This is a genomic window from Ruegeria sp. CF1, assembly GCF_056537445.1.
The window spans coordinates 57,110-139,937 of the sequence record NZ_JBQFRN010000012.1 but is presented as its reverse complement, the minus strand read 5'-3'; the positions used below and the strand labels follow the sequence as shown (position 1 = coordinate 139,937).

Annotated in this window: 70 protein-coding genes and 1 pseudogene (1 of these 71 only partly in view); 21 read left to right on the top strand and 50 right to left on the bottom strand. The window is 55.2% G+C overall.

The features are described 5' to 3' along the window. Positions 1–305: 305 nt before the first annotated feature. Positions 306–1,505 (top strand): L-2-hydroxyglutarate oxidase, encoded by a 1,200-nt coding sequence (lhgO, locus tag ACRZ96_RS18170; protein WP_480706079.1) that lies wholly within the window; start codon positions 306–308, stop codon positions 1,503–1,505. 248 nt (positions 1,506–1,753) lie between these two features. Here the strand turns inward: lhgO and ACRZ96_RS18165 are convergent. The 8 genes and pseudogenes from ACRZ96_RS18165 to ACRZ96_RS18130 all read right to left on the bottom strand — a co-directional run. Next, positions 1,754–1,924, bottom strand: a pseudogene (locus ACRZ96_RS18165) (IS5/IS1182 family transposase); the annotation flags it as partial. Between the two features lie 419 nt (positions 1,925–2,343). Continuing rightward, positions 2,344–3,402, bottom strand: coding sequence for an aldolase/citrate lyase family protein (locus ACRZ96_RS18160; RefSeq protein ID WP_480706078.1), 1,059 nt, complete (start codon positions 3,400–3,402; stop codon positions 2,344–2,346). 12 nt (positions 3,403–3,414) lie between these two features. Continuing rightward, on the bottom strand, positions 3,415–4,215 hold the full coding sequence (hpaH, locus tag ACRZ96_RS18155; protein WP_480706076.1) for a 2-oxo-hept-4-ene-1,7-dioate hydratase: 801 nt from the start codon (positions 4,213–4,215) through the stop codon (positions 3,415–3,417). Next, positions 4,212–5,066, bottom strand: coding sequence for a fumarylacetoacetate hydrolase family protein (locus ACRZ96_RS18150; RefSeq protein WP_480706074.1), 855 nt, complete (start codon positions 5,064–5,066; stop codon positions 4,212–4,214). The genes hpaH and ACRZ96_RS18150 overlap by 4 nt, the downstream gene beginning before the upstream one ends. A gap of 63 nt (positions 5,067–5,129) precedes the next feature. After that, positions 5,130–6,113 carry a 3,4-dihydroxyphenylacetate 2,3-dioxygenase gene (gene hpaD, locus ACRZ96_RS18145; RefSeq protein WP_480706072.1) on the bottom strand — a complete coding sequence of 328 codons (984 nt, stop codon included), beginning with the start codon at positions 6,111–6,113 and terminating at the stop codon, positions 5,130–5,132. A gap of 12 nt (positions 6,114–6,125) precedes the next feature. Next, positions 6,126–6,977 carry a 3,4-dihydroxyphenylacetate 2,3-dioxygenase gene (hpaD, locus tag ACRZ96_RS18140; protein WP_480706070.1) on the bottom strand — a complete coding sequence of 284 codons (852 nt, stop codon included), beginning with the start codon at positions 6,975–6,977 and terminating at the stop codon, positions 6,126–6,128. A 51-nt stretch (positions 6,978–7,028) separates the two neighbouring features. Next, positions 7,029–8,540: a 5-carboxymethyl-2-hydroxymuconate semialdehyde dehydrogenase gene (gene hpaE / locus ACRZ96_RS18135; RefSeq protein ID WP_480814909.1), complete on the bottom strand. Its 1,512-nt coding sequence runs from the start codon at positions 8,538–8,540 to the stop codon at positions 7,029–7,031. A gap of 2 nt (positions 8,541–8,542) precedes the next feature. Next, positions 8,543–8,926 (bottom strand): 5-carboxymethyl-2-hydroxymuconate Delta-isomerase, encoded by a 384-nt coding sequence (locus ACRZ96_RS18130; protein WP_480706066.1) that lies wholly within the window; start codon positions 8,924–8,926, stop codon positions 8,543–8,545. A gap of 105 nt (positions 8,927–9,031) precedes the next feature. Here ACRZ96_RS18130 and hpaR point away from each other — a divergent pair, with 105 nt between their 5' ends. Then, a complete protein-coding gene (gene hpaR / locus ACRZ96_RS18125; RefSeq protein WP_170394006.1) occupies positions 9,032–9,472 on the top strand; it encodes a homoprotocatechuate degradation operon regulator HpaR in 441 nt (146 codons plus the stop codon). 34 nt (positions 9,473–9,506) lie between these two features. Here hpaR and ACRZ96_RS18120 read toward each other — a convergent pair whose 3' ends face one another. Continuing rightward, positions 9,507–10,859 carry an aminotransferase class III-fold pyridoxal phosphate-dependent enzyme gene (locus ACRZ96_RS18120; RefSeq protein ID WP_170394008.1) on the bottom strand — a complete coding sequence of 451 codons (1,353 nt, stop codon included), beginning with the start codon at positions 10,857–10,859 and terminating at the stop codon, positions 9,507–9,509. A gap of 32 nt (positions 10,860–10,891) precedes the next feature. Next, a complete protein-coding gene (locus ACRZ96_RS18115) occupies positions 10,892–11,671 on the bottom strand; it encodes an IclR family transcriptional regulator (protein WP_170596484.1) in 780 nt (259 codons plus the stop codon). A 109-nt stretch (positions 11,672–11,780) separates the two neighbouring features. On the opposite strand from ACRZ96_RS18115, the gene ACRZ96_RS18110 reads away from it, so the two are divergent. The 6 genes from ACRZ96_RS18110 (at position 11,781) to ACRZ96_RS18085 (ending at position 18,195) form a co-directional block, all read left to right on the top strand. Further along, positions 11,781–12,710 carry a tripartite tricarboxylate transporter substrate binding protein gene (locus ACRZ96_RS18110; protein ID WP_480706065.1) on the top strand — a complete coding sequence of 310 codons (930 nt, stop codon included), beginning with the start codon at positions 11,781–11,783 and terminating at the stop codon, positions 12,708–12,710. A 62-nt stretch (positions 12,711–12,772) separates the two neighbouring features. Beyond that, the gene (locus ACRZ96_RS18105) at positions 12,773–13,309 is read left to right on the top strand and encodes a tripartite tricarboxylate transporter TctB family protein (protein ID WP_170394014.1); all 537 of its coding nucleotides are present in this window, start codon (positions 12,773–12,775) and stop codon (positions 13,307–13,309) included. A gap of 10 nt (positions 13,310–13,319) precedes the next feature. Beyond that, the gene (locus ACRZ96_RS18100) at positions 13,320–14,852 is read left to right on the top strand and encodes a tripartite tricarboxylate transporter permease (RefSeq protein WP_170509171.1); all 1,533 of its coding nucleotides are present in this window, start codon (positions 13,320–13,322) and stop codon (positions 14,850–14,852) included. A 5-nt stretch (positions 14,853–14,857) separates the two neighbouring features. Then, positions 14,858–16,342, top strand: coding sequence for an aldehyde dehydrogenase (locus ACRZ96_RS18095; RefSeq protein WP_480814908.1), 1,485 nt, complete (start codon positions 14,858–14,860; stop codon positions 16,340–16,342). Between the two features lie 73 nt (positions 16,343–16,415). Next, on the top strand, positions 16,416–17,648 hold the full coding sequence (locus ACRZ96_RS18090; protein WP_480814907.1) for a Tm-1-like ATP-binding domain-containing protein: 1,233 nt from the start codon (positions 16,416–16,418) through the stop codon (positions 17,646–17,648). Between the two features lie 331 nt (positions 17,649–17,979). Beyond that, positions 17,980–18,195, top strand: a complete 216-nt coding sequence (locus tag ACRZ96_RS18085) for a hypothetical protein (RefSeq protein ID WP_480706059.1) — start codon at positions 17,980–17,982, stop codon at positions 18,193–18,195. A 219-nt stretch (positions 18,196–18,414) separates the two neighbouring features. Here the strand turns inward: ACRZ96_RS18085 and ACRZ96_RS18080 are convergent, their stop codons facing one another. From ACRZ96_RS18080 to ACRZ96_RS18050, 7 genes are all read right to left on the bottom strand, one after another. Beyond that, on the bottom strand, positions 18,415–18,759 hold the full coding sequence (locus ACRZ96_RS18080; RefSeq protein WP_170394035.1) for a RidA family protein: 345 nt from the start codon (positions 18,757–18,759) through the stop codon (positions 18,415–18,417). Positions 18,760–18,875: 116 nt separating this feature from the next. Next, entirely contained in the window at positions 18,876–19,892 is a 1,017-nt protein-coding gene (locus tag ACRZ96_RS18075; RefSeq protein ID WP_480706057.1) for a D-cysteine desulfhydrase family protein, read from the bottom strand. Positions 19,893–19,908: 16 nt separating this feature from the next. Beyond that, positions 19,909–20,661 carry a TSUP family transporter gene (locus ACRZ96_RS18070; RefSeq protein WP_480814906.1) on the bottom strand — a complete coding sequence of 251 codons (753 nt, stop codon included), beginning with the start codon at positions 20,659–20,661 and terminating at the stop codon, positions 19,909–19,911. A gap of 76 nt (positions 20,662–20,737) precedes the next feature. After that, positions 20,738–21,481, bottom strand: coding sequence for an aspartate/glutamate racemase family protein (locus ACRZ96_RS18065; protein WP_480814905.1), 744 nt, complete (start codon positions 21,479–21,481; stop codon positions 20,738–20,740). Between the two features lie 30 nt (positions 21,482–21,511). Then, positions 21,512–22,750 carry an NAD(P)/FAD-dependent oxidoreductase gene (locus ACRZ96_RS18060; protein WP_170611509.1) on the bottom strand — a complete coding sequence of 413 codons (1,239 nt, stop codon included), beginning with the start codon at positions 22,748–22,750 and terminating at the stop codon, positions 21,512–21,514. A gap of 4 nt (positions 22,751–22,754) precedes the next feature. Then, the gene (locus ACRZ96_RS18055) at positions 22,755–24,968 is read right to left on the bottom strand and encodes a TRAP transporter permease (RefSeq protein WP_480706051.1); all 2,214 of its coding nucleotides are present in this window, start codon (positions 24,966–24,968) and stop codon (positions 22,755–22,757) included. A gap of 80 nt (positions 24,969–25,048) precedes the next feature. Continuing rightward, complete coding sequence (locus ACRZ96_RS18050; protein ID WP_170394045.1) at positions 25,049–26,056, bottom strand: TAXI family TRAP transporter solute-binding subunit; 1,008 nt, start codon at positions 26,054–26,056, stop codon at positions 25,049–25,051. 148 nt (positions 26,057–26,204) lie between these two features. On the opposite strand from ACRZ96_RS18050, the gene ACRZ96_RS18045 reads away from it, so the two are divergent. From ACRZ96_RS18045 to ACRZ96_RS18020, 6 genes are all read left to right on the top strand, one after another. Further along, a complete protein-coding gene (locus ACRZ96_RS18045; RefSeq protein WP_480502950.1) occupies positions 26,205–27,146 on the top strand; it encodes a LysR family transcriptional regulator in 942 nt (313 codons plus the stop codon). A 281-nt stretch (positions 27,147–27,427) separates the two neighbouring features. Further along, the gene (locus ACRZ96_RS18040; RefSeq protein WP_480814904.1) at positions 27,428–28,414 is read left to right on the top strand and encodes a glycosyltransferase family 2 protein; all 987 of its coding nucleotides are present in this window, start codon (positions 27,428–27,430) and stop codon (positions 28,412–28,414) included. Continuing rightward, entirely contained in the window at positions 28,407–30,083 is a 1,677-nt protein-coding gene (locus tag ACRZ96_RS18035; protein WP_480814903.1) for a hypothetical protein, read from the top strand. The genes ACRZ96_RS18040 and ACRZ96_RS18035 overlap by 8 nt, the downstream gene beginning before the upstream one ends. A gap of 209 nt (positions 30,084–30,292) precedes the next feature. Beyond that, positions 30,293–31,264 (top strand): glycosyltransferase, encoded by a 972-nt coding sequence (locus tag ACRZ96_RS18030; protein ID WP_480814902.1) that lies wholly within the window; start codon positions 30,293–30,295, stop codon positions 31,262–31,264. A 13-nt stretch (positions 31,265–31,277) separates the two neighbouring features. Further along, positions 31,278–32,111: a class I SAM-dependent methyltransferase gene (locus tag ACRZ96_RS18025; protein WP_480706045.1), complete on the top strand. Its 834-nt coding sequence runs from the start codon at positions 31,278–31,280 to the stop codon at positions 32,109–32,111. Positions 32,112–32,115: 4 nt separating this feature from the next. Continuing rightward, positions 32,116–33,033: a hypothetical protein gene (locus ACRZ96_RS18020; protein WP_480706043.1), complete on the top strand. Its 918-nt coding sequence runs from the start codon at positions 32,116–32,118 to the stop codon at positions 33,031–33,033. Positions 33,034–33,237: 204 nt separating this feature from the next. Here ACRZ96_RS18020 and ACRZ96_RS18015 read toward each other — a convergent pair whose 3' ends face one another. The 6 genes from ACRZ96_RS18015 to ACRZ96_RS17990 form a co-directional block, all read right to left on the bottom strand. Beyond that, entirely contained in the window at positions 33,238–34,719 is a 1,482-nt protein-coding gene (locus ACRZ96_RS18015; RefSeq protein ID WP_480814901.1) for a heparinase II/III domain-containing protein, read from the bottom strand. An 864-nt stretch (positions 34,720–35,583) separates the two neighbouring features. Then, complete coding sequence (locus tag ACRZ96_RS18010; protein ID WP_480771754.1) at positions 35,584–38,178, bottom strand: hypothetical protein; 2,595 nt, start codon at positions 38,176–38,178, stop codon at positions 35,584–35,586. A 354-nt stretch (positions 38,179–38,532) separates the two neighbouring features. Beyond that, positions 38,533–41,427 carry a calcium-binding protein gene (locus ACRZ96_RS18005; protein WP_480771753.1) on the bottom strand — a complete coding sequence of 965 codons (2,895 nt, stop codon included), beginning with the start codon at positions 41,425–41,427 and terminating at the stop codon, positions 38,533–38,535. A 308-nt stretch (positions 41,428–41,735) separates the two neighbouring features. After that, positions 41,736–42,398, bottom strand: a complete 663-nt coding sequence (locus tag ACRZ96_RS18000) for a hypothetical protein (RefSeq protein ID WP_170407091.1) — start codon at positions 42,396–42,398, stop codon at positions 41,736–41,738. Positions 42,399–42,719: 321 nt separating this feature from the next. Beyond that, positions 42,720–44,051 carry an HlyD family type I secretion periplasmic adaptor subunit gene (locus ACRZ96_RS17995; RefSeq protein ID WP_480814900.1) on the bottom strand — a complete coding sequence of 444 codons (1,332 nt, stop codon included), beginning with the start codon at positions 44,049–44,051 and terminating at the stop codon, positions 42,720–42,722. 39 nt (positions 44,052–44,090) lie between these two features. Continuing rightward, the gene (locus ACRZ96_RS17990; protein WP_480814899.1) at positions 44,091–45,866 is read right to left on the bottom strand and encodes a type I secretion system permease/ATPase; all 1,776 of its coding nucleotides are present in this window, start codon (positions 45,864–45,866) and stop codon (positions 44,091–44,093) included. Between the two features lie 300 nt (positions 45,867–46,166). Here ACRZ96_RS17990 and ACRZ96_RS17985 point away from each other — a divergent pair, with 300 nt between their 5' ends. Further along, on the top strand, positions 46,167–47,543 hold the full coding sequence (locus ACRZ96_RS17985) for a sensor histidine kinase (RefSeq protein ID WP_480814898.1): 1,377 nt from the start codon (positions 46,167–46,169) through the stop codon (positions 47,541–47,543). Here ACRZ96_RS17985 and ACRZ96_RS17980 read toward each other — a convergent pair. The 15 genes from ACRZ96_RS17980 to ACRZ96_RS17910 form a co-directional block, all read right to left on the bottom strand. After that, complete coding sequence (locus tag ACRZ96_RS17980; RefSeq protein ID WP_170394071.1) at positions 47,522–48,244, bottom strand: response regulator; 723 nt, start codon at positions 48,242–48,244, stop codon at positions 47,522–47,524. The genes ACRZ96_RS17985 and ACRZ96_RS17980 overlap by 22 nt on opposite strands. Before the next feature lie 463 nt (positions 48,245–48,707). After that, positions 48,708–49,412, bottom strand: a complete 705-nt coding sequence (locus tag ACRZ96_RS17975) for an alpha/beta fold hydrolase (protein WP_480706027.1) — start codon at positions 49,410–49,412, stop codon at positions 48,708–48,710. Then, positions 49,409–50,533, bottom strand: a complete 1,125-nt coding sequence (locus ACRZ96_RS17970) for a cobalamin-independent methionine synthase II family protein (RefSeq protein ID WP_170561879.1) — start codon at positions 50,531–50,533, stop codon at positions 49,409–49,411. The genes ACRZ96_RS17975 and ACRZ96_RS17970 overlap by 4 nt, the downstream gene beginning before the upstream one ends. A 102-nt stretch (positions 50,534–50,635) precedes the next feature. After that, positions 50,636–51,598 carry a cupin domain-containing protein gene (locus ACRZ96_RS17965; protein ID WP_480706025.1) on the bottom strand — a complete coding sequence of 321 codons (963 nt, stop codon included), beginning with the start codon at positions 51,596–51,598 and terminating at the stop codon, positions 50,636–50,638. 152 nt (positions 51,599–51,750) lie between these two features. Further along, entirely contained in the window at positions 51,751–52,740 is a 990-nt protein-coding gene (locus ACRZ96_RS17960; protein WP_170422637.1) for a nuclear transport factor 2 family protein, read from the bottom strand. Then, positions 52,737–53,756, bottom strand: a complete 1,020-nt coding sequence (locus ACRZ96_RS17955) for a LacI family DNA-binding transcriptional regulator (protein ID WP_480706023.1) — start codon at positions 53,754–53,756, stop codon at positions 52,737–52,739. The genes ACRZ96_RS17960 and ACRZ96_RS17955 overlap by 4 nt, the downstream gene beginning before the upstream one ends. Then, entirely contained in the window at positions 53,756–54,523 is a 768-nt protein-coding gene (locus ACRZ96_RS17950) for an SDR family oxidoreductase (protein ID WP_170422633.1), read from the bottom strand. Before ACRZ96_RS17950 ends, ACRZ96_RS17955 begins: the two co-directional genes overlap by 1 nt. A gap of 1 nt (position 54,524) precedes the next feature. Continuing rightward, positions 54,525–55,577, bottom strand: coding sequence for an ester cyclase (locus ACRZ96_RS17945; RefSeq protein ID WP_480706021.1), 1,053 nt, complete (start codon positions 55,575–55,577; stop codon positions 54,525–54,527). After that, on the bottom strand, positions 55,574–56,905 hold the full coding sequence (gene hisD, locus ACRZ96_RS17940) for a histidinol dehydrogenase (protein WP_480706019.1): 1,332 nt from the start codon (positions 56,903–56,905) through the stop codon (positions 55,574–55,576). The genes ACRZ96_RS17945 and hisD overlap by 4 nt, the downstream gene beginning before the upstream one ends. Positions 56,906–56,909: 4 nt before the next feature. Further along, complete coding sequence (locus ACRZ96_RS17935; RefSeq protein WP_170394089.1) at positions 56,910–57,446, bottom strand: ester cyclase; 537 nt, start codon at positions 57,444–57,446, stop codon at positions 56,910–56,912. Between the two features lie 132 nt (positions 57,447–57,578). Beyond that, a complete protein-coding gene (locus tag ACRZ96_RS17930) occupies positions 57,579–58,568 on the bottom strand; it encodes a nuclear transport factor 2 family protein (RefSeq protein ID WP_480771747.1) in 990 nt (329 codons plus the stop codon). 178 nt (positions 58,569–58,746) lie between these two features. Continuing rightward, entirely contained in the window at positions 58,747–59,628 is an 882-nt protein-coding gene (locus ACRZ96_RS17925) for a carbohydrate ABC transporter permease (RefSeq protein WP_170394093.1), read from the bottom strand. Between the two features lies 1 nt (position 59,629). After that, complete coding sequence (locus tag ACRZ96_RS17920; RefSeq protein WP_170394095.1) at positions 59,630–60,658, bottom strand: carbohydrate ABC transporter permease; 1,029 nt, start codon at positions 60,656–60,658, stop codon at positions 59,630–59,632. 63 nt (positions 60,659–60,721) lie between these two features. Then, a complete protein-coding gene (locus ACRZ96_RS17915) occupies positions 60,722–61,948 on the bottom strand; it encodes an extracellular solute-binding protein (RefSeq protein WP_170394097.1) in 1,227 nt (408 codons plus the stop codon). Between the two features lie 84 nt (positions 61,949–62,032). After that, entirely contained in the window at positions 62,033–63,082 is a 1,050-nt protein-coding gene (locus tag ACRZ96_RS17910) for an ABC transporter ATP-binding protein (protein WP_170394099.1), read from the bottom strand. 157 nt (positions 63,083–63,239) lie between these two features. On the opposite strand from ACRZ96_RS17910, the gene ACRZ96_RS17905 reads away from it, so the two are divergent. Continuing rightward, positions 63,240–64,238, top strand: coding sequence for an ester cyclase (locus ACRZ96_RS17905; RefSeq protein WP_480814910.1), 999 nt, complete (start codon positions 63,240–63,242; stop codon positions 64,236–64,238). On the opposite strand, the gene ACRZ96_RS17900 is transcribed toward ACRZ96_RS17905, so the two are convergent. Then, positions 64,235–65,125: an SMP-30/gluconolactonase/LRE family protein gene (locus tag ACRZ96_RS17900; RefSeq protein WP_480706012.1), complete on the bottom strand. Its 891-nt coding sequence runs from the start codon at positions 65,123–65,125 to the stop codon at positions 64,235–64,237. The two genes, ACRZ96_RS17905 and ACRZ96_RS17900, sit on opposite strands and share 4 nt — an antisense overlap. Positions 65,126–65,325: 200 nt before the next feature. On the opposite strand from ACRZ96_RS17900, the gene ACRZ96_RS17895 reads away from it, so the two are divergent. Then, positions 65,326–66,087: an HpcH/HpaI aldolase family protein gene (locus ACRZ96_RS17895; protein WP_480706010.1), complete on the top strand. Its 762-nt coding sequence runs from the start codon at positions 65,326–65,328 to the stop codon at positions 66,085–66,087. Between the two features lie 272 nt (positions 66,088–66,359). Here ACRZ96_RS17895 and ACRZ96_RS17890 read toward each other — a convergent pair whose 3' ends face one another. The 5 genes from ACRZ96_RS17890 to ACRZ96_RS17870 form a co-directional block, all read right to left on the bottom strand. Continuing rightward, the gene (locus ACRZ96_RS17890) at positions 66,360–69,152 is read right to left on the bottom strand and encodes a bifunctional aconitate hydratase 2/2-methylisocitrate dehydratase (RefSeq protein ID WP_480814897.1); all 2,793 of its coding nucleotides are present in this window, start codon (positions 69,150–69,152) and stop codon (positions 66,360–66,362) included. A 291-nt stretch (positions 69,153–69,443) separates the two neighbouring features. Next, entirely contained in the window at positions 69,444–69,932 is a 489-nt protein-coding gene (locus ACRZ96_RS17885; protein ID WP_480814896.1) for a sarcosine oxidase subunit gamma, read from the bottom strand. 1 nt (position 69,933) lies between these two features. Then, positions 69,934–72,804 carry a 2Fe-2S iron-sulfur cluster-binding protein gene (locus tag ACRZ96_RS17880; protein ID WP_480814895.1) on the bottom strand — a complete coding sequence of 957 codons (2,871 nt, stop codon included), beginning with the start codon at positions 72,802–72,804 and terminating at the stop codon, positions 69,934–69,936. Beyond that, positions 72,791–73,048 (bottom strand): sarcosine oxidase subunit delta, encoded by a 258-nt coding sequence (locus ACRZ96_RS17875; protein WP_170635755.1) that lies wholly within the window; start codon positions 73,046–73,048, stop codon positions 72,791–72,793. Before ACRZ96_RS17875 ends, ACRZ96_RS17880 begins: the two co-directional genes overlap by 14 nt. Positions 73,049–73,062: 14 nt before the next feature. Continuing rightward, positions 73,063–74,313 carry an FAD-dependent oxidoreductase gene (locus ACRZ96_RS17870; protein WP_170393855.1) on the bottom strand — a complete coding sequence of 417 codons (1,251 nt, stop codon included), beginning with the start codon at positions 74,311–74,313 and terminating at the stop codon, positions 73,063–73,065. Positions 74,314–74,586: 273 nt separating this feature from the next. On the opposite strand from ACRZ96_RS17870, the gene ACRZ96_RS17865 reads away from it, so the two are divergent. Further along, on the top strand, positions 74,587–75,390 hold the full coding sequence (locus tag ACRZ96_RS17865) for a phytanoyl-CoA dioxygenase family protein (protein WP_480771742.1): 804 nt from the start codon (positions 74,587–74,589) through the stop codon (positions 75,388–75,390). Positions 75,391–75,424: 34 nt separating this feature from the next. Here ACRZ96_RS17865 and ACRZ96_RS17860 read toward each other — a convergent pair whose 3' ends face one another. Together ACRZ96_RS17860 and ACRZ96_RS17855 are read right to left on the bottom strand one after the other, a co-directional pair. Then, positions 75,425–76,474: an aromatic ring-hydroxylating dioxygenase subunit alpha gene (locus tag ACRZ96_RS17860; RefSeq protein WP_480706004.1), complete on the bottom strand. Its 1,050-nt coding sequence runs from the start codon at positions 76,472–76,474 to the stop codon at positions 75,425–75,427. Positions 76,475–76,570: 96 nt separating this feature from the next. After that, positions 76,571–77,500, bottom strand: a complete 930-nt coding sequence (locus ACRZ96_RS17855) for a LysR substrate-binding domain-containing protein (protein WP_480814894.1) — start codon at positions 77,498–77,500, stop codon at positions 76,571–76,573. A 95-nt stretch (positions 77,501–77,595) separates the two neighbouring features. Between ACRZ96_RS17855 and ACRZ96_RS17850 the strand changes: the two genes are divergently transcribed. The 3 genes from ACRZ96_RS17850 (at position 77,596) to ACRZ96_RS17840 (ending at position 80,101) form a co-directional block, all read left to right on the top strand. Beyond that, the gene (locus tag ACRZ96_RS17850; protein ID WP_480706001.1) at positions 77,596–78,681 is read left to right on the top strand and encodes a hypothetical protein; all 1,086 of its coding nucleotides are present in this window, start codon (positions 77,596–77,598) and stop codon (positions 78,679–78,681) included. Positions 78,682–78,835: 154 nt separating this feature from the next. Then, on the top strand, positions 78,836–79,780 hold the full coding sequence (locus tag ACRZ96_RS17845) for a fatty acid desaturase family protein (protein WP_480705999.1): 945 nt from the start codon (positions 78,836–78,838) through the stop codon (positions 79,778–79,780). Positions 79,781–79,783: 3 nt separating this feature from the next. After that, complete coding sequence (locus tag ACRZ96_RS17840; RefSeq protein WP_170635751.1) at positions 79,784–80,101, top strand: non-heme iron oxygenase ferredoxin subunit; 318 nt, start codon at positions 79,784–79,786, stop codon at positions 80,099–80,101. Positions 80,102–80,108: 7 nt separating this feature from the next. On the opposite strand, the gene ACRZ96_RS17835 is transcribed toward ACRZ96_RS17840, so the two are convergent. The 4 genes in view from ACRZ96_RS17835 to ACRZ96_RS17820 are tightly spaced (at most 53 nt apart) and all read right to left on the bottom strand, a layout consistent with a single transcriptional unit that may run on beyond the window. Beyond that, positions 80,109–80,990 carry an amino acid ABC transporter permease gene (locus tag ACRZ96_RS17835; protein ID WP_170562105.1) on the bottom strand — a complete coding sequence of 294 codons (882 nt, stop codon included), beginning with the start codon at positions 80,988–80,990 and terminating at the stop codon, positions 80,109–80,111. A gap of 53 nt (positions 80,991–81,043) precedes the next feature. After that, positions 81,044–81,877 carry a transporter substrate-binding domain-containing protein gene (locus ACRZ96_RS17830; protein WP_170393843.1) on the bottom strand — a complete coding sequence of 278 codons (834 nt, stop codon included), beginning with the start codon at positions 81,875–81,877 and terminating at the stop codon, positions 81,044–81,046. 36 nt (positions 81,878–81,913) lie between these two features. Further along, positions 81,914–82,756: an amino acid ABC transporter permease gene (locus tag ACRZ96_RS17825; RefSeq protein WP_480705997.1), complete on the bottom strand. Its 843-nt coding sequence runs from the start codon at positions 82,754–82,756 to the stop codon at positions 81,914–81,916. 1 nt (position 82,757) lies between these two features. Further along, positions 82,758–82,828 carry the 3' end of an amino acid ABC transporter ATP-binding protein gene (locus tag ACRZ96_RS17820; protein WP_304621969.1) on the bottom strand. It continues 676 nt past the right edge of the window, so only the last 71 of its 747 coding nucleotides appear in the window; the start codon falls outside the window, past its right edge; its stop codon occupies positions 82,758–82,760.

Genomic DNA, 82,828 nt, shown 5'->3' with positions numbered 1-82,828 from the left:
TATGAGGGCGGCCCGCCTGGGGGCTTTGCGCCACATAGGGTGGGTCAAATTTAAATGCTGAAACCGGGTCAGTTTTGAACGCTCATTGACAATCCGGTCGATTGCCTTGCAGTTCAGACATGTTGTTGCCTTTGAAGTCTAGTCCCGTTTGAGCCTTCCTAAGGCTCTCTGGCGCATAAAAACTTGTAATAACTTAACCAACATCAGAAAAAGCGAAGCTGACCGGCGGGTATTGCCACTTCATAAACCGCCTCGTAATTTGATCTATGCCCAGCACATCAAGGGCTCAAAATACAGGAGAGTTTATGGATCTCGGAACTTACGATTATGCAGTAGTAGGCGCCGGGATTGTCGGAGTAGCTACCGCGCTGGAGCTTTCCAGACGAGCGCCCAAAGCGCGGATATTGCTAATCGAAAAAGAAGATGCTCCAGCACGTCACCAAACCGGCCGTAACAGCGGTGTGGTCCATACTGGTGCCTACTACAAGCCGGGCAGTAAAAAGGCGCGATTTTGTCGTGAAGGACTGCTTAGAACGAAGCACTATTGCGAGACAAAGGGCTTGAAGTACGAGACACGCGGGAAGCTCTTAGTCGCCACGAACGATCAAGAGAAAGCTCGACTTGGCGACCTGGCGGATCGCGCGCGCCAGAACGGCGTAACAGTTCAAGACCTGTCTTTGGCCGACCTAACTTCCTTGGAACCCAACGTAGCGGGGTGCGCCGCTGTTCGGCTACCAGACACCGCGATTGTAGACTACTCCCAAATAGCTCGGTCACTCCTTGAGGACTTCGTGGCTAATGGAGGGACATTTCTATATTCCACCCCTTTGGTAGGCATCGATAACAGTTATGGAAAAACCGCGCTCATCACACTAAAGGGTATGATCGGGTGTGAGCATCTTGTTGTTTGTGGAGGTTTGCAATCCGACCGTATAATTCGCATGGCGGGACTTGCGTGCGATGCCAAAGTCGTACCGTTTCGGGGGGAATATTATCGTCTTCCAAAACGAAAATCCAAACTGGTCAAGCATCTGATTTATCCTGTGCCTGACCCCAACCTACCGTTTCTAGGTATCCATTTGACGCCTATGATTGATGGATCGATCAATGTCGGTCCGAATGCCATCATATCATTGGCACGCGAAAGATACTCCAAGGTGTCATTCAGCTTAGCAGACTTTCGTGAAATGGCCTTGTTCGCAGGCTTTTGGCGATCTCTTGCCAAGCATCCTTGCGCCATAGCCAATGAAATTCGAAGCGCGGTGTCAAAGCGTTACTATCTCAAACAAGTTCAGAAATACTGTCCAAAAGTTGAATTGCGGGATTTGTGTCACTACGTGGCAGGCCATCGTGCCCAGATCGTTCATCCTGACGGGCGACTTGAAGACGATTTTCTGTTCAGATCTCAGGATCGTATGACGTTCGTATTAAATGCGCCTTCGCCGGCAGCAACAAGCGCTATGCCAATCGCTCAGGAAATATGCGAGCGAGTACTGAGCCAATAGCTAGCTGCAGATAAATCGATGGTCACCGCGCCAACAGAGGTTCCCGCTGTTGGCGTTGTAGTTGGTGCAAGTTTTTGATCGTAGAAATTGGTCGGGCGCGACAGCGTGCTTGAAAGGCCGGTTTGGGATGCTTCCAGAGTAATGGGCAGAAAGCGACTGGTTTTATTCAAAAACAAAGTGTTACGCGCGCAGAATGCAATGATCTGAACACGGCAAAAACGCCTTCCCGATTAGGCTTTGCGTGTTTGTTACGGTGCGGTAAAGATATTGACCCATTTGTGTATGTTCTGGGCGGTGGCAGTGAGGGTTAATTTTCAATTTGCGCCATACGGGCCACAAAATCGGAGCCGTCCTAACCCAAGTACGCGTTTGAAGTGAGCGAAGAGCGTTTCGTTCTTCTTCCGCAGCTTCATCGAGATATCCTACCGGCGGGTCTTTCAATTAGATGACCCTGCTGCACCATGTAACAGCCGGTTCTTTTTCTTGTACGGCTGAACAATGAGAACAAAAAGAAGGAGACTTTTATTTGTTCTTGAGAATTTACAGATAAAACTCAATTGCTTATAAGATGATCTTGGACAAGTTGACCGCATCAATTCACCCCGACGGGTCTGTTGGTTTCCTGCAAACTAGCCGCAGTGCCGTCCACAACATTCTAGGGAGTAATCCATGAGCAAGTGTTCAGATAACCTTAGAAATAGATGCTTGCCTAAGTGATCTTGGCGCATACTCTGACATCGCAACGGCGCCCTGTTACTGACAACAAACGAGTTGTAAACACGCGAGCAGGCAGGAACGCTTAGAAAAACCCATACTATTTCCAGCAAAACAAAAGTCGCTAGTCATCCCAGTTCAGTTCAAGCTCTTCGCGAAAGGCAAACCGTTTTAGGTGATCGGAAATCACTGTCTTCCAACTGTCCAAGTCATCGCGTGGCTGCGCCGAGGCGCGAACTTCCAGTGCTACTGGCGTCGCCTTTAGTTCGACGGCATTACCACTGTCAAAAAAAACGGTTCCAGTATTTACATCGAACTCGACCTGTCCCTTATGTGACCAATGTTTGCACAATTGCTGTAAGTACTTGCTGGCATTTTCTGTTGTCGCCGATCCGATTGCGTTCTGTCGCGGCAAAAGCGCGAGGCCGTTTTGCGCTTTGGCGCGCATGCTTTTTGCGAAAAGGGTGACGTCAATTTCAGTGGCCAGAAAGGTCACGCCGATCTCAAGGCACCTACGCTGCATTGCTGGGTCCAGTGTTAGGATACCCGCGGCTTTACCTGCCGCGACGATGCGGGTCAGCGCGTCTTCAATGGCCTCCACAACATCTGGATGCCCGGCGTTGCCGATATGACCCATGTCGGCGGCCAGATCTGCAGGTCCGATAAAAACTCCGTCTACTCCATCAATCGTCAGAATGTCGTCCAGAGCAGCCATGCCCGCGTTGTTCTCAACCTGTAGCAGCAGACAAATCTGCTCATCCGCCGTATCGAGGTAGTCCGGGATCTCGGCAAATTGCGAAGCTCGCGCAAGGGATGATCCCACACCTCGCACGCCGTGTGGGGGGTATTGCACCGCGCGTACCAGTTCGCGCGCCTGATCAGCGCTTTCGACCATCGGCACCAGAATACTCTGAACACCCGCATCGAGATATTGCTTGATCATCCATGTCTCACCAATCGGTAGACGTGCAACGGGCGCGCTGCCCGAACTTTCGATCACTCGCACCTGTTCAAGGGTCGAGCGCAGGTCGTTTGGTGCGTGTTCGCCATCGACCAACAACCAATCGAACCCTGCGGTCGCGGAAATTTCTGCTGCATATGCGTCGACCATTCCGATCCAGCACCCGACCTGAGGCTTTCCAGCCTTTAATGCGGCCTTAAAGGTGTTCTTTGGTGCGGGCATGTCGCTGCTCCTTTAGGCAAAATTGATGTCGACGGATCCGAACGATCCGAAATCGGCGTGGATTTCCGCACCCGATGGGCATTCGATTGGGCGAATGAAGCTGCCGGACAGGATTACGTGGCCGGGTTCAATGCTCTGGCCGTATTGCGCCATGCGACGGGCCAACCAGACCACACTTTCGACCGGATCATTCAATACGCCCGCACCCAGGCCAGTTTCCTCGATTTCGCCGTTGCGGAAGGTTAGGGCCCCTACCCATCGCAGGTCAAATGCATCCGCTGGGTGGCGTTCCGCCCCTAGTACAATGCCGGCATTTGCGGCGTTGTCGCTGATTGTGTCGAATACAGTGCGGGACTTTCCAGTCCCAGGGTCTGCCCGCTTAATACGAGTGTCGAGGATTTCAATGGACGGAGTAACATAGTTGGTCGCTTGCAAAACCTGATCGCGGGTCACATCTGCACCACCAATGGCATCTTTCATCACAAAGGCAATCTCGGCTTCGATCCGGGGCTGGATGAAACGACCAGCGGGAACGGTGTCTCCATTTCCGAAAGCCATGTTGTCAAACAGAATACCGCTGTCTGGAATATTAATGTTCAATGCATATTGCATCGCCTTCGAGGTCAGCCCGATCTTCCAGCCGATGACCTTGCGCCCTTCCGCCAGCTTGGCCCGATAGATGGCATTCTGCACTTCATATGCGTCATCCATCGCCATTTCGGGATACCGCAATGTCAGTAGACCGATCTGCTGTCGCGTCCTTTCCGCGTTCAGCAGATCGGCGGCAGCGCGCGCGTGGTCTTCCGGGGTCATATCTGCTCATCCTCGATGGTGTTGCTCAGGGTGCCTATACCTTCGACGGATACCTCAACCACATCGCCAGGGGCCAGGTATTTTGGCGGATCAAATCGTGCACCTGCGCCGGTTGGGGTGCCGGTGACGATTATATCGCCCGGTTGAAGCGTCATGAAGGTCGATATGTATTCAATCTCACGCCGGATCGGGAACATCATTCGGTTCAACGTATCGTCCTGCCGCAATTCACCATTCACATGGGTCTGAATGCGGGCGTCGTCCAGTTGGGCGGCATTGGTGAACGGGACCAGCCAAGGGCCGATGGCACCCGATTTGTCCCAGTTCTTGCCTTGCGTGACGTTGAACTTGGCGTGCCGAACCCAATCGCGGATTGTCCCTTCGTTGCACAGGGTCAAGGCTGCGATATGGCCATAAGCATCGTCCTGCGAAATCCGGCGGCCTGCTTTGCCGATCACGATGGCCACTTCACCCTCGTAATCCAGCGTGTGATTTTCGGGCGGGCGGATCAGAGGGCGATTATGGCCGGTAAATCCACTGGCGAAGCGCGGAAACAGCGACATGTATTTCGGCTGGGCACTGCCATCTTTGTATTCCGCGTTGCGATCTGGAAAGTTCACACCAACGCACAGAATGCGACGGACATCCGGCATCACCATCTCAAAGGTAAAATCCGTATGGGTTACCGGCTTTCCTTCGGCAGCCTCGGCCAATTGGCCAAACGCACCAGCGGCGACAACCTCGTAGAGGCTTTTGAACTCGGCAAATTCGCTGTTTAGTGCGACCGCGCCTTCATCAGTGATCGCACCAAAAAATGTTTCACCGTTGGCAGTGTAGGTTGCAATGCGCATCAGGCCTCCTCGGCGTTATGGAACCCGCCCATACTAAGATGTTTTAGATCAAGCATACTTTGCTTACGGTGCGATGATGGGAGACGCAGATAGGTCTGGCTCGTTTACATCCACACCGACAAAGGATGTGCCGTGTTCAAACCAACTGCGCGGCGCCGGAGCGCCCCAGAGCGTCTGACGCTGCGGGTCCTTCAGGTCCCATTTGATCGGCTCCAGATCGGGGTCAACGGTCTGATAATCCGAGCAATAAATCTCAATCCGGTGTCCGTCGGGATCGAGGATATACAGGAAGAAAGCATTCGAAATACCATGTCGCCCCGGGCCGCGTTCGATGTTGTCCACATAGCCGGTGGTGGCCATTAGATCGAGCAAATCGATGATGTTCAGCGGTGTTGGCACCCAGAAGGCCACGTGGTGCATCCGTGGGCCTTTGCCATTGGTGAAGGCCATATCATGCACCCCACCCTTGCGGTGCATCCACGCGGCCCACAGTTTCTTGCTGTCTTCGTCTTCCGTATACTCGGTCACGCGGAACCCGAAATCACTGTAGAATGCGACACTGTCATCGACATTGGTCGAGAAGCAGTTGAAGTGATCGATCCGCAGCGGTTTCACACCACGATAGAGCGCGTATTTCTGATGGATCGGCTCCAGGCGATCCATCTTGTGATAGAACTCCAGCGGTATGCCCATATTGTCCGAGGTTAACAGAGTCCGGCCCTGATAGGGGCGATCAACCCATGAGGTCGGTCGGCCTTTGGATATAAAATACGCCTCGGCCCGATCCAAATCATCCTCGTCGAATGTTTTGAAGCCCATGACCTCGACAGTCGCCGGCTGATCGGATTTCTGCAGGATCACACAGTGGTGTCCACGTTCTTCCATCGCGCGCAAATAGACGTGCGTGTCGCTTTCGTCCGAGACCTGAAGGCCAAGAACCTCTGAGTAGAATTTACGCGAAGCTGACAAATCGCTGACGTTCAGGCAAACATGGCTCAGCCGGATTGTGTTGAAGTCGGGATACAGGTTGGGGGCTGGAACGGGCATTTTAACCTCCTGTTATACGGGGAAGATGACGTTTGTCTGGCCGGTGCCGGAGCTTGGGAAATACTCAGTCACAATCTCGCATTTCTTGTCATAGGTATCCCACCCCAGCGCTCCGTAGAGCATCGACGTGTCATGCATCGAGCCTTCGCCGCAGCAGAAATTGGCATAGTCGCCCAGCATTTTCAGGAACGTGGCGTGGTCGCCGTTCTTCCACATCTCAAGCACATGCAAGTCCATCTGACGGTTGAATTCCGAGCTGATGGTGAAAGTGCCGTTATTGGCGGCATAATCCTTGTTCGCCCAGATCTTGTGCGACAACGAGCCTGACGCGACCAACAGCACCTTTTCATTGCTGGCCTCAACCGCTTCACGGATGGCTTCACCAATGACCCGGCTTTCGTCATGGCTATGCACCGTGGCCCAGGCCGCGACTGAGACGACTTTCATATCATGCTCGCGGCTCATGAAGCGCATCGGGACCAGCGTACCGTATTCCAGTTCGAGACTGTCCAAGTGATGCGCTAAAGTGTAGACGCCTTTGTCCGACGCGATCTTTGCGATGGCATCACCCATTTCAGGATTGCCCTCATAGGAATAGGGCAGGTCCTGGATGAACTGCGGGAACTCGTTCGACGTGAACAGACCTTCGAATTTTTCATTGGCGTTGATGTGGAACCCGGCATTGATCACCCAATGCGTGTCGCAGATGATCACCGTGGTCGCCCCCAGCGCTTTTGCACGGCGCGCGATCTCGCGGTGGCCATCAATGGCGGGCTGACGTTTGCCTTTAACCGGGCCTTCCTGCTCAGACATGAGCAGTGTCGGCACATGGGTCATTTTGGCGGCAAGAACGATTTCTCCCATAGTCTGCTCCTGGAGTTAAGGTTTTTCGCGCGATTGTCGTCTGAGGGGCCGCTATAGCTTGCCCAATTGCATGATCTTGTGCTGGCCTGTGGCAAAGCCGATATGCTTTTGTTCCATGTAGAACTCAAAGCTCCAGTCGCCGCCGTCGCGCCCGATGCCGGATGCTTTGACCCCGCCAAACGGTGTGGGCAGATGGCGCACGTTTTCCGAGTTCACCCAGATCATTCCGGCCTCAAGCTTGTCCGTGAAACGTAACGCGCGGGTCAGATCGTTGGTCCAGACATAGCCGGTCAGACCATATTGCGTGTCATTTGCGATATGCAGCGCCTCCTCCTCAGTCGAGAACGGGATCACGGTCAGGACAGGGCCAAAGATTTCCTCGCGTGCGATGCGCATTTGATTGTTGGCGTTGGTAAACAGGGTGGGCCGTACGAAGTACCCCTCTTCGCCCACCTTGACGCCACCGGCCGCGACGGTCGCGCCGTCTTCCTTGGCGATGCCGAAGTATGAAGTGACCTTGTTGTAATGCTCTTCCGTTACAAGCGGGCCAATCTCGGTTGCAGGGTCCAACGGGTGGCCGACTTTGATATTGTTCACGCGCTCGATCAGCTTGGCTTCGAACTCTTCCTTGATTGTATCTTGTACCAGCAACCGCGAAGAAGACGTGCAACGTTCGCCGTTGATCGAATAGATCATGAAGATCACCGCATCCAGCGCGCGATCCATGTCGGCGTCGTCAAAGACGATGACCGGGTTCTTACCGCCCAACTCCAGATGCATCCGTTTCAGCGTATCTGCGCCTTGCTTGGTAATGATGCTGCCCGTACGGCTTTCACCGACAAAGGCAATGGCTTTGATCAATGGATGTTCGGTCAGCCGCTTACCTGCGTCTGGACCAAAACCGTTGACAGTGTTCAGCACACCCTTGGGCAGACCGGCTTCTTCCGCGATTTCTACCAATAGCCGCGCAGACAGCGGTGAATCTTCAGCCGGTTTGTGGACGACCGTACAGCCAGCGGCCAGTGCCGGAGCGATCTTCCATGTCGACAGCATGAACGGGGTGTTCCACGGCGTGATGACACCAACGGGCCCGATTGGGACGCGGGTGGTTATGTTCATCAGTGTCGGTGATTTCAGGTGTTGACCATCCCGCGCCTGAACCACCTGATCGGCAAAATAGCGAAAATTCTCAGCCCCTCGCAGGGCGGCTTTGGACATAAAGCGCAGGGTCTGGCCGGTATCCCAGCATTCGCACAGCGCGATCTCTTCGGCTCTTGCCTCAATGCCATCTGCAACTTTAAGCAATATCCCGCGGCGCTCCGTAGCGGGCATGTCGCGCCAGTCTGCAAAGGCATTATGCGCGGCCTGTGCTGCTGTATCGATATCTTCTGCAGTGCCATGGGCGACGTCGCAGATCACCGATTTATCCACCGGAGAGATCGACTGAAACACCCCTGCTGACCCATCTTGATCTTCTCCTGCGATCCGGTTCTTGATCCCGGTCTTCTTGAAACGGGCAAGGAAGCCATCAAGCCGTTCAATATTCTTGTGCAGGTCACTCATGGTCAGGCCTCCAGATGGTCGCGGATCGTGCCGGTTTTGGGGGAGAGGTCGGGATCGATGTCGCGCATCTCAAGCGACAGCGAGATGGAATGCTGCCTCATGGCGGATTCCAGATAGGTTCGGGCCGCCTCGAAGATGCGCTGCGTTGCGTCCTTCTTGATGGCCTGCGAACGACCGGCCCGCAGCCGGATCGAGATATCGATGAACCCATGCTTTGGATTTCCGTCTGCGATGGCATAGTGATCAACACGGATCGCTCGGACGCGAATGCCTGCTAGCGGAAAGGTGTCAACCTCAGCGGCCGTTGCACGGATGCAATCGCACAGACCGCCCATGTCGATCCTGTCTTCCAGATTCCCGGAATATTCGACGTGAAAATGCGGCATGATTCCTCCGTTATTAATTAACATGTTTAGCATTATAAGATTATGTCGTCAAGAAGTTGCGTTGTTAATCTTTGCATTTCCTAGGGCAGCACACTAGAAGGCGGTATGAACACTCAAAGCCATACCAAGAGCACCTCAAGGTCGCTTCCTATTGCATTATTGCGCGCCCGCGAAACGATCATGGCCCCCATCAGGGACATGCTGCAGGACATCCAGATATCCGAGCAAAAATGGCGCGTCCTGCGCGTACTGGATGAGCTTGGCGAGGTCGAGCAAAGCGCTATCGCCAAAGAAGCTTGTCTGTTGCTGCCCAGCCTGACGCGAATATTGCGCAGCATGGAAGCCGATGGGCAGGTCACACGTCGTCAGGACAGCCAGGATAAAAGGCGGACGATGGTGATGATTACAGATGCGGGTCGGCAGATTTTGAAAGACAACCTTCAAGCGTCATTGGCCATTTCAAATAGTATTGAGGCGCAGATGGGGCGAGAGAAGCTTGATGAGCTACTGGACCTACTTGAAGAGCTGCAGGCTGTTAAGGTTTGACCCCGCCAGTTGGCAAGCGGGGTCTGCGCGACGACTACAAACTCGACAATCCTGTATCCAGCGCTGACAGGATCTTGGCAACATCGTCGGATGTGACAATCAGAGGTGGGGAAATGATGATGTTGTTGCCAGATACGCGCACCATCACACCATCCTCATAAGCTGCCTTTTGCACCTGTATTGGCAGTTGTTTGGCAATCGGTGCTTTGGTTGCGCGGTCCGAGACCAGTTCCAGCGCGCACATAAGGCCCTCGCCCCCTCGGACGTCACCGATCACCTCGTGCTTTTCAGCCAGTTTCTTCAAGCCCTCGAACAGCTCATCCCCGCGTGCTGCAGCGTTTTCCCAAATCCGCAGACGATTGATTTCCGAAAGAGCTGCCAGTGCCGCCGCCGCGCCGACGGGGTGACCAGAATAGGTGTATCCCTGATCAACGGATGCCAAGCCGGTTGTATCATTTTCAAATACCTCGGCAACTGCCCCCGAGATCATCGCGGCGCCAAACGGGAAATAGCCATTGGTGATCGCCTTGGCCGTCGTCATAATGTCAGGCTGGACGCCCCAATGTCTCGCTCCGCTTTCACTACCGGTTCGACCAAACGCCGTGATGATTTCGTCTGAAATCAGCAGAATACCGTTCTTCGAACAAACCTCACGCACCATGGGCATAAAGCTTTTGTGCGGCGGAATTACGCCGCCTGCGCCCAAAATCGGCTCCATGATGAAGGCGGCAACCGTGTTGGACCCCTGGAACGCAATCTCGGCTTCAAGCGCTTTGACGCAAAGCTGAGCCAGGCGTTCAGGGTCGGTTTCGTCAAACGGGTTGCGATAGGTCCAAGGCGCAGGCACATGAAAACAGCCTGGCATCATGGGTTCATACACGGCGCGGAACTTCTGATTGCCATTAACCGAAGCGGCAGCGAAATGGGTGCCGTGGTATCCCTGTTTGAGACTGATGAACTTGGTGCGACCGGCCTCACCCCGAACTTTGTGATACTGGCGCGCCAGCTTAAGTGCGATTTCCACCGAATCCGATCCGCCCGAGGTGAAAAAGGCGCGTGTCAGCCCATCAGGAGCAAAGAACTGTGCCAACTCGTAAGACAGCTCGATCGCCTTGTCGTTGCTCGTACCCCGGAAGGTCGAATAATACGGCAGCGCATTTAGTTGATCAGTGATCGCCTGTTTCACCGGATCGCAGGAATAGCCCAGATTAACGTTCCAAAGGCCACCCACGGCGTCGATGGCCTTGTGCCCATCCACATCGATGATGCTAACCCCTTCCCCGCCGGTCAGAATGGTCGGAGGGTTGTTCCGGCTGTCGGCCGGGTGCGCCATCGGATGCCAGAAATGGCGGGCGTTGTTCTCCTTAAGAAAGTTGGAGTCTTTCATGTTGCGGTTCTCCGGGGGTTGTCCACTTTCGCTTATGGGTGGAACTCGGTTGGAAAGGCCTCGGGCATTTGGCCGCCGAAATTTGCGGTCAGATCGCGCGAGAGGGATTGAAGTGATTTCAGGATCAAGGGCAGGCGCTCATAAGTGGCTCTAATCTCGGGCACGGCGATCGAAATGGTTCCAAGGGCGATTTGATCGATGCCGAAGATTGGCGTTGCAAAACCAAAAACACCTTCTTCGTAGCTGCCGTTGCTGTTGGCCCAGCCAGCCCGCTGGATCAGGGCAACTTTTTCCTTGATCAGATCCGGGTCTGTCAGGGTGGATTCGGTGAAACGTACCTGCGCTTCCTGATCCAGACGATCCAGCAGGAAAGGTGGGCCAAAGCTGAGCATACATAGACCCGCCGCAGTCGCGTTGACCGGGATGATCTCGCTTGGATCAAGGCTGACGCGAACGCTGTGCTTGGTTGTCTCAACCACGATGGCGGTTTGCAGGCTGCCCTGTTCCAGCAGCGTTAGGTGCAGGCTTTCGCCAACCTCCTGCATGGCCAAGTGCATTTTTTGGCGCGCGCCTTCAAGGCCGGGTTTGGCAATCTCGCGCAGTGCCGCAAGCCGCAGCGCAGCTGGTCCGATGGTATAGGTCTTTGACTGCGGGTTTTGTTCGATCAACCCGAATTCTTCAAGCGCTCGTAGGTGACGCAGGGCTGTCGCCTTGTTCAATCCTGACAGGCGCGCGGCCTGACTCAGGCCGATTTCGGCCATCGTGTTTGAGAATAAGTCCAGCATTTTTAGCGCATTAAGTGCGGCACCCATGTGTTTTGCCTCCTTCCGTTGATGTTATCCTTGACAGAATGAACTTAACAAAGCAAGATTATTATTGTTAACTCGGTTCAAATAATGAACCATACACTGGGAGGTGTAAATGAAAAAGTTTATTGCGGCAGCCGTGATGGCCGCCTCGGCAACGGCCGCTTTGGCAGAATACCCCGAAAAGCCGGTATCCTTTGTGGTTCCTTGGCCTCCGGGTGATCTTGAAGATGTCCTGACCAGAATGATCGCAGATGAATTTCAGGCGATGTACGGGGTACCGGCAGCTGTTGTGAACAAGCCCGGCGGCGGTGGTGGTCCTTTCCCCGGCGCAGTCGAAGTCGCCACAGCACCGGCGGATGGCTATACGATCGGGTCGTTTGTGATTGGTGTTCCGGTCATCGGGCCCGAGATTGGTATTCCTGAATTGAACCCGAACCCGTTTGAACCGATCGGCATCTTCCTGACCTACCCGTTCGTAATCGCGTCGAGCAAAGACGCCCCGTTCCAAAGCTGGGATGAGTTGGTGGAACACGGCAAGTCAAACGACGTGGCACTCGGCCACTTTGGCTCGGTTCTGCCACCCACGCAGGTTACTTTTGCCGCCGCTGTCAGCAGCGGTTTCGACTTTGCCAGCGAAGCCGCGTTCGATGCGCTGGACTGCAACACCTTGGCGTCCGGTGACGTTGATGTCATCAACACCACGCTCCAGCTTATTCTGCCCTGTCTGGATGAAGTGAACGTGCTGGCCAGCATCGGCGGCGACCGGATCGCTCTGGTACCGGATACGCCGACAGTGGTTGAGCTTAACCCAGACCTGCCATTGGCGCTGTGGAACGGACTGTTTGTTCACAAAGACACGCCGCCCGAGGCTCGCGAAAAAATCACCGCCGCAGCCCAAAAAGCACTGCAATCGGACAAGGCTAAAAAGCTTGCCGAAGAAACCGGTGCGCTGATCTATTGGCAGGATCCCAATGCTTCGAATGCCCAGATCGAGCAAGATAAAGCGTCATTCGCCAAAATAGAAGAGATTCTAGGCGAGTAACACCCCGGATCGAGGCGCGGGCAGTGATTTCCGCGCCTTCTTCATAGGGCTGGGAGGATGAAATGATCGCAAGAACGCTTCAGGACATGTTCAAACGGTATCGCCGTCCGGGTGATATTGTGTTTGCCGTATTGTTCCTGGCTTTCTCGGTGTTTCTACTGTCTCAGCTTGGGGAGCAGACGCAGGTCGTCAAGCGGACCAAATGGTTTGCTCAACCCGGTCTGTGGCCCACCGTTGCCGTGTGGTGCATGGTCTTGTTCAGCTTTTTGCATTGGCTCAGCTCTGCCTTATCCGATCGGATCGATGGTCGTTGGGCCGAGGTCGGGTTTTGGGTCCGGTCTCTGGAATATGTGGCTTATTTCCTGATTTATGTCCTACTGGTGCCACAGCTTGGCTATCTGCCGTCCACCATGTTGTTCGCGGTGTTTCTGACCCTGCGTTCAGGGTTTCGAGGCTCGGGCGCGATCGGCATCGCAGCCCTGTTCGGCTTCGTCGTCACCATCGTGTTCCGAGCGTTTCTGCAAGTCAAAATCCCGGCAGGGGCTGTCTATGAATACCTTCCCGACTCGATCCGCGCCTTTGCGCTGACATATTTGTAGGGAGGCACGTATGGATACCCTTCTGTCCGGTGTTTCAATCCTGCTGCAATGGCAGGTCATCGTGGCCTTGTTCATCGGCTCGATCGGTGGTGTCATCATCGGCGCGCTGCCCGGTGTGGGCGCTGCCGTTGCCATCGCCATCCTGTTGCCCGCAACCTTTGCCTTTGAGCCCATCGTCGGTCTGACCTTGTTGTTGGGGATTTACGGATCATCCATGTATGGCGGCGCGATCCCGGCCATCCTGATCAACACGCCGGGAACAGCGGTCAATGCGCTGACTACCTATGATGGCTATCCCATGACCAAGCGCGGCCAAGGCCACAGGGCGTTATCGCTGGCCTATTCAGCCTCATTCTTCGGAGGTGTCTTTGCGATCATCTGCCTTATGGTGCTCTCGCCCGTGTTGGCCATGATCGCCCCGCATTTTGGCAGCCGAGAGATTTTTCTGGCCGCGTTGCTAGGTATTGTTCTGGTCGTTTTAGCCCATCGAGGACAGATCTTTGCAGCAGGTATGCTTGCTGCCTTTGGCGTCTTTTTGAACACGGTCGGACTGGAGCCCGTCAAATATACGCGCCGCTACACTTTCGATCAAAGCTGGCTGGCGTCAGGCGTTGACCTGATCGTGGTTGTGCTGGGTCTGTTTGCGCTCAGCCAGGCATTTCTTTTGCTGTTGGAAAAGAACCATGCACCAGAAGACACTCACGTCAGCGGTAATATCTTTGCCGGATTGAAGGAACTGTTGGGCCTGAAACGGATCGCTACCGTTTCTTCAAGCATCGGGGTATTTATGGGCATGGTGCCGGGAACAGGTGAGTTCACTTCGCAGTTTCTGTCCTACACCTATGCTCAGAAAAGCTCGAAAAATCCCGACAAATTCGGCGATGGCTCGCCCGAAGGGTTGGTGGCATCCGAAGCCGCGAACAACGCCGTGCCGGGGGCAGCGATGATCCCCCTACTCGCCCTCGGTATACCCGGCGAAGCGCTTACGGCGATGATGCTGTCGGTCTTCTATGTTCACAACGTGATCCCCGGCCCGCAACTGTTTGAGAACCAGATGGATTTCGTCATGGCCCTATATATGGCACTGATCCTGCTGAATGTGATCGTTCTGGTCTTTCTGCTGTTTTCGACAAACCTGTTGTTAAAGATCATTCAGATTCCCACACGCTTCCTGGGTGTGATGATCCTGATCTTAGCCTTTGTCGGGGTTTATAGTTTACGCAACTCGATCACCGATTGCGCGATCGCTGCTGGGTTTGGTGTCTTTGGCCTAATCCTCAAACGGCTTGATCTGCCGATCGTCCCGATCATCCTGGGCATGGTATTGGGCGGAATCATGGAAACCAAGCTTCGCAGCGCAATGGCACGGGTCAAGACGCCACTGGACTTCATCGACCGGCCCATCGCAGCCATCCTGTTCTGCCTGATCGTGCTGATCCTGATCCTGCATTTCCGCACACTGTACTACGAGTTCAAAAACAAGCTGCGCCCCGAACCCCATGTCCCAGCCGTGGATTCCGACCACCCGAACCAACAAGGATAGCTTTCATGGAACAGTCTTCCATCAATGCCTTGCGCGTGCAGGAGATTGCCACACGCGGACACTTTATCAATGGCGATTTCCGTGCCGGTGAAACTGGCGCCCAGCATGAGGTGCTGTCGCCCATCGACGGCCAGCCTCTCGCTCAAATCGCCGAGGGCAGCCCGGCGGATGTGAATGCAGCGGTGCGCGCCGCGCGGACCGCGTTTGAGGATGGCCGGTGGTCGCGCATGGCCCCTGCAGGACGCAAGAAGGTTCTGCTGAAACTGGCGGATCTGATCGAATCCCGTGCGCTTGAGATCGCGGTGCTGGGCGTACGCGACAACGGAACCGAGATCAATATGGCCTATAAGGCCGAGGCGCTCTCGGCTGCGGCCACTTTCCGCTACTATGCCGAAGCCATCGACAAGATTTACGGGCAGATTGCCCCGACGAGCCACGATGTTCTTGGCCTCGTACATCATGCGCCTGTCGGAGTTGTCGGGGCGATTGTGCCTTGGAATTTCCCGTTGATGATCGGCAGTTGGAAAATCGCCCCTGCCCTTGCGGCGGGCAACTCCATCGTCTTGAAGCCTGCAGAAAGCGCATCGCTCAGCCTGCTTAAAATCGCTGAGCTGGCTGCCGAAGCCGGAGTTCCGGATGGCGTCTTCAACGTTGTGACCGGGCGTGGTTCGGTCGCGGGCGAAGCTTTGGCCTTGTCGATGGATGTGGACATCATGGTCTTTACGGGATCGGGCGCGACAGGTCGGCGACTGCTGGAATACTCGGCGCGGTCCAATTTGAAACGCTGCTATCTGGAATTGGGTGGCAAGTCTCCGAATATTGTTTTCGCTGACGCGCCTGATTTGGCGGAAGCTGCCAAAGTTTCGGCCGCGGGGATCTTCCGCAATTCCGGTCAGATCTGTATCGCGGGCTCGCGCCTGCTGGTGCAGCAGGACATCTACGAGGATTTTGTGGCCGAGATCACGCGCCACGCCGCAGCCCTTCGTGTTGGTGATCCGTTGGACCTGAACAGCCAGATCGGTGCAGTGCACAGCCTTTCAGAGCTGGAGGTCAACCTGGATTTTGTCTCAACAGCCGAGTCAGAGGGGGCTGAACTCCGCACAGGCGGTGACCGCATTCTGACCGAAACCGGCGGGTACTACATGTCCCCCACTGTCATGGCAGGTGTCAAAGAAACGGATCATCTGTTTCAGACCGAAGTCTTCGGCCCAGTCTTGGCCGTGACCCCGTTCAATGACGAAGCCGAGGCGATCCGGCTTGCCAATGCCACAGTCTATGGGCTCGCAGGCGCAGTCTGGACTTCGAACCTCAGTCGCGCGCATCGCATGGTGGCCGAAGTGCGGACCGGGGTCATGCATGTGAACACCTATGGCGGCTCGGACCTGACCGTTCCGCTTGGGGGCGTGGGTCAATCCGGGAACGGGCATGACAAATCTTTGCACGCGCTTGAGAAGTACTTTGAATTGAAAACCGCCTGGATAAAGCTCTGACTGCGGGGTGTCTGTACGACATGTCTTCACCGCTTTGTCTGGGGCCCATAGGTCGCATGAATAGGAGGAACCAATGACCACAAAGACAATCCTGCTGATTGGGACCTACGACACGAAAGAACCCGAGATGCGGTTCATCGAACAGGCGATCAAGGCGCAAGGCGCGGATGTATTGACGTTGGATGTCTCTGTATTGGGCGACCCTTTGGAGCCAACCGATATCTCCAAGCACGACATCGCCCAAGCGGCTGGAATGACCATCGAAGATGTCATCGCACAAGGGGATGAGAACAGGGCCTTTCGCGTGATGTCAGACGGTGCCTCAAAGGCCGTTACCCAAGCCTATGCGGATGGGCGATTTGACGGGATGCTGGCGACCGGGGGCACTATGGGCACCGATCTGGCCCTGGACTGTGCTCAGGCCTTGCCCATGGGGGTGCCTAAATACATCGTGTCGACCGTCAGTTTTTCTCCGCTGATCCCGCCGCACCGACTGGCTCCGGACATTCAGATGATCCTGTGGGCCGGGGGGCTCTATGGTATGAATTCGATCTGCCAGTCTTCGCTTGCGCAAGCGGCCGGCGCTGTTGTTGGTGCCACAAAGGCTGCCACAATACCGGATCGCAGCAAACCGCTGATCGGGATGACCAGTCTTGGATCCTCGTGTTTGCGCTACATGAAAACGCTCAAACCAGCGCTGGAAGAGCGCGGGTTCGAGGTTGCCGTTTTTCATTCCACCGGAATGGGCGGCATGGCATTCGAAAAACTGGCGGGTGAAGGGGCGTTTGCCTGCGTCATGGACTTCTGCATGCAGGAATTCGGGAACCTGATGGCGGGTTCCGTGGTCTCCAGCGGTGAGGATCGCGTGACAAATGCCGGGCGTGTCGGCACGCCACAACTGGTTGCACCGGGTGCGTTGGATCTTTTGGATTTTGCCGGATGGCAGGACATCCCTGACCAGTATGCCGACCGCCCATTCCATGAACATAATCGCCTGATAAAAAGCTCGGTCTTCAATGGCGATGAACGCCGTGCATGGGTGCGGGAGCTTACCAACCGATTGGAGGCCTCAACTGGCCCGGTTCACTTTTTTCTGCCCGTTCACGGGGTCGAAGCCTGGGACAAGGAGGGTGAAGAGGCGTATAATCCCGAAGCCCTGGCCGAGATGATGGATGAGGCCCGTAAAGTCATGCCCGGGCGCGTTCCTATGACCGAAATAGACGCACATATCAACGATGCCGCGTTTTGCGATCATGTATTGGCCCAGTTCGACGAATGGGTCGCAGAAGGCGTGGTCGCAACATAAATTCAGGATTTACGCCCGTCTTTATGATATACACGCAGGTCAAACACAGCCTCGGTGGCGGTGAGGTCGGGCGCATTCTTCCACGTGCGGCCGACTTGCAGCTGGATGCATAACCTTCACCGCTTGGATACTTGCTAAAGACTATTTTTCGGCGGAACCGTGTCACCGGTTCAAGGTGGCCAAAGACCTGCGCAGTAAGTGAAGAATTGAACTCAACAAATGCCCAGGATTAGCGACCCGTTCCGCCGGTGACGTTGCCAATATTGAGCGGCAACCAAACCGTTGGACCCGCATTTAGACGATCGGTCCAACCCATGAAAGGAGCGAGGAAATGCTAACCACGATTGCGATTTGGTATCTGAACCCAGAAACCCGGTCCGAAGGTATTGCTGCACTCCGGCAGCTTGCTAGGGACGTCAAGAAAAACGAACCTGATACCTGGGGTTACCTTGTGCACTCAGGTGGCGCGGACTCGGTCCCGCCATGCGATGACGATAAGACTGTGTTCGTGGAAATATCCACGACAGTGACTTTGGGCAATCGATAAGAACCCAACGGGCGCGCATTACATGCCAGTTGATGGTGAAACAGCGAAACTAACGCATCGCCAGTCATCTCCCGTCAGCAATCGCTTTCAGAGACGCAAATGTGGGCACGCAAACGCAGACGCGAAGACCTAGGGTGTTTTCTGGACCGTGAATAGCTCAATCTCCGAGGGATTGGACTTGCAAAGGTCCAGACCCTATTAACCGCAATCAGCCGCCGCTCAGTCGTAAGCTGCCGTCACGATCATTTCGACCTTCAATACATCACGGGCGAGCTTGGATTCTCCGCAGGCGCGGGCGGGCGCGTGGCCTTCGGGCACCCAAGCGTCCCAAACGGCATTCATCTCGGCAAAGTCTGCCATATCCGCCAACCAGATTTCGCATTTTAGGATGCGGGTCTTGTCGCTGCCTGCCTTTTGCAAAAGATCCTCAACCTTGGCCAGAATGTCCTGCGTCTGATCTGCCACGGTCGGCGCGTCCGAAGTCTGACCGCACAGGTAGGCAACGCCGTTGTGTTTGACGATCCGGCTCATGCGCTGACCGGTTTCGATGCGGGTGATTGTCATAACTTGTACTTTCTCATTGTTGAATTTAGCAGTGATTTGAGCTGCCCACGGCACACGCGTTGAAATGCCAATGGGAGCCATAGATCAGAAGCCGGCATTCCGAGGCCGAGTTTCCTTCAAGTCAGATTGTCCGCCAGTTCATTTTGATATCCAAAAAGGGCCGGCAGCCCGCCGGTGTGCAGCAGAATGACCTTCTGACCCGGTTTAATCTTCTGGCTTTCAACCAGATGCATCAAACCGGCGAATGTCTTGGCGGAATAAACCGGGTCGAGGAAAACCCCTTCGGTCCGTGCCATTTTTTCCAGTGCGGCACGCGTTCTTGCGTTCACTTTGCCGTAACCTGGCGGCAATGCATCGTCATAGACATCGATCCGCGCCTGCAATAGAGCGGCATCAACATCCAGCAAGTTTGCAAGTTTCTGTAGAACGATCATCATGCGGGCGTGTTGCTTCTTGCGATCTCTACGCACGCATATTCCAAATACCGGGGCCGTGCTGCCTTCCAGTGCTAGACCGGTCAGCAAACCGCCATGCGTAGCACCACTGCCTGACGGCACAACCACCGCATCGAAATTGGGCATCTGGGCGCACAATTCCTGTCCGCCAACGACATAGCCCAACGCCCCAAGAGGTGGATGATTCAAGCCCAGATGAATGACGTATGGCGTGCGGCCTTGGGCCTTCAATTCGTCAGCACGCGCGTGCAATGCCGCGTCGGCCCCGGCTTCGTCTTCGCCCTCGGGATAGCTCATATGCTCGGCACCCAGAATCTGTGCCAAAAATACGTTCCCGGACCTGTAATACTCTTCGTCCATATTTGGGACACGCTCTTCTAATTGAAGCACGGATTGCATGCCCAGCTTAGCGGCCGCCGCAGCTGCAGATCGGACAAAATTGGACTGAACAGCACCGGTGATTAGAATGGTATCGGCACCTTGTTGCTGTGCATCGCCGAGGTAGAATTCGAGCTGCCGTGTTTTATTGCCGCCAAACACAAGCTCTGTCAGATCATCGCGCTTGAGCCAGAGATCGATCCCCAATTCCGCTGACAACCTGTCCAAAAGTTCCAGAGGTGTCGGGCCCGACATAAGCCGGGCGCGAGGAAATCTCTCCAGATTGTCGTTTCGTTGCATCGTGTACCTCCCGGGATTATGCAATCATATAGGCGCGCTGGAACAGGACACAGCAAGCGATGAAAGAAACCACGCGGATCGCGGCTATGACGACCGACTGCGGCAAGTAAGGGCCCCCTGCCCGTCCAAGCAGGCTGCCTACCAGCGTGATTATGACAAAGCCGAGCAGTTGCGGCCCGTATGTGATGGCCTGCGTTTCGGACAGGCTGTGCAACAGGAATGCAATGCCATAAGCCACCAGCGCGATGGGTTGCACCAGCTTGGCCACCTCTTTGGCTGAGCGGCCCTTTGCGATCAAACCAAACACCATAAGTGGGCCCGGTGTTGCCGCCCAGACGGTTGCAAGCCCGGACAGTCCTGTAATGGCTGAAAACCCAAAACGCCCGATTGTGCCGCGCAAGGGAAGCAGGGTGGTGATTAAGCCGATCAACAACAAGCAGGCCGTCAAGGCCAGAACAAACGCCTCGTTCAACAACGGATAAACAGTAAGACCGGCAACTACACCGACACAACATGCGATGATAGCATTAAGAATGAGTGGCTTGTTGTTCTTCAATACATGACGATCCGTCGCGACTACTGACACAAGGGTATTCAGCAACAGCAATATGGGAACTGCCGTCGAGGTGCCGAGCAGGATCATCATCGGGGGACCCGCGATGATACTGAAACCGATGCCCACGCCAACCTGCAGCATTGCCCCGAGGCAAATGGTGGCCATCAAAATAGACAGATCAATGGTCACATAGCACTCCTGCAGCTTTGGCATTGTTGCAAGACCTCAGATATCCTGAGGTTACGGCCATGGTCCATGTCATTCCTTCATTCGAATTGATTGGCACGCACTAACGCTGCCAGGGCATCAATCCAGAGTATAGCTCGCGGGCCGCTACGGAATGTGCCATTTGCGCAAGTGTCGTCAGATCATACACGGGTAGGCGCAGTTCTTCCTGAAGGCGCGATGCGTAGGGCGGCAGGTCTGTACACTCCAAAACCAGTGAGCGGATATCAGGGGCCGCAAGCATCAGGCTACGGGCTGCGTTCAGGACCTCGGCCTCGATCAGGTCTGTGTCCATACGGGTGCGGGTATTCCGCAAGATCACTTCTGCAAATTCACTAGTGTCCTCCAGTCCCTTCACCGCCACCGGAACACTGGCGGCACCGACGCCTTCAAAATGCTGGGCGGTCAAAGCAGACGCGTCTGCAGTCAAAACACCCACCGGAGCGTTCGCGCCGGTCATGTGATAAGCCAGCGGCACCTGGATCAGGCTGGAAGCAAACACCGGAACTGAAACCGCTGCAGCCAGTTCTTTTTGAAACAGCGCAAGAAAGCCACAGCTGCCGGTAATGGCGCGCACGCCTTCGGCCTCAAGCCGTTTGGCACCTTCGATGAAGGGTTCAAGCAATTCCGGCGTAGGGTTGTTCAGAAGTGTCGGGACAGTCACCCCGTCGATCATTTCATACAGAACCGGAAATGGCAGGCTGGACGGATTCTTGATATGGCCCGGTGGCTTTGGGAAATAGCTTTCAAGGCAAAGCACACCGATTGAGGCCCCGCAGATATTCTGGCCGCCTTGATAAATTGGCATTGTCTTCAGGTCCTTTTTTGATTTGAAAGTTCAAAACCGGGTTGGTGTATACGGTGCTAGATCGATATTCGGGATGCGATCCGAGACGATATCCGCAACTAGCTCGCCGGTTTTCGGGGCCATCATCAGCCCGTAATGAGAATGCCCGAACGCTGCATAGAGTCCCTCTTGGTCTTTTACTTGCCCGATTGCGGGCAAGCTGTCCGGGAATGACGGGCGCCGACCCATCCAAAACCGCGCCTCACCTGTATCAAGCTCGGGCATCATGGCCTTGGCCTGTTGGGACAGGATTTGCTTCTTCCGTGGGTCAGCGGGTGCATCGGCGCTGCCGAATTCAGCCGTACCGGCGACCCTAAGCCCCCCAAGCATCGAACTTGCGACCACCTTTGCATCCACATCCATGACCGAGTTGTTCAGTTCGACCGCAGGGGTTGGGAATTCGACATGATAGCCCCTTTCGGCCACGAGAGGCATAGGCAATCCCAATGGTTTCAACAGGTCGGCAGACCATACGCCTGCCGCAAGAACAACATGGCTGGCGGTTAGCGTATCCTGCGCAGTTGCAATCTGCCAACCACCCTCTTCTGCGGGGGTAAGCTTGGTGACTTCGGTTTGCACAATTTCAGCACCTTGCACTTGCGCCTTTTCGGCCAAAACCGCTCCCACGCGTCCCGGAGCGGTTACACGCGCTTGCCCTTTGATCACAATCGCACCTTTGAACGCTTCGGACATAGCGGGCTCCAATCGGCGCAGTTCGTCACCGTCGACGCGTTCCAGATCGCCGCCTTTTTCTCGGCGGATAAGATATCCAAGCCCGTCCAGATCAGCCTGTTCTGGTCGGCGAAAGGCGTGGATGTAATAGCTATCGGTGATCAGGTTCTCGTGCCCGGTACCATGTAAATGACGCCGGTACAGATCGACGGAGGGGCGACAAAGAACCTCCATCGCGTCCGAGACTTCGCGAACAGTTTTTTCTCCTGAGTTTCCGAGAAATCGTAACCCCCAAGGAATCATTTTGGGCCAGAAGCTGGGCCTAACTGACAGCGCGCTCTTTGGGTCAAGCAGCATTTTGGGCAGCATTTTCCAGATACCGGGCATTGCTTGCGGAATGATCGACCAAGGCGAAACCACACCAGCATTCCCGAACGAGGTTTCCTGACCCGGCTCACCTCGATCGATCAGCCGAACCTGAATGCCCCGTTCCTGCAGCGACAAAGCGCAACAGATGCCGACGATCCCTGCGCCGATGATGGTCACTTGTTCTGTCATCAATTCAGGCCGGAGATTGGCTGCGGCTGCGCGCGATCAACTGGGTGACGATGACGGGCGAGGCCACGGCCAGCGCGATCAAATCTGCCGTCAGGCTGGGCGCGACAAAGATAATCCCCGCAAGGGCCATCAGAATCCGCGCCGCAACATTCATCGGTTTCAGCCAGTAGCCCACAACCGCAGCCGATAGGGCGATGACCCCGGCGATACAGCTGGCGGCGGTGTAAGTGAACTCCCAGAAATTGAAGCCGGTTGAGGATACGAACAGCAGAACTGGCGCATATACGAAAGCCATCGGCGCAATCACCTTGCCCAATCCAAGAGTGAATGCCGACAGGCCAGTGCGGAACGGATTCGAGTTGGCAATTGCAGCAGCCGCGTAGGCTGACGTACAGACCGGTGGCGTGATCTCGGACACCACGCCGTAATAGAGCACGAACAGGTGGCTGGCGATGGGCGGCACGCCAAGCTGCGCCAGTGCAGGCTGTGCCACCGAGACCAGCATGATGTACAGCGCTGTGGTCGGGATACCCGCGCCCATCAGGATACAGACGATGGCGATGAAGACCAGTGAGATGAATAGCTGCAGGTCTTCCATGGCAAACAGCTGGAAGCTGCCGAAAGAGATCATGTTGTAGATATCTGACGCCAGATTGCCCGCGCCCTGTGTCACCATGAAGCCAATGCGAAAGCCGATGCCAGTGGTGTTGATCACTCCGACCACGATGCCAACCGCAGCCGCTGCGGCACCAACGGCCAGCGAGTACTTCACGCCCAGTTCGACCGCTTGCAGCATCTCGGGCACTTCAATCCGTTTCTGTGGATTCAGCGTGGCAATAACCGACAGGCCACAGAGGATTGCGGTCATCGTCAGGTCGAACCCGCCATCCGAGAATTTCCAGAGCACAAAAGCCAGGAAAGCCGCGGCATAGACCAGCGTTGGCGGCTGCTTGATCCGCGACATGCCCGCGATAACCGCCAGAGAAATACCGCAGAAAGCGGACATGAACGGCGTGTAGCCCGTAAACAGCACCACCAGCAGGCCGATCAGTGGCATGATATTGGCCCAGCCTTCCGCCCAGACGGCTTTGAGTTGCGGCAGTTGCTCTTTCGCCAGGCCCTTCAGGTTCAGCTTGCGTGCCATCAAGTGCACCACAGCGAAGACGCCGACATAGTGCAGAATTGCCGGGAAGATCGCTGCGATCACAATGGTGGTGTACGGAACCTCAAGGAACTCGGCCATGATGAAGGCTGCAGCGCCCATGATCGGCGGAGTGATTTGGCCACCAGCAGAAGACGCAGCCTCAACCCCGCCCGCAAAATGGCCAGGGTATCCGAGGCGCTTCATATTGGGGATAGTCAATGCTCCGGTCGATACGGTGTTGGCCACCGATGAGCCCGAGATCGTGCCAAAGAAAGCCGAGGACACCACTGATACCTTTGCCGGACCGCCAGTATAACGGCCCGCAAGTATAGTCGCGTTGTCGATGAACAGCTGCCCCAGACCGGTGCGCTGAGCGATGACCCCAAACAAAACAAAGTGGAATACGATGGTCGAAACCACCCAGAGCGTGACGCCGTAGATACCTTCCTGCGGGAAATACATCGACGAGACGAAGGTTTTGAAATTCACGCCTGGATGCTGCAGCAGGCCGGGGAAATACGGCCCCAGCAGGGCGTATGAGATGAAAACACAGATGATAAGGGGCAGTACCCAGCCCAGCGTGCGCCGCGCAATGTCCAGCACCAAAAGGATGATGACGACGCCCAGAAATACATCATAGTTGTTGGGGTTGCCCATCCGGAACGTTTGTTCCTCAATCCCAAGGAACGGAATGCCGCGCCAGGCAACGCCGACGTAAAGCGCGGCAATGATGCCAAGCGCCATGAAAACCAGATCATAGAGCGGGATGTTACCGATGCGGAACCGGCTGACCTTAAGTGCATATAGGCTTTTGGCCCCGACAATCGGGATTGTGGCGTAGACCAGAATGAACAGCAGGGCGAGATAGATGCCCATGTGCCAGTGGTCTGCGGGCAGGCCGAATCCGGCCGTGAAGAATTCGTAGAACGCTAAAATCAGGGCCACAACACGGAGAACTTTTCCAGCGGTGGGCGTCACCTGCCGGACGGCGGCACCTTCATCGAACTGTTCCTCGATGGCCGCTAGTTCCTCGGCTGTCAATTCGTGGTCATCAAGTTTCTGGGTCTCGGACATGATGGCCTCCCGATTTCGCATAGTTCCAGTGTGCGGTGCCCCACATAGGGGCACCGACGATACAGTTCAGTCTGTTACGTTTACTGAAGAAGTCCGGCCTCTTTGTAGAACTTCTCGGCACCCGGATGCAGCGGAACACCCAATGCCTCTACACCATCCAGCGCGGTATCGGGCGTGATCTGCTTACCCTTGGCATGGCCGTTGTCCAGTAGCTTGCGGGTGTTGTCGTTCCACAGGGCTTTGGTCAGCTGATAGACCAGATCTTCCGACAGATCCGAGGACACGACCAACATAGCACTGACCGCAGGGGTCTTGGTTTCCGCGTCTATGCCTTCATAGACACCACCCGGAATGGCCGAAGGGATATAGGCCGGAATGATCTCGTTGATCTTGGCCAGATCTTCATCGCTGAACGAATGCAGGTTCATGCCTTTGGTCGAGGACAGTTGCACCATCGCAGCAACTGGCCAGCCCGCAGCGTAGAAATAGGCGTCTAACTGACCGTCAGCCAAACGCTCGGCGCTTTGACTGTTGTTCAGTTCGGCTTCATCCATATTGTCGCGGTTTACACCCCAGGCGTCGAGCATCTGCAGAACAGCAACCTGCGTACCCGATCCAGCCTGTGCGATACCGACGCGCTTGCCTTCCAGATCACCCAGGTCGTTGATCGTCTGACCGGCGGGCAGCACGAGATGCAGGTCCTCGGGGAACAGATTTGCTACGATGCGAAGGTTAGGATGAGGTTTACCCTCGAACTTGCCTTCGCCCAGATACATTGAACGGGTCACATCGGCTGCGGCCAGACCGGCCTCAAGCTCACCATTCTGCACTGCGGCATTGTTGAACACCGACGCTGTCGTGGATTGCGCGATTGCGATCAGGCCCGGGACGCCACATTGGCCACCTTCTTCGCACGGGCGAGATCCCGGAGGGGCAGAAATTCCGTTGGCGATGGTGCCGCCGATGGGGAAGTAGGTTCCGCCTGCGCCACCGGTCCCGATGCGGAAGAATGTTGGATCCTGCGCCAGCGCAGGGGCGGCAAGCGCGCCTGCCAAGGCCAGTCCGGTCAAACATTTCACGAATTTCATAATCATCTCCGTTGTTGGATCGCTGGATTCGGTTTTCCCGAATTCGATCTTCTCAGCGTAGAGACGATTCGCATAAATGCAAATTTTTTATACTTCACAAAACTAAGGTTTTATTTATACATTAACCATGAACCTTATGCAGCTCACAGTGTTTCGCGAAGTGATGGAGACCGGCTCTATCTCGCAAACTGCCAAGAAACTGAATCGCACTCAGCCGGCGATTAGCCTTGCGTTGAAAAACCTGGAAAAAACGCTGGGACTGACCCTGTTTGAACGCAAGGGAAGACGCCTGGTTCCGGTTCCTGAAGCGCACTACCTTCTGGCCGAAACCACAGGCATTCTGGACCGTCTCGCCACCATCTCCAGCACAATGGAAGGGTTGATCAAAGGGCATGCAGGCAGCCTGAACATCGCAACGATGCCCGGACCGTCCGCCTTTTTGTTCCCGCGTTTTATCAGCCAGTCGGTCGGAGAAAACCCCGATATTCGCATCACTCTTTCCACCCGCAGTTCACCTCAGATTATGGAGCTTGCAGGGACCCAGAACATCGACTTCGGATTTGCTGATTTCGAACATTCAGCGGGCAAAGAACCGCAGTACTCTGCCGAACTAATCAAAGCAGATTGCTTCTGTGCCATTGACCGCACCCACCCACTTGCTTCGCGTAAGAGCCTGACACTGTCTGATCTGAACGATACGCCCATGGGCGGCTTGCATGCGTCACACCCATTCCAGCGCAAAATCCGGCAGGAATTCGAGGAGGTCGGTGCTGAGTACAATCCGACAGTGACCTGCCAGTATTTTCAGCCGCTCATCCCCTTCGTCAGCTCCGGGCAATGTTGCAGCATCGTTGATCCGCTGACCGTCGTGACCGAGCAAGAATTGAACCTGTCCGACGGAAAGGTCGCTTTTTTGCCATTCAAGAAACCGCTCAGATATGAATACGCGATCCTTGAACCCAACCACCGGCCGCCGTCTCAACTGGCTTTAAAGATCAAAGCTGGATGGAAAGCCGAGGTCTTAAAAATGTTGGAAGACGTGAAGGCGAATCCTCACACAGAATGGATCTTCCAGGCCGGGCGTGAGTAAAACTGATCGGCCCCAATGAGTTGATCTCTTGATCGCTCGAAGCGATTTACAGCGTCAAGTTGATTTGAGAAGAAAGACGGCTGGTCGCAATTCACGGATTTAGAGTAACGCAGTTTTCGGTCGACACCGATGACGCACCAACCATCGAGTATTCATACGAATTGTTTCAAAGGAGCGTTTCAACCGTTTCAGATGGCTCAACAATTACCCCTTTTGGACACAATTTTGTCCCAAAATAAAATGTAATTGCACTCAATAGTTATCAATGTGGCATGATCATGATGCTTGTCGTCCAAATACCGGCGCTTAACGAGGAGGAAACCCTTGCCGAAGCGATCGCGGCAATTCCCCGATCGATTCCTGGCGTCAGCAAAGTTGAAGTACTGGTCATCGACGACGGCTCCACCGATCGGACCGTTGAAGTCGCCTGGAACGCCAAAGCTGATCACGTTCTGGAAATGAGCAGCCATGTCGGCCTCGCCCGTGCGTTCAGTGCCGGCATCGAGTATGCGCTTTCATTGGGCGCCGATGTGATCGTCAACACCGATGCAGACAATCAGTATTGCGCTGAAGACATTCCGGCCCTGATTGATCCGATACTGAAGCGTAAGGCACAAATCGTGGTCGGCGCTCGCCCGATCAGAGAGATCGAGGGCTTCTCGCCGTTGAAGAAAACCCTTCAACGGCTGGGCAGTTGGGTCGTGCGACTGGCTAGCAAGTCAGAAATCCCTGATGCGCCCAGCGGATTTCGCGCCTATTCCCGAGATGCCGCTGCCCGACTCTGTGTTGTCAACACTTATACCTACACTCTGGAAACCATCATTCAGGCCGGACGCAAACATATCCCGATGACCTCGGTGCCTGTTCGGGTCAACAAGGTAACACGCCCGTCTCGTCTGTTCAGAGGTATCGGAGAGTATGTCACCCGCTCAGCAAGAACTATTCTGCGCGTTTTTGTGATCTACGCGCCATTGAAGTTCTTCCTGACGCTTTCGGCAGTATTCGCCTTGCCTGGCTTAATCGGGGTTGGACGATTTCTCTATTATTACGCGACAGACGGGGGGGCCGGGCATGTTCAGTCGCTGGTTCTGTCCGGTGTGCTGCTGGCAATGGCCACGATACTGTTCGCCGTTGGTATCCTTGCCGATCTTATCGCCACCAACCGTAGCCTGCTGGAAGACATCCGGGCCCGAGAGTTGCTGCGCGCGCCGATTAGACCTACTGAAGTAATTTCCCTCGACCCGGTCAGGGCGGTAGAGAATGGATAATCCGGCGCTAGGCGATCAGCGAAACGCCGGATTGGTAGGGGCTATCACTCTTGATCGAGTGGTACGTGCGAGCATTTTCGTTGTCTTCGTGTTTATGCTGGTGCTGGCGTATACTCACAATGTGAATTGGGACGAATTCTATTTCCTGTCACATGTCCATGCCTTCCTCGACGGCCGATTGGACCGTCCAATGCAGACCTTCTTCGTGCATGGTTTCACATGGCTCGATGCGCTGCCGGGTCATGAGATGGAACAGATATTTGCAGCCCGGCTTGTGATGGTTGCATGTGTCGGGCTGACCACAATTTCTGTGCACCGTATCGCCCTGTATTTTACCGAACAGCGATTTGCCGATATCGCTGCTCTGGGTTTCCTGACTTCGGGCTACGTTTTGGCCTATGGCGCCAGTTTCCGTGCCGATCCCATTGCTGCGGCGTTACTGACTTCTTCGATTGCAATCTTGCTGACCACGCGCCTGTCTGTATGGCAAACAATGGCCGCAGCGCTTCTGAGCGCTCTGGCCGTACTGGTTACGATCAAATCGGCACTCTATCTGCCCGCATTTCTGGCCGTGCTGATATGGAGGATCGAAGATCGAATAGCGGTACGGCGCATCATTATTACGGGTATCTTGGCGGCTGGCATTTGCGTGTCATTCTACCTCTGGCATGCGTCTGGCATTCGCGTCGCCGAAGGTAACCAGACGGCAAACAATGCAAAGGACGCGTTGAATACGACGCTGTTGAAAAGCGGCTTATTCCCACGATCAACTGAATTTATGAGCTGGGCTATGCTCAGCCTCCCACAGATCATTCTTGTGGGGATCGGACTGTGTGCCGGTCGGAATGCTCGGCGGGTCCTGTTGATTGCGCTCTTTGCTGCACCGCTCCTCTCGGTGGTGATCTATCGCAATGCCTTTGTCTATTTTTACCCCTTCGCTACCCCGCTCCTGATGGCAGCCGTCGCGATCGGAGCACAAAGGCTTGGGTCATCACGACGCTCGGCACAACTGGTGATGGTGATGCTTGCGGGGCTTTTTGTCCAGACAGCCCTAGCACTGCAAGATCGTGCAGGAAACCAACGCGCCACTATTGCGGAAATTCATCGCCTGTTCCCAGATCCGGTCGCCTATATTGATGACAGCCACATGATCGCAAGTTTCCCGAATCCTGGTTTCTTCATGTCAGGCTGGGGCGTTGCACGCTATCAGGCGGCGGGCCAGCCCGTATTTGCCAAAATCATCGCAGAACAGCATCCGCCTCTACTTATCGCCAACAAAACTGCTCTGACGCTGACGATGGACCCAAGTTTGGCCAATGGAGCCGAGCCTGTGCTGCTGCCTGAGGACCACAAGATATTACGTGAGTCATATGTGCACTATTCGGGATCGATCTGGCTTGCCGGAGGATCAGTGACGCTGACCGGCGAACCGGTTGAATTGGCACTTCCGTTCCCCGGGAAGTATCGGGTCGAAACCAGCCAGCCAGTACAGATTGATACAAGTGCCGTCGCATCTGGAGACATTCTCAGCATTGGGGCCGAGGCAGTAACAATCAACGGACCGAAACGTGTTGCTGTCAGGCTGATCTGGGATACTGGTGTGGCTCCGGTTGCGCCAGAAAGCTTGGATCGAGAGGTTTATACCGGCTTCCGGATGCTTTCGCCATGAATGCCGATATGCCTCTTTCCCCTCCGGTGGTCAGCACCACTCCGATACCATCTGAGCCCGGCAACAAGCGGGTGATTTTTTGGGGAACATATGATCTCAGCAAACCGCGTACTCGAATTCTCCGAACTGGATTGCAAGAACTCGGCGTAGAAGTAATTGAAATCCACGCAGAGATTTGGCCCAAACACGCGGATAAAAGCCAGTTGAACATGGCTGTGATGATCCGAGTGTTGTTCAGCGCGCTCTTGGCCTATCCGCTTCTGATCCTGCATTATTTGCGTGCGCCTCGTCATGATGCAGTGATGGTTCCCTATCTTGGCGCGCTCGATACATTGGTGTTGTGGCCCTTTGCCCTGCTACGTCGGCGGCAGATCACCTGGGACATGTTCCTTTCGCTTTACGACACTGTCGTTAACGATCGAAGTATGGTTGGGGCCAAGTCACTGCCGGGCCGGATGCTTTGGGTCACTGAATGGCTGGCCTGCCGGGCAGCGCATCATGTCTTGCTCGATACGAAGGCGCATGCCGAGCATATTGCACGGATCTTCAATTTGCCTGAATCCAGGATTGGAGCAGTGCCGGTGGGAGCTGAGCCGGGATCCTTCCAGCGTCTGCCTCCTCCTGCGCGCCACGACGGTCCCACTAGAGTGTTGTTTTATGGACAGCTCATCCCGCTGCATGGGCTTAAAACGATATTGACGGCAGCTACCTCGGATCGAGGTCGCGATATCAATTGGCACCTGATTGGCACCGGGCAAGAGCGCCTATTGCTCGAGACAGCTCTGGTGGATGCGGAGCATAAGCATATCTCCTGGCAGAAGTGGGTTCCCTATGAGGAACTGACTGAGGCAATTTCAAATGCCGACATCTGCCTCGGCATTTTTGGCGCCTCAGGCAAGGCTGCGTCAGTGGTGCCGAACAAGGTTTATCAGGCGCTGTTGTCAGGGCGTTCAGTGATCACCCGGAGCTCACCTGCCATGATCGAAACATTTGGCAACGAAGCTCTCGGGGTGAAGCTTATCCCTCATTCAAATCCCGAAGCGCTGCTGGATGCCATCGCTGAATTGAGGCACGAGGGCTATCCGGTAATGCCTGAAGACAGACTGAAAATGGCCCAGCCGCATGAGATCGCGCGGACTCTTTGCGGATACTTGTTTCATTGTGCACCTCAAGCCGGATAAAACTGTGGTCGACATGACTGATACCGCCATTAATTCCGCAGAGCATAGTGCTTCTGCCATCTATCACAGGCACTTTGGCCCGGCCCTGCCGCAATCCAATTGGGTGCCCGCGCCGCGGTATCTTCTAAGGCGTGATCGGGTTATGCGGCATCTCAAAAATCTGAAGCCTTGCAGAGTGCTTGACATCGGGTGCGGACCGGCTGCGCTATTGTCAGAACTGGCAGAACAGGGTTTTGAAGCTTATGGCGTAGATCGTTCGCAGCAAGCCCTTGAACTGGCAGATAAGCTCAACACTCAAGCCAGCCCTATGACACTCTTGGCCGAGCTTGACCCGGATTGGAAAAACTCCTTCGACCTGATCATGTCATTTGAAGTGATTGAGCACTTGGAGCAAGATATTGAGGCCATGAGAGAATGGCAAACTTATCTGAAACCCGGTGGAACAATGATCTTGTCGACGCCTGCGCACCCATCCCGCTGGAATGCGGCCGACGTTTGGGCAGGGCATGTTCGACGCTACAGTAAAGAACTTTTAGTACATTCGGTTCAGGACGCCGGCTTCACCGTCGAAACTGTTGAGTGCTACGGTTTTCCTTTGGCCAATATTATGGAGTATTGGCGTGCTCGGGCCTATGGACAGATATTAGAAACCAACGCCAAATCTGGTAAAACAGCGAACGACCTTACCAACGAGAGCGGTAGCGATCGTTCCATTGAGCGGCGCTTCTGGCCTGTGTTTTCTTCCATACTCGCAGTCACGGTCATGCGGCTTTTTTTCCAGCTACAACGCCCGTTCCTTAACACCGAATTTGGAAATGGTTTTCTTGTAGTGGCGCGCAAAACGTAAACACATGGCTACCGCCCTGCGCTATATCGGCACCGCTGCTGCCCTGATCTTCATCGGAATCATTCTGGTTCGACACGCAGGAGACATTGCAGTGCTCGACCTCGGGTCAGGCCGCGCCCGTTATGCACTGCTAGGTGGGTTTACCCTTTATGTGCTGTCGCAGCTCGTAGGTGCTGTGGCTTGGGGGGTGACGCTAAACATCTATGACGTTGCCCTAACGCGCACACGCGCTGAAAGTCAGTTAATGGTATCGCAGATCGGGAAATACATCCCCGGCAATGTTGCCCACCTTTTGGGACGTTTCGCCCTCGCACGGAGTGATGGAGTGCCATCCGCAATTATTGCGTCATCTCTTTTGCTCGAGATCGGTTTTCTGCTCGCCAGCGGTGCTCTGGTCGTCGGAATTGTGCTCCTGACCATGCCCGATCTTGTCGCCGCAGTAATTGCAGACCTTCCAGGATCCTGGCTCGATGGACAGATGACAATCATCTTCCTCGGAATTCTGGCCTGCATCATGATTGGCCAGATTGTGATCTGGCGCAAAGCGGGAAAACCGAAACTTACATTTTCAAAATGCCTGATCCTGTTGTTTCTGCATAGCTTCAACTTTTTGATGCTGGGTTTGTCACTTTGGTGTGTCGCACGGGCGATCTACCCTCAGGGTGGTGCCGGTATATTGCAATGCATCGCAATCTTTTCGACAGCCTGGGTCATCGGTTTTCTGATGCCGGGCGCACCCGGTGGTATCGGTATTCGAGATGGAATTATTGCTCTCGGACTTGGCCTTTTCACTGATCAGGGAGTCGGTCTAAGCGCTGCGATCGCGCATCGCGCGATCTCGGTTCTGGGGGATGTAGCTGTGTTTGGGCTTGGCGTAACCCTGCGCCGATATCTAAGCAGTGGTGAGCACGAAGCTGTATAGGTTTAAAAATTTGGATCGGGTCAGCCAGACAATTTGCAGCGGAGTCTATCGTATCTGAAGGTCGCCATGCGCTGTCTCAGGCGCTAGGGTGCCGTCTTCAATTCGTTTCCAAACATAGTGCGACTTCTGGTGCGTACTACATTCCTTGAGCGCACCCAGCATCGCCTAAAGCCAGGGTTGAGGTCGTTCAAGTTTGACCCAAACCTATCGTGAGTTTTCAGCAGGCAGCCGATCAATGTGCTTTTTCACAACATCGTTCGAGAGGGTCGCGTTCAGTCGCCACTCACCTAACGGGATGACCGGCTTGTTTGCGGCCTGTGCATCAGGTTCAAAAGTAACAACAATGGTTTCACGCTTGTCACTTTCATCAAGATCAAGCTGGATCATGAGCCGTGTAACGCCTGAATTCGGATTCTGCATCGCACATTCAGAATTGAATGCCGTTTCGCAAGGATTGGCTGAAAGTTGAGAGAAGGTGGCGTTTGGCGGCGACAGTATGCGTGCGGTTAGTTCTTTCCCATCCTGACGCAATGTGGCTTTGGAGCCATCAACTGTTAACTGCGCTTCGGTATGCATTGCCCACGCCACCCGCCCCCGTTGATCAGAGCTAATTTCATCCTGAACCAACACTGTCGTTCCGTCGACAAGAGCTATGCCTCGTCTGACCGTTCCCTTGGGCTTTCCATAGGCGTCTGAAAGATCGGCGATTGCAAAATCGAAACCCGGAAACTGCGCCAACTCCTCAACATAGGCCCGCCCCGTTTCGATTTGATTTGCCATGTCAAAGGTCAGTGTATTCTGCCCGATCGTGGCCGTTCGATAATAGTCAAAACGTTTGTCAGTAAAGTAGCCGGGCAATTGGTAATTTCCGAGCCCAAGATCCACCCCCCAACGTACACCGTCGGCTTCAAGCACAAAGGTGCCCGCATCAAGGTCATTGTGATGGCTGCTAAGCGGCCCAGCCTTGAGGCCGATATAGCTGGCCTTAGGGTCATTCCAACCAGACCGCATGGTTACGATCCCAAGCCCTCCAGACCAATAGGATGTTGATCGGGCAGTGATTGGTTCACTATTGCGTCGCTGCTGCCAGATCAGCTCGAATGCTGGATGGGAAGACCCCATTTTGCTATTCATCTTAAGGTCGTAGCCCGGACGATTGAACCGCGACGCCAGCCAGGTCAATACAACAAGGTCAGTGCTTGTATCGCTGTCTCCAAAGTTAAACAGCATGCCAGTTGGCCCAGATGCATGGATCAGGAACTCCCCAAAATCTTCCAACCCTACCATTTTAGAGAGATCAAAATCATGCCCGAGGACGGAAACAAGCGCATCAAACGCCACCGCCGCGTCCCGGGCGGACAAAGCCCCGTACATCGGTCCTTCTGGCCAAGCCCCATCCGGAGCGAACATTGCCAACCCATTTCTAAGTGAAACCTGCGCTTGCTCAATAATATGATCAGCCAGTTCCGGTTCTGTTTCTGACACAACCAGAGCGGCGACGATCATTCCTGCATTGCAAACGATGTTCCAGTTGAAGGAAGCAACGGGCCAGGCGATATCCGCAGTAGCCGTCCCATCAGGAAGCGACGCGGGAACAGACACTGGGTTCACCCAGTGTTGGGGGGCGATCCAACCCTTGTCATAATAATGCGTATCCAGATCGTAGATTTTGGCGGCTTCTTTCAACCCCTTCTCGACAAGTGCCGATCGAATGATTTGATGATCCTCTTCGTCCAGATTGTCACTAATCCAACTGTATCCGAGCGACACCGCCAATGTGACACGGCTTAATCCCAGAAAGTGTGCGGGCTGCCATGTCTCCAGTTCCGAAAATTGCAAGAGTTCGGTTCTGGCGCGATCGGCATAGCGACTGTCACCGGTCAATCGCCAAGCCAAAGCCAGTGTGGTGAGGCGTTCGACCGGACGTTGTCCAAATCCACGAAAAGCCTCGTGAAGCTGACCATCTCCATTCCGAACTGCCTCAACAATAGTAGGCGACTGCAAATGCGCTTCTGCACTCTCAATCAATGCCTGATAGTCAGCCGCGAACACCTGATCGGCTGCGCGCTGTGTTTCTATGCGCTGGACGATCTCATCCGTTAGAACGACTTGCGGCACTGAGTTTTGGGACAAAGCGCTTGTAGCGCAAAAACAAGCGAAGGACAAAACGAACAAAAAGAAGGCTTTAATCGGATTCACACTTCTAACGGTCGCGATCATGGACTTCTTCCGCATTGGAAACACCTGCAACCCGACTCTGCAGCGGTGGCCAAATTCTGTCAAAGACATCCGATTAGTTCGGCTTAGCAAATTGATATGCTAAACGCCCCGTCCGGCAGCCTATTGGAGTAGTGTTTAAGTAGAGCCGGAAGGACAAACGATAAGAAAGCCAGCCACGAGAACCTAGCGCAAGCGATCCGAGCATTAATATTATGGTCGCATGGCTTGATCACGGAACCGAACCGGAAACGAGGCCAGTGCCCATCGATTTTCATGTGTTTGTTTTCGTTCCCGGCCTAGCGCAGACCGGGAACCACTTATTGGAGTGCCTCAGGCGATGGACATGCCGAGCGCTTCAAGTTGGTCTGTCAGGGCGCTTTCTGCTTCGGCAACACTGTTCCAGTCATCAGCCGTCAGGTTGCCAAGATCCAGATCCTCGGCCTGAACATCCTGAAGTGTAACGGTATGGCCGCCATTTCCGATAACTTCAAAGATAAGATCGCCATCAATTTCGGTGACCGACACATCGCTTTCGCTCAAAGCGTTGAAATCGATGATATCTTCATCGGCATTAAAACCGATAATCTGGGTCTTTACCCCCCAGTTCCAGGTAAGCTCTGCCACATCCACTTCAGCGCCGAAGGTCACAACTCCTGGGGTTTGGCTGTTTCCGGGTTCGTTGGTTCCACTACCGATATCTGGTTGGGTCGATCCCCCTGTCAGATCTCCGACCCGTGTCTGATAACCGTCTGTCGTCGCCCCGACAGGAGCCTGTGGGGTCAGCAGTATGGTGCGAGCAACCAACGTCACATCGTTCTGGTCAAAGCCAAATGGTACCTCGAGATTGTCTTCCATCACCTGATCAAAATGGAATTCGACCAGACCCGGGATCAGGTCAGCCTTGGTCACGCCGGTCAGCGTGATGCTTTGTCCTGTCGGCAAGGATGAGATCACCAGACCATCGCTACTGTCCTCGACGCTAAGCCGCTCGCGGGTTCCGAAATACAGGAAGCTGATCTTCATCGTTGAAGGATCAAAGCCGTCAATAACTTCGTGCACGCCATATTCGTGGCTACGAACATAGACTGTGTCAGCATCGCGAGGTCCTACGCCCTGCTCCCAACTAAGAACGCCGCCCATATCCTGACGGAGGTGTTCGTTGCCGACCACACCAAAGCTGTCGATGGTCACGTCCTGGAAGGTGACACCTTGCACGATTTGCGCCGCGTCCGACCATGGGCTGTCGATAACAATCTCGCCGGCCTTGGATTTGGTGACGATCATGCCGTGAACCGACGTACCGCCAAAGTCCAACTCGTCCACACCGGGGCGGAATCCGGTTATGTCGTCAGCGTTGCTATCGGCCCGGTATTTCACCCCGCCCGTGTCTGCATTGCCGGTGATCGCGGGCGGGTTTGACCCGTCTGCATCATAACTGAGGTCATAGCCCTCTCCGTCTCCCGGCGAGACGATAACTTGCCCCAAAGCTGTGGACACTTCGTTCAACACCGTCTGATCCGTGATAGAGAAATTGCTGAGCGAAAGATCGGACAGGCCAAAGCCAGTGAATACGATCTGCTTGGTTACATTGCCCGAGGTCAGCTCAATTCTAACGGTCTGCCCCAGAGCGTCCCCACTCTCTTCGAAAATCGAGAAGTTATCAGTCCCAATGTCCGGTCCGATTTCAATGACATCTCCCATCGCGGGCAGGAAGCCTTCGACCGTCTGTGCCTCGCTGGCAAGGCCCAGCATGACGTGCATATGTTGGTGGCTATGGCCACCGCCACCACCATCTCCGCCACCATCGCCACCGCTGGTCGGCATTGAACCATCAGTGCCTATCAGCCCAAGCACTTCAGCTGCGGCGGTATTGTCCAGAATAGCGAAGTTTGCCGGGCTCAGCTCAGCAAGTGTCACACCGCTGAGGGTCGTGACCTGGTTATTGGACGGGATCGAGAACACAACCGCGCCATCAACCTCGGCAACCTCCAACGCGTCGGCACCGACCCATGCGATGAAGATCGTATCTGTCGTAGGGTCGAAATCCGGGATCGTTGCATTCGTGCCCCAAGCCCAGTTAATCACCACATCCGCAGTATCTTCTGTGGTGTCAGCAGTCCCGTTGCCGGTTGGTTCCGTGGGTTCCGGATGTATGACCGGTGGGACAACGGGCGGCGACGTATTCCCGTTATCGGTGCCGCCATTTGTATCCGTGGGCAAGACACCGTCGGTGTATACCTTGATAGCGTCTTCGATACTCGGCGCGTCATAACCGCCGAATTGCGAGACATACCGCAGGATCGAAGTACCGTATTCATCGGTGGATACACTTCCACCCTGAAGCAGAGCCAACGTACCCCATGCCCCCCGCAGGTGCGCGGCGGCCATTATGCCAGTAAGACTGAGCGTGACAGAGACGGCCTGGCCATTTTCCAGATAAGTGCGTGTCGTGCCGAGATAGTCGGACAGGCTCTCTCCCTGATAGCCCAGCCCGGTTTCGATGACTTGAAGATTGTAGCCAAACGCTTCTTGAATAGCGCGCTCCTGCGCTTCGGCGGTTGTGAACTCTGCCAGCGAATTCACCCCGTTCTTACCGGTCCATGTGCCATCCCAGGTGTTCGAAGCCGCGCCATTCCCATAATAGACATCATCGGTGTAATACCCGAGGTCAATTAACAGCGCCTCGCCGAACTGATATCCAACAAAACCAAGCGAGTTCATCGAGCGATAGGACATCGCGTCCCATTCATCACTGCTTAGATCAGACCAGCTGGAATAGCTTGGATAGAAGTCGGCAACGGCCCCTCCCGCCCATTGGTTCAGCTGCCAATCCTGAATGATTCCTGCGTCGAATCGATCTCGATCCCAACCAGATTCAAATGCACGCAAAGCGTCGCGAAATTCTTCATATGTTCCATTACTCATCTTGAAACAGACTCCCATCTTGTCGTTGTTTCAGCCCAAGTATTTCGGCTTTATTAGCCCGATGAATTCAGGCCCAACTTGCGTAACAAGTCAGAAGTTCAGGACACGTTAAGAGTTCATTAACGAATTAATCTGAGCGGATGCGGGCCTAGGCCAACCTTTTGATGCGCTAAAAAACGCTGTACGTCAGTGGGTTATAGCGGGGTTTGAGCAAAAGATCGGTGCAGTTGCGCGAGTCTTCGCCAAATTTGGAATGTCGCAATAATTAACTTTGCATTATTGCCAGATCGAACTGTTAAGAAAGCCTCAGCCGATCCAGACCGGCTGAAGCTTTTTTTGGTAATCAGGCGATGATCAGAGACCCCAATCCTGTGATTGCTGAGCCGTCAGCTCGCTGATGTGCTGCATGACATCGAAATGCTCATCAACACCCTGTACGCTGATCACCTTTTGGCCATTTGCCGTGACCCAGTGAGTGCTGGAACGCCATTCGATCTGAAGTTGATCCAGAGACGAGATCCCGAACCCTTCCAGATCGATAACAATCGAGTCGTCAGCCTCAAAATCCCGGATCACCTGACCACCATACTGGCTGCCCGGGCCGGTGATGACAAAAGTATCACTGCCTTCGCCACCGAACATATTGGCAAACCCGGCTTCTGAAGACTGGTCTGCATCAAGGATGATGACGTCGTCGCCGTCTCCACCATTTGCATTGGTGATCATCGCGCCATTGCGGATCACGATGGTGTCATTGCCGTCGCCGCCGTTCAGAGTAGCGAACTGATTGAGCGCACCGCCAACAATGTAGTCATCACCAGCACCACCATTCAGGGTCAATCCACCACTGCCGGTGTCGCCGATCATGTAGTCCCAACTATCGGTGCCATCTACGGTAACGAGCTCTTCGCCGACCTCGGCATCAATCCGGTTGCCATACTTCTCGAACCACTCCAGCGTGTTTGCACCAAAGGGCGGTTCGTAGACAACCTGATAGCCTTCTTCATCGTTGCCAACCAAATTGCGCAGGTCGATGTATGACGGGTCAAATCCGTTCCCGTCATCGTCATAGCGCACGATGATCTCGTCTGTCAGCTTGTTGAACAGCACGATCTGGCCGTTTTCAATGCGGTGATCCAGATCGAACCAGCCGGTCATACCGTAGGCGTCGAGGTCAATCTCGATACGGTCGCCTTCATTGGCATCGAAATCGGTGATCGTGTTCTCGCCGCCGTTCAGAATGAAGGTGTCAGCTCCTCCGTTGCCGGTCAGCACGTCTTTACCATCACCCGAGGTGAAGACGTTATCGCCGTCGTCGCCGATGATCACATCATCATGGTCGCTGCCATAGATGTTCTCGACGCTCCAGAGCAGATCATAGCCTTCCTTGTCGCGAATCTCGTCATTGAGATCGAACGGATTGGCGCTGTTGCCATGCCAGGCCCAGTAATACTCACCGCTGACATCTTCCGCCTTGTTGTTCATGTCGACATAGATGCCGCTCAGGCTGTCACCATACCAGGCCGTGTCATTGCCTTCTCCACCATACAGCTTATTAAAGCCGCCACCGCCAGCCATGATATCGTCACCGCCAAAGCCGTAGAGAACATCATTGCCGTCATTGCGGATTTCGGCCTCGTTTCCGCCGTGGGTATCGCGCTCGGACGTATAGGCTTGCAGAACGTCGTTGTGGTTTGTTCCCAACTGACGATCCTCGTCGTGAAAGCCGACCATCGAAACACCGCCGAACGCCCCGAATGTGACGAACTTGCTGGTTCCAAGACCTGCAAGGTCTTCACTGCTCAGGCCAAGGTCGATCTTTTGGCCCAAGCCATAATGCGCACCATCCGGCCCCGTGATCAGAGCGGTTTCTTTCAACCGTTGAATGAAGGCATCTGTGTTCTGCTGCGAGATACTTGTTGCGCCCGGAAAGATGTTCGACGCCTCATCCCAATAGAAGGTTGTAATCACCTTGAACTTGTTGTCGGCCGGATCAAGCGCGACCAGATCGAATGCCGCGCCATCAACGATCGATGCCTGCAGGTCCAGCGTTACTGGCCCCTCCACGTTGACTGGTACAATGATCTTGTCTTCAAGCGGGTTGAAGTCGAGGATCTCGACCAGAGACACCTTCGGCGGGTTGACGGTTTCGACAACCTGCTCCTCGGTCTTGAACATGTTCTTGATCCCGTCGACCAGGCCTCTGGCAAGGTTGATGAACAGCTTCGCGCCCGGCAGCATCTTGGCGAGTGCCAGATTACCTGCCTCTTCCAGCCACTCTTCGCCCAGACCATTCGATTGGTTATGGTTGGGATCATGAGTTGTTGGTTCAGGCACAGAGCCAATAACGAACGTGTCGGCCCCTTTTCCACCGTAAAGCGTGTCGGCAGAGGTTTCATCGATATGCCCGGTAAACAGGACATCATCACCGTCACCGCCGACAAGAAGGTCGTTACCAGTACCACCGTACAGTTTGTCGCCTTCATTCCCGGCAATCAGGATGTCATCGCCTTCGCCGCCAACAAGGATGTTCTTGCCTCCGCCGCCAATGATCTTGTCGTTGCCGGATTCGCCGAACAGCTGATCATCACCTTCACCTCCATCGATGTAGTCGTGGCCACCGCCACCATAGATGACATCATTACCGCCATCACCGAACAACTGGTCGTTCCCACGGTAGGCGATGATGATGTCATCTCCGTCACCGCCCGAGATATTGTCCCGATGATGATAGTTGGAATAGTAATTCTTGATCGAGGTGCCGCCATCATAGTTATCCCAGTTTTCAGGGTTCCAACCGTGGATGACGTTATCCCCGTCATTCCCTTCGATACGGGTATAAAGATATGTCCCCTTGCTTTGCCCACTTGAGAGACGGTGCATCAGGTTTTCAAAGCTCACCTCACCATCGGCCATATTGTATTCACCACGGGCTTTGACATCGCGGCCGACATAGGTGCCGCTGGTGTCATGCAGATGGGTCCCATATTTATCCCACCAACCGCTGTGGCCATCGCCAGGTGATTTACCACCGGTCCAGACGGGAATATCAGGTTTGTTGCTGGCCACAGTCTCGTCGTCCGAGGCTGAATCTTCCCAGACGTAGTCCTGCAATTCGCTGCTTTCTTCCGACAGCAGACTAACCGGCGGGATCACGATAGGATCGTCATCCGTTTCACCAAGACCAACCGATATGTTGAGCGTGCTCGCTGAGTTGGGCTGGAATTTTGATTTGCTAACATGTTTCATGTCTTTCCTCCTGTTTCCTGGATGGTCGACACCCGAGGTTCGGGCCCATACGCATCACAGATCATAGGAAAGATGTGGTTTTTCAGGCTGTTGATCTCAACAGGCGAAAGCCAGTTAAGTTGTTACAAAGTATGACAAAAATGGAATCCACGGCCTGAGAAAACCAGCAATCCGGCTGGCGCCTGTTTCAGGCCCCAGCCGGTGAGTTTGGTTTTCCCTCTGTTTGCCCGGGCGTCCGTTTCAACAGGAACTAAGACGCCCGGATTTTGGTTGTGCAGCGATAGATGATCGCTGAGTTTTCGCCCCACTTAGGCAACCATATCGACAAAGAAGCTGTCGGTCGGAACGGGGGTTCCGCAGATGTCTTCGCCGCCTGCAGTCGGTACGATTTCGCACAGCGGCGGAGGCGCCATTTCCGTCAGGTCATACTCATCCTCCGGTACTTCGGTGCCGCATTTGGGCAGCGGCAGGATCGGGGGTACAGCGATGACGTCATCACCCTGATCCAGAACGATCGGATCAAAGGGCAGCGGGTTCACTGCAACCAGATCTTCACCGTCCTGAGGCACTTCGGTGCCGCAACGTGGATCAGGCATGATCGGGGAAACTGCGGTCACATCGTCACCTTCACCAGCAGGAACCGCACCATAAGGAAGCGGGGCTACTGCGATCAGGTCTTCACCATCCTGCGGAACCTCGGTACCACACCGGGGGTCAGGCATGATCGGGGAAACTGCGGTGACGTCGTCACCTTCACCGGCAGGAACCGCACCAAAAGGCAGCGGGTTCACGGCAACCAGATCTTCGATGGGATCGGCAACCAGCGGATCAATCGGCAACGGATTTACAGCCACCAGGTCTTCACCATCATTTGGCACCTCGGTTCCGCACTTTGGAAAAGGCTGAATTGGGGGCACGGCGATGACATCGTCGTTGGCTTTCTCGAAGCTCGTAGCGGTTACATGTTTCATTGTATTTCTCCTTGTTACACACTTTGTTTAGCACCCAAAAAATCTTAGAAACTTCCTCCTCGGGTATAACAAAAAGGTGGTTATCCGGCCCCTTCATTACAACGCGAAAAGGGGGCTAAATTGTTACAAAGTATGACAAAAATAGGCTCTTAAGCGGGCATCATCTCTTTTCAGACAGGACGCGCTTCCAAGATGTGGACCAGCACCCGCTCAGGTACCACCTTCGCCCCTCCTCGCCTTCAGGATCGAAAAAACCAGCGCCATTTCTGGCGCTGGTTTTAGCTGTTTCTTCCTATTGGGCAGCTCACATCATGGGATCGATTAGACCTCCCGGAACGTGGTCCGGATTTGCTTACTGAGAGGATCAAGAAGGTACTGTAAAAGGGTCCGTTCGCCGGTTTCGATGAAGACGTCAGCCGGCATACCCGGCAGCAGGCTCAACTGGCGGTCAGACAAAAGTCCGACAGCCTCCTCGCTTAGAGCAACCCGCGCCTCGTAGTAGGGTAAGCCAGTCATCTGATCTGTTTTCAAATCAGCCGAGACAAACTCAACGTGCCCATTCAACCGAGGGGCAACATGTTGATCGAACGCCCCGATCATCACGCTCGCAGCCTGGCCCAAGGCGACATTGTTGATGTCCTGTGGCATGACACTAGCGGTCACCACCAACCCGTCATCCTCGGGCACGATCTGCATCAGCGTTTCGCCCGGAGACACTACGCCGCCGACTGTATGCACCCCCAATTCATGCACGATGCCATCCGCCGGAGCCCGAAGGTCAACCCGCGCCAGCTGCAACGCGGCCGCGCTCCGACGTTCTTTCAAGCCATCCAGTTCGACCTCCAGCGAGGAGATCTCGTTCATCACCTGCTCGCGGAAGGTCTTTTCCAGTTGCAGGATATGGATACGCGTCTCGCTGATACGACCACGGGCGACTGCGATCCGAGAGGTCAGGCCGCCACTATTGCCGACAAGACTGCTTCTTTGACGCTGCAAAGTCGTCACCCGGGTACCAGGCACTAAACCCTTTTCAAAGAGCTGCGTCAGACCCTCCAATTCGCTGTCGATCAGTTTGATCTCTTCTTCGGAAGCTTCGCGCTGCACCTCCAGGCCCACAATTTCCTGCTCTGCCTGTTCGATTTTCTCTCCCAAGGCCGCGACCTCACCATCCTGCGACAGACGACGTGCTTCCATCACCGCGCGCTGCGTTGCGAGTGCGCGGTCAACTTTGTCTTCGTCTTTCCGGTACGCAAGCTCCTCGGACAGTACGAGATCGTCCAGACCATCGCGCTCGGCCGTGAGACGAACCAACTGCGCTTCAAGCGCCACGAGCCTGTCATCGACCAAGGCTTGGCTGCCTGACAACAGCTGATCATCAAGTGTCAGAACAACATCGCCAGCCTGAACCCTATCTCCGTTTTTGACGTGAATGGCGCCGACAATACCTCCGTCGGGATGTTGCACAGCTCTGAGGTCGGACGAGACCACCACACTACCAGCCGTCACGACCGCCCCGGACATCGGGGCTTTCATCGCCCAACCACCGAATCCTACGGCGAGCACAGCAATTGCGACCAGACCAAAGCCGATGGATCGGGCAGAACGATCCCTAAACCCTTTGGTGTTCGTGCTGGAATTCTTGTTGGTATTCATGACTTCCTCCATTCATTCTGTTTACAGCGCGGGACTGGGTCAGCCCGTAGCGGCAACGATTTCTGTTTGTTGGGGTTGTTCGACGGTCTTCTGTTCAGCGGCAGGCTGTGCAGCTCCGGCGGCGGCCTGATTGCGTTGACGCAACCGCTCCATCACTTCTGTTCGAGGACCAAAATCTCCGGCGCGACCGTCTTCCATGATCAGAATCTTGTCGACTGAACCCAGCACGCTCGCCCGGTGCGCGATGACGATCACAATCGCCCCGCGTGCCTTGGCGGCGAGAATGGCATGGTTCAGTGCGGCCTCACCCACGGCATCCAGATTCGAGTTGGGCTCGTCCAGAACCACCAGAAATGGATCACCATAAAGCGCGCGTGCAAGGGCAACACGCTGTCGCTGACCACCGGACAAGGCCGCGCCACGCTCGCCAACCGAGGTGGCATAGCCGTCTTTGAAGCTAGCGATCAGTTCGTGAACACCCGCTGCCTTGGCGGCGGCAATCACCAACTCGTCCGTCGCCTCGGGATCAAAACGCGCGATATTCTGGGCGATCGTTCCGTCAAAGAGCTCAACATCCTGCGGCAGAAAGCCGATCTGGGGGCCAAGCTCCTCAGGCAGGTACTGGTCGATCGGCACAGCGTCGAGACTGATGCTGCCTTTGGCCGCCGACCATGCACCAACAAGTGTGCGCGCCAAGGTTGATTTTCCGCTGCCGGTCGTCCCAATCACAGCCAGTGCCTCGCCTGCTTTCATATCGAAACCAACACCTTTGAGAACAGCGGCAGTGGCCATCGGAGGGGCAGCGATCAGGCCGTCAACGGTCAGCGACTTCTGTGCCTTGGGCATGGAAATACGACGGTCAGCTTCGTCACCAGAAAGAGTTTGCTTCAGCTGAGCCCATGCTTGCCGGGCAGCAACCAGATTGCGCCAACTACCGACCAGAGTCTCGATGGGCTGCAAGCCACGGGACATGATGACCGATGCCGCAACGATTGAGCCAGCCGATATATGTCCATGGATGGCAAGATAAGCGGCGACCGCAAGAACGGCGGACTGAAGTGCCAGGCGGAACACCTTGGTAAAGCTACCAGACACTCCGACAGTAGTGGCCGCCTTAGCACTCGCACCAAGGTGGAGATCATTCACATCTTGCCAGGTCTTGCCCAGATTGGACTGCATCCCCATCGCGCGAACCATTTCGGCATTCCGGCGGCTGGCTTCTGCCAGACGGTTGCGCTTGGCCGAATGCTCAGACTGAACGCACGCGGCAGCGCGGACTTTGATATCCGTAACGATGGCAATGGCAACCAATGCCAGCGCGCCAATTACACCGACCATACCCAGCCACATGTGCATGGCAAAAACCAATCCCAGATAGACCGGGATCCACGGCAGATCGAACAAAGCTCCGGCACCCTGACCCGACAGGAAACCGCGAATTTTTTCGACATCTTGAATTGCCGCCGCAGGGTTGCCACCCGGACGGTTGCGTGACGGCTCGGACAAAGTGCAATCAAACGCTGTGCGGGTGAGCCTTTGTTCAAAGCGATGCCCCATGGCAACCAGCACACGGGTCCGCGCGCCGTCAATCAAGGCCATGAACAAGTACAGACCGGCGACAAGTGTGCTGAGCGCGACTAGCGTATTCACACTTTGGCTAGACATCACGCGATCATAGATCTGAAGCATGAAAATCGGCCCTGTCAGCATCAATAGGTTCACAACACCGCTGAAAACGCCGGTGGCAATCAGATTACCCCTCAGCGCGCGCCGGGCGCTGGCAAGTTGTGGATGAACGGATGAATGCTTTGACATAGCTGGCTCCCAATAAAAACTCTGTGGTTGATACTTGGAGACCAGCCGCCGATGCCCCAAGGGCTTGTCACACTTTGATTCAATTGACGAATTTGGCCGGTTGTTTACCGAGCTGACGAAGCCGGGTGCCTAGGAGTGCGGTACCGGCGGGCGAAACCCCTTTGCGTCATCAGCGGCATGGTGGTTGCAATTTCCGCTTGGGAATGCGGCGGTATTTGAATTAGCGTCCCAAGTGAGGGGGATGGGACAGGGAGCCTACGCGCAATGCGCTGGAATGATCTGACACTTCGAACACAAGTTATGAGCATCGTGCTTATCAGCTGGACGATTGTCGGCGTGTTCTCGGTAGTCACCGACGTGGTCCAGATCCGAAACTCTCGCGCTGAAGAGATCCGAAACAGGGGCGATTCCTTTCTTGCGCAGGTGGTTTCAACCCTGGCCCGCGTGCCTCCTGACAGCCGCTCCGAAGCAGCGCTTGGTTTCTTTCCTGCAGAATGGAGTGTCAGGGTCGGCACGCAGGATGCAGCAACCACTTTGGCCAATGGCCGCGACCGCCCGAATCTGGCTAACTGGCTGACGGCGCGGCTGGAACACCGCGGGATCGCCGTCGCGGAACTGTCCGTGGCAGACACGGTCGTTGACGCCAAACACGACCAAAGCGCGCTGTTGCAACTGTTCAAGAGCCACTCGGGCGAACCTATCGATGCAGAAAGCGTTGACGCGTTTCTGGTGAGCGTTTTTTCGGTCCGGCTCAAGGATGATGACGAATGGCTGAACTGCTATTTGCTCATGAAAAACAAGAACATCGTACCTTTGGTCATCGTTGGCTCAATCGACAGTCTGGTCGCGCTTACCCTGCTTTGCGCACTTGCGTTTCTTATTCAGAAAGTGATGCGACCGCTGAGCGCGATGGCCGTCAATGCCGAGTTGATCGGCCGGGGTGAAGAAGTCGGCCCACTCGTCGAGGCGGGTGCCATTGATATCCGCCACACAATTATTGCGTTCAATCGCATGGAAGCCCGGATTGTTCTGGCGCTTGAGTACAAGACAACCTTGCTTCGTAGCCTCGGGCATGACCTGAAGGGACCGATTGCCCGGATGCACGATGAGATCCGGAAACTGGAACCAACGGCACCAAAAGAGCAACTGCTCAAGCGGTTGGAAACCATCAGCGATATTGTGAACTCCGTCACCGACCTCAATCGTGAAACGCATCACGATGGAGAGCTTGCACGCCTGGATTTGCGCTCACTGGTTGAGGCGTTGGTAGACGAGCAGGTTGAGGCGGGTCGCGATGTGACCTGCACCATCGAACAGTCTGCGGTGGTCAAAGGAAGACACAACGCGCTTACCCGGGTTCTTAGAAACTTGTTGGAAAATGCGGTCAAATACGGGGGCCGAACAAGTGTCTCTTTGACCACCTCGAATGATATGGCCGCAATTCACATAGACGATGAAGGACCAGGTATCCCAGCCGAACAACTTGAAACAGCGTTTGAGCCTTTCCAGAGACTAGGCGCCACCGAACCCGGAACGGGCCTCGGCCTCGCCATAGTCCGGGCGATTGTGGTTGATCAGGGGGGCACTGTAACGCTTGAGAACCGCCTGAGCGGAGGCCTTAGGGCAAATGTGCTGTTGCCGCTTGATACCGGAGTTCAGCCGGGACGAAAGATGTAACCCTGCCCCCAGACCGTTCGAATATATTCCGGATTTGAAGGGTCGCTCTCAATCTTCGATCGCAACCGTTTGATCAGAGCATCAACGCTTCTGTCTCCTGCACCGCCATGCTGTCGGGTCCGGGCAACGGCAAGAAGGTCTTCTCGGGTACACAACACGTCCGGGTTTTCAGCAAAGAAGCGCATAACCCGCACTTCGCTTGAGGTGAGTGTGATGAGACGACCATCTTCACTTTTGAGATGTCGCTCGTTTTCAACGAGCTCCCATTCTCCGAACCGGGTAACCCGGGATTTTCCCTGCGTGCCACCAGCACGCCTGCGCAGCACAGCACGCACGCGCGCGAGGAGTTCCAACTCGTTGAATGGTTTAATGATATAATCATCCGCGCCCAGTTCCAGCAGGGAAATCCGCTCGGCGTCGTCATCAATCGAACTGATCATGATGATCCCGGCATCTATGCGCGAAGCAATCTCGTGACATAACACCTTACCACTAGTTCCTGGCATCACGAGGTCCAGCAGAAACAAGCTGTAGGTTTCATCAGCCATCATCAACCGCGCAGCGGGTACATCTTGCGCGTGTTCGATTTTGTACCCTTTGTCAGTCAGAAATGCACAAACACCCTGAGCAAACTCGATGTCATCGTCACAAATCAGAATGTGCTCATCATAGCCAGCGGATTGATCCGCGACGTCTTGCATAGCTCTTCTCCTCGGGACGATGCCTGCCGTTACGATAACAACATTTGCTATTCGAAGCTGTCAATGTTGCAGAGAACGATCAAACTGTCCGGTACGCAGCGACCGCAATCGCCACTCATGGCTAAACCAGACAATCATCCACCGGGGCATTCCGGACGATTGAAAAGTTTGTCACGCCAAACAGCAAATTCCTCCAACTTCCGGGACATTCCGCAGGTGGCTGCGTGCAACAAAGCAACCTTTGTCAGAGACTTGGTAGCAGGCCTTGTATTTGGTGTATCGCGTGCGCCCCGACTTAAGTGCAGTTTTGATCGTAACAGTAGGCTCTGAACAAGATTTGGGTGCTTCTGAAACCCTTAAAAGTTACTGCTGCATCCACGCTACGAATGAGGCTCCGAGTCCGACAGAGTAATATCATAGTCAGTTTCCACCAGAGCTATCTACGGCCTTGCGGAAATCCGGCTTAGATTGTTTCGATTGTCTCCAGCCAGCGCAGCAGCGCCGCCGTGGTTTGCCGCGGTTGTTCCAGAGTTGGCAAATGCCCCGCGTGTTCGATGACTTCCAACCGGCTTTGCGGCAACAGGTCATGCATCAATTCGTGGCGTTCGACTGGGCATAACGCGTCATGACGACCGCAAAGGACCAGCGCAGATCCCTTGAAAGCGCGCAATGTGGGACTTTGATCCGGGCGATCTCGTAGGGCCATGGATTGGTTAACAAAAATCTCCGGCCCCAAGGCCATAGCCATATCCATGCATAGGTCCAAAATTGCCTGTCGATCAGGGCCATCGGTCAGATAGTTGGGCTTCATTTCCTCGGCCATCACATCGCGTAGCCGACCGTTTTTAACCGCCTCTATCTGGGGCTCACGCCTCGCCTTGACCTGATCCACCTCTGCCAGCGGGTTGGTGTCCATCAACGCCATCCCCGCTACACGCCCCGGTGCTTGCCGCAGTATTTCCATCGCAACAATGCCTCCCATGGAAAGACCGGCCAAGGCGAACCGGTCGGGCGCATGACTTAAAACCTCGGCGGCCAGAGCCTGCATCGTATCATGTGCACCAATGGGGGCGACAAATATCGGATATCTGCCAGACAATGCACCAATTTGCGGCGAGAATAGCCGAGCATCGCACATCATGCCCGGCAAAAGGACAAGTGATGTCATTTGACCAGAGCAGCCCCTTCGGCCAGCGCACCCAGTTTGGCATAGGCGATATCAGGATCGACAGCGCCAAACCCCGCAAAAGTGCCAAAACCGCAATCCGATCCGCCGATCACCCGCTCCGCTCCCACGATGTTCACGAACCGCTCAAGACGTTGCACGACCAGTTCGGGGTGTTCCACAAAGTTTGTGGTGGTATCGACCACACCCGGCACAAGTACCTTGTCATCCGGTATCTCGGACTTGCGGTCGCGGAACACCGTCCATTCATGTGCATGGCGCGGGTTCGAGGTTTCAAACAGCACATAGCGCGACTTGGTTGACATCAAAGTCGAGAACACCTTGTCCATTCCGATATCGCAGCAATGCGGACCTTCGTAATTGCCCCAGCAGATGTGAACCCGAACCTTGTCGGCGGGCACATCCTGCAATGCATGGTTCAGCGCTTCGACATGCATTTCGGCAATACTGACAAATTCCTCGTCAGAAAGGTCGGTGAACAGCATATGGCGCGACAGGGCAAGATCGGGACAATCCAATTGAAGATCCAGGCCCGCCGCGACGATGGTTTCATATTCGGATTTCATCGCATCGGCCAGCGCGGCCAAATACGCCTCGCGCGTCGGGTAATAGTCGTTCTGCAGAAAAAGAGAGATCACACCCGGGCTGGCAGCATTCATAAATCCGCGCTCAATCCCGTGCTCCACCATGGCTCTTTTGAGGTTGTCGATATCCTTCTGCAACTCGCCCTGCCCTTTCGAGCGCACATCGCCTACGCACATGGGCCGCGCGTATTGCGGAGTTCCGCCATCATTCGCCAAACGTTGAAGAAAGCCCGGAAACATCTTCAGATCAGCCGGAGCGTTGCGCGGGCTGTCGCCTGCAAACCCGGTGTAGCGGTCCTTGACGTAGGTCGCGTAAGAGATTTTCGAAGTCTCGCCATCCGATACAATATCGATCCCCGCTGCAGCCTGTTTGCCTACGGTCTCGGACACCGCGTTCGTCATGCAGGCATCAAAATCTGTCTGATCGAACGGTTCCTCCCGCTCACGCGCGAAGATGAAATCGACGACTTCCTGACTGCGCGGCAGACTTCCCACATGGGTGGTTGAAATTCGGGTCATCTTGTCATCTCCAATTCAATTACTTCCCTGTGCCGAGTCCAAAGTGAAGCACGGGTCACATACTGCGCGCCCCGAAAAAGATCGGAGCGCGCAACTTTGCCTTTATGCACCGGTCCAGGTAGCACCGGCGGGATCGTCCGTTGCCGTGATACGATACAGACCTGCCTCTCCGGTCATTGAGGGCACGATACTGTAGCTTTCACCTGACAGAACCAGCGCTGTATCGCCTGCGGACAAAGTTGTTTCATAGCCATCGACTGTAATCCGCCAATGACCACTCGCAGGCATGAGGACGACGGGCATATGCGCCGCGACGGGTTCGTTCAAACAAGAGCCGCGTCCGAGGAAATCGACCTCAAACCCCGGCTTATCCGTGATCAGGGCATCTTCGCCAATCACTTTGGCTGGCTTGTTAGCGGAAAGCGCCATCAGATCCCAATAGCGTGCCACATATTTGCCGATAACATTTTCGACCGGAACTTCCGGATAGCTCTTAAGCTCTTCTTCGTTCAGCAGCGGCATGGGGCGCACGTTGTGGGGCAGTTCCTGACCCTTCTTGCTGTCATACAGCACGCCATTGTCGCCCAGCATCAGCCCATGCGCCTGCGCGTCTTCGATCACCTGTGGTGCCCAGGTGACACCGCCACCCGCATCATCGCCGCCCAGGATCGACATGATCATCCCATAATCCTGCCCGACATTTTCGAAACCGCGAAAGATGCCAGTTGGAATGTTAAATATGTCACCTTCCTCGGCAATAAACTCGCCCGCAGTGCCATAGCGACCCCAGAAGAACCGCCAACGTCCTTTGGCGACAAAGAACACCTCGGCCGTGGTGTGGCTGTGCAGCGAATTCCGGCATTTCGGAGGTTGCCCCGCCGCGCCAATATTGAAACCGATTTTGTCGGTGATGTGGACATGCTGATCGGGGCTTTCGGATACGCCACCGCCTACGATGGTAAAGTTTTCCTTCTGGTCCGAACCGGGCGTGTGCGCGTCAATAAATGCGGTTTTACAAGGCTGCAGTTCGCCGTAGCGGACAATGCGTTGTTGGATCGTGCTCATAATGGTCTCCGTTCATTGAATTGGTACAAGAGGTCTCGATCCTCATGCACCCGGAGGGCGATTATTCAGCCGCCGCGCCCGCAAGGACGCCCGGTGGCCGTGGTACCGCCGAGTTCCTTCACTGGCATCCAATGCGACGCGCGTTTGAAGCATCAGAGATCCCCGGTTTCCAACAGAAGCTGTTTCCAGACCGCGGTTTCATCGAATAAGGTCCATTCGCGTCGCAGCCTGATGTCGCCTCCAACCAACTCGCCCCATTCGGCATGGCTGATCCCCAGCACATACAACTCAGCACCTGTTGGTTTGCCGAACACGCCCCAACCGTCATGCTTGCCATGCAAGCTCCAGCGCAGGGCCGAGCGGGGCGGCATATTCGGATCATCGCGCCCGATCTGATGATGGATGGTGAAGGTTGCGCTTGGCATGGCTGCACGCAAAGACATCCAGAACCGATCAGCCGAATCCCAGCCATGGCCCGTGACACCGCCGGGATATTCGGTCTGCACGCCTCGGTCATACTCTCGTTCAATCGCGCCCATATCTGCATTCATTATCCGTGTCAGCAGATCCGCGTGGCGGTGTCCCCATTCATTGTCATTGCCGTACCCCTTGTAGGGGCCTTCGATGTCGTTCTTGGGTGACAGAGGCTTCACACTGGCCTCGGCCCCACCTTCACGCGCTATCAGATCGGCGGCATATTCCTTGGGATCCCAGCCCATTTGCCGGACAATCGCACCCTGATCTCGGATCAGCCATTCGTCATCGATCATGTTGTCGATGGCGTGGCAGTCGGCCAGAATTCGGTATCGCAAGCGTGTTCCGGTGGCTTTGCCATAGACACCATTGCCCCGATGCGTGGCGGTCGACAGGATACGATGCGAGCTCAGCATGCCTTCTTCCGGGGTGCCCGACCAGATCACATCCTCGCCCAGCAGCTGACGGTCGGGGAACTCGGCCAACGTGGCCATTGTTGCACCAATGACATTCTGGTTACCCAACACAACCGAACCGGGCGAGCGGACGACGATGTCTGGGCTGTAATATTGATGCAGAGTCGCAATGCCACGGTCTTCCCAAATCTCTTTGGTGATGCCGATGATATAATCCGGGAAATCTTTGAATTTGGGATCAAATCCCTTCATGTCTTCCATCCTTCAGGTATGCGGGCGGAGCCGCGAACGATCAAAGGTCCGTCAATCTCGGTGCGGCGCGGCGCAACAGCGGGATTTTCGATCTTGCTAAGTAGAATATCGACGGTTTCGGCAACCATCCGATTGGCAGGCTGACGAATAGTTGTCAGATTGTAGGCTGGCCAAGAGGCAACGGCGACATCGTCATATCCCAGAACCGAGACGTCGGCCGGAATTTGCAGGCCCAACTCGAACCGCAGCGTGTCCATCACAGAGATCGCCATGTGATCATTGGCCACGAACACAGCGTCCGGTGGATCGGACGCGAACATGCGTAGCGTTGCCTCACGCGCCTGTTCTGCGATGAAGTTTCCAGCTCCACGGGCGTGCAGTTTGACACCCGCCTCTTGCAGGGCCGCTACGAATCCCGCTTCACGATCGCGCTGGGTCGAAGCGCCCTCCCATCCGGCGATATATCCGATCTTCTCATGACCGCCAGCCAGCAGAAACTCGGCTGCCTTTCGGCCACCGGCGACATTGTCGGATGTAACCGATGACATAGTGAGGTCATCCTGTGCCCGATTGAACAACACCATCGGCACGCCAACGGTCCGACAACGTTCATACAAGGTCGACGACAGGGCCACCGATGCCGCGATTATGCCGTCGACTTGAAAGTCGAGCAATTCCTCGACCACGCTATCGACGTTTTCGGCCTGGTTCGATGCCATGAATATCATCACATGGTAGCCGCGCTCCTGCAGCGTATTCGTCAACCTTTCCAGTGCTTCAGGATAAAACTGATTATTCAGATACGCCACAACAAGCCCAATGATCCGGCTTTTGCCGGACACTACGGCACGCGCAAGGACGTTCGGCCGATACCCCAGTTGCTTGGCGGCCTGACGAACCTTTTCAATCGTCTTCTTCGAGGCTGAAGCCCCCGGAGTGAACACACGGCTAACGGCAGACTGGCTGACCCCGGCAAGGCGGGCGACCTCCATGGATGTAACTTTTTGCGCCGCCATCAGTCTGCTGTCCAACCTCCGTCTATCATCAACGCGGTGCCCGTCACCAAAGCCGATGCATCCGAGGCAAGATAAACCACTGCCCCCATGATGTCTTCGATCTCGCCCGGACGGCCCAACTTGATCTTGTCCAATATCCATGCGCGCTTGTCCGGGTCATCAAAAGTCGACTTGGTCAAATCGGTCAGAATAAAAGTTGGGCAGATCGTGTTGACCCGAATTTTTGCAGGGCCGAACTCCAGCGCCATCGCCTTGGAAAAGCCTTCGACCGCGAATTTTGACGCGCAATAGACCGCCCTTTCCCGCCCGCCCACATGGCCCATCTGGCTGGAGATGTTCATCAGTGATCCGGGGCGCCCAGCTTCTAACAATCCTTTTGCCACCGCTTGGGTCAGAAAATAGGCCCCTCGGACATTGACATCCATTACCGCATCAAAATCCTCGGGCCGTGTGTCCACGGCCCTGCTGTGTCGGGCCAGACCGGCTGAGTTCAGCAGGATATCAAACGGCCCGTTTTGCGCCACAGCATCAGCAGTGCCTGCAACGTCAGAAACATCCAGTTCAAGTATATTCGCCAACCATCCCCGAGCGTTCATCTCTGTTGCCAGATCCTGCAACGCATCCTTGCGCCGCGCCGCCAGTGTCACTTCGGCACCATGCTCTGCCAGCGCTACGGCACAGGCCATGCCGATACCGGACGACGCGCCCGCGACCAATGCGCGTTTGCCGTTAAGATTGAAACTTGGGGTGCTGGGAAATTGGGACATATCAAACCTCGCCAACCGGAAATGGAATGCGGCCCGGAACGCGCGCCATGTTGAACTCTCGCAACCGGGCAAAGACGTCAACACCCAGCTGGCGATAGGTATCCAGCAGATCAACTAAAACCCAGTTCTCGCGAATCTTGCCATTTTCAAGCCGCCAGAAATCGAGGCTGCGCAGCGTGATCTTCTTGCCCGACGGTGCAATCCCCATCCAGCCATCATTGGTGACAGTCTGGATCATGTTGGGCCAACCCGTAACAGCCGCATAGTCACCGTCGCCAAAGAAATGACAGGTGATTTCATCTACATCCTGCCCGCGATCCGGCATTGCGTTGAGGAATGGAATCTGATGCCAATTACGGAACCCCGCAATACCCCGCCCTGTGCCGATCCCCGAGGGGCCGTACCAGTTCATCCGAGGATGCCAGAACCGCTCCATCTCCATCACCTCCGGACCACCTTCTGCGGGATGTTTGGTCAGATGATTCAGCATGTCGACAATGTGCTGGCAAGTCTCTTTGCCCTTGGCCTCGTCATACGGGCCGGGCACCAGCCCGTCCTGCGTCGCGGGTCCCGGAACATGCCATTCCCGCCCCAAACCGGGTGCCATGGGCCAGGCCTGCGCTTGCATCATCACTTCGGGGATGTCCCAAAGCGCCTGCACCTCGGCGATTTTGCCATTTTCGATCCGGTAAAACTCGTGAAACCGCATGGTGACCTGATGGCCTGTCGGCGGAATCTCCAGCCATGGCCCCGCGAAAGTGCCGGTATAGTACCCGCCGCATCCAACCCAATCAGCCCCGAATTCATCAGGTCCAGCCATGACGATATAATCGCGGCGCTCAAGATCGGGCCATGCGGTCAGAAGATCGCGATAGCAACAATCGTAATAAGCACTACTCCCATTGGTGTCGCCAAACGGATAGCTCAGATGGAACACAGCGTCGGGAGAACAAATCTTATCCAACGCCTGCCGGACACCGGCTTCGGTAAAGTCATACATCGCAGCCCTGACCTGTGCGATCAGGGTCTTGTGCTCAGTATGCCTGTCACTCATTCTGCGGCGTCCCTGTAAGGTGCAGGCGCGCCGTAGGGGACATTGATGCCGCCGTAACGCCGTACGCGGACGTTACATTGCTCGGCGTGCCCCACAAAACCTTCGAGCATACATAGGCGCGAGCCATATTCGCCGATCAAGGTTGCTGCCTCATCAGTCAGAACCTTTTGATAGCTATGTGTTTTCAGATATTTACCCACCCATAGACCACCAGTATAGCGGCCAGCTTTTTTGGTGGGTAGCGTGTGATTGGTGCCAATAACCTTATCACCGTTCGAGACATTGGTACGCGGGCCAAGGAACAGTGCGCCATAACAAGTCATGTTCTCAAGGAACCAGTCGTCGCGATCGGTCATGACCTGCACATGTTCAGATGCAATGTCATCAGCAACCTGCAGCATCTCATCATACATGTCGCAGACGATCACTTCGCCATATTCCTCCCACGATACTTTTGCGGTGCCCGCTGTCGGCAGAATGCCCAGCAGCCGGTCCACTTCGGCCATCGTGTCCTCGGCCAGTTTGCGAGAATTGGTCAGCAATACGCAGGGGCTGTTATACCCATGTTCAGCCTGACCCAGAAGATCGGTCGCGCACAGCTCTGCGTCTGCGGCGGTCTCATCAGCAATCACCATGGTCTCGGTCGGGCCGGCGAATAGGTCGATACCGACGCGGCCAAATAGCTGACGTTTAGCTTCTGCGACAAAGGCGTTACCCGGACCGACAAGCATGTGGACTGGATCAATCGTCTCGGTTCCCAACGCCATGGCGCCGATAGCCTGAATGCCGCCCATCACGTAAATCTCATGCGCCCCACCCAAATACATGGCGGCGATCACCGCTGCGTTGGGTTTGCCCTGAAACGGAGGGGTGCAGGCGATGATGCGCGGCACGCCCGCCACCGAGGCCGTCGCCACCGACATATGCGCCGAGGCCACCATCGGGAATTTGCCGCCGGGCACATAACACCCCACCGATTGTACGGGGATGTTCTTGTGGCCCAAAATGACGCCCGGCAGAGTCTCAACTTCGATATCCAGCATCGAGTCGCGCTGAGCTTGTGCAAAGTTGCGCACTTGTTCCTGCGCGAATTTGATGTCCGCCAGCTCTCGATCCGTCAGCTGATTGATCAGGTCGTCGATCTGGTCTTGAGACAACCGAAACGATGCTGGCGAATAGTTATCGAACTTCTCGCTTAGCTCGCGTACCGCAGCATCGCCACGTGTTTCGATGTCTTTCAGCGTCGCTTCGACGACAGCGCGTGTTTTGGCGTCATCCTCGGCTCGGTCAGCATCGGACTTACCACGTTTCAGATACTCGATTGTCATTGTCCTAATCCTTAGTTTCAGGCCGGGGCGGAGACTTCTCACCCCGGTCAAATGCTTCCCAGCCTTCGCCGTTAAACAGATCGACACCCAGCTGTGCCGCTACATGGGCGAAATCCACATTCACCCAATTGTCGACGATCTTGCCGTCGACCACTTTCCAGAAATCCATATATCGGATCTCGACCCGCTTTCCGGTGGGGGCGATCCCCAGGAACTCACCCGAATGGGTTGCTTCCTGTCGGCCAAACGCAGCCGCCCATTCGCCCATGTAAAGGCGCGCTTCGTCGATGCAGGTCTTGTCCGAAAAAGCCGCCTGAAACGGGCGTTGCCAATTGTCCTGAAACTCTTTCAGGCCAGTTTTTGTGCCACAGCCCTCATTGCCCATCCAGCGGAAGCCTTCCGAGAAGAATTCGCCGATGTCATCTATGCGGTGATCGTTCAGACCATCCACCATGGTTTCAATCACACGGCGGGTGTCTTCTGTTTTGTCGAGGTCCGTATCACGTGTCAGCACGGCCTGTTCCGGGCGGGAACCCTTCATCTTTCTCATCCTTGTATTGGTGCCAATAGAAATTCTGTCTTCATCGGGTAGCTCAATCAGCTGACAGAAAATCCCTCGGCATCCGGTTGAGCGCCGGGTGGCGGCCAACGGCGTTATGTCTTGCAGAGCTGCTCATGCGGCTTGCTCGGCGATGTCGGCAAAAAGGTCATATCCCAGCTGCAACAACACATGCGGGATGTCGACGAAAACCCAGTTTTCGACCAACAGATCGTCCTCTCGACGCCACCAGTCGCAGACCCGCATGAAGACGCGTTTTCCGCTTGCGGGTTGGTCGAGGAAGGGTTTCACCTGGACACCAGTCAAGGAAGGCCAGCCACCCGAGCATACGTAATTGCCTTCGCCGAAGCGGGTGAAATGCGCAGTCATGCCATTTCCCGCACTACCTCCGGACCAACCTTCGAAGGTGGCCTCGAAAGGCACCTGGAAGCTTGCAAAACTCTCGAGCCCGACGAAAGAACCGAAGGCGCTGGGGCCGTACCAGACCATGTTGTCATGCCAGAACGGGCGCCAGGCCTCGTTCTTGGTGGCAAGCTTGGCCAGCATTTCTGTGACCATACGATAGCTCTTGGCCCCCTCGACTGGGTCTTGCGGCGTGGTCAAGATGCCATCATGGCTTGCTGGACCCTGAATCATCCCGGTGAAGCCACGGGTCTTGCCCGGGCTATCGGTGATCGGCCATTGCCCTGCAGCCAGCATCAGTTCTGGGATATCGAAGAAGATATAGCTCTCCACCGCCTTGCCATCCTGCATGCGGTGGAACTCGCCGAAGCGCAGATAGGCAAGCTCACCTGTGGCGCGGATACCAAGCCAGTCGCGCGAGAACCGACCGACAAAATAGCCGGTGGCGCTGATCCAGCCCTGTCCATCAAATATACCGGCCATGACGATATCGTCGCGCCGAAAAAGCCCATCGAAGGAGGCTGCAAGCGGGGCGATGACGTGATCGTGCAGCCCGAGGCCACCCGCGACCTCGTTGAAAGGATGCACCACGTTGACATGTGCACCTGGGGCGAAGAACCCCTCATAGGCTGGCCGGAAATTGCCTGGATGGCGTTGCGCGGCGGTGAAATTCAGAAAGGGTTTACGGTCGAGGCGTTCCATTAACTTTGTCTCTATAGGATCTGTTCAAGGCGTCTGCGGAGAAACGTCCCGCAAGGCCCTGCGCGCATCAAAGCAAAAGGAATTCGCCCTGGTCGCCGTGCCCGGCACGCAGCCATATTCAGGCTGGCGGCGTGCGCATGGGCAAATACGGACTGAGGATGCGTGCGTCCCATCAGCGTCAGCCTTTCACAGCCCCGGCGGTCAAACCGCCCACAATCTGACGCTGGAAGAACATCACCAAGATGAACAGCGGAACCGTCGCAGAAACCACGGCCGCAACGGCGAACATTACGTTGCCCTCGGTTTGCGTTGTACCAAGGAACGCGGCGATGGCTGGAACCATTGTGCGGTTGCTTTCTGACAACAGCATCGCCCCAACGGCAAAGTCGTTATAAGCCAGAAGAAACGAGAACAGCCCCGTGGTGATCACACCCGGCCACATCACGGGAATGATCACGCGGCGGAAGGCCTGAAACTGGTTGCAGCCGTCGACCTTTGCGCTTTCGTCAAGCTCGCTGGGGATGTTCTTGAAGAAGGCATGTAGCATCCACAGGGTGAACGGCTGGTTGATCGCGACAAGTACGATAATTGTCGTCGGAAGTATCCCCCAGATATTCCATTCAAAGAAGGGCAACAGATAACCCGAAACCAACGTGATCGGCGGCATTGCGCGGAAGATCAGCGCCGTGATCAAAAGCCAGAATGTGTAGTTATAGCTCGACCGTGAAAGCGCATAGCCACCCAGCGTTCCGATGGTCAGCGAGATGGCGACCACAAAGACGCAAACGATCCCCGTGTTCAGAACATTCCGCCAAAATTCTTCCTGAATCCAAGCCCCTTCGTAACCGGTGGTGGTAAAGGGTGAGCCATAAACTGCCTCGGTCCGCGCGCCGGTTAGAGCGTTGGTCCAATCGGCGATCGAGAAGAAATCCAGCTCTACCTTGAACGACCCCCAAACCGTCCAGAGGAACGGGAAAGCGGCCAGGATGAACCAAAGGATCACAAAAAGCGACGAAGCAATCCGAAGGCTTTTGGGCATTCTTTGCGCACGGCTGGCCATGTTATCTTGCTCCTTTGAAGTCACGCCAGGTGCGGACAAGCACGGGCGACAACAGAATGGCGACCCCGATAATCGTGATCACAGACGTAGCGGCTGCAGAGGACAGCTGTCGCGTTTCACCGCCGAGGTCGTTGAAGATGAAAGTACTGAGCGATTGCGCATGGGCACCGGCGCTGAAGCCAATAATCGGTTCAAACACCTTGAAATTATCCATCAACTGGATCAGCGCCACAAACGTAACCAGTGGCATGAGATGGGGAACAACCACGAATTTGACCTGTTGCCAGCGGGTTGCCCCATCGATCTGGGCCGCCTCGATCTGATCTTTGGGCAAAGTTTGCAAACCGGCATAGAACACCACGAAGGCAAAGGGGGCCGAACTCCAGACGCCATAAACCATCAGCGCCACCCACATCAGCCCGGTCGAAGCCTTTAGACTGAAATCCGGATCTCCGGCCAAGTTTACAAGGGCGTTGCCGATGACGCCACGACTGTCAATCATCCAAAACAGAATGAGCGAGCCGATCAGCGGTGTCACAATCATGGGCAAGAGCGAGAAGAAGATCATCAAACCCTTGAGGTGCCGGTGCAGTGAGTTGACCGCCAGCGCAATCACCAGCCCCAGAATGATCGTGAGGGGTGTCACAATGAATGTGAAGGTCAGCGTAAAGGCCATGGCCCGATAGAAGGGCAAGTTTCCGACCTCTGAGAAAAGGTCGCCCCACGTATCGCTCGCCGCCCAGATTTCGCCAACCTCCTGTATCGCCAGGTGGCCGCGATCAAAGTAGATATCCAGCCCGACAAATCTGCCCAATGGTTGTTCGGCACGAAGCGCTGCGGTGGCTTCCTGATCGATGGTGGTCTCGGTTGTGCACCCGACAAGCGGAGTACAGTTTTCGACTTCCACCAGAACCGCCGGGTGTGGGGCATAAATGGATTGGATCACCACCGAGACGATGGGCATTGCAATGAACAGCAGCATTGCAAGTCCTGTGGGCAGGAAAAACCAAAGGAATGTCTTATGGCGCATGTCGCAATTCCCGTGTCGGCTTGATTGGGCGGGTGCCCGAATTGGGCACCCGCGAGGGGCGTTTTACTGTAGGAAGCCCTGTTCGATTGCCGCGGCGCGATAGGCGGCCTCGACATCGGCCAGCGCCTGTTCAGCGCTTTCCTTGCCCTGCATGAAATCGGCAAGTTCATTGCCGAGTGCACTGTGCATCAAACCCATGTAGGGCAGCATCGGATAAGGCGTCGTGCCCATTTTGGCAGCGTCAAATACACCCTGCGCGTCGTCTGCAGGTTCGTACCCTTCGATCAACCAGACTGCCAGCGGCGTGGTTTCATCGTTCAACATTTCGGGGCGGACGCCATGCGTCATCGCGACAAAAGTCGCCTCAGCCTCTTCATCCGAGATGTTCTTGCCGACGGTCCATCCGTCCCACCAAAGGGTCGAGGCCGGAGTCGTGCCGCCACCCACGGTCAGCGGCGCTGCAATTGCATGGCCATCAATTACTTCCTGCAAGACACCTTCGGTTGTGGTCTGCTGTGACGCCCGTGACCCCCACATATTCATGATCGCCACATTGCCCGCGCGGTATTCCGCATTGGTGGCATTGGAATCATGGGTCAGAAAGTCGGGGTTCATATACTCGGACAAAGCCTTCATCATGTTCAGCGCTTTGACACCGGCCTCGGTATTGACGTTGGGCTCTGCGCTGCCGGGCTTGAAATGAGTACCTCCATAGCCAAGGAACATGTTGTTGAATTCCTGCGCCAGATTCCATCCCGCAGCGTAAGCACCACCAACCGGGTTTTGCATTATGCCCTGCGCGCGAATGGCTTCGGCCGCCTCGAGCAGTTCTTCATACGTGGTTGGCACTTCGACGCCTGCCTGTTCCAGAACGTCCTTGCGGTACATCAGGTGCTGAGCGTTGGCCATGAAGGCGATGGCCATGATGTCATCGCCGATCTTGATCAACTGTCCCGGCTGCAGGTTCTGACCATGTTTTTCGACCAGGTCATTGAGCGGTCGGATAACGTCTTCATTCATCAACGCCACAATCGAGCTGTTGGCGATGATGGCTGAGGTGTATTCCGACGGATTGCCCGACAGACCGGCGACGTTGATGGTTTGGTGTTCGGATGTCAGGTTGGATTCAACAGATGCGCCCGTGCATTCCTTTGCAGCAGCGGCCACAGCCTGAATGGCGGCAAATTCGTTGCCGACGATGTTGACCCGATCCGTGATCTCGCAGGCATAACCCGCGCTCGCAGCAAAGGCGGTCAGTGACCCGGCCAATGCGATTTTCTTTAGAAACATTTTGATTCCTCCCTAGGTGATTGGGTGCATCTTCGAAGCCTGCACCCGAGATTGTCCCGTCATTGCGGGATTGGTTTTCGTCTCTCAGATCTCAAGGCGCGCGCCGGTTTGCGCATCGAACAGGTGACAGTGATCGGTATGGATATGAATCGACACCTGATCGTCGATTTCAGCACGATAGGTTTTGTCGGCCTTGACCGAGACCAGCGCTCCGCCGATCCGAACCGAGACCATGGTGCTATCGCCCAGCAATTCCTGCGTATAGATGGGCGCGTTAATCTCGCCCCCGCTTTCTACGACATTGGCGTCCTCGGCGCGGAAACCCAAAGTTATTGGGCCATCCGGAGCATTCAGACCATGCACTTCGGTATTCTGCGCGCGGAACACACCGCCCTGAACATCGCCATCAACCAGGTTCATCGCCGGGTTGCCGATAAAGCTGGCGACAAACGTGTTCGCAGGCTCGTCGTAGATCGCCGTCGGAGAGCCAACCTGCTGGACAACACCCTGCTTCATGATCACCACGCGATCGGCCAGTGTCATCGCCTCGATCTGGTCATGTGTCACATAAATCGTAGTCACCGCCAGTTCATGGCTGAGGTTCTTGATCTGCGCGCGAGTCGAAACGCGCAGTTTTGCGTCAAGGTTGGACAACGGCTCATCCATCAGGAACACGTTGGGCTCGCGTACAATCGCACGCGCCAGAGCCACCCGTTGACGTTGCCCACCTGACAGCTCTGCCGGCTTACGATGCAGAAAGTCGTCCAACTCTACCATCGCCGACGCACGGCGCACTTTTTCGTCATGGGTGGAAGCGTCGATGCCACGTACCCTCAGCGGGAAACGAATGTTCTCGTAGACATTCATGTTCGGATACAAAGCGTAAGACTGGAACACCATCGCGACGTCGCGGTCTTTTGGCTCCATATCGTTGACGCGGGTACCGTCGATCAGAATATCACCCTCGCTTGCGTCTTCCAAACCTGCGATCATGCGCATCGTCGTGGTCTTGCCGCAACCCGACGGGCCGAGAAGCACCAGAAATTCCTTGTCGGATATTGTCAGGTCGAAATTGTCCACTCCAACAAACGAACCCCAACGTTTTCCAACATTGCGCAGTTGAATCTCGGCCATACTGTCCTCCCAGTTGCACCTGAGTGCATACGTTTGCAAAAGCATAGACATCCAAAGGAACATCTGGCAAGTATTTTTTGCAAGCGAATGCAAAAGCGTCCGCAATCTTGCTAAAGACTGACGCTTCCCTCCGGGCAAAGCATTGAAAGTAAAAAATATGTCTTACGAAGCCGAGAAAGAAATTGTCCTGAACTTCTACAAAGCTCTGAGCGATGCAGAGGAATCAGCCCACTCTGATGTGATCGCTGAGTATTGCGCCGAGGACCTCCTGTGGCGCGGCTTTCACCCATTCAACGAGCAGCGTGGCGCTAGCAACGTGGCGCAAAAATTCTGGCAGCCGCTGAATCACAGCCTAACCAACTTGCAGCGTCGGATGGACGTATTCATGGCTGGTCAAAATGAAATCGACGGGTTCAATTCAGTCTGGGTTGTTTCGATGGGCCATCTCATGGGGCTGTTCGACAAGGACTGGCTGGGCATTGCGCCAACCGGAAAAATGGCCTTGCTGCGCTATTGCGAGTTCAACAGGATTGAGCACGGTAAGATTGTCGAAACCGCGATGTATTTCGACATCCCGCATTTCATGATTCAGGCCGGGTTGCAGCCCTTCCCGCCGCAGACCGCCGCACAACTTGTCCAGCCCGGGCCCATGACCCATGACGGTCTGATATTCACGCCTCAACCCGCCGAAGACGGCCAAAAGACATTGGCCGCTATCAACGCGATGATCTCCGATCTTGGGCGGTGGGACAGCGGGCTCAGCCTTGAAGATGAGTTGCGCCGCACATGGTGCGAAGACATGATCTGGTGGGGGCCATCCGGTATCGGTGCGACCTACACAATCGAACGTTACGCCAAACAACACGCTGGCCCGTTCCGTGCTGGGTTTGCCGACCGGTCAAATACCAACCATATCTGCCGCATGGCCGAGGGCCACTATGGCGGCTTTTTTGGCTGGCCGAACTTTACCGCCCGACCAACCGGCGGGTTCATGGGGATGCCTGCCACTGACAAAGCCGGTGAGTTCCGGGTGATAGACATTTATCGTCGCAAAGGTGATAAACTGGCCGAGAACTGGATTTTCATCGATCTGCTTCATTTCTGGAAGCAACAGGGTGTCGATATTCTGGACCGCATGGCGCGAGTGGGCCTTTAGATCATGGCCAGACCCGTCATGTTGGTCGGAATACGGTAAACGGACGTGCAGGCAGTGATGTACAGCATGCTGAACCCGGCCCCACCAAAGCAGAAGTTGGTAGATTTCTGCGGCGTCAGAATGACACCAAGGCAGTGCGCTTGGGCATCAAACAGATGTACACCGCCGGGACCATTGCACAAAATCTGGCCGTCGCGGGTGCACTTCATACCGTCCGGCACCCCTTCCCCATCGCCAACAACATCGGCCCAGACCACCCCACCGGTCAGTGAGCCATCAGTGGCGACATCAAAGACGCGGATATGACCACCCCAACTGTCATTGACAAACAGCCTTGTTTCGTCAGCTGACAAACACAACCCGTTGGGTTGCTGAAAATCATCCGCGACAAGGTGTAACGTGCCGTCGGGATCCAGCCGGAACACGCCTTGCACCGGCAGTTCTTGCTCTCTCAGAATGCCAAGATCCTCTCGGATACGACCAAAACTGGGATCAGTGAACCAAATCCGACCGTGCGAGTCGCAGATAACATCGTTGGGGCTGTTGAGTTCTTTGCCATCAAAATGCGTGGCTATCGAAGTAACCCGCTTGCCGCCGTGATCATGGCGTACCAAATGCGAACTGGCGTGCTCGCAAGAGATCACTGCCCCACTTTTGTCGAAGCAATTTCCGTTTGCTTGGTTGGAAGGGGTGCGAAAAACGCGAACTCCCTCACCCTCGCTCCACTTGTATTGATGGCTCTCCTGAATGTCCGAGAATACCAGCCAATGCTCTTCGGGGTGCCATATTGGCCCTTCGGTAAACCCCAGACCGCTAGCGATTTCTTCCAGTTGAGCGTCAGGGTGCACCAGGTCTGTGAAGCATTTGGAACGGATATCGAATACCATGAGAGCACCTTTTCAGAGTTGCGCCTGCCAACACTACCGGCAAGTCCCGACAAGAACAGCGTTTCGGGTGAAAACGCAATAACGACTGTTCGATAGTCTGGCCCTGCCAACTTCAATGCTCTACGCTATGGCCGATGTTTCCAAACCGCTTGGCTGCCAATTGCCATGTGCCGCCCAAACAAAACCGTCAGGACTTTCCCATGAATTTCAAACAACGCATGCTTGCTGGCGAGCCTCTCGTCGGAACGTTTCTCAAGACACCAGCCCATGAACTGGTCGAGATAATTGCCAAGTCAAAACTGGACTTCTTGTGCCTGGATGCGGAACACGCACCCTTTGACCGGGGTCGGTTGGATGTTTGCCTCGCCGTCGCCCGGGCTCTGGGGTTGCCGACGTTGGTGCGGGTGCCGACTGGGTCTGCGGACGAAATTCTCAAGGCGCTCGACAGTGGCGCGACAGGTATTGTTGTGCCGCATGTTGACAGCGCCGAAAAGGCCCGTCGCATTGCGCGCGAGGGTCGTTTTGGCCATGGTGGTCGCGGCTATGCCGGATCAACCCGGTGGGCAGGGTTTGCGACCCGATCCATGGCTGATGTCCTCAAGCAAAGCGAAGAGGAGACGATTATCATTGCCCAAATCGAAGAACCAGAAGGCGTCGCAGAAGTCGATGATATCGCCGGGACCGAGGGCATCGACGGGATTTTTGTAGGACCTGCGGATCTTGCGGTATGTTACGGCGTGACCGATCAGTCCGACCCACAGGTTCTTGATGCAATGCGACGCTCGGGCGATGCAGCCAACGCACATGACAAGACGCTGATGACCTTTGCAGCCAGCGCAGAAGCCGGACTCAAGCTGCGCGACTATGGGGTGACCATGATCTTCGTCGCTTCAGAACACGCCTTCATGCTTCGCGCTGCAAACGCGGAAGCGGAGAACTTCCATGGCACCGCGAGGACGTGAAACGCACAGGGCTTTTTAGTGGAAAGGGCCTTGGGGACGAAATATCCGCGGGCTGGTAAATGCTGCGACGACAGTACTTTCTTTGCTAGAAAGGCGATGCGCGATTGCGGATTATTCGCATTGTATAGTCTTAGATTTCCAGCGTGGCACTCTACCTAAGGGGGCCAAAATCTCATACCGCAAAACCAGTATTGCTAGGCTTATTGATTCAGAGTGGATCCTGTTAAACAGCATAAGGCCGGTGCGCCTTAGCGGCGACCGGCCTTCTCCAATCAGAAATGTGCCGAATTGGAATTTGCGGGCTTGGCGACCGGAGGTGCAAAGCGGGTCAGGTCGATCCCTTCGACAGCGGCCTTGTATTCCTCGATTTTCGGAGTTCGCCCGAGGATGGCAGACAGTACAACTACCGGTGTGGAAGCCAGAAGGGATTCACCTTTCTTATCTTCCGAGTCCTCGACAACACGCCCTTGGAACAAGCGGGTAGATGTCGCCAGAACAGTATCACCTTTCTCAGCCTTTTCCTGATTACCCATGCAAAGGTTGCAGCCCGGACGCTCAAGATACAGCGTATTTTCATATTCGGTTCGCGCTGATGTCTTGGGGAAAAGATCGTCGAATTCGAAACCGGAATATTCCTGAAGAATACTCCACTCACCTTCTTCCTTTAACTCATCAACGATGTTGTAGGTTGGCGCCGCGACGACCAGAGGGGCCTTGAATTCAATCTTGCCCTCCTTCTTCTCAAGGTTCTTAAGCATCTGCGATACGATGATCAGATCACCCTTGTGGACCATGCAAGATCCGACAAATCCCAGATCCACTTTCTTTTCCCCTTTGTAGTAGGAAACAGGCCGGATCGTATCGTGCGTATAACGCTTGGAGACATCCGCGTTGTTCACATCAGGGTCGGCGATCATGGGCTCGTTGATCTCGTCCAGATCAACGACCAGCTCGGCAAAATACTCGGCATTTTCATCCGGCCTCAGGGCTGGAACTGCGCCGGATCTGATCTCTGCAATGCGTGCGTCGGCTTTGTCGATCAGGCCTTGCAGGGTCCGCGCCTCATTCTCCATGCCCTTGTCGATCATGATCTGAATCCGACCTTTGGCGATTTCCAGTGACTCGATCAGGGTCTCGTCTTCGGAAATACAGATCGAGGCCTTCGCCTTCATCTCGGCCGTCCAGTCGGTGAAGGTAAAAGCCTGATCCGCCAGCAGGGTTCCGATATGAACTTCGATAATACGCCCCTGGAACACGTTATCGCCGAAAGCCTTCAGCATCTGAGCCTGTGTCGCGTGGACCACGTCGCGGAAATCCATGTGATCGGCCATTTTGCCTTTGAACGTCACCTTCACGGATTCCGGAATGGGCATGGTTGCTTCGCCCGTGGCCAGTGCCAAGGCAACGGTGCCTGAATCCGCCCCGAAAGCCACACCTTTGGACATGCGCGTGTGCGAGTCGCCCCCAATGATGATGGCGCGATCATCCACGGTGATATCGTTCAGAACCTTGTGGATCACGTCGGTCATCGAGTGATATTCACCCTTGGGATCGCGCCCTGTGATCAGGCCGAAATTGTTCATAAACGCCATCAGTTTGGGGATGTTGGCTTGCGCCTTCTTGTCCCAGACCGAGGCGGTGTGGCAACCGGACTGATACGCACCATCGACGGTTGGAGAAATCACGGTCGCCGCCATCGCCTCAAGCTCTTGCGAGGTCATCAGGCCAGTGGTGTCCTGCGATCCGACGATGTTGACCTTGACCCGTACGTCCGACCCGGCGTGCAAGACCGTGCCTTCCGCTACTCCCAAAGCGTTGCGGTTAAAGATCTTTTCAACCGCGGTCAGGCCCTGTCCATCTCGGCTGATCTCTTTCGACTGCGCAAATGCCGACTTCAGCTCGACTCCCAGTGTCTGTGCTGCAAATGTTTGCAACTTCTTGCCGAACACGATGGCGTAGGATCCGCCGGCCTTCATGAACTCCTGCTTTTGCGGAGTGAAGGACGAGGCAATATCAACAAGCTCATTGGCGCCATCGGCGTCATAAAGCTTTTTGTCTTTCGTATTGATCGTGAGCACTGTCCCGGTTTCGACCGAGTACTTTTGCTCCAGGATAGGGCTGTCGTCATTGTTGAGGATCGGATTCCCCTCGGAATCGACTTTTTTGACCCAGTTTTTCAGGTCGATACCAATCCCGCCCGTCACACCAACGGTGGTCAGAAAGATCGGAGAGATACCGTTCGTGCCGGCCACGATCGGGGCAATGTTTACGAATGGCACATATGGGCTGGCCTGCTTGCCTGTCCAAAGCGCAACGTTGTTGACACCCGACATCCGGGACGAGCCAACGCCCATTGTCCCTTTCTCAGCAATCAGCATCACGCGTTTATCTGGGTGCCGGCGCTGTAATTCTTGAATCTCGTCTTGCGCTTGCTGCGAGATTAAGCACTTGCCATGCAGCTCCCGATCCGAGCGCGAGTGTGCCTGGTTGCCCGGCGACAGCAAGTCAGTCGAAATATCGCCCTCGGCAGCGATATACGTGACAACTTTGATCTCTTCCTCGATATCGGGCAGCTTGGTGAAGAACTCGGCCCGCGCATAGCTTTCAAGAATGTCGCGTGCGACCGGATTTCCGGCAGAAAACGCCTCCTTCAAACGATCCGTATCAGCTTCATACAGGAAGACCTGTGTTTTCAGCACTTCGGCCGCCTGCCCTGCGATCTCGGGATCACCACCCAAAGCCAGATCAAGAAGAACTTCAACCGAAGGACCGCCTTTCATGTGCGACAGCAGTTCAAAGGCAAAGGGTACTGAAATTTCGTCAACCAGCGCTTCGCCAAGAATGATCTCTTTCAAAAAACGTGCCTTCTCGCCAGCGGCGCTGGTCGTGCCGGGCAGCGTATTATAGATGAAATAGTTTAGAGAATCCGCACGATGCGCATGATCGACGTCCTTGATCTGCGTAACAAGCTCTTTGACAAGCGCGCCGTCATCAATCGGTTTCGGATGCAGACCCTGCGCTTTGCGGGCTTCAATTTCGTCGAGGTAGTTGGTGTAAAGGCTCATGGCTCGTTCCGGTATGTGTGGCTCGATTAGCAGGGGCTCAAAGACGTTATGAACGCCCGAGGATCCTAATTGTATGCGGCGGTATACTAAATGATCGGAACTTGCAACCCTTGCACCTGTGGCGCGATGTCCCGTCTAAAAGCAACACTTCACAAAGGATTTTGTGCCAGCCAATGACTTTCGATAAGTCCGCTATGTCCTTATCTGAACCCTGTTCCCGGACGATATGCATATAGACCGGCGAGGTAATGAATAGCCATAAGGCGTAAACCGCCCCTGCTTCGAATTACGTCAGGCAGTTGCTCGGGTCAGATAATCCTGAACCATATCGCCAAAACTCTGTTCAACAGCGAACTCAAAACCGCCCTCGCATCGCATCACCAGTGCTTTGAGGCCAAACAGCTCAGAATACGTTACCGCGTCATCATCAAAGGCAGAGGCGTGCAGATCAAGCGGACAGGCAATGGTCATCACATCCGCGGCTTGAGGGCCGGTGACGCGAAAGAAGGCAAGAGTGTCCGAAACCCGAACGATACTGATATCTGCAGGGCAGTCCGTGGGTTTGAGCTGCGCTTCCAGCACATCTTCCAGTTCCAGCGAAGCACGTACAATCCAGTGATTGCGTCCAATGTAATATACCTCAAACGCTTCCTGCATTGCCCTTGTGTTGGGGCGGCTTGGCAGGGAAGTTTCGACCCAATTTTGAACGACCTCGGGATCCCCTTTAAGGTCAAACAGCGCATTAAGGGTTTGGCGTTCGATATTGACGTCGTAGCTCATCTCAGGATCTCAGGCGCTGACCCTCGGGGTCATGGAATACAGGCTTTGTGATGGTCACCGGGATCACCTCGTCTTTCAGCCGAACATGCGCGGTTTGCCCGTGTCGCTCCTGCCCGTTCTTCAGCAACGCCAGGCCAACCCAGCGATTGTTGACGACGCTCCAGACGCAGGCGGTAACCAATCCTTCGGTCGCTTCTTTGCGACCTTCAGGGGTCAGTGGCGCGCCTTCGGGCACTTGCTTGTCAGGGTCTTCGGGCAAGATGCCGACCAATTCCCGGCGTTCCCCTACCGCTTCACGGCGCAAGTGGACCGAGCGCTTGCCTAGGTAGTCGGGCTTTTTCTTCGACATTGCCCAGCCCATGCCCAGGTCATAGGCGTCCACGGTACCGTCGACCTCGTGCCCCAGCGAAAGAAAGCCTTTTTCCACACGCAAGACATGGCTGGATTCCGATCCTACAGGCAGGATACCAAAGGCTGCACCAGCCTCCATCACCTTGTCCCACAAGGCGGCCATGTGGCGTGGGGCAACGTTGACCTCAAAGGATAGCTCACCGGTGAAACTGACGCGCACAACCCGCGCAGGGAACCCCGCAACCGTACCGTCCCGGAACGACATGAAGGGGAATGCCTCGGGCGACAGATCGATATCCGTACACAGCGCGTGCATGACATCGCGCGCGCGGGGACCACAAATGGTGGCGTTGTTCCACTGGCTTGTCACAGTTGTGATCATGACTTGCCAGTCAGGAAACTCGGTCTGAAGCAGCTTTTCCATGTGCTGGTTGATGGCGTCCGCGTGACCTGTTGAGGTCGAGATCATCCAGCGGTGCTGATCCAGCCGAAAGGCCACCCCGTCATCTATGATCAGACCGTCATCCGACAACATAAGACCATAGCGACCATCGCCGGGCTTCAGGCTGGACATGATGTTCGAATACAGAAAATCCAGAAAGCGCGGAGCATCGCGCCCTTTAAGCTCGAACGTGCCGAGCGGCGAACCGTCGTATACGCCAACGCCTTCACGCACCGCGCGGCATTCCCGGTTCACCGCCTCTTGCAGGCCCTCACCTGGTTTGGGGAAAAACCCCGGACGACGCCATCGGGCACCAGCCTCATACATCACTGCGCCATAATCCTTGTTCCATAGGGTCACCGGCGTGTGTCGGTAGGGAAACAGCACCGAGTCCTCGCGCAGCCCACCGATCGCGCCGAATGAGACCGGCGTGTAGGGAGAGCGGAATGTCGTCGTGCCAACCTCTTGCAATGGAACGCCCTTTTGCAGGGCGACTGTACCAATAATGTTGATATTGCCCGTCTTGCCCTGATCTACGCCCATCCCGCCAGTGGTGTAGCGTTTGACATGTTCCACGTTGTCATATCCTTCACGCAGCGCCAGATGCACATCGCTGACCGCAACATCGTTCTGAATATCCAGGAATGCCTTTCCGCGTTGCCCTGGCACATCTACGCGCCATAGCGGTTCAATCGAATAAGGCAGCTCTGAACCGTCATCGATGATCCGATCCAGTGTCAGATCCCCCGTCGCCGCGCCGACGGCCCGACAGGATTGAATCGGTTGATCAGGCAAAAACGCAGCGAGTTCTTCATCAAACCGAAGTGTGCTGCGGGACTGAGACCACAGGTGCACCGTCGGATTCCAACCGCCGGAATGAGCCAACAAGTCGCAGTCGATCCAGGTGCCTGCGCCCCCGGACTTGGGAACGGCCTTGACAGCACGGATGCTATTGTACCCTTGGATATCGGCGGCTACTGTTCCGGCACGGACGGTTATCCCCGACACCAGATCAAGAGCTTCCCTTGGAACCGTGTCGCGGCTATCGAGGATCGCGTTAACCGTTACCTCAGCTGCGACCAGATCGGCGGCCACTGCGTAAGCGCTGTTGTTGTTGGTGAACAGAACCACACTCTGACCGGGTGTCACGCCCCAACGATTAACATAGGCCTGCACGGATGAGGCCAACATGACGCCCGGCCTGTCATTATTGGCAAACACCATCGACCGTTCCGTGGCCCCGGTGGCAATCACCACCTCAGCAACACGGACCCGCCAGTTGCGTTCTAGAATGCTCGCCTGATCTGGCTCGCGTTCATTGACGATCACTAGGTTGTGTTCGCGATAGGCCCATACGGTCGCGTTCTGAAGATGGGTGACGTTTGCCATTTGGCTTAGTTCTTCAACCGCTTCGCCCACCCAATCCATCGCCGGACGCCCGCCAATGGTCAGGGTGCGGTTCAGGAGGCTGCCGCCCGCTTCGGTTCCCTCGTCTGCGAGGAAGACACGCTTGCCTGCCAGACCAGCCTCAAGTGCAGCTTGCAGGCCGGCGGGACCTGCACCTGCAATCAAGACATCTGCATGAGCGTAGCGCGCTTCGAAATGCCCCGATGAAGGCGGTTGCGCAGGCGCTGCTGCCAGCCCCGCCGCCTTGCGGATGTATGGTTCAAACAGATGCCAGTTAGGCCATTTGAAAGTTTTGTAGTAGAAGCCCGCAGGAATAAAACGGCCAATCAATTGATTGATCCCGCCCAGATCAAACTCGGGCGATGGCCAGCAATTGACCGAGCGTGCATTCAGCCCTTCGCGCAATGGAACCGTGGTCGCTGGACGGTTGCCCGAGGCGTCCTCGCCTTCCAGCTCCACAAGGGTTCCCGGCTCTTCAGGCCCGTGTCCGACAATGCCGCGTGGGCGGTGGTACTTGAAACTACGGGCTGTTACTCGCACCCCGTTTGCCAGCAAGGCCGAGGCCAGAGTGTCCCCTTCGAACCCTTCGTAAGTTTTCCTATTGAACTGGAACGTCAGAGGGCGGCTTCGATCAACACGACCACCCACTGCGCGGCGATTAATCTGAGCCATCGGGCACCTCCACAATGTCATGTGTCACGGTATCCCGCCAGATTGTCAGCCACTCGCCACAGCCCCGTGCGTGCCACCACCGCTCTTGCACAGGCCCCATCGGGTTGGGCGTTATGGTCAGGTATTCGACCCAATCAGCATCGCTGACGGCGTTGGCATCGGGTCGAGCAGCACCGACCGGGCCGCCATAGACGAACTCGCTTTCATTGCGTTTGCCACAGAATGGGCAGAGGATGAGCATCATGGTCCTGTCCCTTCCTATCTCGCCGTTGTGGTGCCGGCTTCCATCACAAATTCTAGATGGCGGAAACGGTCCAAAGTGAATGAGGCCATCAGCGGATGCGGCTCGCCTTTGGCGACCAGATGCGCAAGCGTCAGTCCGCCCGCAGGAATGGCTTTGTATCCGCCCCACCAGCCAGCGGTCACGAAAAGCCCCGGTACCTCAGTCTGATCCATGATGGGCGAGGCATCATGGGCAATATCAAGATGCCCACCCCATTGGCGCATTAGTTTGAGTTTCTTGAAGCTCGGGAAAAGCGACAGCATCGCGGTCACAGTGTCTTCGAACACATGTTGCTTGATGTCGCGACGAAAGCTTTGCCCCATATCAGGAGCGCCGCCGATCACCATCTCGCCCTTGTCAGACTGGCTGAAATAGAACCCACTGTCCGGGCAATTTACGATGACATCCACCAAGGGCTTCACTGGTTCGGACACAAAGGCCGTCAGGTTCATCGTGCGCAATGGCAGCTTGAGCCCCGCTGTCTCGGTCAATGTCGTGGTATGGCCCGATACGGCCACAACAACCTTTTTCGCCCGCACGGTGCCGCGATTGGTCTCGACACCTTCGATGCGCCCATCAGCGCCACGGATCAATGCTTGCACGGCGGTCTGTTGGTGCATCTCCACCCCCATCGCATCCGCCGCGCGGGCATAGCCCCAGGCCACCGCATCATGACGGTTTACACCTGCGTCCGTGTGGACCATTCCGCAGATGATCGGCAGGCGCGCATCTGGCCCACCGCCTGTCAGCGCAGGTATGCGTTTGCGCAATTCTTCTGCGGTGATTTGTTCATATGTCGAGCCATAGATGTCCATGACCAATTGCCGTCGCCGCAACTCTCGCAGTTTGGGCCAGGTCTGCACCACATCCACCATGGTGCGCTTGGAATGCATCATGTTGAAGTTCAACTCATGCGTCAGCCCTTCGTACATCTCGACGGATTTGACGTAGAACGGGATCGACTCGTCACGCATGTAATTTGACCGAATCGTAACCGTATTGCGCGCTATGTTTCCGCCACCCAACCAGCCCCGTTCCAGCACGGCGACGTCGGTTATGCCAAACTCTTTGGCCAGATAATAAGCCGTGGCCAGCCCGTGACCCCCTGCCCCGATCACCACCACCTCGTACCGGTCTTTGAGCGGCGGGCTCCGCCAGGCTCGGGACCAGTTCTTATGACCAGAAATTGCGTTACGGGCGAGTGAAAATGCCGAATATTTTTGCATAGCAAGCACAATATTTATCGGAAAAAATATATCGTCAATAAATATATTTACCATTACGCAAAAACAGCTTGGGCAATCAAAGGTCGTGGGCTACCATGGCGCATGACCTTCAAAATTGAACAGTTTCATCGGAATCTTGCTGGCAAATGGTCGGCCCGATCCCGCTGGCCCTGCTTCATCATAAACTGCCGCAGTTCACCCTCTCTCTGACTCCATGCAGACCGTGGCGCTTTGCGCCTGAATTCAAACCCGCCGGGAAATGAGGCGGATGCTATGGATGGAAGAACTATGATAAACACACCGGATACAGATACTGTTCAGCAAGCGTATGCGCGCGACGGCGTCGTTTTATTGAGAAACATCCTCACAGACGATTGGTTAAACAAGTTGCGTGATGCCGTGGACGAAGAGGTCAAAAAGGGTGACCGGTATTTTGCCTATAAAAATATGCGTGAAAAACCGGGTATCTTTCAGGACTATTGTCTGAACTCAGATATTGGAAAGCGCGTGGCCGAGGTGGCGGGCAGCCCCTGGACTTCGTTGATCTATGACCAAATTTTCGTGAAAGAACCTGGCACACGCACCCAGACCGGCTGGCATACAGATCAGCCCTATTGGCCTGTGGCCGGTCCCATCATGACAATGTGGATCGCACTTGATCCTGTCGACCCAGACAATGGAGCGCTGGAATTTGTCCGTGGCTCGCACGCTTGGGGCGCAAAATACCGGCCTTTCAAAACTGACCAACTTGGCAAGTTTCTTCACTATCTGGAAGAGGATAACCCGGATTATATCGACATGCCCGATTTCGAGGCGGATCGCACTAAATATGACATATTCCACCATGAACAGATGGAACCTGGCGATGCACTGGCCTTCGATGGAATGACTGTGCATTCGGCGATGGGCAACCGAACCTCGACCCGTCGCAGGCGTGGATATGCGGTACGTTTTGCCGTTGAAGGTGCCACCTATGAACCGCGCGATAGCGTCACTGAATGGCTTCATGATGACGACCTGAAACCGGGTACTCCCTTTGCCTGTGGGCGCTTCCCTGTCATCTATAGCAACACCTAAGATAAGGGGACGGGAACTGGCCTCTGTTCAAGTTTCAGGCTTGCCGAATTGCACCCTCTGGCACAGCGGCCTCGGCCTCGATCGCTCGGTCGAGCACGCGTCGGTATGTTTTTGCCCCGGCATCCAAACCCAGATCAATATGCGGTGTCTGAGCATTTTTCATGCCCTTGTGCACTTTTTCCAGCACATCTTTGTCTTCAAGAAACGCCATCCGGGCACCTTCATTCATGAACTTTGAAACCTCGGCATTGTCCGGATCAGAGTTGCGATGCTGGAACCAGAAATACCTGGTCTGATCCTCGTTGATTGGCGTCATGAAGTTGTAAGAGATGTTGATGAATGTCTCATCGACAGGATCTTTGTCATATCCACCCGTGCCAACCGGAGTATAGATGGACTTATTCAGCCCGATTGCGGGCATGCACATTTCGTAATGCTGCAAGCGGTCGCAATCGCCGTCGAACGAGACCAGTTTGGCATAGTAAGGCGATGGTGGTTTGTTTTCGATCCAGCGCGAGACAATCACGCCGCGATCTGTCTTTTTGACGTCCAGAGGCTCTTCATCCGTTCCCGCGCCGGCGAATGACGAGACATGTACCCAGGCCACATGGCTGGGATCAAGCAGGTTGTCGCAAACCCAAAGATAATGGCAATCGATATCCATCACCCCGCCATCGGTCAGGCCCCAGCTCGTGTCATCAAAGTTTTCGATTGGGAAAATCAAGTCCGGATCAGTCAGTTCAGGATCGCCCATCCAGATCCAGAGCAGGCGATAGCGGTCGACAACTGGATAAGACTTCACCACCGCGCGCCGAGGCGTCATCCCCCGCTGCGTTGGGCTGTCCGTACATTTGCCCGAACAATCGAATGTCAGCCCGTGGTAGCCGCATTCGACCAGATCCCCTTTCAGATTGCCATCGGATAGCGGGAGCTTGCGATGCGGGCAGGCATTCTCAAGCGCAACGGGCGTCCCATCCTGCTGACGATAGAGCACAATGTTCTCACCCAGATATGTCTCAGCTTTCAGTTCGCGCCCGATATCCTTGCTCCAGGCGGCAACATACCAGCAATTTCTGAGGTACATGGTTTGCTCTCCAATTTGATCAGTTGGCTTAGCGCCATTATGGCAGCGTCAGTGCAATACACCATTCTGGATTCGTAATGATACATATAAGGCAAGCTAATTCGGCAGCATAACCGACGGGGGCAGATCGGGCTGCGAAGCAACTTCGGTCTTGATCCAGTTCAGGAACTCGCTGACTTTTTGGCTGTCTTTGCTATCAGGGCGCCGGACGAGCCAATAGGAAAGTGGCGATTGAGTCAGTTGCTGAAACGGTCGCACCAGACGGCCATCGCACAAGGCATCAATCACCAGCGGTTCGCGCCCAAGCGCCACCCCCAGCCCCTCAATCGCTGCCTGTATGACCATGTTTGATTGGCCCAATCGGCGCGTGCGCACTCCAGACGGCAATGTCAGATTGGATTGCCGCGCCCAGAACTCCCATGTTGGGCTGGACGTACCATGGTGCAGATTTTCATCTACGAGCAGTGTGTGCTGTGACAAATCTTCAATGCGCTTCAGTTCAGGCAACAGCGCGGGCGCGCAGACGGGAAACAGCCTTTCCGGCATAAGCAAATCCACTTCAAACCCGGGATATTCACCAAGACCATATCGAATGCCGATATCGGAATCTGCGCCGGAAAACGGATAGTATCCCGTATCAGTCGCGATCGAAATAGACAGGTCCGGGTGGGCCAAATCAAAGTGCAGAAGCCTTGGAAACAGCCAGTTGAATGCAAACCCCGGCAAGCATGAAATCACGATGGTCCGGTCCGCACGCGTTCGATCGCGAAGTTGCGCACACACATCTGAAATGCGGCCCAGCCCATCCGAGATTGCCTGCGCCAATTGCTCACCTTCGCGGGTAGGTCGCGATTGCCGCGCACCGCGCACCAGCAAATCCCGCCCAAGCCATTCCTCGAGCGATCTGACGTGCTGGCTGACGGCACTTTGGCTGACCCCCAGTTCCTCGGCGGCGGGTGAAAAGCCGGAATGGCGTACAACTGCCTCAAAGGCTCGCAGCGCGGAGTATGGCAGATTCAAGATCATATTAGTCATCCTAATGTCAGCCATTATCACTTTCAAATGGATTGCCGGCGGCCTTAGGCCGTAAGTTGATAATGTCAAGTAATCAGGAGATGTCGATGTCCGACATGACGCCAGAGCGGGGCGCTTACAATCTGCTGGTCAATTGCGCCCGCGCGGCGGCGGGTGAAAGGCTGCTGATTGCCTATGAACCTGCAGAGTTTGGATATTTCGACGCCGACAGCGTGAATGTTGTCAGTCAGGCGGCCTGTCAACTTGGGCTGGGGGTCGACACGATTGATGTGGGCTTCAATCCGGACAATCCGCAATTATCGCCCGATCTGCTTGCCCGGTTCGAAGCGGCAGACATCATTCTATTTCTGGCCCGTCTTGGGGATCAGTTGCGGTTCTCGGACATGCCGCAGGGTAAGAAAGTCATCGTTAGCTTCGCTTTAACCAAAGAAATGCTGGGATCTGGTTTCTCCAACGGCCACCACGATGCGTTCATGGAGCTTAAGGCCGATATCAACGCGGTCTTGGACGCGGCCAGCGAGGTGCGGATCACTTGCCCTTTGGGCACTGATGTAAGCGGTCGGCCAGTGATGAACCTGCAACCATCGGGCGACACCTCGATCCTGCGCTTTCCGATGTCAGTCTTTACTCCGGTTCCTGCCCACAGTTTCTCGGGCCGTGTGGCGATCAGTTTTCTGACGGGAACGGGGTCGAAGTATTACGATGACTACACCATCGAATTCGACCGCCCCGTCTTTGCGATGATGGAGAATGGGCGGCTGCAGCGTTTTGACGGCGATCCCGCCAATGCCGCACGGGCCGAGGCGCATTATGACCGGGTAGCCAATCAGTTGGGAATTGATCGCAATTTCGTGCACTCTTGGCATGCAGGTATTCATCCGGGCTGTGGCTACCCCTGGGATATGCGTGAAAACTATGAACGCTGGGGCGGCTCCGCTTTCGGAAATCCACGCATCCTGCATTTCCACACCTGCGGGGCGTACGCGCCCGGAGAAATCAGCTGGAACGTTATTGATCCGTCCATCGAAATCGATGGCGTAACTTATTGGGACCGCGGTACATTCCATGCCGAACGGCTGCCTTGCGGTCAATCAATCCTGGATCGGCACCCTTGCGCGGCCGCCCTGTTCGCCCATCCCGATCCGGATATCGGTCTGCGTGCAGTTGGCTGATCAATAGCGGCTTGATCGAATCACGAGCTGTGGAAATACTCTTAGATAATAGGGTCTGTTCGAGTTGGCCCTATGGTGCGGAGCACTCCCGTCTCCGGTGCCGGAATATGCGCAGAGGGCAAGACCCCCGCTCCGGCAAAATCATGGAAATCACATGTCAAAAGCTATTGTTACGCCGCTGACTCAGGCTCTGGGCGAAGGAAAACTGACGCGCGAAGAACTCAAGGGATTCATGCAACGCTCGAACGCGCACGGGTTACGTCATCTTGCAATGTGGATTTTAGTGCTGGCCTGCACGACAACATTGATCACCCTAGCCTGGAACAGTTGGCTGATTTGGCCCGCGATGTTTCTGCAAGGGGTCGTCTTGGTGCATCATTTCTCACTTCAGCATGAGTGTGTGCACTATACCGTGTTTCGCACCCGGTGGTTGAATGATCTGGTTGGTCAGATTTGCGGGCTGATCATCATTCTGCCCCATCGGTTCTTCCGATACGAACATTGTGATCATCACACGTATACGCAACTGAACGGAGAGGATCCCGAACTGATCCCGCTGCCCAAATCCCTTGGCGAGTACTTTTTGTACCTGTCAGCCCTGCCTTATTGGCGCGGTAAGTTTACTGAGCTGTTCCGACATGCCTTTGGGAAGCTCAGCAAGGCCGAGTTGAGTTTCATTCCCAAAGAGGAGCATCAGTCGGTCTATTGGGACGCGCGCCGCATGCTGGCCATTTACGCTTTGATCTTTCTGGCTATGGCCTTCACCGGATGGTGGGGATTGATCTGGTATTGGATCATACCCCTGTTTCTGGGTGAGCCGGTGATGCGATTCATACGAATGACCGAGCATGTCGGACGTCCCACCGTGGCGCAGATGTCAGAAAACACGCGCACCAATCTGGTGTCAAAGCCGATGTCATTTTTATGCTGGAATATGAACTATCATGCCGAACATCACTATGTCGCCTCAGTTCCCTTTCACGCTCTGCCCCGTCTGCATGAGAAGTTAAAGGATCATATCTTCGTCGAAAAAGGTGGATATCTGGCTGCGCATCGCGACATTCTGCGGCAGATCATGCAACGCAAAGCCGAGGCCTGAGAGATGGCGGCAGACAAATCTTGGCGCGATGTGATCGAGGCATCGAAGCTGGAAGAAAACTGGGTCACGCGGGTTCAGATCGGGCCGAGATTGATTGCAGTTTATGATACACCCAGCGGTGTCTATGCCTCGCTGGCATTGTGCAACCATGGTGGGGCTGATCTGTGTGACGGCTATTTCGATGGGCATGTTATCGAATGCCCATTGCACCAGGGCGCGTTCGATGTGCGTGATGGCAAGCCCGTTTCAGCGCCTGCGACCCGAGCAATGCGGGTTTTTGAGACACGGATTCAGGATGGAATGGTTCAGGTCCGAATGTGACCTGAACCTAGCGCTTGTCAGATCGTTTCTCTAGCCGCGCAAAGATGCGGCTGAGGCCGAAGCAGACGACAAAATAGAATGCAGCCGTTGTGATCCATGCCTCAAAGATCATCCGGGACGAGGCGACCAGTTCGACGGTCTTGTAGGTCAGTTCCTGAACCGAGATCAGCGACAGGATTGAGCTGTCCTTGATTAATGAGATGAACTGATTGGCCAGCGGCGGCACGACCTTTTTCATCGCCTGCGGCAGCACGACATAGCGAAGCTCTTGCAAACGGCTCATCCCGATCGAGCGTGCAGCTTCACGCTGACCTTTGGGGATCGATTGAATACCGGCACGGACAATTTCGCCGACAAATGCGCTTTCAAACAGCGCCAGAACGATGACACCTGAGACAAGCGACGGAAAGCGCCGCATCTCACCAAAGAAAAATGTCCAGATCTGGTTGTCTTCTTGCCGCGCAATTCCACGTGCCCAGCGTTCAAGGTTTAGTGCGTCGATCAGTTGCTGCGACAGGAAGAAAAAGAAAATAAAGACAACAACAACCGGTGGCACATTACGCAGAAATTCAAGATAAGTGCGTGCCAGCATGCGTATGGTCAGGTTGGCAGAACAGCGCGCGATCCCCAGAATTGTACCCAGAATGAGCGCCAAAATGCCGGAATAGATGCTGATACGAACCGTCGCCACCAAGCCTTGCAGCAATAGATTGGCAAAATACTCTTCTCGCCCAGTATGCCAGCCGACGATGTAGCTGGGGATCAATTCCCACCGCCACTTATAGTTCAGCGTACCCTCGATCGACAGCCAGATATATCCGAAGAAGGCGATCAATACCGCCACGATCAGATAATCTGGCCATCGGAGTTTTCTAAGAAATTCAGGCACCTGGGCGCTCCACTTCAGGCCCGAGGGCGGCTGACCCGCCCCCGGCTAATTGGTTATTGGGCAACCTGGTCTGCCCACTCTTCAGTTGCGAACCAATAGTTGTGACGCTCTTCCAACCAACCCGACCGCCAGTTCTGAGCGATCCAATTGTTGAAAAAGTTCATGGCATCCGGATCGCCCTTGCGTACTCCGAACGCTTCGCCACGCGGATCATAGAGGTTATCGAACGGAACGGTCAGAGTTTCCGGATGGCGACCGGCCTCGCGGTTCGGCGTAGGTTGAGCCGCCATCGAAGCATGCGCGTTTCCGTTTAGCACTTCTTGCGTTGATGCACCGTCTTCATCAAACAACAGCAGCGTCGCGTTGGGGAAGTTTTCCGCGATCACTGTAGCTGGTGTCGCACCGCGACGAGCGGCAAAGGTGACCTCAGGTTTATTGAAATCTTCCAAAGACATACCATCGGTCAACTGTTTGTTAGCCATAATAGCCAGGCCCGAATACGCGTAGGGATCGGTGAAGTTGATCGTCAAGTTTCGCTGCGCAGTCACCGACATGCCCGAGATGATCACGTCGAAATTGCCGGATACGAGCGCCGGGATGATGCCATCCCAGGCGGTCGGTACAAACTCGACCTCTACACCCATGTCCTCGGCCAGCTTGCGACCGACATCCAGTTCGAACCCGATCAGATCACCATTCTTGTCGCGCATCGACCACGGCACGAACAGCGAAAGACCAATCCGGATTACCCCATCCTGTTTGATCGTTTCAATCACACTTTCGCGGGACAGTTCCTGAGTCGCACTTTGCGCCCAGCCTGAGGTCGCCATGCCTGTTGCCACGACCGCGCCCAGGGCCGCCCCGAGCATTCTGCGAGATAGCTTCATCTTGGTTCTCCTTGTTGTCCGGTTAAGTTCTTGTGGTTATTGGTCGACGGCATATTTCTTCTCCAGATAGCTAACGCCAATCGACAGGATCAGGGTCACCACCAGATAGACCAGCGCGATAGTAAACCAGATTTCAAAACTCATATACGTGTCGGATATAATGTTGCGCCCGAAGGTGGTGAGTTCGGCCACGGCAATGACGCTGACAATAGCCGAGGATTTGATCAAGTGGACGACCTCGCCCGTCATGGGCGGTAGCATAAAGCGAACAGATTGCGGCAGAATGATATATCTGTAGGTCTGATAGTGGGTCATACCGATAGACTTGGCCGCCTCCCACTGACCAGATGGGATGGCGTTGATCCCCGCCCGCAGGATCTCTGAAATCAAGGCTGAATGAAACACCGCCAAGGTCAAGATGCTGGCGGTATATCGATCAAATCCAAAGATTGGCCCTAGCACATAATAGAACAGGTAAAGCAGAACCAGTAGCGGGATATTGCGGATCAGTTCAAGGTAGGCAACCGCGACAGCCGTGCCAACTACCAAGCCGGACAAGCGCAGTAACGCCACTAGCAACCCGATAGCTGTGGCCAGCAGAAACGAGGTAACTGACAGCTTGATCGTGGCAACCAGTCCGATGGGAATTTCGCCCCACTCGAACCCAATCTCGGTGTTGCGGTACAGGAATTGGGGCACGCGATACCACTGCCAATTATAGCCCATACCCTGCGCGCCAACATATGACCCGTAGGCGATCAACCCGACAATAACCGCATAGATCACGACGGACACTAACACCGAGCCAAAGAACCGCTTGTATAGTGGTGGCTTCGGCAGCGCTTGCCCGCGTCCTTGTGATATGCCCAGATCGGTCACGTTAGTGTTCCAATATCTGGTTCAGGAATAGACGGCAGCGCTCGCTTGACGGGTTGGTGAAGAACTGATCGG

Bases quoted from the DNA above. Each gene is read 5' to 3' on its own strand.
- lhgO (WP_480706079.1), top strand. From the start codon at position 306: ATGGATCTCGGAACTTACGATTATGCAGTAGTAGGCGCCGGGATTGTC.
- ACRZ96_RS18160 (WP_480706078.1), bottom strand. From the start codon at position 3,402: ATGCCCGCACCAAAGAACACCTTTAAGGCCGCATTAAAGGCTGGAAAG.
- hpaH (WP_480706076.1), bottom strand. From the start codon at position 4,215: ATGACCCCGGAAGACCACGCGCGCGCTGCCGCCGATCTGCTGAACGCG.
- ACRZ96_RS18150 (WP_480706074.1), bottom strand. From the start codon at position 5,066: ATGCGCATTGCAACCTACACTGCCAACGGTGAAACATTTTTTGGTGCG.
- hpaD (WP_480706072.1), bottom strand. From the start codon at position 6,113: ATGCCCGTTCCAGCCCCCAACCTGTATCCCGACTTCAACACAATCCGG.
- hpaD (WP_480706070.1), bottom strand. From the start codon at position 6,977: ATGGGAGAAATCGTTCTTGCCGCCAAAATGACCCATGTGCCGACACTG.
- hpaE (WP_480814909.1), bottom strand. From the start codon at position 8,540: ATGAGTGACCTGCACAAGAATATTGAACGGCTTGATGGCTTCCTTGCC.
- ACRZ96_RS18130 (WP_480706066.1), bottom strand. From the start codon at position 8,926: ATGCCGCATTTTCACGTCGAATATTCCGGGAATCTGGAAGACAGGATC.
- hpaR (WP_170394006.1), top strand. From the start codon at position 9,032: ATGAACACTCAAAGCCATACCAAGAGCACCTCAAGGTCGCTTCCTATT.
- ACRZ96_RS18120 (WP_170394008.1), bottom strand. From the start codon at position 10,859: ATGAAAGACTCCAACTTTCTTAAGGAGAACAACGCCCGCCATTTCTGG.
- ACRZ96_RS18115 (WP_170596484.1), bottom strand. From the start codon at position 11,671: ATGGGTGCCGCACTTAATGCGCTAAAAATGCTGGACTTATTCTCAAAC.
- ACRZ96_RS18110 (WP_480706065.1), top strand. From the start codon at position 11,781: ATGAAAAAGTTTATTGCGGCAGCCGTGATGGCCGCCTCGGCAACGGCC.
- ACRZ96_RS18105 (WP_170394014.1), top strand. From the start codon at position 12,773: ATGATCGCAAGAACGCTTCAGGACATGTTCAAACGGTATCGCCGTCCG.
- ACRZ96_RS18100 (WP_170509171.1), top strand. From the start codon at position 13,320: ATGGATACCCTTCTGTCCGGTGTTTCAATCCTGCTGCAATGGCAGGTC.
- ACRZ96_RS18095 (WP_480814908.1), top strand. From the start codon at position 14,858: ATGGAACAGTCTTCCATCAATGCCTTGCGCGTGCAGGAGATTGCCACA.
- ACRZ96_RS18090 (WP_480814907.1), top strand. From the start codon at position 16,416: ATGACCACAAAGACAATCCTGCTGATTGGGACCTACGACACGAAAGAA.
- ACRZ96_RS18085 (WP_480706059.1), top strand. From the start codon at position 17,980: ATGCTAACCACGATTGCGATTTGGTATCTGAACCCAGAAACCCGGTCC.
- ACRZ96_RS18080 (WP_170394035.1), bottom strand. From the start codon at position 18,759: ATGACAATCACCCGCATCGAAACCGGTCAGCGCATGAGCCGGATCGTC.
- ACRZ96_RS18075 (WP_480706057.1), bottom strand. From the start codon at position 19,892: ATGCAACGAAACGACAATCTGGAGAGATTTCCTCGCGCCCGGCTTATG.
- ACRZ96_RS18070 (WP_480814906.1), bottom strand. From the start codon at position 20,661: ATGCCAAAGCTGCAGGAGTGCTATGTGACCATTGATCTGTCTATTTTG.
- ACRZ96_RS18065 (WP_480814905.1), bottom strand. From the start codon at position 21,481: ATGCCAATTTATCAAGGCGGCCAGAATATCTGCGGGGCCTCAATCGGT.
- ACRZ96_RS18060 (WP_170611509.1), bottom strand. From the start codon at position 22,750: ATGACAGAACAAGTGACCATCATCGGCGCAGGGATCGTCGGCATCTGT.
- ACRZ96_RS18055 (WP_480706051.1), bottom strand. From the start codon at position 24,968: ATGTCCGAGACCCAGAAACTTGATGACCACGAATTGACAGCCGAGGAA.
- ACRZ96_RS18050 (WP_170394045.1), bottom strand. From the start codon at position 26,056: ATGAAATTCGTGAAATGTTTGACCGGACTGGCCTTGGCAGGCGCGCTT.
- ACRZ96_RS18040 (WP_480814904.1), top strand. From the start codon at position 27,428: ATGCTTGTCGTCCAAATACCGGCGCTTAACGAGGAGGAAACCCTTGCC.
- ACRZ96_RS18035 (WP_480814903.1), top strand. From the start codon at position 28,407: ATGGATAATCCGGCGCTAGGCGATCAGCGAAACGCCGGATTGGTAGGG.
- ACRZ96_RS18030 (WP_480814902.1), top strand. From the start codon at position 30,293: ATGGCTGTGATGATCCGAGTGTTGTTCAGCGCGCTCTTGGCCTATCCG.
- ACRZ96_RS18025 (WP_480706045.1), top strand. From the start codon at position 31,278: ATGACTGATACCGCCATTAATTCCGCAGAGCATAGTGCTTCTGCCATC.
- ACRZ96_RS18020 (WP_480706043.1), top strand. From the start codon at position 32,116: ATGGCTACCGCCCTGCGCTATATCGGCACCGCTGCTGCCCTGATCTTC.
- ACRZ96_RS18010 (WP_480771754.1), bottom strand. From the start codon at position 38,178: ATGAGTAATGGAACATATGAAGAATTTCGCGACGCTTTGCGTGCATTT.
- ACRZ96_RS18005 (WP_480771753.1), bottom strand. From the start codon at position 41,427: ATGAAACATGTTAGCAAATCAAAATTCCAGCCCAACTCAGCGAGCACG.
- ACRZ96_RS18000 (WP_170407091.1), bottom strand. From the start codon at position 42,398: ATGAAACATGTAACCGCTACGAGCTTCGAGAAAGCCAACGACGATGTC.
- ACRZ96_RS17995 (WP_480814900.1), bottom strand. From the start codon at position 44,051: ATGAATACCAACAAGAATTCCAGCACGAACACCAAAGGGTTTAGGGAT.
- ACRZ96_RS17990 (WP_480814899.1), bottom strand. From the start codon at position 45,866: ATGTCAAAGCATTCATCCGTTCATCCACAACTTGCCAGCGCCCGGCGC.
- ACRZ96_RS17985 (WP_480814898.1), top strand. From the start codon at position 46,167: ATGAGCATCGTGCTTATCAGCTGGACGATTGTCGGCGTGTTCTCGGTA.
- ACRZ96_RS17980 (WP_170394071.1), bottom strand. From the start codon at position 48,244: ATGCAAGACGTCGCGGATCAATCCGCTGGCTATGATGAGCACATTCTG.
- ACRZ96_RS17975 (WP_480706027.1), bottom strand. From the start codon at position 49,412: ATGACATCACTTGTCCTTTTGCCGGGCATGATGTGCGATGCTCGGCTA.
- ACRZ96_RS17970 (WP_170561879.1), bottom strand. From the start codon at position 50,533: ATGACCCGAATTTCAACCACCCATGTGGGAAGTCTGCCGCGCAGTCAG.
- ACRZ96_RS17965 (WP_480706025.1), bottom strand. From the start codon at position 51,598: ATGAGCACGATCCAACAACGCATTGTCCGCTACGGCGAACTGCAGCCT.
- ACRZ96_RS17960 (WP_170422637.1), bottom strand. From the start codon at position 52,740: ATGAAGGGATTTGATCCCAAATTCAAAGATTTCCCGGATTATATCATC.
- ACRZ96_RS17955 (WP_480706023.1), bottom strand. From the start codon at position 53,756: ATGGCGGCGCAAAAAGTTACATCCATGGAGGTCGCCCGCCTTGCCGGG.
- ACRZ96_RS17950 (WP_170422633.1), bottom strand. From the start codon at position 54,523: ATGTCCCAATTTCCCAGCACCCCAAGTTTCAATCTTAACGGCAAACGC.
- ACRZ96_RS17945 (WP_480706021.1), bottom strand. From the start codon at position 55,577: ATGAGTGACAGGCATACTGAGCACAAGACCCTGATCGCACAGGTCAGG.
- hisD (WP_480706019.1), bottom strand. From the start codon at position 56,905: ATGACAATCGAGTATCTGAAACGTGGTAAGTCCGATGCTGACCGAGCC.
- ACRZ96_RS17935 (WP_170394089.1), bottom strand. From the start codon at position 57,446: ATGAAGGGTTCCCGCCCGGAACAGGCCGTGCTGACACGTGATACGGAC.
- ACRZ96_RS17930 (WP_480771747.1), bottom strand. From the start codon at position 58,568: ATGGAACGCCTCGACCGTAAACCCTTTCTGAATTTCACCGCCGCGCAA.
- ACRZ96_RS17925 (WP_170394093.1), bottom strand. From the start codon at position 59,628: ATGGCCAGCCGTGCGCAAAGAATGCCCAAAAGCCTTCGGATTGCTTCG.
- ACRZ96_RS17920 (WP_170394095.1), bottom strand. From the start codon at position 60,658: ATGCGCCATAAGACATTCCTTTGGTTTTTCCTGCCCACAGGACTTGCA.
- ACRZ96_RS17915 (WP_170394097.1), bottom strand. From the start codon at position 61,948: ATGTTTCTAAAGAAAATCGCATTGGCCGGGTCACTGACCGCCTTTGCT.
- ACRZ96_RS17910 (WP_170394099.1), bottom strand. From the start codon at position 63,082: ATGGCCGAGATTCAACTGCGCAATGTTGGAAAACGTTGGGGTTCGTTT.
- ACRZ96_RS17905 (WP_480814910.1), top strand. From the start codon at position 63,240: ATGTCTTACGAAGCCGAGAAAGAAATTGTCCTGAACTTCTACAAAGCT.
- ACRZ96_RS17900 (WP_480706012.1), bottom strand. From the start codon at position 65,125: ATGGTATTCGATATCCGTTCCAAATGCTTCACAGACCTGGTGCACCCT.
- ACRZ96_RS17895 (WP_480706010.1), top strand. From the start codon at position 65,326: ATGAATTTCAAACAACGCATGCTTGCTGGCGAGCCTCTCGTCGGAACG.
- ACRZ96_RS17890 (WP_480814897.1), bottom strand. From the start codon at position 69,152: ATGAGCCTTTACACCAACTACCTCGACGAAATTGAAGCCCGCAAAGCG.
- ACRZ96_RS17885 (WP_480814896.1), bottom strand. From the start codon at position 69,932: ATGAGCTACGACGTCAATATCGAACGCCAAACCCTTAATGCGCTGTTT.
- ACRZ96_RS17880 (WP_480814895.1), bottom strand. From the start codon at position 72,804: ATGGCTCAGATTAATCGCCGCGCAGTGGGTGGTCGTGTTGATCGAAGC.
- ACRZ96_RS17875 (WP_170635755.1), bottom strand. From the start codon at position 73,048: ATGATGCTCATCCTCTGCCCATTCTGTGGCAAACGCAATGAAAGCGAG.
- ACRZ96_RS17870 (WP_170393855.1), bottom strand. From the start codon at position 74,313: ATGCAAAAATATTCGGCATTTTCACTCGCCCGTAACGCAATTTCTGGT.
- ACRZ96_RS17865 (WP_480771742.1), top strand. From the start codon at position 74,587: ATGGATGGAAGAACTATGATAAACACACCGGATACAGATACTGTTCAG.
- ACRZ96_RS17860 (WP_480706004.1), bottom strand. From the start codon at position 76,474: ATGTACCTCAGAAATTGCTGGTATGTTGCCGCCTGGAGCAAGGATATC.
- ACRZ96_RS17855 (WP_480814894.1), bottom strand. From the start codon at position 77,500: ATGATCTTGAATCTGCCATACTCCGCGCTGCGAGCCTTTGAGGCAGTT.
- ACRZ96_RS17850 (WP_480706001.1), top strand. From the start codon at position 77,596: ATGTCCGACATGACGCCAGAGCGGGGCGCTTACAATCTGCTGGTCAAT.
- ACRZ96_RS17845 (WP_480705999.1), top strand. From the start codon at position 78,836: ATGTCAAAAGCTATTGTTACGCCGCTGACTCAGGCTCTGGGCGAAGGA.
- ACRZ96_RS17840 (WP_170635751.1), top strand. From the start codon at position 79,784: ATGGCGGCAGACAAATCTTGGCGCGATGTGATCGAGGCATCGAAGCTG.
- ACRZ96_RS17830 (WP_170393843.1), bottom strand. From the start codon at position 81,877: ATGAAGCTATCTCGCAGAATGCTCGGGGCGGCCCTGGGCGCGGTCGTG.